Raw genomic sequence first — 104,726 nt, forward strand, 5'->3', positions numbered from 1 at the left:
CTGGCTCTGGCTCTGGCTCTGGCTCTGGCTCTGGCTCTGGCTCTGGCTCTGGCTCTGGCTCTGGCTCTGGCTCTGGCACAGAGTCAGGCGCAGACGGACGCTCGTCAACGTCGACTTCCTCGCGGCGGGCATGTTCGGGTGCCTGATCATCGTCTTTCGGCTCATCAGTCGCCTGCTCCTGGGAGGGGTCGACCTGAGACTCGTCCTGCGCTTCCTGCTGGGAATCCTGCTTTTGTTTACGCTTAAAAAAACCAAACATGGATGTCATCCGACTGAAAAAGGTAAAGAATGGGATTATCCTACCACCGCCAACCAAGACTTTGGATAACTAGCCCGCTACAATCCGCGTTATGACTCGAAACCGCTCCACTCGCCCACCCTCGTCGCGCCGTTCGGCTGCCAAGCCGCTGGGTAAGCTACGCATTATCGGCGGTGATTTCCGCCGCCGCCAACTGCCGGTCCTCGACAAGCCAGGCCTGCGGCCCACCCCGGACCGCGTGCGTGAAACGCTGTTCAACTGGCTTGGCCAGGCGCTTTACGGAAAAAAGGTACTCGACCTTTTCGCCGGCACCGGCGCGCTTGGGATTGAAGCCATCTCACGCGGGGCGGCCCAGGTCACCTTCGTCGAAAGTGACCGCCAGGTGGCCGCCCACATTACCCGCAACCTTGAAACACTCAAAACCCACCAAGGTGATGTCGTTGTTAGGGATGCCCAGGCCTTTCTCATGCAACCGGCCCAGTATTTCGATATCGTCTTTCTGGATCCACCGTTTTATCAGGGCTGGGTAGCCGAGTGCTGCGCTACCCTTGAAGCTGGCCATTGGCTCGCACCGGAGGCCATGGTTTACCTGGAGACCGAGCGCGACCTGATACCGGACGTACCCACGCACTGGGTGCTGCACCGCGAGACCCAGGCGGGGGAAAGCACCGCCAGGCTATATCAACGCCGCGCCCCATAATCAGCGCTTGCGGCTTTGCAGTTCGGGCGTTACGCTCGCCCCATTATTTTTAACCGTTTGTTTTACAGGCAAGCATGTCGCTTGTTTTGATCTGGAGGTGGGCATGAGCCTAGAGTTATTCAATCAGCTTGAGCAGCGCGTTACCGATACCGTCGAGGCGCTGGAAATGATGAAGCTGGAAAACGAGACACTACGTAATGAAAACACCCAGCTCAAGCAGGAACACGAAGAATGGGAGCGTCGCCTGAGCGCCCTGCTGACTAAATTTGATGACGACCCATCCTGAGGCAATATCAGCCCTGAGCAGAGCGTGACATCAACAGCGCACTCTCACGCCCGGCAGCCCCTTCGGCTGCCGGGTAGTAGTCTCGCCGATAGCCGTCCTGCTGAAAGCCAGCGCCTTGATACAGCCGAATCGCCGCTGCGTTGCTTTCACGCACTTCCAGCAGCACCCGCTCACTTTGCCAGCGAGCGGCGACGGCGAATACGGCCTTGAGCAACTGACCGCCGATGCCGTGCCCACGCTGCTCCGGCAGCACACCAATGGCTTGCAGTTCGGCGTCGAAGGGTAATCGGGCCAGCAGCGCGTAGCCTGTCAACTGGCTTTCCTGCCAGTCGCCCAGCACGCAGGCCGTATCCGCCACCAAGGCCTCCCTAAGCAACGCGATACTGACGCCACTCAGGGCGCGCGTTTCAAGCGCTGCCAGTAACTGGAAGTCACGTTGACTCAGCTCAGTGATCATCTCGATCCGGTACCGGCCAATCTTGCGCCAGAGCATGCAACGCAGGCCATAAGTTGCGCTTGGCATCGGCACTGTGCAGCAGCGTGGCCAACGACGGTGCCTGCCATACCGGCAGCTCCAGCGTGCGGCTTTGCTGGTTATCAACGTCGAGCACCTTGGCAAGCGAGGCGCTATCCGGGTCGGTGGCGTCAGCCCCCCACAAAAGAATTTTTTCCAGTTGCCATTGTTGGCGGATGGCCGCCCCGCTGATAAACGCATTCACCCCCTCGCGCGCTTCTTCGAGGGGGTCTTCTGGTTCAAAGGCGTTGGCCATGGGCGGCCACTTGAAGAACATCACCTCCGGCAGCGACCCACCGGCAAGCCCCACCGCCTGGCATATATTGGCGAGCAGGCGCTGCTCAGAAGCATCGATCTCACCCGCATGGATGCTTAGCCAGCGCCTGCCGATACACACACACGACACGCCAAACTGCAGCGGTTCCTTGGCCACCGGCGCTTCGCTGGGCGTGGGTACGGCGGCGGGGGCTGCTGCTTCTGGCTTACTGAGAGGGGCCTGGTGCTCTTCCAACAGGGCACGCACGGCCGCCGGCGATGCCGTCACTTCGTCTGAGGCGGTCTGCGCTTCCGCAGGCGCCGAGCGAGGCGCGGGCACATCATCCAAAAGGGCCTGAAGACGCTCGCGCGGCGGCGTGGGCGTTGCAGGGGTGTCATCCCACTCACAGGTTTCCGTGGGCCGCGCGTTAGGCAACTGATAGCGCGATGCCCAAGCGGTAATCCCCATCGCCTCGAGGTAATGTCGGCGGACAACCTCTGGGGTCACTGCCCGCCCCCTCGGCAGTTGGGCGAGTCAGGGCGCTGACCGCCGCGCACTTCCCATTCATGAGGGGTATACAGGTGAAGGGCTAGCGCGTGCACCGGGCCGGATAGCTCGTCGGCCAGCAGCGCATAGATTTTCTGGTGGCGCTTGACGGGCATCAGGCCGTCGAAGGTGTCGCTCACCAACGTCACCTTGAAATGCGTTTCAGAATTCGCGGGGACGTTGTGCATATGGCTTTCATTTTCTACCTGCAGCACGTCGGGCGCTAGCGCCGCTAACTTCTGCTCTATCTGTGCCTGCAGCGTCATGGAGGCTCTCCTTAGGTCGGAAACCCTTCCATTGTACGCGCTTACTGGCCGCCAGACGATGCCCGACGCGCAACCAGCGCTCGCCGCGCCAGCGACACCCGCGAAAGGCTCGCCAGCAGCGCCAACAATGTGGTGGCAGCCCCCAGCCATAACGTGACCTGCACGGGAGCACCCAGTGCCAGCGCAGCGCCCACCAGCGCAACCCCCACCGACTGCCCCACCGTTCGCGTGGTACTCATCACACCCGATACATTGGCGCTGCGTTCGGGCGGCAGGCTACTCATCATTTCGCGGTTATTGGGCGGCTGGAAGAGGCCAAATCCGATGCCGCACAGCGCCGTACGCCATAAACTGCCCGTCACACCGGTCGATTCATCGACGAATGCCAGGGCAATCAGGCCGACAATCAACAGCACCAGCCCCGTGCTGGAAAGCAGGCTGGGGTTAATTCGGTCGGCCAGCCGCCCGGCTAGTGGCCCGACGACCATGATGGCCAGCGGCCAGGGGGTGAATAGCCAGGCCGTTTCCAGCGGTGTAAAGCCCATCTGCTCCTGGTAGAAAAACGAAAGCGCGACGAATGTCAGCCCCTGACCGATAAATGCCAGCCCCGAGGCCGACACGGCCAGCGTGAAGCGCTTTTCTGCAAACACGCTTAGCGGTAATAACGGATAGGGAGCGCGCCGCTGGCGGGCAATAAACAAGCCACCGGCGATCACCGCTAGCAGGCCCCAACCCGCACTCTGCCACAGAGGAGCCGCGTGACCCACGGCATCCATGGCCAGGAAAAAGCTCGCCAGCATCAACATCGAGAGCAGCGCGCCCAGGATATCGAAACTCCCCTGGCGCGGTGTTTCCCTGGGCAGCGCTCGGCTTGCCAGCCACAATGAACACACCCCCAGTGGCACATTCAGCGCGAACAGCCAGGGCCAGTCGGCAAACGACAAGATCACACCGCTTAGGGTGGGGCCCGCGGCATAGCCACCGGCCACCACCAGGGCGCTCAACCCAAGCGCACTTCCCAGCAACCGCGACGGAAAAATCGCCCGATAAAGCGATGGGCCAATGGACAGCGTCGCCGCCGCTCCCAGGCCCTGCAGCGCACGAAACACCAGCAGCGTTTCCAGGCTCCGCGACAGGGCGGCCCCCAGCGCGGCGATGACAAAGGTTGTCAAGCCAAACAGGTACAGCCGCCGACGCGTCACCAGTTCGCTGATACCGGCAAACACCAGCAGAAAAGCCGCACAGACCACCTGGAACACATTGGTGATCCACACCGATCGGGAGGCTGACACATCAAGGTCTGCCGCAATGGTCGGCAGGGCCAGGTTGATCATGGTGGTATCGACAACCGCCATCAAGGTACCGGTCACCAATGCCAGGACAGCCAAGGCGCGCTCGCCCCCTGGCAGGCCATCGTCACCGGGTCGGGTTTCAAACAGTCGCATGGTGTTCCGTTCCTGAACAGCCCTTTGGAAACAACAAAACCGGCCAAAAGCCGGTTTTACAAGAAACTTGAATAACAATCACAGCGCACTAATCAAGTTCGTTATCAAGCAGCAAGGCGTCATCAACATCGGATATTTCCAGGGCCGTGTCGTCGTCAAGATCGATGGCGAGGTAGCTATGCTCGATGCGCAGGAAGGTTTGAAACAGCGACCAGTCAAGCGTGTCGGGCCACTGGCGTTCGTCCTCTTCCCAGGCACGCAGTTCGGTTTCCAGAATTTCCGAGTAGCGTTCACGAACAAAGGCTTCGAGCGCCTCGGGCGTATCCATCTCGGGGATCAGATACACCGTGCTTTCACGTTCGACGTCGTCCAGGGTCAGGTCGTCGTCTCCCATGGTGGGTTCGAGCGCATTGATCCAGTCCACAAAGGGCTGGGTCGGCCTGACGCTCAGAGCGGAGCGATTTAGCAGTTTCATGGGATTCTCCTCGCCGTCGAAACGTGGTCATTATGGGCGCTTAATCGCGCCCTTACCAACTTTTCGTCCACAATCGCACAGTTAGCTGGCGTTAATCCGCCTCTGGGCGCATCGCCGGGAATAGCAGAACGTCGCGAATCGAAGGACTGTCAGTAAACAGCATCACCAGACGGTCGATGCCGATGCCTTCGCCAGCCGTTGGCGGCAGGCCATACTCCAGCGCACGCACGTAATCCGCGTCGTAGTACATGGCCTCAAGGTCGCCGGCGTCTTTTTCCGCTGACTGCTCGCGGAAGCGCTCAGCCTGGTCTTCGGCGTCATTAAGCTCCGAGAAACCGTTGGCGATCTCGCGCCCCCCCACAAAGAACTCAAAGCGATCCGTCACAAACGGGTTGGCATCGTTACGCCGCGCCAAGGGGCTGACCTCGGCCGGATATTCGGTGATAAAGGTCGGCTGGTCGAGCTTGTGTTCGGCCACTTCTTCAAAGATTTCCGTCTGGACCTTACCCAGCCCCCAGCTCTCCTTGACCTTGATGCCCAGTTTTTCGGCTAAGGCACGGGCAGCGTCCAATGTATCCAGGTCCGCATCGATGATGCCATCACCGTGGTCAAGAATTGCCTGGCGCAGCGTCAAGCGGGCAAAGGGCTTGCCGAAGTCGTAACGGGCACCCTGGTAGTCAATGGTGGTGGTACCCAGCACTTCCTGAGCCGCCGTGCGCAGCATGGCTTCGGTCATATCCAGCAGGTCGTGGTAATCCGCATAGGCCCAGTAGAACTCGACCATGGTGAACTCTGGATTATGCCGTGTCGAAAGCCCTTCGTTGCGGAAATTACGGTTGATTTCGAAGACTTTCTCAAAGCCGCCCACCACCAGGCGCTTGAGATAAAGCTCCGGGGCAATACGCAGATACATGTCGATATCCAACGCATTATGGTGGGTGATAAACGGACGCGCCGCCGCACCGCCAGGAATCGGCTGTAGCATCGGCGTTTCGACTTCCATGAAGCCGCGCGCTTCGAAGAAACGGCGCATGGAGCTGATCACCGCCGCGCGGGTCTCGAATACCTTGCGCGATTGCGGGTTCATGATCAGATCGACATAGCGCTGGCGGTAGCGGGCTTCCTGGTCGGTCAGGCCGTGGAATTTATCCGGCAACGGACGCAGGCTTTTGGTGAGCAGCTGCGCTTCTTTCATCATCACGTACAGATCGCCCTTGCCGGACTTGTGCACGGGGCCGTGGCCAGCGACGATGTCACCGATGTCCCAGCTTTTAACGTCTTCCAGCACCTCGGCAGGCAGGCCTTTTTTATCAACGTAGAGCTGGATCTGCCCGGCCACGTCCTGAATAACAATGAAGGGGCCTCGTTGGCGCATTACGCGACCCGCTACTGACGCGTGGTGATCCAGCTGTTCAAGCTCGGCCTTGTCTTTATCGCCAAAGGCGTTTTGCAGCTCAACGGTTAAGCTATCGCGGCGGAAATCGTTCGGGAAAGCGCTCTTGCCCTGCTCAGCCGCCTGCTCACGGCGGGCCGCGAGCTTGGCCCGGCGCTCCGCAATCAGGTGGTTTTCGTTATCGAGAGAAGACGCGTCTTGATTAGCCATCGGGCACCCTATTAATGATCAAACCCTGAAAATTACAAACCCTGCTTGAGACTGGCGACGATAAACTGGTCCAGATCGCCATCGAGCACTTTTTCACAGTTGCTGGACTGGACGTTGGTACGCAAATCCTTGATGCGCTGGTCGTCAAGCACATAGGAGCGAATCTGACTGCCCCAGCCAATGTCGGATTTGGCGTCTTCCGCCTGCTGCTTGGCCTCATTACGCCGCTGCATCTCGTGTTCCCACAGCTTCGCCTTCAACTGTTTCATGGCGAAGTCGCGGTTGGCGTGCTGGCTACGCTGGCTCTGGCATGCCACCACAATGCCGCTGGGCTCGTGGGTGATGCGCACCGCTGAGTCGGTGGTGTTAACGTGCTGACCGCCCGCACCGCTTGAACGGTAGGTATCCACGCGAATATCCGACGGGTTGATATCCACTTCGAAGCTGTCATCAATTTCCGGGGACAGAAACACTGACGCAAAGGAGGTATGGCGGCGACCGCCAGAGTCAAACGGGCTTTTGCGCACCAGGCGATGAACGCCGGTTTCGGTACGCAGCCAGCCGAAGGCGTACTCCCCCTGGATATGCAGCGACGCCGATTTTATGCCGGCCACATCGCCGGCTGAAATCTCGATGATATCCGTCTTGAAACCGTGGCTTTCTGCCCAACGCAGGTACATGCGGAGCAGGATATTCGCCCAATCCTGGGCTTCCGTACCACCCGACCCCGACTGAATATCCAGGTAGGCGTTGTTCTCGTCCATTTCGCCGGAAAACATACGGCGAAACTCGAGCTTTTCAAGGCTGGCCTGCAGGTTATCCAGCTCTTTGCGCACCTCGTCGACGGTGCCTTCGTCATCTTCCATTTCGGCAAGCTCGAGCAGGTCCCGGCTATCGCCCAGCCCCTGCTCAAGGTCGTCAATGGTGGCCACGATCGCCTCGAGGGACGCACGCTCTTTACCGAGCTTCTGCGCGTAGTCCGGGTCGCTCCAGACATTGGGGTCCTCCAGCTCGCGGGTGACCTCTTCTAGCCGATCCTGCTTCTCGGCGTAGTCAAAGATACCCCCTAAGAACCTCTGTCCGTTCAGACAGGTCCTTGATCTGGAGGTGAATCGGGTTAGTTTCCAACATGGAATACCTTGGTATTGGTCAGTAAAAGATCAGGTCAGTGAAAAGGTTCACAAGAAAGAAGCGCATTGTAACGAAACCCAGCGCTTACCGCATCCATCCTCAACATCGACCCTACGCAAAAAACCCGGCCGAGGCCGGGTTGGGGTCGCTGCTATTGACTAACGCATTAGAAGCGGTAGGTCAGCTGAGCACCGAAGCCATGGGCTTCATTTTTGTAGTCGGCGGAGTAAGTGGCGCCACCAACCGGCTGGCCACCTGTCTGCTGGCTAGCTAACAAATCCTGGCGATCTTGTTCAACAAAGGTGCCACGCTCGGACAGGTACGAGTAGGCCACATCGATGGTCAAATCATCGGTTGGGGTCCAGCCTGCACCCAACGAGAAGATACGGCGATCATCGGAAGGAATACGTACGCTTCGATCGTCATCATTGGTCGGCGTCATGTCCAGGGTTACCCCTGCACGCAGCGCCAAGGTGGGCGTCAGTTGGTACTCGCCACCGGTGGCAAACGCCCAGGCGTTGGAGTAATTCTGCTCCTCATTGGTAATCAGGCCGCCCTGATCATCCACGACGCGGATTTCCTCGAACTGGCTCCAGCGCACCCAGGAGGCGCCGAACATCAATTTCAAACGATCAGTCATCTGTTGCGTCAGGGAGAAGTTGACCGTTTCAGGCGTCGTCAGATCCAGGTTGGCGGCGCTTGAGCGAACCACATTACCCGCTGGGGCAGTAGCACTAAAGTCGCCTTCCAGCTCATAGTCCACCTTCGAGCGATAGGTTAAACCTAGAGTCGTTTCAGGCACCGGTTGATAGATCACCCCGAGGTTGTAGCCCCAGGCTTCATCTTCACCGTCAACACGGGAGTCGATATCAGCGTTGGGGTTAAAAGTTGCCTCAGAGGGAAGCTGACGACGAAGCTCCCCCTCCACTTGGTTATAAGTAATCCCGGCACCCACCGACCACTGATCATTAAACCGATAAGAAACCGTTGGTTGAGCACTTATGACAGTGACTTCGGTGTAGTCACCAAAATAACGACCTTGGAAATCATCTTCGTAATCAGTCTTGGAGCCAAAGGGTGCGTAAACACCAAAACCAAAGGCCAGTTTGTCATTGACCGGATGGGCATAAAACGCATAGGGAATGGCGGTGCCAGGCACCATATCGCCCTCGTTACCCCCAGGGATGCTGCCTACTGGAATTTGGTTGCCCGTAGGGGCTCCGCCTTGGGCGACGCCTGCATCCAAGGTGCGATTAGCTTCTACATTAGAAAGCTCACTATCAACGTTTAGATACGTTCCCCCCACTGAAATTTGCGCGCGATCCAGAAACGACATACCGGCAGGGTTGCCGAACACGATGGTCGCATCTTCGACATTGGAGCTGCGTCCCGCGTGGCCGTAGCCCTGGCCGCTGACACTCTGCTCGTTGATTTGATAGCCACCCGCCTGGGCTTGGCTGGCAAAGGCGGCAGTGGCAACGGCGACTGCCAGGGTGAGCTTGTTAAATTTATTGTGCATAGAGGGCCTCTTTTCCCAATGATCCGACGCGATGTTGCTCATCCGTCATACTTTTTTTGTACACGTCAGTTTTGGCCCAAAAGCCCGGTTGGTTCAAGGGCAAACGAGCGTTTTATTTTATTTTTGCCTTATACATTAGTCGCACGTACGTTTTAAATCATTGTTTTAACCGTTTCAGGCTATTTTCTCGCCTGGCCTTGACCTTTGTGTTACCCACAGGTTTTAGACTTATCACTAGTCATCAACACTTTCCACGGGAGCGCACAATGAAGGTCAGCGAGCTGGCAAAACGCGGTGGCGTCACCGCCGAAACGGTGCGTCATTACACACGGGAGCAATTGCTTGCACCCAAGCGACATCCCGATAACGGCTATCAGCTTTACTCCGCGACGGACCTCGAACGGCTGCTGTTTATTCAGCGGGCGCGCAAGCTCGGGTTCAGCGTGGCTGAAATTCGCGACATCCTCGCTCACGCCGACCAGGGTGACTCTCCCTGCCCATTGGTGCGCGACCTGCTGGCCAACCGGCTGCCGCAAATTCGTGCGCAGATCCAGGAGCTTGAAGCGCTTGCCCAGCGCATGGAGCAAGCTCTGGAAAGCTGGCAGCATATGCCTGACGGTACGCCGGACGGCCACAGCCTTTGCCGCTTGATCGAAAGCTTCCCTGAGAAGCAGGAGGTAAAATGAGCCAGCACATTCTGATACGCACAGTGCCCGGCATGAACTGCCAGGGATGCGTGTCGCGCATGCGTGAGGCGATTCAGCAACAGGACAGCGATGCTGACGTGGTAGGCGCACCAGGTGAAAAACGCCTTGAGGTCACCACCACGCTGGACGACACCCGCCTCGACCAGACGCTGCGCCAAGCAGGCTACCCGCCCGGTACGGCCGAGACGCCGGACGAGCAACGAGACCAGACGACTGACGCCATGCCCGCCAAAAGTGCGCCTCAGGGCAGCCAGCATCAAACCCGCCTGGCGATCAGCGGCATGACCTGTGCCAGCTGCGTGAAAAGCGTTCAGAAAGCGCTGGAGCGTACCGAGGGTGTCGACAACGCAAGCGTGAACTTTGGCACGCATACCGCGCAGATTTTTGGCGCTGCCGATCAGCAGTCCCTGATAGCGGCCGTGGAATCGGTGGGTTACGGCGCTGAGCCCATTGTCGATATGCGTGAAGCGGAAAGAACACGCTCAGAACAGGAAGCCCATGACTACAAGCGCCGCTTGAAAGGCAGCGCCTGGTCGCTGGCGCTTGCCGTTCCGCTGATGCTCAGCATGTTCGTCTATCACCCACATCCAATGGGCACCGGGCGGCTGTTCTGGCTGGTGGTCGGGCTGCTGACACTGGCTATACTCGCGTTTCCAGGTCGTCACTTTTTTGTCAACGCCTGGAAAAACCTCAAGCACCATCAAGCCAACATGGACACGCTGGTGGCCATGGGCACCGGTACCGCCTGGCTCTACTCGATGGTGGTCGTGCTGTTTGCCCCGTGGCTACCCGAGGTCGCCCGCGGCATCTATTTTGAAGCCTCTGCCATGGTGATCGGCCTGATTCTGCTGGGCAACGCCATGGAGCTTAAAGCACGCGGGCGAACCAGCGATGCGCTAAAACGGCTGCTCGACCTGCAAAGCCGCACCGCAAGGGTGATCCGGGACGGCGAAGAACGTGAGGTGGACATCGATGCGGTACGCGAAGGCGATCAGATCCGCGTTCGCCCCGGCGAGCGGCTGCCGGTGGATGGCGACGTCGTGGAAGGCGCCAGCCACATCGACGAATCCATGCTCACCGGCGAACCCGAACCGGTGAAAAAGGGCCAGGGAGATGAGGTCAGCGCCGGGACGGTGAATGGCAAAGGAGGCTTGGTGTACCGCGCCACAAGAGTGGGCGCCGACACCCGTTTGGGCCAGATCACCGAACAGGTCGCCAGCGCACAAAACTCGCGCCCGCCGATCGGCGAGCTGGCCGATAAAGTGTCGAGTATTTTCGTCCCCTCGGTGATGATCATCGCCGTGCTTACCGCACTGATATGGTTCAATGTCGGCGCCGAGCCGCGGGTCATTCACATGCTGGTGACGGCCACCACCGTGCTGATTATCGCCTGCCCCTGCGCGTTGGGCCTGGCCACGCCGATTTCTACCATGATTGGCGTGGGCAAGGCTGCTGAACACGGCGTGCTGGTGAGAAACGGCGACGCCCTGCAGACCGCCAGCAAACTGACCACGCTGGTCGTGGACAAGACCGGCACGCTCACCGAAGGCAAGCCCCGTGTCACAGAGGCGGAATTGCTGGGCGAAGAGACGGCCAAAACGCTTGGCTATATCGCTGCCCTGGAACGCGGCTCCGAGCATCCACTGGCAGCGGCATTGATGGCCTATGCCGACGAGCATGACGCTGAAGCTGCCGGGATTCAGGACTTCGACAGCGTCACCGGGGGCGGTGTCAAAGCGCAAACCACCGACGGGAAGTCACTGCTGCTCGGCAACGCACGCCTGATGGAAAATGCCGGGGTCGACCTTTCCGCACGTCAGGAAAACGCCCGCGAACTGGAAGAGAAAGCTCGCACGCTGGTGTATTTTGCTCTGGACGGGCAATTGACGGCGCTCTTCGGCATCAGCGACCCGCTGCGTGACGATGCCGTTGCCGCCGTCAAACGGCTGCAGGATGACGGTTTGAACGTGGTCATGCTGACCGGCGACAACCCCCACACGGCTGCCGCCATTGCCCGCCAGGTCGGCATCGACGATTATCGCGCCGGGTTGCTGCCCGAAGACAAGCACGCCGACATCGAGCGGCGCCAAAAGGCAGGTGAAGTGGTCGGCATGGTCGGCGACGGAATTAACGACGCTCCGGCGCTTGCGCGTGCCCATGTCGGCTTCGCGATTGGCCAGGGCACCGATGTCGCCATCGAAAGCGCCGGCATGACGCTGATGCGAGGCTCGCTGCATGGCGTCGCCGACGCCATCGAAATCAGCCGCGCCACCCTGCGCAACATCAAACAGAACCTGATCGGTGCCTTTGGCTACAACGTGCTGTGTATTCCGATTGCCGCCGGGGTGCTTTACCCGCTGACCGGTACGCTGCTTTCACCGATGATCGCGGGCGCGGCCATGTCGCTGTCGTCCATCACCGTGGTCAGTAACGCCAACCGCCTGCGGCTATGGGAAACCAGCGCCACTCAATCCAAAGGAGACACTGCATGAGCCTAATGATCAACCTTGCCGGGGTCGGCCTGATCGCGCTGATTGTTTGGTGGTTCTGGCTCAGCTAGACGTTTCTAGCTCACCCCAATATAACGCCCTGGCTTGTGGTTCAGGGCGATGATCAAGTTGAGCGTCAGCGCACCCAGCACCGAGTAGGCCACGCGGTCCAGCGGCAGTTGGGTGAGTGCTACCAGCAGGATCACCCCGTCGATACCCAGTTGCACGTAGCCTGCGCGCAGACCGTGTTTCTCCTGGAGGTAAAGCGCCAGGATATTGATGCCGCCAAGGCTGGTGCGGTGGCGAAACAGCATCAGCATGCCGATGCCCATCAGCGCACCGCCCATCAGAGCGGCATACATCGACGGCACGGCAGCAAACTGGACCCAGCCCTGGGTGAGCTCCGAAAACAGCGACACCAGGCCGATAGCCAGGAAGGTGCGTAGCGTAAAGCTCCAGCCCATGCGTTTGATGGCCAGATAATAGAACGGCAGGTTAATGGCAAAAAACCACACCCCGAAACCCCAACCGGTGATGTAATTTAACAGCAGCGCCAACCCAGCAGTGCTGCCCGTCAACAACACCGCATGGGTATAAAACGTCACCCCAAGCGCCACAAAGAAGGTGCCCAACAGCATCGCCATGACATCTTCATAGGGGCGATGCGGGTCCTTGGGAAGGTCTTCAACACGCATGGAAGCGTCCTTATTGAGGCCGTGGGTTATAGAGTGATGAGGTTAGACAGGGCTGGCGTGCTCGACCATCAACTGCAGCGTCTCACGCCCACGCCAGCGGTTACGGTTAAGCTTGTAAGCACAATGGAGCGTATCGCCGACGCTGAATGCGGGCAGCTCCCCGGGGGTCAGCGCACGAAACCAGATGGCCTTGCAGGTCACGGGGCCCATGGAAAGCTCCATCATCAGGTGCGCGCCTTCCGCACCCACCGGGCGCAGCGCTTCGACAATAAAGCGCCCTTCAAACAGTGGCGGGTCGAACTCGCGTCCGTAGGGGCCCAGTGCCTCGATATCGCCAAGCGTTGCCAGTGAGAGCTGCGTCGTGGATAGCTCGCCGTCGGTCCACAGACGCGGATAAAGTTCCTGGCCTGCCAACTGCTCTTCCACCGCCTGTAGAAACGCGGCTTTAAAGGCCTCCAACTGCCCTCGAGGAACACCCACGCCTGCTGCTCCGCTATGGCCACCAAAGCGCGGCAGCGCCTCGGGGGCTAGTTCAAAGGTGCGTTGCAAAGCGTCGCGCAGGTGCAGGCCGTCAATCGAGCGGCCGGAACCAGTGAGCATATCGGGGGCGGCCGCTCGGGTAAGTACCAGCGCCGGACGCCCATAGGCCTGCACCAGCCGCGAGGCGACAATGCCCTGCACGCCTGGGTGACCATCTTCCAGCAACACGACAACCGCCGGCTCGTTCGCCTCCAACGCGGACATGGCCAAGGCACGGGCCTCTTCCGCCATGTCGGCCTCAATGGCCTTGCGCGACTGGTTATCCTGGTCAAGCACCTCAAGCTGGCGATTGGCCACGCCTTCAGTTTCCGCGAGCATGAAGTGCAGCGCCGCGTAAGGATCGTCCAGCCGCGAGCGGGCATTGATGCGCGGCCCCATCTGGAAGGCAAGTGTTTCGGCATTGAACGGTACACTATCGGCACCCAAGCGTGTGGCCATGGCCCGCCAGCAGGCGGCCTCCATGCGGTTGATCAACGTCAGGCCATGGCTGACCACCGCCCGGTTGGCGGGGCTTCCGCCCAGCGACACGCAATCCGCTACCGTGCCCAGCGCTACGTAAGAGAGCCAGGGCGACAGCTTAGGGGTGGAGGCTGACAAGGCACCCCACTCGATCAGCACACCGCGCGCAAGCGACATCGTCAGCCACGCCACCATGCAACCGGCGATGGTTTTATCCGGGTAGTCGCAGTCATCACGGGTAGGATTGACGCAGGCGTAGGCCGAGGGGGGCGGGCCTTCCAGCGGTAACGCATGATGGTCGCTGACCACCACGTCGATACCCGCGGCTTTCAGACGGGCAATACGCGGCTCGTCCGAGCTGCCGCAGTCGGCGGTGATCACCAGGGTCGGCAGCGGCTCGAGCGCCAGAGTGCGCTCCACCAGGGGGAGGCTGATCCCGTAACCGTCGTGAATACGGTGGCCAATCAGGCTATGCAGCTTATGTTCCGGCACGCCAAATAACTCGACCAACGTACGACGGATCACCACGTGGGAGGTGATGCCGTCCACATCGTAGTCGGTGAGGATCCCGATCGGTTCGCCTTCGGCAACCGCCTGAGCAATGCGCTCGGCGGCTCGGCGACCATCAGCAAGTTTCTCAGGGTGCGCCAGATAGCGCAGACTGGGCGATACCAGCGGGGCCAGCTCGCCTTGATAGCCCGGCAGCCGTGACGCTAGCAGGCGCGCCTGCAGCTCATTCAGGCCTTCCGCCTGAGCACGTGCGTAAACGGCCTCGTCCAGCGGACGAGGCTCAAGGCGGGGACGGCTGGCAAGCTGCAGCCGCTCACCACGCTGTGCGAGAGGCGACGCGTCGATCACATCGGCCATAAGCGCTAGCGCCGGTTGTCAGCGACGAACTGCTGAACCACGCTAAGTTCGGCGGGCAACACGGTATAGCGCTCTTCACGCTCCAGCAGGTCATCCATGTGGGTAGGTAGCGGTACTCCCTGAAACCCCGCTTTCACCACCGCTTCGGCAAACTTGGCCGGATGCGCCGTGGCCAGGGTAATCACCGGTGTGGTCTTGTCGGCGCGGGCCCGCTCGGCCGCCCGGTAGCCAGTGGCCGTATGCGGGTCGAGAAGCTCGCCGGTGCGGTGATGCGCTTCGCGGATGACTTCCAGGATTGTCGCGTCGTCGACGCTGTGGCTTGCGAACTTTTCACGCAGCTTGGCCAGCGGTGCATCGGCCAGCGCCGTGGGCTCCTGCTGAAAACGTTCCAGTAGCGCCGCCACCGCAGCACCATCCTGGTCGTAGGCATCAAACAGCAGACGCTCGAAGTTCGACGACACCACGATATCCATTGACGGGGCGAGGGTTGCGGCCAGTTCTTTCTTGGAGAAATCATTGGCGGCAAGTGTGCGGTGCAGGATGTCGTTGGCGTTGGTGGCGATGATGAACTGCTTCACCGGCAGGCCCATCTTGTAGGCCATATACCCGGCAAAGACATTTCCAAAGTTGGCCGAGGGGACGCAGAAACTCACTTCGCGCTTGGGTGCCCCCAATGCCACGCCCGCGGCAACGTAATAGACGATCTGGGCCATGATGCGCGCCCAATTGATCGAATTCACCGCCACCAGTCGTGTGCCGTTCAGGAAGTCCTGATTGGCGAAGCTGGCCTTGACCATTGCCTGGGCGTCATCAAAGTTGCCTTCGATGGCAATGTTGAACACGTTATTGGCCAGCACCGATGTCATCTGACGACGCTGCACTTCCGAGACCCGGTTGTGAGGGTGCAGGATAAAGATATCCAGGTTGTCACAGTGACGGCAGCCCTCAATGGCCGCCGATCCGGTATCACCGGAGGTGGCGCCCATGATCACGGCGCGTTCACCGCGCTTCTGCAGGAAGTGGTCGAGCAGGCGGCCCAGAAGCTGCAGGGCGACGTCCTTGAACGCCAGAGTCGGGCCATGGAACTGTTCGAGCAGGAAGTGACTGGCATCCAGCTGCTTGAGCGGCAGCACTGCATCGTGATTGAACGTCGCGTAGGCATCCGTCACGATCTGGCGGAAGGTGTCATCGTCGATCTCACCGTTGACGAACGGCTTCATGACACGAAACGCGATCTCCGCGTAAGACAAGCCAGCCATCGCTTCCAGGTCGTCCTGTGAGAACGACGGCAGCGTTTCCGGCACGTAAAGCCCGCCGTCGCTGGCCATGCCGGTCAACACCACCTCTTCAAAGGAGAGCGCGGGCGCTTGCCCGCGCGTGCTGATATAGCGCATGTAATGGGTTACTCCCCTTCGTCCAGGCTTTCCACGCGGATACGAGTGACAGGGCCCGCAATATCCGCCATGGCTTCGATTTCACGGATCGCTTCGTTCATCTGCTTCTCTTTGGTGCGATGGGTCAGCAGGATGATGGGCACCAGTTCGCCTTCGGTCGCCTCTTTCTGGATCAGCGCCTCGATGGACATGCCCTGCTCGGCAAGGATGGTCGCCACGCGCGCAAGGACACCGGGACGGTCGACGGCCAGCAGGCGCAGGTAATACGCCGTGGTAATGTCTTCCATCGGCATGATGGGCAGTTGGCTGACGTCTTCGTCAATACCGCTGAACGCCAGGTAAGGCACGCGATAGTGGTGGTCGGTGGCAATATCCCGCGCCACGTCGAGTATGTCCGCCACCACGGCCGAGGCGGTCGGCTCAGCCCCGGCGCCAGCGCCGTAGTAAAGGGTTGGCCCCACGGCGTCGCCCATCACCGCAATGGCATTCTTGACGCCGTGCACATTGGCGAGCAGGCGCTCTTTGGGGATCAGCGTGGGGTGTACCCGCAGCTCAAGCCCATGATCGGTGCGCTTGGAGATGCCAAGATGCTTGATGACGTAGCCAAGGTTATCAGCCTGTTCGACGTCTTCGGCGGTAATCCGCGAAATCCCTTCGGTAAACGCTTTCTCGAACTGAAGCGGCACGCCATAGGCGATCGAGGCCAGAATGGTCAACTTGTGCGCCGCGTCGATGCCTTCAACGTCAAAGGTCGGGTCGGATTCGGCGTAGCCCAGCGCCTGGGCTTCGGCAAGCACGTCTTCAAAGGCGCGGCCTTCATCGCGCATATGGGTCAGGATATAGTTGCCGGTACCGTTGATGATGCCCGCTACCCACTCGATGCGGTTGGCACCCAGGCCTTCGCGCAACGATTTGATCACCGGGATCCCCCCCGCGACGGCGGCTTCGAATGCCACGATCACACCTTTTTCGTGGGCCGCCTTGAAGATTTCGTTGCCGTGGACGGCGATCAGCGCCTTGTTGGCAGTGACCACGTGCTTGCCGTTTTCAATCGCGGTAAGTACCAGTTCGCGGGCAACGTCGTAACCGCCAATCAGCTCAACCAGAACATCCACGTTGGGGTTGGTGGCCACTTCAAAAACATCCGTGGTGGCATTGATACCGGTAATGTCGCAATCGGGGTGAATACTGCGATGGCCCACCTGCTCGATCACGATCGGACGCCCTGCACGGCGTGCAATATCGTCAGCGTTGCGCGTCAGCACATTAAAGGTACCACCACCGACGGTACCCAGCCCACAAATGCCTACTCTTACCGGTTTCAAAATACTTCCCCTTTCATGTTGTGCACTCAGAGGTGCAGTGTCTCAGCGTGATAATAGTTGATCAATTGGCTCATTAGCTGTTGATTCTAAGCGTCATCCAGTTCCAGCATTTCCATCATGCGGTCCGGCGGCACAAACCCTGGCACCATCTGTCCATCAGGCAGGATAATGGCGGGTGTCCCCTGGACGCCTAACGTGCGGCCCAGCTCGTACTGCTCGGCGACCGGGTTGTCGCAGCTGGCCGAACTGGAAAGCGTTTCGCCTTGCTTGGCACGCGACATGGCTTCGCTGGGGTTATCCGAACACCAGACCTGCTTCAGCGTTCTCCCCGCGTTGGCGTTAACGCCACTACGCGGAAAGGCCAGATAGTGTACCGCAATACCTCGCTCGTTGAGCTCAGGCACGGTTTCATGCAGCTTTACGCAATAAGGACAGGTTGGGTCGGTAAACACAACGATCGTCGCCTTGGGAGGCTCTTCACCACGAAACACTACCCGGTCACTTTCCGGTATCGCCGCAATGGCGTCCGCACGTTCCTGGTTGCGCGCCTGCTCGGTCAGGTTCACCAGCCCGCTGTCGGCATTCTCGTAGAGGTCGCCGACCAGAAAATGACTGCCGTCAGCATTCGAATAAAAGGATTCGCCGTTTTCCAGCCGGACATGATAAATCCCTTCCATCGGCGTTTCACGCACCTCGTCGACCGGCATTGCCTGTCCGTTGACACTCAAGGTGTCGCGGAGCGCATCGGTCGCGCTATTCGCCTGCGCTGTCATGGGTAACAACGCTCCCACCATCAGCCAGCCTATCAGCCTACGCGGCTTGCCTTGTGACGTCGTGAGTTCTGTACTTCGGCGCATCATGCAATTCAACCTCTTGGGTGATGTTCAGCATGCAGGCTTTCCAGGCGGGCCTGGGCCACATGCGTATAAATTTGCGTGGTGGATAGATCGCTATGACCTAGCAACAGCTGTACGACCCGTAAATTCGCCCCATGATTCAATAAATGGGTCGCAAACGCATGGCGAAGCGTATGTGGCGACAGGGGGCGCGTTATACCCGCCGTGATGGCGTGCACCTTGATGCGATGCCAGAAGGTCTGCCGCGTCATCGTTTTATCGCCACGGCCTGGAAACAGAGCCGGGCGCGTAGGATCCTGCATCAACATGGGGCGCGTCGCTTTCATGTACTGAGCCAGCCAGTCGGCGGCCTCCTCTCCCATCGGTATCAGGCGGTCCTTGTCGCCTTTGCCACGCACCCGGACCACCCCCTGGCGCAAATTGACCGCGTCACTGGTCAACCCCACCAGTTCCGAGACACGCAGTCCGCAGGCGTAGAGCAATTCCAGCATCGTGCGGTCACGAACGCCCAGTGGGGTATCCAGTTCCGGTGCCTGAAGCAAGCGCTCCACTTCGTCTTCTTCCAGCGTATTGGGCAGGCCGGGCTGTACACGCGGCAGGCGCACCTCAGCCAGCGGATCACTTGAAACGTGGCCATGGACGCGCGCCCAACGGTAAAAGCTGCGCAGACTCGACAGCACTCGGGCATTGCTGCGTACCTGATAGCCCGCTTCACGACGGCTGGCAAACCACGCATCCAGGCGTTCAGGCGAAGGTGACAATAATGATTCGCCATGTTCCTCCAGGTGCTGCTGCCAGGCGTTCAGGTCGCGCCGATAAGCCGCTAGCGTATGCTCACTGGCCCCGCGCTCCAGCCACAGGGCATCCAAAAAAGCATCAATGACACGCATACGCAAGCCGCCCGTAAGGATTCACATCGAATAGATAAACAAAACCCCGCCCCGCAGAGCGGTGACGGGGTTTTGGTACCCAGGCGCAAGCGCCTGCGGAAACGACTCGCCTTAGGCCAGCTTTTCCTTGATACGTGCCGATTTACCGCTGCGCTCGCGCAGGTAGTAAAGCTTGGCTTGACGCACATCACCGCGGCGCTTGACTTCAAGAGAGTCAACCAGCGGGCTGTAGGTCTGGAAGGTACGCTCAACGCCAACGCCGTGAGAAATCTTGCGCACGGTGAACGCGGAGTTCAGGCCACGGTTACGCTTACCGATAACCACACCTTCAAACGCCTGCAGACGCTCACGGTTGCCTTCTTTGACTTTCACCTGAACGACGATGGTGTCGCCCGGTGCAAAGTTCGGCACCTCTTTGGACATTTGCTCGTTTTCGAGCGCCTGGATCACCTTGTTTTTACTGCTCATCATCATGCTCCTAAATAACGTGGTGGCGAAACCGCTCAGTCATGGAAGGCGGTCGCCGTGATCCCGGCGCTCAATAACAAGCGACGCGGGAGTCGTTATGGGTGACACAGGTGCGTTGGCTACTCGCCATTACCGCCCTGCACCGCCGCTCATGCCAGCTCAGTCAAGACTTCCTAGTCAGTCTTGGCTGACGAACCGGAAAGAGCGTATTCCTCGATAAACTCGTTCAACAGCTTGCGCTGTTCGGCATCCAGCGGTCGCCCTTCCAACAAATCAGGTCGACGCTGCCAAGTGCGACCCAGGGACTGCTTCAACCGCCAGCGCTTGATCGCGGCGTGATTACCGCTCAGCAGCACATCCGGCACCTGTCGCCCGTCGATCACCTCGGGACGGGTGTAGTGCGGACAGTCTAGCAAACCGTCATTAAACGAGTCTTCGATGGCGGAATCCTGATGCCCCAACACACCGGGAATCAGCCTTGCCGCCGCGTCAATCAACACCATGGCCGGCAGCTCACCGCCGCTTAGCACATAGTCGCCAATTGACCATTCTTCATCGATGTCACTTTCCACCACCCGCTCGTCAATGCCCTCATAGCGCCCTGCGACAACAACCAACGGGCCTTTAGACGCCAGCGACGTCACGCCCTGCTGATCCAGCTTGCGACCCTGGGGTGATAGATAAATCACCGTGGGCGTCTGGCCGGTCGCATCATGCGCCTGCTGCCGGGCGTCATGAATGGCTGCGCGTAAGGTGTCGACTTTCATCAACATCCCGGGGCCCCCGCCATAGGGTCGATCATCAACGCTACGATGGCGGTCAGTGGCGTAATCACGCGGATTCCAGAACGCGAGCTCTATATGCCGTTTTTCGATCGCTCTACCGACCACGCCTTGCTGGGTGAGCGCATCGAACATCTCCGGAAACAGCGATACCACACCTATCCACATCGCGGGGTGTGAAACCTCGTTTCCAGCGCCCGACTGTTGTTCACTGTTCAAAACTCAGGATCCCAATCAACGACCATCCGGCCGTCTTCAAGACTGACTTCAACAATGACGTCGCCCGGCAAAAACGGCAGCAGGCGCTCACGCTTGTCGATCGCCTCGACATCGCCACGAACGACCATGACATCGTTGGCACCGGTTTCGAACAGGTAACTGACCTGCCCTAACCGTTCGCCGGCTTGAGTGAAAACCGCCAGGCCTTCAAGCTCATGCCAATAATACTCATCGTCGGAAAGCTCAGGAAGGTCCGCTTTGGGCATCAATATGTCCGCCTGGGCCAATGCATCGGCCGCATCGCGGTCATCAATCCCTTTAAGCTGAACCACAAGGCCTTTACCTTGCCGACGGCCCTGAACAATGGACATGTGCGTGAGGCTGTCGCCTTGGCGCACCCACCATCCGGGGTAGTCCAGAATGCTGTCCATGGGGCTGGTATAGGAATATACCTTCAGCCAGCCTTTCACTCCGTGGGAGCTTGTCAGCTTGCCGAGCACCACATGCGTGTCGTCAGTATGGCTTGTTTCAAAACGCGTCATTGACGACCTCAACGTACAACAGCACTTGCCACATCGCGAACAGGTTTAGGCCTGTTTACGCGCTTCTTTTACCAACTCAGCAACACGACCTGAAAGCTGGGCACCCTGGCTCTGCCAGTGTACGACACGGTCCAGGTCAACGCGCAGGCGTTCTTCCTGTCCACGTGCAACAGGGTTGAAGAAACCGATACGCTCAATGAAACGGCCATCACGGGCGTTACGTGAGTCAGTAACAGTCAGGTGGTAAAAGGGACGCTTCTTGGCGCCACCACGTGCCAAACGAATGGTAACCATACGATAACTATCCTTCGGTTGAGGTTACGAGAGTGCGCCTTCGCGGCGTTCGCTACCGGAAACACTCTTCATACTATAAAAGCCTTCAGCGTAGAGTATCGTCACTGCATGACCAACACCCACACAAGAAGACGCCGCATTCTACGCAAATGCGCTCGGCTTGGAAAGCCTGATAGCCAGAAAACTATCAGCCCGTCAAGCATACCACCTGGCGGCAACGGCTAGCGGCGAGGGAATCCACCCGGACCACCCATGCCGCCAGGGCCACCCATGCCACCGGGACCGCCTGGGCCGCCACCGCCGCCCATCATGCCGGACATGCCACGCATCATTTTTTCCATGCCGCCTTTTTTGCCGGCTTTCTTCATCATCTTCTGCATCTGCTTGTGCTGCTTGAGCAGACGGTTCAAGTCCGGCACCTGAAGTCCCGCACCCGCTGCAATACGGCGCTTGCGTGAGCCGTTGATGATTTCAGGCTTGTGGCGCTCTTTGGGGGTCATGGAGTTGATCAACGCCTCCAGCTTGCCGAGCTCTTTTTCGGGACCAGGCCCTTGGGCCATATCCGCCATCTGCCCCATACCCGGCAATTTGCCGAGCAAACCACCCATGCCCCCCATTTTCTTGAGTTGCTGCAGTTGCTCGCGAAAGTCTTCCAAGTCGAAGCCGTCGCCTTTCTTGACCTTTTTGGCCAATTGGTCGGCTTTGGATTTATCAACCGTGCGCTCGGCTTCCTCGATCAGCGAGAGCATGTCCCCCATGCCCAGAATCCGCGAGGCGACCCGGTCAGGGTGGAAGGGTTCCAAGGCGTCGACTTTTTCACCCACGCCCATGAACTTGATCGGCTTGCCGGTGACATGGCGCACAGAGAGCGCAGCACCGCCCCGCGCGTCACCGTCGGCTTTGGTCAGCACCACCCCGGTGAGCGGCAGAGCGTCATGGAACGCTTTTGCGGTATTGACCGCATCCTGGCCGGTCATGGCATCGACGACAAACAGGGTTTCATCCGGCGTGACGGCTTTATGCAACGCCTGAATTTCCGACATCATGGCTTCATCGATAGCCAGACGGCCTGCGGTATCGATCAATACGACGTCGTGAAACTGGATTTTGGCGTGCTTGATGGCCGCTTCGGCAATCGCCACTGGCGCCTGATCCGAGCGGGAGGGAAAGAAGTCGACTTCCACCTCTTTGGCCAGGGTTTCCAATTGATCAATCGCCGCGGGGCGGTAGACATCGGCCGAAACCACCAGGACCTTTTTCTTTTCACGTTCCCGCAGGTAACGCGCAAGTTTCGCTACCGAGGTGGTTTTACCCGCGCCCTGCAAACCCGCCATCAGCACTACGGACGGGGAGCTCTTTAATGTCAGTCCCTCGTTCGCTTCGCCCATGGTGGCTTCCAGCTCTTGCTGGACAATCTTGACGAACTGCTGACCGGGCGAAAGACTTTTGGATACCTCTTGCCCCACGGCTCGTTCGCGCACCCGCTCGACGAAGTCCTTGACCACGGGCAGCGCCACGTCTGCCTCAAGCAGCGCACGACGAACTTCTCGCAGGGTATCTTTAATATTGTCTTCGGTCAGGCGTGCCTGACCTTTGATCGATTTTAACGTCTGGGAAAGACGCTCACTAAGAGTCGAAAACATGGGGCCTCTCTGCCTCCGTCGCTGTCGCCGGGCTTGACCGGCCCTAGGCTAATGGAAGGGATTATACGCGCTCGCAGCGTGAGTCTCCATGGGCGCAAGATATAGATGGCTGTGCGTCACTGTAAGGATTCGTTATAGTAGTGACTTATCAATTCGATTTGTTTCATTACGACGCGCTGCAAGGCGCACGGATAGCATCATGCAGGCGCTCCCTTTCGCCACCATCGCCTTTATTCTCTATATAGCCGCTGCCATCTGGCAGGGTATGGCGCTGTTCCGGCGCGTGCCCCCTCGCCAGGTCATCGTGCGACTTTTAGCCGCGTTAGGCCTGTTGCTACATATCCCGGTGGTGGTTCAGCTAGTCGGGCAAACGCCAGGTTTGCTGCCAGGCTTCACCACCAGCGCCACCCTGCTGATGGCGGTCGCCGTGAACGTGGTCCTGATAGCAAGCCTGTTCAAACCCGTGCTCAACGCCGGTATTGCGCTCTTCCCGCTAGCCGGCATCGCACTAATGGCCGCCACCTGGCTACCCAGTCAAAGCGGCCACAGTGGGCTGACGCCGGGTATTTTGATGCACGCCATCAGCTCCGCGCTGGCCTTTGCGGTGCTGGCGATTGCCGCCGCACAAGCGGTGCTGGTAGGCTTGCAGAATCAGGCGTTGCGCCACCATCACATCCGCGGCATTGTCCAGTCACTCCCTCCGCTTACCACAATGGAGCGGGTGCTCTTCGAGCTAGTGTGGGTCGGCATTATATTGCTGACGCTATCAATTATCAGCGGCTTGCTGTTTCTGGATAACTTCTTTGCCCAGCACCTTGCCCACAAGACGGTACTATCGCTTCTGGCCTGGGTGATTTTCACCGCGCTCTTGATTGGCCGTTACCGGTTTGGTTGGCGCGGTATGCGTGCGGTGCGCTGGACGCTCGGCGGCTGCGCGATCCTGGTATTAGCCTATTTTGGCAGCAAGTTCGTGCTGGAAGTGGTACTTAACCGCTAACCTTGCAAGCACTGTGTGTATTGACACCTCTGTTGCAACCTCTTACAAATCGAGCTGAACACGGCATAAAGGAAATTCTGACTTGAGTGATGACTTCCCGCTGGGATTACTCTTTGGCTTGCTGGCCCTTCTCATTGCCCTCTCCGCTTTTTTCTCAAGCTCTGAAACCGGCATGATGTCGATCAACCGCTATCGGCTCAGCCACAACGCCAATAGCGGCGACCGTCGCGCCAAGCGCGTCATGCGTCTGCTGGCGCGCCCCGACCGGCTGATTGGCGTTATCCTGATCGGCAATAACTTCGTCAATAACCTTGCCGCCTCCATTGCCACGATTATTGCCATCCACTTTTTCGGCGATGTGTCAGGCCCCGCCATTTCTACTGCCCTGCTGACCATCACCATTCTGATTTTTTCCGAGGTGACGCCCAAGACCTATGCGGCCATCAAGCCCGAGCGCATTGCCTATCCAAGCTCGTACGCGCTTGAACCGCTACTCAAACTTCTCTACCCACTGGTATGGCTGGTTAACGCTGTTTCCAACGGACTGCTGCGCCTGATCGGCGTCAAGAGCGTCGAAAACGGTGGCGACAACCTCACGCGGGATGAATTGCGCACCGTGGTTCACGAAGCCGGCACGCTGATTCCCTATCGACACCGCGCCATGCTGCTATCGATTCTCGATCTGGAAAACGTCACCGTCAATGACATCATGGTGCCCCGCCATGAAGTGCTGGGCATTGATCTGGACGACTCGCTCGACGACATCCTGGCGCAGATCCGCACCAGCCAGCACACGCGGCTGCCGGTTTACAAAGGCGATATCAATAACATTATCGGCATGCTGCACTTACGCAATGCGGCACGCTTTTTATCGCGCAGCGAAGTCACCAAGGCAGCGATTGTGCAGGAAGCCCGCGAGCCCTACTTCATTCCGGAATCCACGCCGCTCCACACCCAGTTGCTCAACTTCCAGAAACAAAAGCGCCGTATCGGCATCGTGGTCGACGAGTACGGCGATGTTGAAGGACTTGTCACCCTTGAGGACATCCTTGAAGAGATTGTCGGTGAATTCACCACCGACGTCTCGGAAGACGATGAGATACATCAACAGGATGACGGCAGCCATGTCATTGAAGGCACCGCGACCATACGAGACATCAACAAGATGCTTGGCTGGCAGTTACCCACCGACGGGCCCAAAACCCTCAACGGGTTAATTCTCGAGCACTTGGAAGGATTTCCTGAAGGACCTGCCTGCCTGCAGGTCGGGGCAACACGGATGGAAATTCTGGCGATTCGAGACAACCTGATCACCTCAGCCCGCTGCTGGAAGGCGACGCGAAGCGGGCTCGGTCAATAGAACTGACTGGCACCATGTCACTGGCGTGGCACGATATCCTGGTCCGCCTCGACTTTCAGCTGCCTCACCTGCTGCTCAAGGTAGCGGCGTAGCGCCAGCTCCCCTGTATTGCTCGGATCAACAGGGTCGCCAAAGTGGAGGCTCACCGGCGCCCGAAAACGCCTGGGCCATTTCTTTAACGCCTTACCGTCGTAGTGAGATGTCCACGACCCCCAGAGTCCCGCAAGCGCGGCGGGCACCACCGGCACACAATCTCGCATTACAATCGCCTCAAGCCCGCGACGAAAGGGGTGAATGTCGCCGTCGGGCGTTAGTCGCCCTTCGGGAAACACCATCACCACTTCCCCCTGGCGCAATGCCTGGCTGACTTCCTCCAGTGCGCGACGCAACGCGCCTGGACTGCGACGCTCGGACTCGATGGGAATGGCGCCGACCAGTTGAAACCACCATCTAAGCCAGGGGGAGTCAAAGATTGGCTGATCCATGACAAAACGCAACGGGCGGGGGCTGCCGCCGCCCAGCACCAACGCATCCATAAAGCTGACGTGGTTACACACCACCAGCGCTGGCCCCTGCTTGGGAATATGGCAACGCCCCCGAACATGCAGGCGATAGCAAAGCCGCATGGCCAGAAAGATACCGCCGCGCAGCAAGTGGCGCACTGGCTTAACCAATCCCATTACTCGGATTGCTCTCGGTTGCGCAGCCCGGCAAGAACGGTACTCAACAGCTGATCAAGCAGTTCATCCACCTTGAGCTGATGCCCCTGCCAATAACCGAGGCGTTCATTCAACCCCAGTTGAACCAGCCCGTGCACACTGCCCCATAAGGTGCGTCCCAGGCGTCGCGCCTCGGCATCATCCAGCAGGGGCTGATACTGTTTGAGCGATGTTTCAACCTGGGTAAACAACGCCTCGATCAACTGGCTCTGACGCTGGTCCAACTCCCCTTCCTGCGCCAACGGATGGTCAAACAACAGTTGCCATCGGTAACAATCCTTTTCGGCAAATCGCCAATAGGCATTGGCCAGCGCACGCAGCCAGGGTTCGGGCTCATCCGACGAAAGGCTGGTAATAGTGGACTGCAAACGCGCCAGGGTTTCGACGTTGACGTACTGCAACAGAACATTAAAGCTGCCATACAGCTTGAGCAATGTACTGGGGGCGCAGCCGACCTCTCTGGCCAGGGCACGCAGCGATAAACCATGAATGGACTGTTGAGCCAACCATTCATCGCAAGCGTGCATAACCTGCGCGTGTAGTGCATCGGGCGCGTGCTGTCTGGGGCGAGCCATGGCGATCTCTTAAGGTGAACGGCAAACAGGAAGAATGCCTTATCGCGCTTTAGCGTGAACAAGGGATGCTATAGGATACCCCACATCGAACACTGTTTTCGACTCCAAACCTCGACATTTCATGCTTAATACCCTCTAAACGGGTACTGACAACGCGTTAGCGTAAAAGGAGACCTGCATGGCCGGGCGCTTACACGTGCAGCAACTGCCTCTTGCCCGCCTACTCCCAAGCCTGAAGATGGCCGAACCCTTGATTGAATCACCCAATGTGGCACCGCGACAGCCGGTATCGGCTATCCGCAAGGTTGAGGGCCAACTCTGTTTACAGTCGTTATTCTGGGGGCTGACACCGCCGTGGTTAAAAGTCCTGGATAATGCGCCCCACTGCGCTCGAGCGGAAACCCTGAACCAACGAGGAATGTTTCAGGAAGCCTATCGCTCGCGCCGCTGCCTGGTACCGGTTAGCGGCTTTTACATCTGGAAACGACTACCCCGTGCCAAGCAACCCTACCTGGTCACGCAGGTCAATCGCGGACCGCTATTATTAGCTGGACTGTGGTGTCGTTACCACACCACACTCACTACCTACAACGACTCCACCGCTCTGGTAACCGTCCCCGCAAACGCTTGTTTGTCGCACCTGACTGACCGGCTGCCTGCGGTGATCGACCCGCGGGACGCGGACGAATGGTTAAACCCCGACACGGCCCACACTCGCCTTGACCGTTTATTGACGCCCGCACCACTGGAACTGTTGGGCGCTTTTCCGGTATCAAAACAGATTAACTTTCCTACCTACCAGTCGCCGGCCTGCGCTCACCCCATCGGGCCGATGATACGCTGGACCACGTCATAGGAGCTTACATGCGTCAACTTATTGGTTTAAAACGCTTTGCACGTTGGAATATGGCGTTGCCTGGAGGCGCTCTGCTGGGCATGGCCATGGGCAGCCTTTGGTTTGCGCCCACGGCACTGGCTGCCGACGAAGAGGACATCAAGGACGTCATCACACCTCACGTCAGCCCGTATGACGAGCGCGACTACCGCGTGCTCGAACTGGAAAACGGATTGAATGTGCTACTCGTCAGCGATGACGAGGCAGATAAAGCGGCGGCGTCGATGAACGTACGGGTCGGCAGCGCCCAGGACCCTGATGACTTACAGGGACTCGCCCACTTCCTCGAGCACATGCTGTTTTTGGGCACCGAAGCTTACCCAGAGGCTGACGCCTATCAGCGCTACCTATCGCGCAACGCAGGCTCGCACAACGCCTTTACCGCCTCTCAGGATACCAATTACTTTTTCAGCATTGAGCCTTCAGCCTTCGAGGGCGCACTGGACAGATTCAGCGCTTTTTTTGTTTCACCGCTGTTTAATGCCGACAAGCTTGAAAGTGAACGTAATGTGGTGCATTCAGAGTACGTTTCACGCCGTCGGGATGAAGGAAGGCGCGAAAACGCGGTACTCAACCAGTTGCTGAACCCGGAGAACCCAACCACCCAGTTTGCCGTGGGTAACCGCGAGACGCTGGCCAATCCCCCGGAAGGTGAAGCCACCCTTCGCGAACGGGTGATGGCGTTTTATCAGCGCCACTACGACGCCAATGTGATGAACCTGGCCGTCGTGGCACCTCAGTCGCTGGATACCCTGGAAGACTGGGTGGTCGAGCGCTTTGCCGAGATTCCCGACAACGATCGGGAAGCCCCCAGCATCGACACCCCCCTCGTGGATCGCGACACGTTACCCCGTTATGTAGCACGTCATTCAATTGAAGATCGCCATCAACTACGTTTTTACTTTCCCATTGCCGACCCCACCGATGCTTATCGCCAGAAACCCACTCAACTGATTTCCCACCTGTTGGGCGATGAAAGCGATGGAAGCCTGTTCGCTGTCCTCAAGGACAGCGGACTTGCCGACGCGTTGTCGACAGGGATCAGTCGCGCCGATGGTCAGCATGCGCTTTTCACTGTCTCCATCAGCCTTACCGAGGACGGCGCGCAGCGCCTGGACGATATTGAAGCCACATTGTTTGCCGCTATCGAGCGTATTCGCCAGGGCGGTCTTGAAGAGTGGCGCTACACCGAGCAAGCCGACCTCAACGAACAGGCCTTCCGCTTTCAACAGCAGGGCGAACCCCAGCAGGAAGCGATACGGCTCTCGATGAATCTGTCTCGCTACCCGGTGGAGGACGTCCAGTATGCCGCGTACCGGATGGATGAGTTCGATGCCGAGCAACATCGGCGCTACCTGGATGCGCTGACCCAGGACAACATGCTGCGTATTTACTCAGCTCCCGACATCGAGAGCGACAAGGTGACGCCCTGGTTCGACACCGCCTGGCGGGAACAGACGCCCAGTGAAAGTGGCCAAGCCTTGAGCGGGCTGACATTACCGGCACCCAACCCTTTTATCGCCAACGACCTTAGCCTACTGGAAGGCCAGGACGAACGCCCCACCACGCTGATCGACGCGCCCTCGTTTACTGCCTGGCATATGCAGGACGCCCAGTTCAACACCCCCAAGGTGGAGTGGCGGCTAAGCTTGCAACACCCCAGTACCAGCTATTCCGCCGAGGAAGCAGTGCTCACCCGGCTGCTGGCCAACTGGCTGAACGACAGCCTCAACGAAGCGCTTTATCCTGCCTGGCTGGCAGGCCAGTCGTTCAGCGCCTATGCCCATTCACGGGGTATGACGCTGTCGTTTTCCGGCTGGCGGGACGGTCAGACCCCACTGATCGAGCAAGCACTCGACCAACTCAGCAACGCCGACATCCGTCAGCGTGACTTCGAGCGGGTGCTCAACCGTTTACAGCGTGAATGGCGCAACGCCCCCCAAGCCTCCCTGTACGCCCAAGCCAGCGGCACCCTGGGCGAAGCCCTGCTAACCCCCCAATGGTCGACCCAAGCGCTGCTTGAGGCCAGCCAGCGTCTGGCGCATGGTCACCTGATCGACTTCCGCCAACGTTTCCTTGACGGCCTCTACGTGGATGCCATGGCGGTCGGCAACCTGGGGCCTGAACGTGCCAGAGAGCAGGCAAACCTGATGCGCGGCAAGCTCACTCCCCGGCTGACGCGCGACGATATACGCAATCTCACGCCGCTCGCCGTCAACGGCGACGATACGGTCCTGCACCCCAATAGCCAGCGTGAAGAATCCATCGTACTGCGCTATCTGCAAGGGCGTGATCAAACACTGCGCGAGCAAGCCGCGACCCAGGTTCTCGCTCAGTGGCTGGAAACGCCTTTCTACCAGCAACTACGCACTGAGGAGCAGCTTGGTTACATCGTCAATGCGGGTTACTCACCGCTGCTGGACGCCCCCGGTATTGCCATGGTTGTGCAGTCACCCGACGCCGATAGCGACACAATCGCCAGGCGTATGGATGCGTTTCTGGAGGAGGCCGGCGAGCGACTTGAGCAGCTGGACGACGATGAACTGGATGCTTACCGCCAAGCAGTGAACAGCCGCTTGAGCCAACGCGACACGCGTCTGGCGCAGATGACCAACCGCTACTGGCAGGCAACCGCGCGGGAGGAGGTGCGTTTCGACCGTCGTGAGCAGCTCGCCGAGCTGGCCATGGAAGTGACGCTAGACGACCTGCAAGCTCTGTGGCCAGCGCTGCGTGAACACCAACTGGACGTGCGCTTCAACCCAGGCGACGAACCCAGCAATGTAGCGGAGATCCGCCAGCAGCTCACGCCGCTACCAGAACAGGCGAGCAAGTAACTGACAGACCAGTGGTCTTAGCCATACCGGCTCAGGCGTCAAACGCCTGTGCCGGTAACATGGCTTCAACATAGAGCACGAGCTCCTCAAGAATCTGGCGCTGGTGGTCAGTCAGCGTCTGCTGGTTATAGTTTTCGATCTCCCGGGCGAAAGCTTTCAAGGTGAAACCTGACAGCGTGGCATCGTTCAGACGTGTCCAGCGAAACGCCTCCCACTGCTCAAGTTCGTCTCCCTCGAGTGTTTCCGGGTAGCTTCGCGCACGAAAGCGGAACAGCATTTCTTCGAGTCGCGGGTCCTGAAAGGCAAACCGCTCGCCCACCAGATCCCAAGGGTCCATGGCCCTGACTCGCTCCATCTGCTTGCGGTCGGCGGCCGAGAAAAAGGCACCGGCATAGAGCATCAGGTCGGGATCCTGCGGCGCATCGTCGTAGCCTGCGCTGAAGACCTCAGCAACTTTCTGGGACACCCCAGACGCCTCGCGGAGCATTTTCCAATGACGGCGACAGGCGTTCATATCCAGTCCCAACCGGGCCACGATATCGCCATACTCGCCTTTCTGCGGGCCCTCCACGTCTTTCAACACAGTGGTGGGAAAGACCACAGGGCAGCGATTGATGTGAATGACCTTGAGCGGAATGCGGGTTTCGCCCTCCGTCAGATCCTGCTGACTGACAAAGACCCGCTCACGAATTTGCGATGCCGACATGGTCAGTAACTCGCTGGGGTCAACGCTCAGGTCATAGACGATGACCCCGTTGGGGTTGCTCGGATGCTCGGCCAGCGGCATCACAAGCGCACTACACGCCCGACTTGCCGGGTAGCGACGCGAAATATGCAAAATCGGTTTGGCGCTGGGCAGGTCGATCTGGTTGGCCACCTGCCGCTTGCCGCGAAGGCCGAGCAAATAGTCAAACAGCTTGGCATTGCGCGACTTCAGCAAGCGCGCCAGCGCAATCGTCGCACGCACGTCGGCCACCGCATCGTGGGCCCCTTCATGGGCGATACCATTGGCCGCCGTCAGGTCTTCCAGCTTGAAGCTCGGCGCACCATCGTCGCGCAGTGGCCATTCGATGCCCTCGGGCCTCAAGGCGTAAAAGGCTCTGACCACATCGATAAGATCCCAGCGCGAATTGCCGTTTTGCCACTCACGGGCGTAAGGATCGAGAAGATTACGGTAGAACAGGTGGCGCGACACTTCGTCATCGAAGCGCAGGCTGTTATACCCGACCACGCAGGTGCCCGGCTCACTCATATGGCGCTGCACTTCAGCGGCGAATTCGGCTTCGGGGAGACCGTGGCGTTGTGCCTTTTGGGGGGTAATACCGGTAATCAAGCAGGCAGCGGGATGGGGCAGATAATCGTCAGCGGGGCGACAGAACAGCTCGATCGGTTCGCCGATTTCGTTTAACTCCGCATCGGTGCGCAGAGCGGCGAACTGAGCGGGCCGATCACGACGCGGATCAGCCCCAAAGGTTTCATAGTCATGCCATAAAAAGCTGGCGGGGGCAGCATTGGGTGACGCCATGGACAAGCACTCCGCTGGGCAATGAAAAGCCCAAGCCTAGCATATCCACATCAGGTTTCGCCGCGTATTCAGAAAACCTCAGCAACCCTGGTTTCAAAAAAGCGCGGGTCAACTTTTAGGGAGCGTCACGTTCAACTCCAATACCGAGCAGTTATCCTCGCTATCCAGTGAGATCTGGATCGCATCGTCGTCCACGTGAACGTAGCGGCGAATGACCTCCAGCAACTCGCGTTCCAGCATCGGCATGTAATCGGGTTGCCCCCGTTGGCTTCGTTGATGCGCCACGATAATTTGCAGGCGTTCTTTGGCCACCGAGGCAGACTTCTTGCGCTCACGCTTCAAGAACTCCAGCAGTTTCATCGCCGACCTCCACCAAACATGCGGCTGAGCAAGCCTTTACGCTGCATTTCGTGAAAGCGCAGAGGCATGTCTTCACCGAGCAGACGCGAGACGGTATCGCTATAAGCTTGGCCCGCGTCGCTTGAAATATCGTGGGTAACCGGCACGCCCTGGTTAGAGGCCCGCAGCACTGCTTCGGACTCGGGAATCAGGCCAAGCAGATTAATCGCCAAAATTTCACGGATATCGTCCAGCGTCAGCATGTCGCCCGACGTGACGCGCTCAGGGTTGTAGCGCGTGACCAGCAGGTGCTCTTTAATCGGGTCGCTACTCTCCTCGGCACGACGTGTCTTGGATGCCAGCAGGCCAAGAATCCGATCAGAATCGCGCACAGAGGATACTTCCGGGTTCGTCACCACGATCGCCTCATCGGCAAAGTACATGGCCAACTGAGCGCCACGTTCGATACCGGCAGGCGAATCACACATGATGAAGTCGAAGTCCTCTTTCAACTTGTCGAGCACTTCGGCAACGCCTTCCTGTGTCAAGGCGTCCTTGTCGCGGGTTTGTGAGGCCGGCAGAATAAACAGGTTCTCAACCCGCTTGTCGCGGATCAGTGCTTGATTGAGCCCCGCCTCACCTTGAATCACGTTTACCAGGTCGTACACCACGCGGCGCTCGCAGCCCATGATCAGGTCAAGGTTGCGCAAGCCCACATCGAAATCGATCACCACCGTTTTCTTTCCGCGTAGCGCTAAGCCTGTCGAAATAGCGGCGGCACTGGTGGTTTTACCGACCCCCCCTTTACCCGAGGTCACTACAATAATTTTGGCCAAGAGTTACTTCCTTCTTGAAGTCGTTCATCGCAAGTGCGCCGTTAGCGCACTACGTACAACGGGAACGTCTATGTCATCTAAACCACGCGGTGACTCCGCGTGGCTGGCATTCTCAACGATTTACGCGCTCGGCGCTAATTAAGCGGCTTAATTTCCAATTGTTGTTGCGTAAAGTGCACCTCAGCAGGGGCACCCAATAGTTGAGAATCGATATCTTCCAGACGCTTGTAATTACCCGCCACTGACAGTAATTCAGCGGCCAGCTCGCGACAATAGATACCCGCCTGGGTATTGCCATGAATACCTGCTAATGCCCGTCCGCGCAATGCGCCATAAACATGAATACTGCCGGCGGCCAGAACTTCCGCTCCCGCATTGACCGCACCGATGACGACCAAATCACCTCCCGAAGCGCTCACCTGCTGCCCGGAACGCACTGTACCGCGGTAGAGACGAGTGGTTTCCGTACCGTTGCTTTCCTGCGCATCGGCTGCCTCTTTTTCGGTGTTTGCATCCGCCACGGCAACGGGGGCTGCACTTTCGCTATCACTGCCGACACTCTTGAGCATTTGCGCACGGCTTTCGTCGACCGGCGCGAACCAGCCAAGGCCGAGCGCCCACGCCGATTGACGCACCGGCTCAGTGCCCCCCCTCACTGCCACCGGGAGCAGCTTGTGGTCCCTGCAGACAGCGCAAATGCGCTCCAGCGAAAGATGGGGCTCATCAAGCTTTTCCACGCTAAGCACAACCGGTGTATGCTGAAAGAACGCAGGTGATTGAGACAGTTTGCCTGCCAGTTGACGTCGGATATGCTCTGGGTCAGCGCTGCTTAGCTCCATGACGGTCATCGGCAGCATGCCGCCTTTAAAGGTAAAGGCCACGTCGGCACTATCCACATTGAGGCTCATGGCCGAACTCCATGTCATGTTCAGGTAAGATATTAAGGTAGCGCATTTGAGCGCTTTTGGGCGGTGAGAATTAACCCTCATCGAACCCACATTATAAGTCAACGCTAAGCGACAGCGCCGACAACTGCAACCTTCTTAGGGTCGACGTCTGATTTTTTTCACGCAAAGCGCCTCACAGCAGGATGATCCATGCACGGACTGTTAAGACGCCTGTTCGCACCTCGCTGGCAACACCCCAATGCCGAGGTACGCCGCCAGGCTCTCCACCGCCTTGATCCTGACCATCGCGAACAGCGCCAGGCGCTCGCTTCGCTTGCGCAGGATCCGGATAGCGACATACAGCTTGCCGCATTACTTGCTCTTGATGACCTTGAAGGGCTCATGGCGGCTTACCCGGCCCACCAGAACGACATGGCTTGGCAAGAGGCGCTATGCCAGCGGCTCAGCGGCCAGCAAGGGCAAACGGGGCTTGGCCAGCGTGAGGCACTTGCCGAGCGTATCGACGATACCAAGATACTCAACGCTCTTGTGCATAAGGGTGACAACCTCAATTTACGGCTTACTGCGCTCGCCCGTTTGACCGATGAACGCGACTTGATCGAACACGCCTGCCATAACGGCGTCGCCGCCGTTCGTCACCAGGCAGCGGATCGCATCGTCAGTCAAGAGGGCCTGAAGCAGCTGTTGAAGCAAGCCCGCCGGGACCGCCAGGTCGTACGCATGGCCAAAGATCGGCTACAAGAACGGCGTGCCGACGCCGAGTGGAAAGAAGCCCAACAGCAAAAGCGCGAGACGCTTCTGCAGCAATTGGAACGTCACGCCCAATCCACCTGGGAACCCCTCTACGGCGGCCGGCTGCGTCATCTGCAGCGTGAATGGGATCAACTCAGCCAATCGCCTGACCCCGACCAGGAGGCACGTTACCATCAAGCCGTTCTCGCTTGCCGCAAAACGCTGCACGATCATGAAACTCACGAACAGGCGCGTCAGCAGAACAACCAGCAACGCGAAGCCACCGACCAGACCCGAGAACAGTTACTGGAAGGCCTGGAAGAAACTCTGGAAGGCCTGCGGCTTGGCAGTGGATTGACGTCTCAGGATATCGACAGCCTTCGCGCCCAGCGTCAGTTGCTTGGCCAGCGCTGGCAGCAACTGTCCGATGTGCACCCGCCCAGCGACTCGATACGCCAACGCTACACCCAGGCCCTGAAAGAGTACGAGGCCTGTATCGAAGCCTGGCAGCGCTGGCAACGCATTAGCGCTGAGCTTGAGCAAGCACTGGCCGACGCCGACCACTCCGCCATTTCATCACTGCTCGACCAATGCCGCTGGCCTGATACTCTGACCATGCCCACGCTTGCTCGCCAAGCACAGGAGGCGCTTGATGCCACCCATGAAACCGCCGATACGCAGACCGATGCCCAATCCCTCAGCGCTTACAGCAACGACCTGGACACCTTCGAACAGTTGCTTGAACGTGGTGCTTTCAAAAGCGCCAGCCGCCTACACCAACGGCTGAAGCCGCGCATTGAGGCGCTCAAGGATGACGATGCCCGACCGCTCAAAGCGAGGCTGAAACAGCTTGGCGCGCAACTCGCCGAACTACGCGACTGGCGAGGGTTTGTCGCAGGCCCCAAACGTGAACAACTGTGCGCTTCCATTGAGGTGCTTGCCGACGATCAGCACATGGCAGAACCGGCACTCGACCGGCACCACCGCCAGCTCGTCAAAGAATGGAAATCCCTTGGGGATGCAGCGGCTGACCGAGAGTTGTCCGCACGCTTTCGTGCTGCTTCGGACCGTATCCACGAGCGCCTAGCCCCCTGGCGAGAGCGGCTAACCCAACAGCGGGAGGCTAACTTGCGTGCCCGCGAAGCACTCTGTGAGCAGCTCGAGACCCTGCTGGCCCAGCCAGCACAGGACGCCGACCCGGATGTACTGCGCGAAATTCGCGATAAAGCACGCCAACAGTGGCGCCACCACTCTCCCGTACCGCGCGAACAGGCAGAAGCCATTGGTCGCCGGTTTGGCCGCGCTCGCCATCAGCTACAAAGCTTGATCGATACCCGTGCCGAGCATATTGCCGACCAGAAGAAAGCCCTGATCAGCAGTGTTCAGGCGCTTCACCAGGACGAACGTCCGCTCGCCGAGCGCATTGAAGATGCCAAGCAGCTACAGCAGCAGTGGCGTCAATTGGGGCGGGCGCCTAAAGGGGAAGAACAAACGCTCTGGAAGGCCTTCCGCCACGAATGCGACCAGTTGTTCGCCAGACGCGACGCGCATAAACAAGAGCAGCTTGCCCAGCAGCAACGCCAGCTCGACAGCCTGCAAGCACTGGTCGACGAAATGGACAGCTGGCAACCTCAAGATGCCAGCGACCACGCCAAGCTGGACGCCTTCATTGAACAGGCAACGCGTTTGGAACCCCTGCCACGTAGCCGCCGAAGCGAAGGCATGCAGCGGCGTCTAAGCGGCATTATTCGTGCCCGGCGTGAGCGTCTTAACCGCCTTGAAGTCGCGGGCACGGTCACCGCCTGGCAGCAGCTGACGCCGCTTATCGAAGCTCACTTGCGCGCAGACCAACGCAGGCTTGTCGACGAACAGGCAGACACGGTAGACGCACAAGCGGTGCTGGGCGAAACGAGCTTGAAAGCGCCTTTTGAGCAGGCCCACCATCAGCGCAATCAACGACGCATGGAGGGGCTCCCCAACGCCCACGAAGCCAACCTGAAGGATCAGCTTGCCCGGCTTCGCGTTCACTTATCACTGCTGGCCATGGGGCGTGTACATCAGCAAGATGAACCCCTGCGGCTGGCCATCCAGGTGGAACGCCTCAACGAGGGGCTTCAAAAAGAGCGTAGCCGCGCGCAGGAGGTTAGCGAGGTGCTTGCAGATCTCATTGCCCTTGGGCCCATGCCCAGATCGCTGTGGGATCAAGAAGTCGACGAGCTGGATGAACTGCTTACCCGGCTCGCTCAAACACCTACGCCTTGAGCCATCACAAAAGCCAGCGAGGGATACTCGCTGGCTTTTTGATCAATGAGCAAAATGAACGACGAGATCAGCCCATGAACTGACCACCATTGATGTCGAAGTTCGCCCCAGTAATGAACCCGGACTCCTCATCGGCGATGAAGGTCACGAGCCGGCCAATTTCCTCTGGCGTACCATAGCGCTTGACGGGGATCGTCTCACGGATCGCCTCGCGCACCTTTTCTGGAATGTTCATGATCATGTCGGTGGCAATGTAGCCGGGCGACACAGTGTTCACGGTAATGCCCTTCGTGGCGGTTTCCTGGGCAAGCGACATGGTCAACCCGTGCATCCCCGCTTTTGCCGCCGCGTAGTTCGCTTGGCCGAACTGCCCTTTGCGACCGTTGATGGATGAAATATTGATAATCCGCCCATAACCGTGTTCAAGCATCATTTCAATCACACTGCGGCAGGTATTGAAGACACTGTTCAGGTTGGTATCGATCACCTCATACCATTGCTCGTATGACATTTTCTTCATGGTGCCGTCACGGGTGATCCCTGCACAGTTAACCAACACACTGATGGGACCATGCTGCTCCTGAATTTGCTGGGCACCTTTTAGGCAGGCCTGATGGTCGGCAAGGTCGACACCGGACAGCGCAATGTTGTTATAGCCATCGGCTTGCTGCGATGCCAGCCAGGTTTTGGCCTTTTCGGGGTTGTGATAACCCGCTACGACCAGATAACCCGCATCCGCCAGCGAACGACAAATCGCCGTGCCGATACCACCAGTTCCACCAGTTACCCAGGCGACGGGGGCTTGATTGGCCATTGACTACCTCCCTGATATGACGAATGGCTTGGGCGTTGCAGAATTGACACCGCAAGCCATTGTGAAAAGCGCCTTGGCGCTTAAGTACCAACGGCAAATCGCAATACAGATGCGCGACTTACCGAGAGTCAGCATTGTTCTTGTTGCACTAACCTCAGCATAGCGCTACTCGGCTCATGTTGCAGCACGAAGCCCACCAACGGCTATAGGGAAAACGTTTTAAAACGCCTATTGACGAAACGTAAAAAAAGCGTAGAATACGCCACACGTTGATGCGGGGTGGAGCAGTCTGGTAGCTCGTCGGGCTCATAACCCGAAGGTCATCGGTTCAAATCCGGTCCCCGCTACCAATATTTCGAGAGGCAGATCAGTAACTTACTGGTCTGCCTTTTTTTGTGCTTACCGTTCACAATAGCCTTGGGCCCAGGCTGGGCGCAAACTGCATTTCTGCTTTCCCCCCAAAACACAAGTTATTGTTAGGCTCCAGACACGCCTTTCATCGACTCAGCGACTTCAACGCGTACTAGAGATGTCAGACGGCAACTGCTGGGGCCAGGGATTCTGGTTCAGCCACGCGATCCCCGCCCATGAATTCGAACAGCGGCTGAGCAAGCAGTCTGAGGCGTGATTGAACCTGGATCGTGCCGGGTTATATAAAAACCGCAAATTCAGCCTATTTCGCATCGTCATGCCAATTCCCGATAATCACGCCATCCTTTTGATAAGCTGAACCCCTCCATACAGGCAAGCAGGAGCGATGCCTCCTGACGGACCATGCCCTGGCCATTATTCATTTTTATAATAAGGAGGCTGCGCTTGGAAATACTTCAATATGCCCTGGGCAGTGCGGGCCTGCTGCTGTCGCGAACGTTAGAGCACATTGCCCTTGTCGGTGTTGCCGTGGGCATAGCGACATTGACGGGCGTGCCGATCGGCATCGCGATCACCAAAAACGAGCGCTTGGCTCAAGGGGTGCTGTATCTGGCCTCGATTATCGTCACCATCCCTTCAATCGCACTGTTTGGCATCATGATTCCGGTGCTATCGCTGATTGGGCACGGCATCGGCTACGTACCTGCCGTTATTGCGGTACTGCTCTATTCCCAGTTGCCCATCATTCGTAATACCTACACAGCGATAAACAACGTGAACCCCGCGTTGCGGGAAGCGGCCAGAGGCATCGGCATGAGCCCCAATCAACGCCTCCGTTTAGTCGAGATCCCGCTCGCCATACCGGTCATCATGGCCGGGGTTCGTACGGCCGTGGTGCTTAATATCGGCGTGATGGCGATTGCGGCCTATATTGGCGCAGGTGGCTTGGGCACCTTCATCAGCCGTGGCATTTCACAGTCAGACCCCCGTCAGCTGATCGTCGGCGCGGTTGCCGTCAGCGTACTGGCGATTATCGTTGACTATTCACTGTTGTATGTCCAAAAGCGCCTGACGCCCAAGGGAATGAGCCGCCAGGCCGACGCGACCTGAGGCCGCTTTTCTGATGTCATTTCTACTATAAGAGACACCCCTATGATTCGACTTGACAGCCTGACCAAGGTGTTCGATACGCCAAAAGGCGCGGTGGTGGCCGCTGACCATATCGATATGGAAGTGCCTGAGGGCGAAATATGCGTCCTGTTGGGGCCATCGGGCTGCGGCAAGACCACGACACTGAAAATGATCAACCGGATCGTAAAACCCACTTCTGGAAAAGTGTTTATCAATGGCGACGATACGACCGGCCTCGATACCCAGACACTGCGACGCAATATCGGCTACGTGATCCAGCAGATCGGCCTGTTTCCCAACATGACCATTGAGGAAAACATCACCATCGTGCCCAAGCTGCTGGGCTGGGACAAGGCCAAATACAAGGCGCGTGCCCGCGAGATGATGGCAATGATCGCGCTGGAACCCGATGCCTTTCTGAAACGCTTCCCAAGTGAGTTGTCGGGTGGCCAGCAGCAACGCATTGGTGTCGCCCGCGCGCTGGCCGCTGACCCGCCGGTCATGTTGATGGACGAGCCGTTTGGGGCCATCGACCCGATCAACCGGGCCGTCATTCAAGACGAGTTCCTGAAGATGCAACAAGAACTCAACAAGACCATCATGTTCGTTAGTCACGATATTGATGAAGCCATCAAAATGGGTGACCGCGTGGCGGTCTTCCGGGAAGGGAAGCTGGTTCAGTACTCCACGCCCGATGATTTGCTGGCAGCGCCCAAAAACACCTTTGTGGAATCGTTCCTGGGCGAAGACCGGGCGCTCAAGCGTTTGAACCTGGTTAAAGTGCGCGAGATTGTCACCGACGAAATCGGCACGGTATCGCCCGGTGATACGCTGGAAGCCGCGCTGGCCAAAATCGACAACTATGGCTACCAAAACGCCATTCTGATGGTCAATGACCGCAAGCAGCCCGCCGGGATTGTCAGCCGCTCCGTCGCGCGCACCACAAAGGGCTACTGCCGTGATCATTTCCAGGCCGTCCCGGCCGTTGTGGGTCTCGACGACGACCTGCGTAAAGCCGCATCCCTGATGTTTGCCCACGACCAGACCTGGCTCCCCTGTGTCAACGACGAAGGGACGGTGTGCGGGCAAATTACCCAGCGCGCCATGACCAGCCACTTAGGCGCGAGATATCGCGCTCGCCAGGGGGATGACCGCACGCCATCGCCGGCCATCAAGGAGTAACCATGCCGATTCGATCCATGAAAGGGGCGCTTAAGGCACTGGTGCTGGTGGCTATTTTTTTCGCCGGTGTATGGAGTCAGTCCAGTGGCGTCATCGATGACTTTATCTGGTATCTGCCCGATGTTCAGTATCTGGCGGTTCAGCACATCTGGCTGACGGCCATGTCAGGCAGTCTGGCCATTCTCGTTGCCATCCCGCTCGGTATTGTGCTCTCTCGCCCGAGTATGGCCCGAGTGGCCGAATCATTGATGCAGATACTCAACGTGGGCACCACGATCCCTACCCTGGCCGTCCTTGCGCTATCGATGAGCTTTCTGGGCATTGGCACAGTGCCAGCCGTTTTTGGTCTGTTTGTGGCCACGCTGCTGCCGATAACCCGGAATACTTATGCCGGCTTAAAGGGCGTTAACCCGGCACTGATGGAAGCGGCGGCAGGCATTGGCATGTCCCCCATGCAACGGCTTTTCAAAGTCGAACTACCCAATGCTCTCTACGTCATTTTTGCCGGCATGCGCACCGCACTCACCATCAATGTGGGCACGGTGCCACTGGCGTTCCTGATTGGCGCGGGCGGCCTTGGCGAGCTGATCTTTACCGGCATTGATCTGTACGACCCGGTCATGATGCTGTCGGGCGCCATTCCGACCGCGCTATTGGCGATCGTGGTCGATGCGCTGATTGCGATCATTGCCTTCCTCGTTGTCCCCCGCGGGGTCAACCCCGGCCGCGCTTGATGATCACCGTGACTGACGCTTCACTAACAAAAGAAGGAATCGATGATGAAAACATTAACTACCGCACTGACCAGTATTGCCCTTGCCAGCGGCATCTCGCTGGCTAATGCCAACGAAATCAGCGTTGGCGGCAAGAACTTTACCGAGCAGCAGATTCTCTCCACCATGACGACCCAGTACCTGAATAACTTGGGCTACGACGTCGATAACCGCTCCGGCATGGGCTCCGCCGTTTTGCGTCAAGCACAGGAAAACGGCCAGATCGATCTTTACTGGGAATACACCGGCACGTCCCTGATCAACTATAACGACATCACTGAAAGCCTGAGCCCTGAAGATACCTACCAGCGGGTGAAAGAACTCGATGCCGAAAAAGGCCTGACCTGGCTTGAACCGTCGGATGCCAATAACACCTATGCGCTCGCTATGCGCGAGGATGACGCCGAAGAACGCGGCATCGAAACGCTCTCCGACCTGGCCGACGCCGTCAACAATGAAGAAGGCCTGACCTTTGCGCTTAACGCCGAGTTCTACGCCCGTGAAGACGGCTGGCGGCCGCTCATGGAAGCCTATGACTTTCGCGTGGGTCGCAGCGACGTGAGCCGCATGGATACCGGTTTGGTCTATCAAGCGCTGCGCGATGAAGAAGTCGACGTCGGCCTCGTATTCGCCACCGACGGGCGTATCCCCGCCTTTAACTTTCACGTCCTCAAAGACGACCAGGGCTTCTTCCCGGCCTACGCCCTTGCCCCGGTGGTACGCACCGAAACCCTTGAAGCGAACCCTGAACTAGCCGACCAGATGAACCGCCTGTCGGCGCTGTTAAACGACGCCACCATGGCCGAGCTGAACGCCCGTGTCGATGTCGAGCGCGTGTCGATTGAAGACGTGGCAGAAAGCTTTCTCGAAGAGAATGATCTGCTCTAGTCGCTCGTGGGTAGCATTGGCATAATGCCGATTGCCATTACAGCAAAGCCGCTCCTATGGAGCGGCTTTTTCAATGGGGAAGCCCAATGCATTATCAAAACACCCTTCGCGTCGGCGCCGCCCAGATCAATACCACGCTTGGCGAGGTGAATGACAACCTTGAGCGCCATTTGGCACTGATTGCCGACGCCCAGCACGACGATGTCGAACTGCTGGTGTTTCCCGAGCTTTCACTGACGGGCTATCGCCTGGCAAACCACGTGATGCAGGTGGCAATGCCGCTGGAAGACCCGCGCCTGCAAACACTGGCCCGCGCCTGCGGCCCGATGCAGGTCGTCGTCGGTTTCGTGGAAGAGGCAAGCCCCGGTGAATATTACAACGCGCTGGCCATCTTTCAGCATGGCCAGCTTATCGCCGTGCACCGCAAACTGAACCTGCCCACCTATGGCGGACTTGAGGAAGGCAAATGGTTCACCCATGGGAGTGAACTCACTCACACGGATATCTGCCCGGGTTGGTCAGCCACCCAGCTGATTTGCGCCGACTTATGGAACCCGGCGCTTGTGCATGCAGCCCTGCTCGCCCGCCCCACGGTGCTTTGTGCGCCGATCAACTCCGCCAGCGGCATCGTCAGCGACGACTTTTCCAACGAAGAAAACTGGGCGCTGAATACACGCTTTTATGCCATGACGTACGGCACGCCCGTGATCATGGCGAACCGCTTCGGGCCGGAAGGCGACAGCCACTTCTGGGGCGGCTCGCGCATTCTCGGGCCAAGTGGCGAGACACTGGTACAGGCCGATGATGAAGAAGCGCTGATTGTCGCGGATCTATCACGCACCGCGATTGCCAAGGCGCGCTTTGAACTGCCCACCCACCGCGACGCCGACACACCGCTGGTGAGAGAGTTGATGGCGGGATACCGCTAGCGACGTTGAGGCGTCGCCAGCGGCTGGATCAAGCGACTACACTTCTCGGTTCAACAACACGTCGTTAAACGGATAGCGGGAAAGCCGCTCAATGCCGGTCTCGGTGATCAGCACCTCTTCTTCCAGCTTGACGCCGTCGGCTGCCCCGACTTCGCCAATATAGCTTTCTACCGACACCACCATGCCAGGCTCCAGGATACCGTCCTTGGAGAAACGGTCGAAATCCATGTGGTGGGCGACCAGCGGCGTCTCGCCGTGCATGCCTACCCCGTGAATGATCGACGGGTAACGGCGGTCGATAAAGCGCTCGGGGATTTTCCATGCCTGCTCGGCAATTTCCCGGTAGCTGATACCCGGCTTGAGCAAGCCCATATTATGTTGCACCTGGTCGTAGGCCATACCATAAAGCTCGCGCTGATAGGCCGTCGGCTTGCCGGGCCCGACATGGAAAGTGCGCGAAAAATCCGAGTAGTAGCCATGGCAACCGATGGTGTCCGTATCCAGCGCCACCAATTCACCCGGGCGAATCTTGCGGTCGCTGGCTTCGTTAAACCAGGGGTTCGTGCGCGGCCCTGAGGAAAGCAGACGGGTCTCGATAAACTCACCGCCGCCTCTGATCACCTCGCCGTACATGATCGCGAACAGCTCGTTTTCGGTAACCCCCGGTTTAATCGCCGCTTCGACTTCGGCGACAGCGGCTTCACTGGCGGCCATCGATTGCGCCAGGCAGGCGATTTCCTCGGGCGTTTTGATGCGTCGACAGTGCAGTGTGTCCTGCATACAGTCATACACATCGAGCCCTTGGGCTTCCAATGCCCGCGCCAGATTCAATGCACAGCGATCCAGACCGACCTTTTTGTTGCCTTTGCCATGCTCTTCAATCAGCTCAGCAATCTCCACCCCAAAGGGGTCGGATGACATACCATCACGCTGGTTCACCGCCGACCATACTACCTTGGAGGTTCGCGCCTCATCGATGGTTTCAAGCCAGGTGGATACATGCGCGCTGCCAGGATATTCGAACAGAATAATGGGCCCTTCCAGCGGCACGTAGACGTAACGCGTGGAGTTGCGCAAAAAGTAACCAAACATATTGCGCGATCCCGTCGCATAACGCTGGTTGTTCGGGTCAAACAGTACCAGCGCTGCATACCCTTCTTCCGCCATCATGGCGCGCAAGCGCTCAAGACGTCCGGCGCGCAGCTGCTTGGGGTCAAACGCCGTGGGGATACTGTCGCCGTTGGCCATGGGCGCCGAAGGCACGACGGGAATGTGGTCCGGCTCGTTATCAGTCAGACTTTCGCTTTCGACAATGCTCATGAATATCTCGCGTTGGGAGTGGTATCAGGAACGGAATGAGCGCCGGGCGGCCTTAATCCGCCAGGCTATCGCTGCGCTGCATGCCGTCTTTAAGAATCTGCTCATGGACCGGCGCCATGCGGCCGAAGATGCGCTGTGCACGTTCGGGACGACCCACGAAACCAGGCTCCTTGGCATAGGCGAAAATCACCGTATGGCGCTCTTTGTCACCCACCACGGGTGTCACCCTGTGGAGCGAATAGCGGCCAAAGAAAATCTGCAAATCACCAGGCTGAAGATCCAGCGCTTTCAAGCGTGAGCGATCACCATCGATCACCTTTTCCACCTCAGCAAAGTTTTCACCCTCGGGGTTGCGAATCCCCGGCGCATATTCAAAGCGCCCACCGCTGTGGGACTGCCGCGTCATCATGGTGACGATGAACTCATTGGTGTCGTAGTGCCAGGGGTGCTGACAGCCTTCGCGCAACACGTTCACCACCAGATCGGCCAGGGGATCGGCGTATTGGTGGATCTCATCGATACCCACAACCGCACCAATAAACCGCTGAAATTCGGGATTCTCGTACACCTGGCGGATAATGGTGTCATGGTCGATGCGGTCGCCGGCGACAAAGCCGTTAGTCCGATCATCAAAGCGGTTTTTGGGGTGTGTGTCAGGTAGCGATGCGTCACCGTCGCTGTTGTACGGATTGGTCTCGGTCTGGTTGTAGTGGGCGTCTGGCGATAGTCGTTCAGTTTCACGCTCAAGCCGAGCTAATGCGGCTTCAGGAACAAAGTTTTTAAGCACCACACAGCCATCTTCTTCGAGTTGGCGACGGCAATCGGCGATAAACGTTTTTCCTGCCGGCGATGACAACTCATTGAGCGGGTAGCGCTCAAGGTCGATCAGCCCTTCGAGGGCATTCACGGGTTGTTTAGCGGCGGTTATTGTCATGGGGTCACGCTCCTGTCGCGTTGGAAGCTTATCTGGACAGGCTAGTGAAGGCTCTTCCATAATAGAAATGAATAGTTAAGATAACACCCATTTAAATGGCTCATTCATCATGGACACAGACTTACTACGTGCGTTTGTCACCGTCGCCGAATGCCAAGGGTTTAGCGCAGCAGGGAAGGTGCTGCATCGAACTCAATCGGCGATGAGCCTGCAAATCAAGCGGCTTGAAGACCAGATGCATCAAGCGCTTTTTGAGCGCACCAGCCGCAGCGTTCTGTTGACGGCCGCCGGGGAACACCTGCTTCCCTATGCGCGCCATATGCTCAAGCTCGAAGATGAGGCCAAGGATCTTTTGAAGGGCGGAATGCATGGCGAGCTTATTCGGCTGGGCACTTCGGAAGAACAGGCCGCTACCTACCTGCCCGACTTGCTGCCACGCTTTGCGGCCCAGTTTCCGCAAATTCAGTTAGAAGTGCATTGCGATATCAGCGACACCCTGGTCAAGCGGTTTCAGGAAGGGCTGTTAGACGTGGTGCTCTCGGTAAGGCACAAGCCCACTCAATCCGGTCACTTGCTTGGCTGGGAGCCGATGGTGTGGGTCATGGCCGACCACGTCTCACTTTCGCAATGGCAAACACTGCCGTTGGCCCTTAATCCCGAGGGCTGCATTTTCAGGGCGCATGCGTTATCTGCGCTGGGCCGCGATGAGACCCGTTGGGAGCTTCGCTACGTCAGCCAATCCCCGACAGGTATCAACGTGCCGGTGCAAAATGGACTGGCGATAACCGTTAAAACCCCACGCAGCGTGCCGCCAGGCTGCCGGATAGTGACCGAAGAAGAAGGCCTCCCCAACCTGGGACATGTCGAAATTGAACTCCACCAACGCCCCGGACACTCCAGCGAGGCGTTTCAAGCGTTATGCAAATCCCTTGAAAGCGTGGTCGCCGAACACGAGTCGATTGCCTGCCTTGGGGGCAGGGAAGCACCTTAGTACGTCGCTGGTTTTTATTGACCTGGATATCAAGTTACGCACAGCGGCTTGAGCAAATGAGCTGAGATTGATTGGGCCTGGTATAGAGCCAGCCGCGCAATTCGGTGTGACAAAGATATAAAGTCACTGCTGGCTCTAAACCTGGGTGCTACTGAAGATGGAATGATGTCGGTCCAAGGGGAACTGGACCTTGGTATGCCCCCATTAATTCCACTTTTTATATCGCTTGAATAAATAGCTTGGTAAAGCAGGCGCCTTTAGCTCAATGATGGAAACCTGCTTTCTCCTCGCTTTTCGGAGAAGACAAAGCAAACCTGATCGGCGTTAATTTTTTCGCTTCAGACGAGGAAGAAAACATCATCCACACAGCGGGGATCATGACGACTATGACCACGCCAATTGGCACTAGCCCCAAAAAACTACCGATGCCGATTAAGAAGGCGGCTAAACCTGCCAACATCACCCTTGTGGAACCTCTGCTCGTGACCTTCTCGACATTGTCTAAATGAGCCGCAAGAGTCGTGTGCTGTTCTTCGCTTAACTCCCCCTGATGGTTGCACTGGGGGCAAGCCGACAAGCGTTCATCTTGAATTGCTTTGGCCTTTTTCCAATTAGCCGACCATTGATGGCCACATTGCTCACACGTTAGAACGGCCATCGTGTCCAACGGCCACTTTTCCTTTTGCATCATGATGTCCTTATCTGGGTTCGCTTATGGCTCATGTCAGTCGTGCGTTTTATCTAAAGGGCAGAGTGGGGTAAGACGCATGAGGTGCCTTAGGCACGTCTACCCCAAAGCGTTTCTCGATATCCCCCATCTCCACAAACTTTTCGCCGCGCTGGTAAGCGGCGCGCAAGTGCTCGCTCAGTTCAGTCACGGCTTGGGAAGGCTTAGCCCATTGGGATTTGGGTAAGGGCTTCGACCACTCAGCTAGCCAGTCACGGGGCACGGCTTTAGGCAGGATGTGCTTCATGCGGTACTCGGTGTACCAGTGGGCGAAGCGAGCATGCTCCCATAGCCGCTTGCGCCGAAAGCGCCGCCATCGGGCGCTGTCATTCGTACGCTCGCATTCGGCTTTTTCACGGGCCACGTAGGCGTCGTACCACTCCACGCCCCACTCCCGGGCGGCAGTAGTGGTGGCATCGACGCCTTCTTCCATAAAGCGGCGAATATACTCCCACTGGGACAACGCCCCCGGCAGCCCGCCCACGCTGACGATGATGCCCGCCCCTGGCAAGGTGTAGCCGGGGCGCTCTGGGTCAGGCGGCAGCAGCGCGAAATTCCAGCCAAAACCGGTAATCGCCCCCGGCCCCAGGCTAGGGTTGAAACCACACACAGCTACCACGTCTTCCCAGGGCACCAGCACCGTGCGGCGCTCGCGCTTGCAGAGTCGGCAGATGAGATCGTAAAGAGGGGGATAAACGAAGAAAAAGGCAAACCCACCCACGTGCATCAGCAAAAAGCCGACGGGAAAACTCTCGCGAGCACCGCGAAGCCACTCGCCTATTTCAATGAGCCCCATGAATCCAGAAGCACTTAAAGCAAGCCCAACAGTAGAAATCAGCCAAAGGTTGTGAGGGACGGGCAACCAAAAGCGACCTGGGGGATCGACCACAAAGGCCACTTCACGTCGCTGGCGGTGCAACCGAATAGGCGGCATGCGTTGTAATACTGAGTTAACCGCGACGATACCAGCGACAAACGTAAAAAGAACGACGAAATAGAGCCCCCCCCATGCGGCTGCTAACTGCGGGTCAGGAGGGAATCCCCCGATACCTACCCATACAACAAGGAAAAAAGCCATCATGGCTACGACGCCTACGCTCAGCATATGCCCCGCCGTCATCATGCTATCCGGACTGGCACCCTGGCGAATATCCATGGTGACGTCATCGTGACGCACATCGATATGGGCCAAATCCACTGCGTATTCGCTGTCTGTAGGCAGTGGTAAGGGGCTTAAACAGTACTGTTCGCCCCCGGCGCGGCTTTCCCGCCCGTCTGCGCGCATGGGCGGTAGCGCGTTTTGGGGAGTCGTTTTAAACATACGGCGATTATGCCCGTTCCGCCTTCGACCGGAACGGATATGACGGATAAGGGGCCTGTACGGCAGTTGGGGCCGCTACCCCAAAGCGTTTCTCGATATCCCCCATCTCCACGAACTTTTCGCCGCGCTGGTAAGCGGCACGGAGGTGCTCGCTCAGTTCAGTCACTGCCTGGGAAGGCTTAGCCCATTGGGATTTGGGTAAGGGCTTCGACCACTCAGCTAGCCAGTCACGGGGCACGGCTTTAGGCAGGATGTGCTTCATGCGGTACTCGGTGTACCAGTGGGCGAAGCGAGCATGCTCCCATAGCCGCTTGCGCCGAAAGCGCCGCCATCGGGCGCTGTCATTCGTACGCTCGCATTCGGCTTTTTCACGGGCCACGTAGGCGTCGTACCACTCCACGCCCCACTCCCGGGCGGCAGTAGTGGTGGCATCGACGCCTTCTTCCATAAAGCGGCGAATATACTCCCACTGGGCCAACGCCCCCGGCAGCCCGCCCACACTGACGATAATGCCCGCCCCAGGCAGAGTGTAGCCAGGGCGCTCCGGGTCGGGCGGCAGCAGCGCAAAGTTCCAGCCAAAGCCAGTGACCGCCCCAGGCCCCAGGTTGGGGTTAAACCCACAGACTGCGACGACATCTTCCCAAGGCACCAGCACCGTGCGCCGCTCGCGCTTGCAGAGTCGGCAGATGAGATCGTAAAGAGGGGGATAAACGAAGAAAAAGGCAAACCCACCCACATGCATCAGCAAAAAGCCAAAGGGAAAACTCTCGCGAGCACCGCGCAGCCACTCGCCTATTTCGATGGAGCCCATTAACCCAGAGGCAGTCACTGCCAGACTAGCCGTCGAGGCGAGCCAAAGATTGTGGGGGGCAGGCAGCCAGAAGCGACCTAGTGGATCTACTACAAAAGCCACTTCCCGGCGCTGGCGATTAAAGCGAATGGGGGGCATTCGCTTGATTAACGTATTGAGCCAGAGAATTGCCAGTGTAAATACAAATAGAAATCCTGCATAAAGCCCCCCTCCCCATGCGGCTGCAAACTGGGGATCGGGAGGGAACCCACCGATGCCCACCCAGATGATAAGAAACATGATCATTATAGCGGTGACACCTACACTCAGCATGTGCCCTGCTGTCATCATGCTATCTGGGCTAGCGCCCTGGCGAATATCCAGGGTGGCTTCATCGTGGCGCACATCAATATGGGCTACATCGACGGCGCACTCGCTATTTACCGGTAACGGCAATGGGCTCAGGCAGTACTGCTCGCCCCCGGCGCGGCTTTCCCGTTCACCCGCGCGCATGGGGGGAAGCGCTTTGTTGGGCGTAGTTTTAAACATGCTCCATCCTTGTTCAGGGTGACCAGGGGGTCAGCGGCATGCTGGGCCAGGTACCTAATTTAACGCTACTGAAAAAACCGTCCGTCAGGGCTTCCACGCGATGCCAATCGCTGGAAATGGAACGGCCACGGCGATGCAACTCGTAAACCTGGGTGGAGGATTCGCCGTTGAGCCGTAAGCGCACCACCAGCCGCACAAAGTAAAACTGGCTCAGTGCTTCGGGCGCAAAGTGATAAGTGCCCCCTGCACCTTCCTTTTCAGAAGCCTGATGGGAATAGGACAAAACATCCTGAGTAAGTTCTTCATGATCACCGCTCATGGGTACGCCCCAAAGGCCAAACGAGAAATTTTCCTCATCGGGCAGTTGGCCGCCCGGCAGGGTCACCCGAAATGCGAGATCGCTGGGGGCGGGGCCAGGCCCCGGGCCTGCATGGGCTGCGGCTACTCCTTGACGCTCTACCACGGGATCACTACCGCTCAGTTTGCCCAGCGCCTGCTCATGTTCTTCCAAGCTTGCATATTCGCTGCTCAACCCCCAGTAGGAGCGCTGGCACCATTGCTGCACCGGGCTCAACGAGAAGCGGCTGGCCAATAAATCCCCCACCACCAGCAGCAAAGTGCTGGCCGCAACGAACCAGCCAACAGGCCCGGCAAACTTCAGCAATAACAGCCGCCACTGTGCCGCAGGGGCACCCAATATTTTGCCAACAAGCCCCATACCGCCCAAGAAGGTGCCACCTAAGGCTGTCCCTGACGCTCCTACCAGCGCTACTTGAGAGGCTAAGCGCTCGGCCTGCGTCTCGGCGCGGCCCACCTTTTGAGCCTGCCTAATAGCTTCAAACAACCCAGCAAAGCCCCCTAACCAAGCAACAGCCCCCATAGCCTTGTTGGCCACTCGCGCCCACCGTTCTAACTGCGCAGGACTACCCGCTGTCGCCCTCAGTTCAGTCTGGGCAACTTGCTGGAAGGCACGCCCTTCATAGAGTTTGCGATGGCGGGCATCGACTAGCATTTCCCTCATTGCCATCATGGCCGCTGCAGTAGCAAAGCCTTGAGAAACAGTATTACCAAGATACTCTAGAAACCGATCATGGCCGCGGCCTGCTTCAATCAATTCTTTCATCGCCACACATGCCGCGATAGCGCCTAAAGCTGACAAACTACCATTCACCAAGACACCCATCGCACGGGCTACCGATACGTCGTTCTGCTCGTTACGTATCAGGGTATCCAGCGTGCTGCGCATCGTCTCACGGGGCTGGTTGGTTATCTCTTTGAAAGCAGTGCGCTCGGCCAGCGCGGCTCGCGTCGCCGCCTGACTCAAACCGCCCACTTTTAGCGCATGCGAACCGTTTTCACTGGCAGGAAAACTATGTTCTGCCAGGTCATCCAACGCCTCGCTGACCAACTGCTTTTGCTGTTTGATTTCCGAGGCTTTGTTGCGGATATTGTTGGCGTGGTATTGATCAGCAGCGCGGCGATGGCTTTGGCTTGTTCCTCGCCTGGAAGCTTGTTTTATCTCTGCCTCCCGCTCCTGGTAATAGCGCTCCAATTCCTGCTCCAACCGCCGAAGCTGTGATAAGGAGCGTTCTGCCTTGGTGATGGCTTGCTGTAACTTCCCTAGCACCGTTTGGTCGGGTATGTCCCAGCCCATTTCCAGCAGCCCCAGGCGCTCAACAAACATCAGCCGCTGGCCTTCGGGTAACATGCCGGCCATATTGGCAAAGCGTTGTGGTAGTTCCATTTGCTGCGCATCATCCAGCAATGTCTTGATCACCGCTTCACCGAGCATCTTTTCTTTGAAATAGACCTCTCCGGCAATATCTGCAGCGACTTCGTCGCTAAGACCCGCGATGCTACGAAAACGCAGACCTGTTTGCTGCTCGATAGTGCCCTGCCATGCTTGGTAGTTTCCTAACGCGCCAGCGGCGGCCATCAGTGCCGCCGCCTGCGTTAAGGCTTTTTGCGGGCCTCCCAGCTCAGTCAGAAAGGTCTCAATAAAGGTGTCAGTCGGCTGAAAGTGGAGCAGATGGGCCGTGGTGGGAACATCCCCCATATAGTGTTGAGACAGGAAGTCTCCTTGCCCACACAGGGCCAGGGTTTCCACCGCGCAATGTTCCAGCTTACTGGTGAAGCTGATGTGTAATTCGTCTTCTCGATCCAGCAGCAGTGCATAGTTGTGCCATACAGGTAATAAGCCAGCCAAATCCTGCCCTATCTCCCGATAAGCGGTTTGCCAACCCTCTTCAAGCCCGTTGGCATACGTTAGAAAGTCTTGCAATTCCTGCTGACGAATAACATCGACAATGCCATTGGGGGCTAAAGCGTAGTTTCCGCCAATCACTTCGTTAAAGTGGGCCTGTTCGCTTTGCTCGACAAACGCTTTTACCGCTTCAGACTCCGTGCCAAGCCGTTCGGCAAGGTGTTCGCTCAGGGCATCAATATCTTCGTCAATAGGTTGTAATGCGCCCCCGATAAAACCGGGGTGCCCGCCCGAACTTGCAGCAACTTCTTCTTCCCTTTCACGGCGCTTTTCATATAGATCTGCCAATTCGCGTAGATCAGCTTGGTCATCATTCTCGGCATTGCCTAACCATTCAGGAATATTGCCTTGGCCCGCATTAGCGGCATGTGGAGAAAAATCCAGGCGCATAAAACCATCAATCGTGCGCGCAGCAAAGTTTTCGGTTTGGTAGTTATCATGCCAGTTCCCTTGCTGCTCGGCATGGCATGCCCACGCCTGCGATAAATCTTTTAACCGCCCGGGGATATCTTCAACGATTAAACAAGCGCTATCTTGCTTATACTCGCTCGTTATAGCCTCCACTATGCTACTGGCCCCTGCAAGCTGCCATTCTTTATCGCTTCCCTCAGCCTCGCACCATGCATAGCTACCTGTATCCAACTGGTTTTGCTCACCTGATGGCTCGGGGGCCTCCGGGGTACGTCGATGGTCGCCGACGTCATCGGCTAAAGCACTCGCTATATCGTCAGGGTTGAGTAGGTGTGACGTACCATTCCCTGGGCAATAAGCGCCCACATTTACGCGGGTCATGACCAAGTCGCGAAATGCCTCCTGGCGCAACATGGAAACATGCAGAGGTGTCAGTTCAAGAGGGCTATAGAGCACCTGTACCGAGCCTTCTCGCTTGATGACGACGGGGTCGCCACTTCCGTCTGGCTCTACCTTGAACACCTGTACTTCATCGGGCATTAGGCTGTGGACAAGATAAAGCCAGCCACTGCGAATGGGTCGAATACCTGAGCGGCGAAACGTACCCTCATGGGTTGGAGAAAACCCTGGTAGCGCAGCCGCAAGATCCGCTTCATCGGCTTCGGCAATCGCGTATCGCACAGGTACCAATTGAAGATCGGTGCGCGTTAATGGACATTGCCCCTGCGCCTGGCCTGGATCATTGTCTGGCTGGCTTTCCGCAACGCGCTGCGCTTCCGTCATGGAGTCGCTCATACTTGTTTCTCCGTATTCATGAGCCGCGAAGACGCCTCCGCTGCGGCTTTCAATCGTTCCATTGGCGCTCGTTGGTCAGGTCGTTGAAGTAAGGCCGCCATATCAGGCATGACATGATCATCCAGTGCCTGCTCTCCATGCGCGCCCAGAATATTGGCCATGTAGTAATGTGCTCGCCGACCCGTAAATCCCAATTCTCTCGTCAGGTGGATAACTCTTTCTGCGGCAAGGTGGGAGCCACCATGCGCACTCAAAAACACGCCAGAGGAAAAAAAGGTGTCGAGGTGAGTAGACAGCTCTTCAGCAAAGCGCTCCCAAGCAATGTGGCTTAGCGCATCTAGGTGTGCCTGCTGCAGTTGAAAGCTTGCCTCGCGCTGAGAACGCTCCGTACGCTCATTGGCAACCTCATACCAGCTCACCTCGCCATGCTTATTCACCGGGAACCAAGCGGTTTCCATATCTCCCAGTAATTCACTTTGCTGGGGTGACATTTCCGCACTGAGAAGAAGCCTCATGACATCCGCCGACGCCACTCGCAGGATTTTTTCCCCTTCCAATGGGTGTTCAACGAAGAGTAACCATCGTAAGTGCTGTAGCAGCTCGTCAAACCCGGCTGAGCTTGCGAACCCCCATCCCCACTTTCCCTCCACGCCACTCTCCAGAAAGCGCTTCCAGAGAGGATCGTTATCCTGAAGTTGAACCAAACACGGCGAAATGCCCCGGCACCCCTCCAGCGGCGTACCCAAATAAAGCGGTTCGTAAGTAGGGGACTCAACCTGCTCATAAAGCCATCTTTCCAACGGCTCCAGCTGGAGGCCGTCCAGTACCAGATAACGATTTAGCCAGTGATCGTTGACATGCACTGGAGACGAAATGGCCCGCAACCCTTCCATGCCTTACTCCTGGTTATCCAGAGGCGTGCAGGGCTGAGTTAATGCCATTTCCTGTCTAAGTGCGGCGTCCTGTCGTGGCGGCTCAACTCTGGTGAACTGAGGAGCGGCCTCCACCTCCTCCGGCAACCGCGGCCCCTGCGCAGCTTGCCCGCTACCACTGCCTGGGCTGCCGCCGGAGTTGATCTTGACCTGTGGACCTACAATGGTGACGCCGCTGGGGTCGATTTTCAGAAAGCTGCCGCCGGCTTTGAGGGTGATTTCCGCGCCTGCTTCGATCACTACCTTCATGCCTGCCTTGTGGTGCACTTCCTGCCCGGCTTCCATCAGGTGCGCTCGGCCGATCTTTTCGTGGCGGGTGCCGTCGATCATCAGGTGGTCGTCGCCGTCGACCTTCGTATGGCGGTTGTTATGCACCGTGTGGTGATCGTCGTTATCGATCTCGCTGATGCGGTCGTTGTGCACCTTGAGGTGGCTGTCGCGGCGGATTTCTTCGGTGCGATCATTGAGCGTCAGTAGCTCCAGGTCTTTCTGGGCGTGGAGCCAGATCTGCTCTTCGCCCGCTTCGTCTTCAAAGCGCAGCTCGTTGAAGCCTTCTGCCTTGTGGCTTTGGGTGCGCAGCACCGTGCGGGTCTTGTGCTCGGGGAGTGGGTACGGCGCGGTATTGACCGCGTGGTAGGTGCGTCCGGTGACCAGCGGCTGGTCGGGGTCGCCTTCCAGGAAGGAGACAATCACTTCGTGGCCGATGCGCGGAATGGCAATACTGCCGTAGCCGCCGCCTGCCCAGCCCTGAGCGACCCGTACCCAACAGCTTGCCGTTTCATTGGGTTCAGCGTAGCGATCCCAGGGGAACTGGACCTTGACCCGGCCGTGTTCGTCGCAGTGAATCTCTTCGCCGTCGGGGCCGACCACAAAGGCGACCTGAGGGCCATCGACGCGGGGTTTGGGGTTGGGGGTGGCCCGCCAGGGCGCATCGCCGGGGATCAGCGTTACCTGATTATGGTAGCGGGTCATACCGGCAGCGTCACCCTGGGTGATGCCATCTTCTTCCAGCGCCTGGGGCTGTTCGCCGTGGTGAAGAACACTGATGGCCTGCCAGTCGCGGTTGAGGCTATCAGTATCGTGATCCGTCAGCGTAAAGCGCAGGCCGGGGGCGAGTTCGGACAGGTCACTTTCGGCGCTAGCGGTGATGGATTCCCGGCGTAGCTGTTCCAGGCGGATACGGGTAAAGGGCTCGCCGGAGGCGTCCTGCTTGTAGCGGCCGGGGTAGTCGTAGTGTTCGTAATCCACTTGCTGGCCGTGCTGCTCGACGTCCCGCCCCAGGTGGTCGTGCAATTGAGCGTAGGCGGGATTTTTAAAGCTGTAATCCTTGAGCGTGGCGGACGAACTCGCCACCCGGGCGGTGTGGCTAAGCTTGCGTACATGGCGCGTGGGCGCAGTGCCCCCGGCACGGCTGTGGTACGTGCGCTCGCCGAGATGGGTCAGTACCTGCGGGTCATCGGCAAACACCAGCCGATGGGCGCCGTTGGCACTATCTTCGAACTCATGAAAGTAAAACAGGCCTTCTTCGGCGGCCAGGCGCTCGATAAAGGCAAGGTCGGTCTCACGGTACTGCACGCAGTACTCGCGCTCGGCAAGCTCGCGGGTGACCGCAAAGACCACGCCGCGAATGCCTCGCTCATCGCAAAGGGTATTGATGATGGTGAGCGGGTCGACTTTCTGGAAGATGCGCGAGTTGTGGCGCAGTGAAAGCCGCCAAAGAGCGGGGCGCAGTACCAGGGAGTAGAAGGTACGCCGGTGGCCGCGGTCACCCCGGCCAAACTCGCTGACGATACCGTGCACCCGGCGTAGCGGTTCGCCGTCCTGCCAGATGGTCAGGGTGGCTTCGCGATCCAGGAGGTCGGCGGCATCCAGGCTGCCATCGCGGCTGGCCAGGTTGAGCGCCAGCTCGAAAGGCTGGGAGAGCGCTTCGCGGTGGGTAAAGTCAATCACCGCGATGTCGTCAACACCGGGGAGCGTTAGGGTGAATTGCAGACCTGTGCTTGTCATATCAACTGCCCTCCCCTGAGCCAGAGCCAATCACCACGCCGCCGCAATCCACCGCGTGGCCCGTCAGTGAAGCCGGTTTGCCATCGATTAAAATAGTGCTTGAACCCTGTGCGATGGCCCGTGGGTGTGGCGGATGGTCGGGTTTGTCATGTGGTGCCAGAGGGTCACCCACGCGGGCGATTGGTTTGCCGTCCATCACCACCGTGCCACTGCCTGCAGTGACCGGTGTCGGTGGAAAGCCATCGTGGTCGGTCCCCATGTCACCGACGAGTACAAATTTCTGGCCCATTGCGCTACTCCTTTTGCAATCCTGCTTATTCGTGCTTGGTCGCCCTGCTCATTTATCCCGCTCATTCATCCCACATGGCAGGCGCTTCATAGCTGGCGACGTCGAAGGCATCTACGTATTGGCGGCTGAACCCCGCTGCCTCGAGGCTATCGATGGCCGAGTGGCAAGAAACCGGCAGGCGTGTTTGCAGCGGTACGCCATTCAAGCTGCGGCGTACGGCTCTCAATAGCCGCGTGCCATGACCACTGCCTTTCCACTCCTGGCTGATGTAGAAAAACCGCAGCTGCCAAGCGGCCTCATCATCGGGCCGGCAGGCAAGTACCATACCCAGCGGGGGGCCCTCGCCAAGATGCAGTGCTAGCAGGCGCCCCTGCCAATGCACCACTTGGCCCTCCACTTGCTGGAGCCATAGGCCACGGTGAACGGTGAATTCCAGTGCGCGGCGCAATGTTTCAAGCACGCTGTTATCACGTAGCACCCAGGGCGAATGCCCCTTGGCATCTGCCTGGTAGACCGCTTCGAGAAACTTATCGATATCCTCATCGCGCGCCGACTCTAACGGGCGGGCACGCTTCACACCTTGACGCGCAGGGTGCGAAGCGGGCCGGGTATTACCCGAGGTAAACAGCTGCTTAAGTTGCTTAAGCATCGTTATCTCGCTCCGCATAGAGTGCTGACGGCAGTTGGAAGCCTGTCACCTGTGAGCGCGTAAAGGGATTGGGCGCCCCGTTGGCAAACAGGCGATAGCGCATCGTGCCGCCGTCAACGTTGAAGCGCAGTTCCAGCTCTCGCTCGCCAACGTTGGTGATATCGGCCTGTTCCAGCAGGCGGAACCATGCCCAGGCGCCATCCCGTGTCATGCTGCGAGGCGAGCGGTTGACCTCACTGGGCACCATCGTGACACGGCTCTCCGTTCCACCCCGCAGCGAGTTGGGCCATACCATCGACACGCGCTGGCTGGGGCTATGGGCATACTCGATCAGTTGGCCATCCACGCTAATCACGCTTCGCCGTTTATCGGGGCTCAGGCTGATGGGTTCGAGGGCAAACTCAACGTCCAGGGCACCATCCCGGCTGAAGTAAGCACGCCGAATCTGCTCGGCCTGGTCAACCGCGCTATGCACGCTGTCACGCAGTATCGAATTACCCTGGGCGTCCACTAGATGCTCGGGGGCGCCCTCAATGAAAGGCTTGAGGTTATCTTGATAGAACGCATCCAAGGTGCCGTCGGGCGCAAAGAAGTCCTCGAAATCGCTCAGCGACACGTCCCGGCTTGCATTGGGTACCAGGGGATAACGCCCGGCCAGGCGCTCCTGGTAGGGTGCCACGACATCATCAAGCCATTGGCGTTCGAGGTGGCGAGTGGCGCTGGCCATCAATAGCTGCCAGCTTTGGTCGGCCAAATCTTGCAGCATGCCACCCACCGGCTGAGGCGTGTTTTCGGCTATTTTTTCCAGGTTATTGATGGGGTCATCACCACGCAGCGATAGACGATCACGCACGTTCACAAAGGCAGCACGACCGGCGTCACCGGATTCTTCAATATCCAGCAGATAGTCGCGTAGCTCAGTGACCGCCGCCTTGATTTCCTCTAGTGAAGACGGATTATCATCGCGGGCTTCGCTGAGTTGATTGATGGGTGTGAAAGGCTGTTCAATCTGGGCAGCGAGTTCATAGCGCGGGGAGTGCCTTAATGCCTCACGCGCTTTTTCATCGTCTTCTGGAAGCTCTGGATAAAGGCTTGTGTTGTGCTCAACGGCCGATAGCAAACGATCCAGTGGACGCTTGGCACCCACCAGGGCGTCGGCCACCACAATGGCTTGATGAATATCCGGCAGGGGAACCAGTTGGGTATCGCGCAGAGCATCGCGCCAGCTGACATGGTAGTCACTGACATAGTGCTCACGCAGGGCGGTTTTCAACTGCTGTTTATCAGCGTCGCTGAAGTTGATGTCGTCCCGCTGACCCAGCGTCCACGCATCGATGAGCGCTAACTCAGTCGCATGCTCCAACTCTTGTAAAAAGTAGTTCTCAAAACCCTCACGCGTGAGCAAATACGGTAGCGTCACATGGTCCGGGTTGTCGTTGCGAGCCATGAAAACGGTATCAAACAGCGTGCCCACACGCCGCCGTAGATCCAAGGGGTCACCTTCACGACTTCCCGCTGTTTTCAATGCCTCATACACGCGCTCATCGATCGGCTGGCGTGACAGTTCCTCCTGAGCGGCGACCAGGCTGCCCCTGAGTGGCTCCATCGCCTGCTTGGCTCGCTGGCTGCCATCCGCGATATGCCCTTCCAGATCGGTATGGGCCATGGCGAAGTCAAGGTGATCAAGGAGGCGCTCCTGGATCGCACCCTGCTGGGGGAAGTCGCCTTGCCAGCGCCGCGCCATGAAACGCATCACCCGGTCTGGCTGACGACCGCTGGCGTCGGACATCATGCGCAGCACGCGCAGCAGGGCGAGTTTTTCATTGCTGCCTGCCTCGGCGCGGTTCATGTCATCCATGATGCCGATCATCAAGGCGGGCAGGAATTGATGCTCAAGCATCGCCACGTAGGCACGCTCTACCTGAGCACCGATGACATGCCCCTGATACAGCCCCATGTCTGCCAGGTACGGGGTATGGGTACGGTATTCATCGAAGGTTTCCAGCGCGCTGCGTAAACGATCAAGCGGCTCCAGCAGTTCATAACCGGTGGGATCATCACTTCTGAAAGCCTCAGGATCAGTGGCCAGAAAGGTTTCGGCACGGGCTTCCACGGCAGATAAGGAGACGCTGTTTTTCTGATAAAAATGCGTCCAGCCCCCCACCAGGACCACGCCCATGATCAGGCAGGCCGCCAGGCTTATATTGCGCGTGCGGCGACGCTGCCGGGTCACGCGGGCATTGTCACCCGCCAGCCCCGCTTCGGGATAAATGATATTTTCGAACAGTTCCTCGGTAAAATAGAGGGCGCTGCGCGTCGCCCGGTGAGCGGGCTGAACGCTTTCATCCATGCCATAGCGGCGAGCAGCGGCACCCACGAAGGGGTCTTCGGGCACTCCCTGCTGATAGACCGAGGTAAAGTAGGTACCGCGCACCATGGCGGCCGTCGAGAAACGATCGCTGGAAAGCGACTCGGTCAAAAAGCCCAGCAGCACATCGCGAAGCCCGGCCAGTTGACGCACGAAACGGAATACGGACTCGCGCTCTTCCCGGTCTCGGCATTCCGACAACATGGTGGGCAGTTGCTTGTTCAGACGCGCAAGCATTTCGTCGTACTCGGCTTCGAATTCGGCTTCCCACTTCCCTTGGGTTTCCATTGAGGCAGGGGTAAACGTAAAACCCAGCGGAGCTTTGCGGGCGGCGCGGGAGTAATGCCGGAAAAAGTCGTCAAAACCATGCAGCAAATCCATTTTACTGAAGGTGACATACACCGGCAGTCGCGTGCCGTGACGTTCCATGAGTTCACGCAGCCGGGTGCGCAACAGTGCCGCATAGGCCTTGCGCACGGCGACCTGGGCATGGCTTAAACGAGCGAGATCGAGCACCAGAACAACGCCATCGAGTGGCCGCTGGGCACGATTACGTTCCAACCACTCCACAAAGTGGTCCCACAACCGACTCTGAAGCGCTTGGGGCTCGCCGCCTTCCATCGCGCCCTGGGTGAGCAATTCACCGTCAGGATCGATCAGTACGGCTTGGTCACCGATCCACCAGTCAAAGCCAAGATGCCCTTGTTTGGTGCTTTGACCCGAGGCTTTCATCACATGGGTCAACGCAAAGTTCTGGCCAGAGCGGTTGATAAGGCTGGTTTTGCCGGCATTCTCTACCCCCATGACCAGATACCAGGGCAAGCGGTATCGGCTACTGTCACCCCCGCCCAGGTTGGCGGTAATTTCACTCAGAACGTTGTTGAGTGCCGTTTCCTGACGCTCCACCTGGAGCATCACCGGGTCTTGCTGGCGAGCCTCTTCCTGCTCACGCTCGTCATTCAACGAGCGTAACCGCCGTGCAAGGCGTACCCCCCAGATCACGACGACCACGGTGACGATGGCCAACGTCGCCAGCAAGCGGTTGGTCAGCGGGGCCAGGGGCGTTACGCCAAAGACCTCCCAGCGTGGCCCCAGCCACCAAATGGCAATCAATAACGCCACCACCAGCAGCGCCCAAAGCAGCGTTGAAAGCCGTAACAGTCCTTTTGCCTTGTTGCTCTTGGCCTTGGCACTATTGTGCGCGGTCTGTGCTCTCGATAGGCCCGGCACCCAGCGGCCCAGCTTTGATTTTAACGTTGACCACATTAGCCTTTATCCCTCGTCCCTTGTATTAACGATATCGTCAGTGCGATGCATTGAGTGCGGCTTCCAGCCGCGAGACCAATGTCGGCTCCCACTGCTCTAGCGCCAGCGCCGTGACTGTTTGGTGAAGCGTTCGGTAGTGCTGCTGAGCCAGACTTTCCAGTCCCGCTTCATGTAACAAATCTGCGCTTGCCAAACGCCAATAGGCGCTATCACGTGGCGAGCGGGCACGACTCAATCCTTGATCAAGCACTTTTAACGCGGCTCCGACATTGCCATCCGCCATGGCATCGCGAGCCTCTTGCAAGCCTGCCTGCCAAGCTTCCCCACCGTCGCTCGATGATCCCGCACCCTGCGAACTGCTGAACAACCACCGTTTTGTTTCATCATCAATAAATGCCACCCCGTTATTAAAGGCCAGGGTGTCGATACCCGATAACCGCTCCAAAAAGCGCTGGGCTTCCTCACGAATCGCCTCGGCGCAGCGGGGGTGCCCTAACTGTTTCGCAACCCCTGCGCTCAAGCGATGGCCTTCCAGCCAATAAGGGCTCAACGTCAGACTGTTCTCAATGCGCTCCCACAGGTCGTGATCGCTTCCCCGCGCAATCGCGTCGCGGTAATCGGCAACCCGGTCAGCTGAAACAGGCGCCAGTTCGGTTTTACCGTCCTCCCTGGCATTGGGAAGTGCCTGAATCGCGCCCCAGATCGCGAAACGACGCAATCGATAGGCCAAAGGTTCACCAGGGGTTTGCTCGAGCAGGAAATCGGCCATCTTCAACAAGCTTTGGCGATTCGAGCGCTCGTTTCCGGCTTCCATGCGCAGCTCAGGCGCTTTGGCTGAAGAGGGCTGCGTTGTCGTAGCCGACTGTCTATTCGCATCAGGCTGGTCAGGCAGCGTGTTGTCCGACGGCGTTGTCTCGGCAGCGGACGTTGATGCTGTCGGCCGTTGGGCAAGCAATTGTCGGCTCAGCTCATCCAGATTCTGCCCGGGCAACGCGTTCGCTTCTGCTTGCTGCTGGAGCTCTTCAAGCGATGCCCGACAGGCCTCAAATTCATCCTCTGCGTTGTGAAAATCGAGGCTCGACACCAACTTCACGCTGCGCTGGGTGAACTGCTGAAATAAACGGGTACGTAGCTTGGCACCCCGGCTGCCCGAGAACGGGTAAGCCTGTGACCACCAGGGCTGGTCAACGCTGCGGGCAAGCAGCCGCAGCGAAAGCGCAAATCGCACGCCATTCCCGCCGTGCTGCAGGCAATGCACTAAGTGCCCCAACACCTTTAGGTCCTTGCCTTTGTCGCTCAGCATCCGCACGGCAAGGGTTTCAGCGGTGTCCCAGTCAACGTGGGCATGCTGCAATGAGCCTACCTTCATCATTTCTTCATCGAGCGCCAGATAGTCATTGGTGTCTTCCAGCGGCTCGCCGACGGGGTGCCCTTCATCGTTAACGTCCAGCGGAGCCAATACGGGCGTTAGATGATCTTCAACGGTGATGCGCATTGAGTGACTCCTTTACCAGCGACACGCATTGCGCAGTGGTTGAATATCCTCACGAAGGCCTGATACATCAAAGCGCAGCCCGTCCAAGGCACTCTCATCACTGCGTAATGTCAGTTCCTCTGCACTAAGTAATTGGCGAAGGGTATCGATGGCAGGCAAACCGCGGCCGCCGCTAATCACCTGCCCACCGTCACGAACCCGCCACTGCTGCTCAATAACGCCTCCATGACCGGTAAGCTCAAGCGTCACTCGGGCGCTATCTATGGCTACCGGCATATGCAGTTGAAACCGGGTAATCAGCTTTTCACAGGCCATCACCATGATGGGCCTGGGCGGTGTGGTGCCTAATGCGGGCACACTGATCAGCACGTCGCTGCCCGCTTCGCGTATGATCAACCCCATGTCGTCGCCGGCGCGCGCCGCCTCCTGGCGTTCAATGGCGTGCCATAACGCGGGCAATTCGCTGGTGTCGACGCTTGGCGTTGGCGTTTTAAACAGCGCGTCGTAGCAGTTCAGGCGCTCTAAACGGGAGGACTCCTCGGCGCATGCCCGAGCATTTTCCAGCAACGCTGTGGACCCTTCCGCGCGGGAGGGGTGGCTTAATAGCGTCAATAGCAAAAGCAAACCACCGGCTAAGACGTGGCGGTTTAACAACATCGTGTTCATTTGGTATCCAGTTCTAATAGCTGGCATTTATGGGCCAGGGTTCGCTTGGGTAAACCGAGGCTTTCTGCTACCTGGGCACGATTGCCCCCGAACCGCCGCAAGCGTTGACGGATAATGGCGGACTCGACATCGCGCAGGGCTTGGCGCAGGTCATCAATGTCATCAGGTAGTGCGAACCCAGCGTCTTCCGTCACCTCCGATGCCGATGAGGTTTGATCGCTTTGTTCACCCGGCAACAGGTAAGCGTCGATATCGGCCCCCTGAGGCGTCATGGCGCAGGCATAATCAATCACGTTTTTTAGTTCGCGGACGTTGCCCGGGTAATCGCGGCGATACAGCAGGCGCAGTGCGGCGGGGGTAATGCCCATTTCGTCCCGTCCTTCGCGTTCACAAAAGTCGCGAATAAAGGACTGGGCTAACGTGGCAATATCGTCGCGCCGTTCGCAAAGTGGTGGCAATTCAAGAGGGAACTGGCCTAACCGGTAGTAAAGGTCTGCGCGAAACCGCTGCTCACGAATCTGTTCACGCAGCGGTTGATGCGTGGCCGCCACCAGGCGCAAATTCGCGCAGCGTTCCTCACTGGCCCCGAGCGGTCGGTAGCGGCCGCTTTCCAGCACACGCAACAGTTTGGCTTGCAGGGCTAACGGCATATCACCAATTTCATCAAGGAATAACGTGCCTCCATCCGCTTGGCTGATGAGTCCTTCGCGGGCCTGGTCGGCCCCGGAAAAAGCCCCCTTGGCATGGCCAAAAAGCTCTGACTCAAGCAGCGCTTCGGGAATGGCGGCACAGTTAATCGCCATGAAGGGACCTTTTGACCGTCCTGAAAGCTGATGGATAGCCCGAGCCACCCGGTCTTTGCCCGTGCCAGTTTCACCCTGGAGGAGGACTGCCAGATTTGTTTCGGCCGCACGCACCACATGCCGGCGCAGTGCTTGCATGGCTGACGACTGACCCAGCAGGTCGTCGGCGAGCTGATCAGCCAGTGCCTGGCGACGGGCACCATCGTTCAGTTTGGCAAGCGAATCTTGCAGCAAGCGTGAGCGCTGACGCTCCCCCTGCTCCCGGGCCAATCGGGCCCATACACGGCACAACAAGGCATCAAACGCCACCATGCCGGGGTCTTCCGTCAGGCTGCGTACCCTTGACTGGGTGCCTACCAATACCATCACCCCCAGCCATTCGCGGCCTTTGTCCGCCGCCCGCAGGGGGCGGATGTGCAGGTACGAGCCTGCGCCAAGTGCGGCCACCTGTTGCTGGAAAGTGGCATCATCCAGGCGTGTGCGTGCATCGGCGACGCTAAGGGTCAACGCTTTGCCGCTGCGAATGACGTGGGCATAGGGGTGATTGAAATCGCTGCAATCAAACTGCCCCTCATCGCCATCTCGCCCCAGCCAGCGGCCGCTGCCATCGATATACAGGCATTCGGCCGATGCCAGCCCCAGTTGGTCTTGCAGCAGTTGGGCTGCTCGCTGGCGCAACATCGACGTTGAGCGACTTTCCACCAGCATCAATGCCAATGGCATAGCCGCCAGTTCAGCTGATAACGCACTCTTGGCAGTGGATGTGGCATCGGCAGCAGACGTCATGGTGTCAGGCTACCTCCGCCGTAAAGCTGCCGTGATCAGGATCGACTCCCAACACAACGCTAGCCACGCTTTCACGACGCGCCATCCGCTCAAGCAGTGCACGGGAAAGCGGCGGTAACAACTCGCCGTCGATCACCGACTCCAGCATGCGGGCCCCATTTTCACTGCGCGTTGCCCGAGCACAGATCGCCTCGACCAGCGCATCATCCAGTGTCACGTCTGCCTGACGGTGGCGTTCGCGGATGCGCGCCGCCAGGGTGGCAAGCTTGGCATTGACGATAGCACGGAGGGTATCGCCCTCTAGTGGTAAGTAAGTCACCACTTCCATACGTGCCAGCAAGGCCGGCTTGAAGAAGTCGGCCAGCTGCGGATAGAGCGCATCGTCGAGTGCCGTGGGGTTATCACGGTGAGCGACGATGGTTTCATAACCCAGATTGGACGTGAGGAAGAAAAGCACGTTCTTACAGTCGATCAACCGGCCTTCCCCATCCGCCAGCTCGCCTTTATCAAACGCCTGGTAAAACAGATTGAGCACATCAGGGTGGGCTTTTTCCACTTCGTCCAGCAGAACGACCGAATAAGGGCGCTGACGAATCGCCTCTGTCAGCAGCCCACCTTCACCAAAACCGACATAACCGGGCGGCGAACCAATAAGGCGGGATACTGTGTGCTTTTCCTGGTACTCGGACATGTTGATCGTCGTAAGAAACTGGCGACCGCCATACAGCTGGTCGGCGATCTGTACCACGGTTTCGGTCTTGCCGACCCCGCTGGGGCCAACGAGCAGGAAAGCACCCAGCGGCCGCCCAGGGCGACGCAGGTCGGCACGCGCGGTCAGTAGATGACGGTGGATACGTTCAATGGCAGCGTCTTGCCCCTGAATCATGTCACCAAGGTAGGCAGGTAGCGCGGTCAAACGCGTTAATTCATCGCTTGTCATCCGCTCAACCGGCACGCCGGTCCAGTCGCCAATCACCTGGGCAACTTGCGCTTCTTCAACGCTCGGGTTGACCAGGGTAAAGGTCTGCTGCAATTGGGCTAGCTGCTGTTCACGCGCCGCCAGCTCGGCGTGCAGGGAAGAGGAAAGCGGGTCTTCAGCATGACTGCCGTCATCGAGTAGTTGGCGGTGCAAGGCGACGATGGCATCGACACATTCACGCTGCTCGCCCCAGGCCGCTTCCAGCGTCGCCAGTTCATCGTCGAGGTTGGCTAAACGCTCGTCGAGTTCCTGACGGCGTGATACGTCGACGTCTCGGCCCAGCAGCGTTTCACGGGCTAGCTGATCACGTTCGCGCAGCGCTGCGGTATGCTCGCTTTGCAAATGGCTAAGCTTTCGCGGCGGTGTATCAAGCGTTTGTGCCAGGCGCGTGCAGGCAGTATCCAGCACGTCGATCGCCTTATCCGGCAATTGCCGACCGGCCAGGTAGCGAGCGGACAGGGCCGCTGCCGCTCTTAGGCCACTGTCGCCAATCAGTACGCCGTGGGCCTGTTCATAGACATCCCGTAAGCCCCGCAGAATCACCAGGGCTTGATCGACGCTGGGCTCAGACAGCGTAACGGGTTGAAAGCGCCGCGAGAGCGCCGGGTCTTTTTCAAAGTATTTCTTGTACTCCCGCCAGGTAGTGGCGGCGATGGTGCGCAGCACCCCTCGCGCCAGCGCTGGCTTGAGCAAATTGGCCGCATCACCACCGCCTTCCTGGTTACCCGCACCAATCAGGGTATGCGCCTCATCAATAAACAACAGCGTGGGGCGCGCCGCGTTCTTAACCTCGTCAATGACAGCTTTAAGCCGTTTTTCAAACTCACCTTTGACAGCCGCCCCTGCTTGCAGGGCCCCAAGGTCGAGCGTGAGCAGCTCGACATCGGCAAGCGCCGCAGGCACCTGGCCGGCCACAATGCGCGACGCGAGACCTTCAACGACAGCACTTTTGCCGACCCCGGCATCGCCAATTACGATGGGGTTGTTTTTGCGTCGACGCCCCAGGATATCGAGCATCTGGTCGATCTCAGGGTCGCGCCCCAATACAGGGTCGAGCGTGCCTTGTCGCGCCTGCTCGGTGAGTGAGGTAGCGAAGCGTGCCAGCGCACTGTCGTCAGCGTCAGCGGGTACTTGGCGTGGAAACCCCGTTGCCTCGTCCTGGGGAGCTTCGGCTGAATCCGCGGTTATCGGATCCAGGTGGCGGCGCAGGTTTTCCCGGTTGATGTCAGCCAGCAGCCTTACCGCACCTGCTCCCAGGTAGCGTTCCGGGTTATGCAGCAGCGCGGTAAATACAGCGCCGCTTCGCAGGGTTGGGTGCTGATACTCGGTGGAGGCAAGTAACCAGGCATCTTGAAGCAGCTCGACCAAAAGCGGTGAAAAGCTCGGCGTTGCCACCTCTACCTCGCGGGGTGGGCGTGTTTCTTCCGCCAACTGCGCACGTAACGGTGCGATATCCATATCCAGGTGTTCACATATGATGCGCACATCGCACAGCGGCTGATCCAGCATGGCTTGCAACAAATGCCCCACCGTCACCTCGGGCGCCTGCTGTTGCGCACACAGCAACGCGGCTTGCTCTAGCCCTTGGCGAGCAATCGTATTAAGACGGCCAATGAGCGCTGGTAGCTCTACCCTGAGCATGGTTTCTCCTAACGGTAAAGTTGATTAAGTAGCGAGGTAATTTGTGCCGCCTGTTGGTCCAGCGACCAGGAAAAGCCCCAATAAACGCCGACCATGGCGATACCAAACAACGCAAAGATGCCCCAGGTAGGGAAATGCGTTGAACGGCGTTGATGCCCCTGCACGACATTATCGAGGGGGTGAGTTAGCGCTTCTTCACCTGGCTCCTCGAGGCTGTTTAGCTGGTCACCCAAGGCCCTGACAACTTGCTCGTACTCTTCACGACCGTGAGACATCACCCGGTATCGACCTTCAAAGCCAAGGCACAGGCACAGGTAAATGAACGCCAGCATGTCTCGGTAGCGTTGGGGTTCTTGCTGGAGGCGGGCAAGAATCGAAAACACTTTTTCACCGCCCCAGGTTTCGTTATGAAAGCGGGTCAACAGCGAGTGTTCGGCCCATTTACTTTGCCGCCCCCAGGGCATGCCCATCACGGCCTCATCGATAAACGAACACAGCACGTAGCGATAGGCGAGCAGCGTGGCTCGGTCATAACCCTGCTCGGTCAGCTCGATTTCAATGGCAGCGATTTCATCGACAACCTGACGGTAAAGGCGCTCAATATCGCCCGCTTCATCCAGTTGCCGCACCCTGACCACCATGCCCAGCAGGCTGCTGGCCGCATCAACCAAAGGATTCAGGTTATGCCCGCGCAAGCGGAACCAATAATCCTCATCGGCATCAAGCTGCTCGGCGTGGCTATGAATCAAATGCTCCAAACCACGCTCGTTAATTAGATCCTCATGACGCACGCTGTCATTAGGTGCCTGGGAACGGCTCAAGCTGTGCGAATCGGTGGCAAGCTGCTGCATGGTTTAACTCCTGATAGCCCAGAACTGCATTTCCAGCCCTGGAAATTCACCGGCGACGTGAAAAGCAAAGCCGCTGGCACCGTTGAGCATGCCCCACGCCTCGCTTTGGCGGTCGAGCTGGAAATAGCTATAGCCAGCGTGATAGGGCAGTTCGCGGGGAGCCACCGGTAACGGCTCAAGCGGAATGCCGGGTAGCTGAAGGCTGATGAGATCGCGGATTCGCTCGACGCTCGCCACCTTGGTTTGCTGTAAAAACAGCTTGCGTAGCCGTTCATTGGGCATGTCGGCGCGCACGGCGAGGATGAATTCCGCAGATTCGATCAGGCTAAGGTCAGACAGCGGCGCCACTAGCAGGCCATAGCGTCGTGTCTGCAGCTGGATAGCCACGGCACGGGGTTCGAGCACCGTCGACAGCGCCTGGCGAAGCATTTTCATCAACGGATGAAAGGCGCCTTCCGGGTGATCGTGGTCGTAGGCAGGACACTCTGGGGGCAGCCGTGATTCGTCAGTGAAGGTGACAAGTTCACAGGCCACTTCATGCATGGTGTCGTAAAGTCGCTCAGGGTGCAGTTGACCCAACCGAGCGAGGTGCTGAAAACGCGGCTGGGCGCGGTTAAGCAGTTGCAGCAACATAAAATCGGAGACGTCAGCGACGCCCGCCTGATGCGGGGTTGACAGGCGCTGGGCAATGTTACGCGCGCGCTCACGCATCAACCCGGCCATCTCGCCCACAAAGCGCTGCAACCCAGGTGCCGCTTGCACATTGAGCAGCGTTGGCAAGAACTGCTCATCAAGCACCAGGCTGCCGTCAGGGCGACGCTCTACAATGCGCGCAACGGCGAGGCAGGCGTAGCCGCTACGGTCATCGCGTTCGAGCAGCAAGCGGGGCGACACCCGAGCGACATTGATATCGGTGGACACGCCCTCCTGTGAGTGAAGATCACGCACGCTGCGCGACAATAACCGGTAGCGCGCCGGCAAGTTGTCTTCAGGCCAACGCACTTCGCCAATACCATCGGTTGCCAGCGGCAAGCCTAGGTACACGACCTGATTGGTAATACTGGCGTCACTAATTTCCAGCGGCGCGGGCTCAACGTCATCGCCTGGCAGGTGAAACGCCACGCCGTCGGGCATGACGCCACTTGCCCGACTGATGGCGATGCGGCCAAAACTGAGGAATTCATTATTGAGTTCCAGCGAGAGAAAGCCGTATAAATAATGGCTTACCCCCTTTAAGCGCGTATCCAACATCCCTTCCAGGCTGCGCTGCTGTTGCTGGAAGTGCTGAGGCTTAATGAATAAGCCCTCGCTCCACACCACACGATTCCGGCTGGCCATTATCCCTCCTTCCTTAACTCAACTTCGCTGTCACGGAGGTGAACCAGCAGGTGATAGTGCTCGCCACGGCTTTTCACCTTGACGACCTTCTTCCATTCCGCCTCATTGGGAGAGGCGTAATACGCAATCAGCCCGATATAGCGAGTGTTTTCATCAACCTCGAAGGGCGCGTAGAACTTCCACTGCTCCGGCAGCAACGTAAAGTCGTCGTGGGCCAGGTAATTCGTGCCAAGGGTTTCTTCCAGGTCGCTTTCCAGCTGACCTAAATCCGCTGCCATTAGCATTGAATCATCTTTCAACTGCAGGACTTGAAAGCGAAGCGGTGTCCCCTCGCCTTCCACGTTAGGGTTCACGTCAGGTTCCGCCAGCATGCTGAGGTCAACCTTGGTAGGCTGATCACCGGGATAACCCACCGGGATGTCGGGGTCCTTCATGACCTGCCAGGCTTTACTGGTAGCTTCCCGAGTCGACGCGCAGCTTGTCAGCAGCAAGGTGAGGCAGAGCAGTCCGACAAGCCTTGCGATACCAGGCGCAATCATGCGTCCTCCCGCTGCTGGCGACGCACAGACTGGTCGTAGGCTTGCTCAAACACCTCCCAAAACAGCTTTTGAAACCCTTGCTGCCGGTCAGAATTCAGTTCTCGGTAATAGTGGTCATACATTTCCCACGCCCAGCCACTTTCGTTATCGATACGATTTCCGGCGCCGCGATAGGCATGAAAGCGTTTAAGCAACGCCTCGGGGGAAAAGGCGTCCAGAATGGCGCTCAATGCATGGCCAATGGCGTCTTCGACCGCCGCTTGATGCTGGCCTTGGTGACGCAGACTCTCGGCCACGGCTTCCGGAGCTGATAGGTGTACTGGACTGCGGGACGCCGACAGCATGGTTTCAGCCGTTTCCTCGAATGACTGCCCTAATCGCAGCGGATTGTCTTCGATCGGTTGCAGGCGCCGGTCACGTAGCGGGTACTTACTGTCATTTTGGGTCTGTTGTAATACCCGCAGCCCGTCGATGGCAGCACGCAGGGTTTGGCCGGCTTCTTCCAGGAAAGCTTGTTGCTCTTCACTGTCCCGAAAAGGCAGGTCAATCCCCAATCCCCGCAGCAATGGGTCAGCACCAACATGGCTTAGCGAGCGCGTCGTCGGTTTTTGCCAACGGTCTTCCAATTGCTCACCCACCGAGCGTTCCAGGTCATCTAATTGCCGCTCATCCATGTTATTGCTCCTGTGCGTTTTTTGGCCGTTAAGAGAGGGTATGTCTGGCAGGCTCACCGCTTCGTGGCGGCGCTCTTGTTGAGCCCATTGCTGATATTCATGGCGCTGGGAAACGGGCAGTGTATCGACCGATTCCAACATGGCCGGTCTGGGAGCATCGTCTTCCAGTGCCACCATCGGGTCGTGCTGCAACGATCCAGGGATGACACCGCCCAGCGCTTCAATAGGATCTTCGCGTTGTGGTTGCTCACGACTGGGACCGTGGCTCCCCACCGGCGACGCATACCCATGGACGGTGACGTCTTCGTGCTCCTCGTCAACCAGAGTCGCGAGCGAGTGCGCGCCAGGCTGCCAGGACTGACGATCGCCAAGATGCACTTTCAAGCGGTACTCACCGATCAGCAGCTCGTCACCGTCACGCAGTGCTGCTTTCCGGCCACGCCCCAAAGGCAAGGTCGAGCGGTTGATGAAGGTTTGCCCACTGCTATCGATGAGGCAAAATTTCCCGTCAATTCTGGTAATGTCGGCGTGGCCGGGCCGAATACGCCCTCTATGGTCTTGCAGTAGCCAGTTATCGTGCGTGCCGCTGCCCAAGGTGCCACCGCCGCCACGGAAGACGAAACTGCTCGTCGAGCGCCCTTCGAGCGCTTCACTGTTGACAACCACCAAGGTGATGGCATCGGTCTGAATGGCATTCATGGTTTAACTCGTCATTTGGATGCGCACGCGGCGACGACTTGGGTTATCAACGCTTTCTGGGTCGACAAAGGTGGTCCAGCCAAGCTGACACGAACCACCATCCCCCAGACGCATGGGTTTGACAGCGCTGGGCAACAGTTCAAGTTCAAGGTCATAGGCCAGCGGCTCACGCAGCACAAAACTCACCAGTGTTTTCAATGAATTATGCTCCTCACCATCGGGCAAAAAGTCTCTAAAACGAGAGAGGCTCAAGCCCCGCAAGCAAAGCGCGAATTTGCCCTTGACGTCGGCAACACGCTCCCCGGCCACCACGTCCTCGCCCAAGGTCATACCGGCAAGGCCCGCGCGGCTTCGTTGGTCGGGGGGTATGTCGACCCAACGCAACACCCACTCATCAACCTCTACCTGATCCAGGTCAAAACAATGACCGACAATGCCGCATACCACGTCGGGAGAGCGCGAGCGGCCCGCCAGCAGACCTGCGTAGGCCAGCATCTTGCTCCAGTTGATCGGCGTCTCGCCGCGCAGATCACCGTCGGCTAGTCCCACCAACGCAAAAATCGCCGCTGAAAACCCGTCCTTGGCATCATCCTGGTAACGCACGTAGTGGCGGTATTTACGCCAATTACGGTGCATCAGGGTCAGCAGGCGATGATTAAAAAAATCCAGAAAATCGCCTGCCGCCCCTTCCTGATGCGCTGACTCATGGGCCAGCGCTTCAAGGTAATAGCTCGGGAGCGGCGACTGGGCGCCCTGCAGCCCCATAAAGCTGACCTTCATCTCGTACTGGCCACTTTCGTTCATCGCCAGGGTCAGCACATCGCTACCGGGGAAGCCCAGTGAAGCCGATGCCTTGAAGCGGACGCGCTGCAGTGAGGGCACGCTACCGCCAGGCCCCTGCTCTAAATCATCGCCATGATGACGGTGCAGGAGCTCAACCAACTGGAAAAACTCGTAACGTCTCGCCTCTTTCATGAGAGGCGTTAGCGCTACATCAGGGGCTGCTGCCCCGCCTGTAAACTCCATGTGTAGCGCTCTTGGTTATGTCGATTAACAACATGCAACTCATGAAAAGAGTTGATGCTGGCGTAAAGAGAGAAAAACCGCGCCAGCACACTGCCAAACAGGTACAAACTGCCTTCATCACCAAAGGCGTCCTGGTCCAACGTCATCACTGAGCGAAGGCCACGTATGGGCATGCCTTTGCGCAGTCGATCAACCGACTGTGTTTCGATATCCACGATGCCTGCCCATCTTTTTTGAGCGATGCGTTCTGCTTGACGATCGACAAGCGCGCGAAAGTCATAAGCTCGCAGCACTGAACACAGGGCATCACGCTCCAGTAACGAGAGGTAGTTGAGGGACAGGTTGGAGATCAGCATCCAGAGCAGCCCATCATCCAGTGCGGGTCGCAGCACGGGCGTCGGCCGGGTGATATTGCGAAAGTCGGCATAGGCAGGGCTGTTCTCAGTTGGCACGCAAACATCACCCACCGTCAGTTGCTCTGGCAATTCACGATTGCTGCAAGTCAGCTGCAATGAGATTGTTTCACGGCTTTCAAGGTGTGCCTGCTCGTCGCCCCGCATAAAGGCAATATCGTGGTCAAAGCCATCACTACGCAGGCTGTCACGCACTCGTAAACGGTAATAGAGGGCTTCACGCCCCCGGTCGCGCTCAATTTGATGCTGAAAACTTTCAAAGGGAACGTAACGCCGAGGCTCGCCCTGCCGGTCTGTCTCTGCTCGCCCTACCCAACCGTGAACATTGTCGACGCTGAACACTTCATAATGTGACGGTGAGCGTGTACTGGGCCGCAGGCGATACTCGCTTCGCTCACCGCTCAGGTCGATCGGCTCGGCATCGTGGCTGAACAAGTTAATCGCGGGCGTGCAATAAAGCGCCAGGTGCTCATCCTGAACCCGCACATCCGTCGGCAGAGTGCGAGAAAACTCAAAGCGCAACGTGACCCTTTCCGCGGGTTTTGACGGTAAGTACTGGTTCAGCCTTGTGACATCGAAGAAATGAAACGCCTCGGGAAAGCAGAGGTACTCTTGTAAAATTCGGTAGCCCTGATGCACATTACGGGGGTAAGGCAATAGCGCCTGATCGCGCTCAAAACCTACCGCTTGAAGTGCATTGGTGGGCAGGGATTGCTGCCAGCCGTCAACGTCCAGCTCGACGCGGGTCAGGTAGTGATTAAGCCATAGGTACAACGTTCTTGCCGTATAGGCATCGCCGCCCAGATGCAGCCGCAACGACTCAATCCCCATGGCGTCCATCGGCTGGTCGCTATGCACATCCATCGCCAGCTCGACCACCGAGGTTTCACGGGTATGGCGCGCGCTCACACCACTATGAGCTAGCGGGTATAGCGTTACATCGTGACAAGTGCGGAATAAACAGGCGGTCTTTTCCACGGGCGTACTGGCAAGTGATGTGCCTCTTGCAACGGGCTGCTGATGGCTTAACGCATGCCACGCTGGGGTAAATTGCACGACCGTCATGCTGGGTACGGGCCGCAGGTAGTTCGGCCACAGCATGCTGATAAGCGAATGGGTGAGCTCAGGAAACTCGTCTTCCACTTTCTCACGCATACGACCGGTTAAAAAGGCAAACCCTTCCAGCAGGCGCTCGACATCCGGGTCGGTACTGCGCTCAGACAGGAAGCGACTCAGGCCTGGATTTGCTTGTGCAAACTCCCGTCCCTGACGCTTCAGAAAGTTGAGTTCATCTCGATAATAGCGATTGAGCATGCGTGCCCCTCAGCCCATCAGTTGAGACACTGATAACGCTTGTTGTTAAGCAACAGATCGATGGTGGTTTGGGCACTCGCCTTCCCAAGCGCAACGGTGGCATGGACTTGAAAACGCAGTTGCAATGGATCGCCTGCACTGGGCAACGCCTCAACATCCACGCGCTTTACCCGCGGTTCAAAGTGCTCAATGCATTGCCGGATCGCCTGCTGGACGCTGAGCTCCAGATCGAGTACGCCGATCGTGGCATCGTTAAAATCCAGCAGCCCCAATTCCGGTGCGCAGGTGCAGTTTCCAGGATGACTGTTCAGCAACTCCACCAGATGGCGCTTGATCGACTCAACTACATCTTCAAGCCGATCATTTTCTTCTTGCCTCACCGGTTGATGAGGTGCAGCAAGGCGCTCGAACAAGCGAGTGCCTAATACCCCGTTGCTGTTAGCTGCCATCGACCTGCCGTCCCTATTATTCCTTGTCGAGACGCCCGACGAGTGATAGCTCGAAGTTAGCTCCCATGTATTTAAAATGCGGCCGAACCGCCATTGAGACCTGATACCAGCCCGGATCGCCCTCTACATCTGACACCTGAATAGAGGCCGCACGGAGCGGGCGTCGACTACGCACATCAGCCGGCGGGTTCTCTTGATCAGCGACGTACTGGCGAATCCAGGTGTTGAGCTCACGTTCAAGGTCCTGACGCTCTTTCCAGGAGCCGATCTGCTCGCGCTGAAGCACCTTCACGTAGTGTGCCAGGCGGTTGATAATGAACATGTAAGGCAGCTGAGTGCCTAACTTGAAGTTGGTTTCTGCCTCTTTGCCTTCGGCGGTATTAGGGAACACCTTGGGCTTTTGCACAGAATTCGCCGAGAAGAAAGCTGCATTGTCGCTACCTTTTCGCATGGTCAGCGAAATAAAACCCTCTTCAGCCATTTCAAATTCACGCCGATCCGTGATCAGCACTTCCGTGGGGATTTTGGCCTGCAGTTGACCAAATGCTTCATAGGTGTGAACCGGGAGGTTTTCGACGGCTCCTCCACTTTGCGGGCCAATGATATTGGGGCACCAACGGTATTTAGCGAAGCTGTCAGTCAAGCGCTCGGCAAGTAGGTAGGCGGTATTACCCCAAAGGTAATGATCATGGTCTTCACTTACCGTTTCCCGGTAATTAAATGTTTTAACAGGGTTTTCAACGGGATCGTAAGGCGTACGCAACAGGAAGCGTGGCGCCGTCAACCCTAGATACCGCGCATCTTCAGACTCACGCAAGCTGCGCCAGCGCGCATATTTGGGGCCTTCAAAGATGGCTTTGAAATCTTTAATGTTCGGCAGTTCTTCAAAGCTTTCAATACCGAAGAATGACGGTGCCACCGATGACATAAAGGGGGCGTGCGCCATGGCACCCACCGCAGCAGTGTGCTGCAGCAACTTCATGTCAGGGGTGGACGGCGAAAAATCGTAATGCCCGATAATCCCCGCTACCGGCTCGCCACCAAACTGGCCATAACCGGCGTTGTACACATGGTGGTAGAGGCCGCTCTGACTGATTTCGGGCGCGAACTCGAAGTCTTCCAGCAGCTCTTGCTTGGTGGCGTGCAACACATCAAGCTTAATGTTTTCACGAAAGTCAGTCCGGTCAACAAGCAGTTTCAGGCCGCGCCACGCCGATTCCAACTGCTGGAATCCAGGCTCATGCAAAATTTCATCAACTTGATGGCTGATCTTGCGATCCAGCTCAACGATCATGTTATCGACCAGCGACTTATTGACACTGGGTGTTGTTTCACTGCCTTTAAGCAACTCTGATATAAACGCTGCAACACCCTGCTTGGCGACGTCATACCCCTCATCGGCTGGCGCCATGCGGGTTTGGGCCATCACCTGATCGAGAAGCGAAACATCCTCTGACTCTGTCTCTGCCGTCGTTGTCTGCTGCTTTGCTGCTTTACTCATCATTCCGCCCCGAATTCGCTGAAACGCACGCTTGAAAAATCCACCTGACTAATGCGCTACTCACCCTTGCCCTGGGTATCGAGCAGCGCCAGCTCATCCAGCAGTTGCTGTCGGGCCTCATCGCTTTCCAACAACTTTTGCAAACGATCACGGAAGGCGGGGACATTGCCCAGCGGCCCTTTCAAGGCCACCAGAGCTTCACGCAACTCGACCAACTGGCGCAATTCAGGCACCTGCTTGGCGATCGAGTCAGGGGAGAAATCGCTGAGCGATTTGAAGGACAGGTCCACCGCCATGTCGCCCGGCTCTTCGCTCTCTTCGGCGAGACGGTTAGGCACCGACGCCTGCAAGGTGAGTCCCGCTTCGCGCATGACTGACTGAAAGTTGTTTTTATCAACAGAAACGGCTTGACGCTCTTCTATCGGCGCTTCTTCCTCGTTGCCTTTAAAATCTCCCACAACCAGCAGCTTAAGCGGCAACTCAGTCTCCGCCTGCTGGTCACCTGTCGCCGGTACATACTTGATATTGATGCGCTCTTTTGGCGCGACGGTGCCTTGTTTAGCCATGGTGGTTCGCTCTGCCCCGAAGCCCAGCAAAAGGCTTCCTACAACTGTGAATGGTTATCAATCCCGGGAATGTAGCGAACTTAGCAACTACCCGCCAACCCGGGGACCAGGTAACGACAAGCCACCTTTGCTTAGCAGGATTACAAACATTGATTGTTTTTACCGAACTTCGACGCTTTTAGCCTCTAATTTGACTTTAAAACACCAAGCCGAAATTTCCATGTAAGAAATATCTTACAAACGAATCGGCAATCTCTTATAAAAATGAACCGCTTTTTCTTACAAACCAACTTATCTTTTATCGCGTAAAGCTCAATCTGATCGCTAATTAGAAACAAACAACACAACAAAAAAGCACCAAGGAAAGACCGAGCAAGATACCGCCAGAGGAAGCAAAGACTTGCTTAAAACCAGGCAAAAAATTGCCTAATTTAAAATAGCCTTACATATAGATTAAAATAAATATATGAAATAAAACAAAAATATAGTTTAGGCACGATAGTTGCTGTCTTATAGCACCCACACTGGGTTTTTCTTTTATTTATTCCGTCTAGGAGCAGTTTTATGCCAACTCCATGTTATATCAGCATCGAAGGACAGTCTCAGGGCAACATTACGGCAGGCGCATTCACACCGGACTCGGTCGGCAACATTTATGTCGAGGGTCACGAAGATGAAATGCTGGTGCAGGAATTCAAGCATGTGGTAACGGTTCCCACCGATCCACAATCTGGCCAGCCTTCCGGTCAGCGCGCCCACAAACCCTTTGTGTTTACCGTGGCGCTGAACAAGGCCGTTCCGTTGATGTATAACGCGCTGGCATCAGGCGAAATGCTGCCCAACGTCGAGCTCAAGTGGTACCGCACGTCGGTTGAAGGCAAGCAAGAGCATTTCTTTACTACGGCACTAACCGACGCCACCATCGTGGATATCAATCTGCGCATGCCGCACGCCCAAGACGTTACCAAGTCTGAGTTTACTCAGTTGATGGACGTATCCCTGTCTTACCGCAAGATTGATTGGGAGCATACCGTCGCAGGCACATCAGGCTCTGACGACTGGCGCGCACCCATCGAGAGTTAATCTCTTCACCATGCGTCGCCTTCAGGCGACGCATGGGTTCATATCGATAGCTCAACCGCCTCAGTGAGCCTCATCCCAGTTGTTACCGCTTTCGGCTTCCACAATGAGGGGCACACTCAGTTTGACGGCGCCCTGCATGCGCGTCTGCACCTCTTCAATGAAGGCCTTCACCTGGTCCTCGGCGACTTCAAACACCAGCTCGTCGTGCACCTGCATGACCATTAGCGCGTCAAACTCGCCCTCTGCAAGCCAGGCATCCACATCGATCATCGCCTGCTTGATGATATCCGCCGCGGTGCCCTGCATGGGCGCGTTGATCGCGGTACGCTCGGCCCCCTGCCGACGGTTACGGTTTTGCGAGTGGATTTCCGGTAAGTAGAGACGGCGCCCTCTTACGGTTTCCACATAGCCGTCCTCTGCCGCCTGACTGCGAATACGATCCATGTAGCGCGCCACCCCTGGGTAGCGATCAAAGTAGCGGTCGATATAGGTTTGCGCCTGGTTACGCTCGATGTGCAGCTGGCGCGACAGGCCCCAGGCGCTCATGCCGTAGATCAAGCCAAAGTTGATGGCCTTGGCACTACGCCGCTGATCGCCGGAGACGTTCTCAAGCGACGTACCAAACACCTCCGCCGCGGTGGCCGTGTGGATATCGCGCCCTTCGGCAAAGGCTTCAAGCAGGCCCTTGTCTTCCGACAGGTGCGCCATGATGCGCAGCTCGATCTGTGAGTAGTCGGCCGCCACAATACGGTAACCGGGACGAGCCACAAACGCCTGGCGAATCTTGCGGCCTTCTTCGGTGCGGATGGGGATGTTCTGCAGGTTGGGGTCGGACGATGACAGCCGACCCGTAGCCGTGACCGCCTGATGGTAGCTAGTGTGAACGCGTCCGGTGGCTTTGTTCAAAAGACGCGGTAGCTTGTCGGTGTAGGTGGACTTCAGCTTGGCAAGCCCACGGTGCTGCATAATCACCTTGGGCAGCGGGTAATCCAGCGCCAGCTCTTCCAGCACCGCTTCTGCGGTCGAAGGAGCACCTTTGGGGGTCTTTTTGAGGACCGGAATTTTCTGTTCTTCAAACAGAATCTGCCCCAACTGCTTGGGTGAACCCAGATTGAATTCGCGCCCAGCCAGTTCATACGCCTGGCTTTCCAGCTCACGGATGCGGGTTTCCAACTGCTGGCTGTGCTCATGAAGGCGTTCTGCATCCAACGCCACGCCATTGCGTTCGATGCGCGATAGCACGCTCACCAGCGGTAGCTCCAGATGATCCAGTACCTCAGCGAGGCGGCCTTCGCGCTCGACCTGAGGGCGCAGGGTTTCCTGCAACCGCAGGGTAATATCCACATCTTCACAGGCGTACGGGGTCGCCTGCTCCAGAGCGACTTGATTGAAGGTCAACTGTTTGGCGCCTTTACCAGCGATGTCTTCAAACGAAATGGTGCTTTCACCCAGATACTTCAGCGCCAGGGAGTCCATGTCGTGTCGCGTGGCGGTAGAATTCAGCACGTAGGAGGCCAGCATGGTGTCAGCCAGCGGTCCCGCCACGGCAATATCATAGTTGGCCAGCACGGAAATATCGTACTTGAGGTTCTGGCCAATTTTGGTTTTATGGATGTCTTCCAACAGCGGTTTCAGCGCGGTCAATACCGCTTTGCGGTCAAGCTGCGCCGGGGCATCCAGGTAATCATGGGCCACCGGAATATAGGCGGCTTCACCAGCCTCAAGCGCCAGGCCAATGCCGACAATTTCGGCGTCCATGTAGTTGAGGCTGGTGGTTTCCAGGTCGAAGCAGAAGCGCTCAGCGTTATGCAAGCGTTCCAGCCATGTATCCAGCTCACTTTGCTCTACGATCACATGATCGCGTCGCTCGCTGGGGGCGGCAACGCTATCATCGGCGGTGGCGCTGGCGGGCGCGGGCTCGCCGCTCTTGACGTCATCAACGCCTTCATCCTGGCCTTCAAGAAGCTCACCCAGCCACTGCTTGAACTCCATCTCTTTGTAGAGCTCTACCAGCGCTTCACGATCTGGGTGTGCGATGTCCAGGTCGTCCAGCCCCACGGGCAACTCACAATCGATCTTGATGGTAGCAAGTTGATAAGAAAGAAACGCCTGCTCACGGTGTTCTTCCAGTTTTTTGGGCAACGTTTTGGCACCCCGGAATGACAAGGTTTTAACCCGGTCCAGATCTCCATAAATGGTATCCAACCCCCCGCCCATGCCCTGAAGCAAGCCAATGGCAGTTTTTTCCCCGACCCCTGGCACGCCGGGAATGTTATCGACCTTGTCGCCCATCAAGGCGAGAAAATCGATGACCAATGCGGGCGGCAGACCGAATTTCTGCTCAACGCCTGCCTCATCCAGCGTCTCATCCTTCATGGTATTGACCAGCGTGATATGGGCATTGACCAGTTGCGCCATGTCCTTATCGCCAGTAGAGATCACCGCGTCGCGCCCTGCCTGAGTGGCATGGTGGGCCAGGGTGCCAATCACGTCGTCAGCTTCAACACCTTCAATACACAGCAGCGGCAGGCCGAGAGCTTTCACGCACTCGTGCAGTGGCTTGACCTGACTGCGCAGGTCGTCGGGCATCGGCGGCCGATGGGCCTTGTAGTCGCTGTACAGGTCATCGCGAAAGGTCTTACCCGGCGCGTCAAAAACGACGGCCATGGGGCTTTCGGGATAATCCTTGATCAGCCGTTTGAGCATGTTCAGCACCCCCTTCACGGCGCCCGTAGGCTGGCCATTGGAGGTGGTTAGCGGCGGCAGCGCATGAAACGCGCGGTACAGGTAAGAGGAGCCATCGACAAGCACGATCGGAGCACGGGCCATAACCAAATTCCATTGTTGGCAAACAGTAAGACATCGACTTTCCATGATACGCGTTCGGCGCCAACACTGCAGACCCAAGATGATGGTATGTGTTATTCAACATGACACAACGCTGCCAACTGATGCATCAAGCCGCTACAATAATGGGCTTAGCAACCTGGGCGAGATTCTCATGGCTGTATTCACTCCGCTTAGCGACGCACAGGTCGCTACGTTTTTAGAAAAATTTGATGTTGGCAGCTTCGTTTCCCTTCAGGGCGTCGCGGCGGGCACAGAAAATTCGACGTTCTTTGTGACCACCGACCATCGCGAACTGGTATTGACCCTGTTCGAACAGGGCGAGCATGCCGAGCTGCCGTTTTTTGTCGAGTTATTGGACTACCTGGATGAGCACCGTCTGCCCGTCCCCGGCACAGTTCACGACCGCGATGGCGTTGCGCTTCACAGCTTGGCCGGCAAGCCCGCGCTAATGTTTCCGCGCTTGCGGGGTCGTCACCCAGAGGCACCCAATCTGGCCCAATGCCATGCGCTGGGCGATACCCTTGGGCGAATGCACGTGGTGTCCAAGCACTTTCCCGGGCATCGCCCCAATCCGCGGGACCTGCATTGGCTACATGCCATGCATCACAGGGTGCTGACTTACCTGAGTCCTGATGACCAGACGCTGATGAAAGACGAGGTCGATGACTTCGAAAGTGCCTTCGCCCAACACGATGAGTTGCCCCAGGGCGCGCTTCATGGCGACCTTTTCCGCGACAACACGCTGTTTGAAGGCGACGAGCTTGGCGGCATTATCGACTTTTACAATGGCTGCACCGGTGACTTGCTGTTTGACCTCGCCATTGTCATTAACGACTGGGCTTCCAATGGGGACGGTACGCTGAACAGCGAACGCTATGCGGCCATCCTTAGTGCGTATCAGGCCCGCCGTCCATTAACGGCGGATGAGCAAGCACTGTGGCCGACCATGCTGCGCATGACAGCGCTGCGCTACTGGCTCTCGCGCCTGCTGGTGGTTTACGTGGACCCACCCGCCCACGACTTGACCCCCCATGACCCCGACCGTTTCCGAACCATCCTGAAAGCGCGCATCACCCATGGTGCATTACCACTACCCGAGGCATCTTCATGAGCGAAGCGTCCACCACCCGTTCAGCCCAGCGTGCTCGTCGCACCTGGAACATTGACCAGTGGGGGAGTGGCTACTTCGATGTGGATGACCAGGGCCAGGCACTGGTGAGGCCATTAGGCAACGCGGCCGAGGGGCCGGCACTGCCGCTGAGCAGCCTCGTGCGCCAACTTCAGAAAACCGGGTTACGCCTACCGGTACTGGTGCGTTTCAGCGACATCCTTCACGATCGCGTTGAGCAACTTTGCGGCGCTTTTGACGTCGCCATGCAAGAGCTCGACTATGCGGGCGGCTATACGGCGGTTTACCCTATCAAGGTCAACCAGCAACGACGCGTGGTGGAGGAAATCCTGGCCACCGCCGAACGCGGCCGCGGTCGTGTCGGCCTGGAAGCCGGCAGCAAGCCCGAATTGCTGGCAGTGCTTGCCCTCTCGGAGGGCGGCTCTTCGCTGATCGTGTGTAACGGCTATAAAGATCGTGAGTACATCCGACTGGCATTGCTGGGCGAGAAACTCGGCCACCGGGTTTACCTGGTAGTCGAAAAACTCTCAGAGCTCGACGTCATTCTTGAAGAGGCTCGTGAGCTGGACGTGACGCCGCGTATCGGCTTGCGCGCTCGGCTTGCTTCCGTCGGCAAAGGCAAGTGGCAAAATACCGGCGGCGAAAAATCCAAGTTTGGCCTTACCGCCAGCCAGATTCTGTCCGTCGTGGAGACTCTGCGTACTCAGAAAGCCCTCGATAGCCTGCAGCTTGTGCACTTCCATCTGGGTTCTCAGATTGCCAATATCCGCGATATTCAGCGTGGTCTGCGTGAGTGTGCCCGCTTCTATCAAAACCTGATTACCCTGGGTGCCCCGATTGATACCGTCGATGTGGGCGGTGGCCTGGGTATCGATTATGAAGGCACCCGGTCGCGCAGCGACTGCTCGGCCAACTATTCAATGCGCGAGTATGCCCGCAACGTGGTCAGTGCCTTTGCCCAGCTCTGCCAGGATGCCAAGCTGCCCCAGCCGCACCTGATCAGCGAGTCCGGCCGGGCACTAACCGCCCATCATGCCGTGCTGATTACCAATGTGATTGGCGATGAGCGTATCGACGACACGCCGCCCGAGCGTTCCCAACAGGATGATCTGCAAGTAGCCGCGTTATGGCGCGTCTTTGAGCAGTTGGCAGAACCCCAGGAACCTCGCGTGCTGGTCGAGGCGTGGCATGATTTGTTCCAGGCGGTCAGCGAATTACAGGACCGCTTCGTGCTGGGGCTCAGCGATATCAATGCCCGCGCCGAAGGCGAGCGCCTGTATATGGCCGCGTGCGCAAGACTGCGCAGCCAACTGGATACGCGCAACCGGGCGCATCGCGACATCATGGATGAGCTCGCGGAGAAGCTGGCCGACAAACTCTTCGTCAACTTCTCGCTGTTCCAGTCAGTGCCCGATGTCTGGGGCATCGAGCAGATTTTCCCGGTACTGCCGTTAAGCGGGCTGGATCAACCTCCGACGCGTCGAGCGATTATCCAGGACATCACCTGCGACTCCGATGGCCGCATCGATAGCTATGTGGACGGCCAGGGCGTTGAAAGCACCTTGCCGATTCCTGAGTGGGCAACCGAGGATGAGCGCTGGCTGGGCTTTTTCCTGGTGGGGGCTTATCAGGAAATTCTCGGTGACTTGCACAACCTTTTCGGCGATACCGACTCAGTGGATGCGGCTCTGGGCCCCGACGGTGAGTGGCAGCTGTCCAATGCTCAGGCCGGGGATACGGTGGCGGAGGTGCTCGCCTACGTGAACTTCGATGCCCGGGTATTGAAGCAAAAGCTCACTGAACAGTTGGCTACCAGTGGTTTTTCCGCCAGCGAGCAGGCACGTTTTGCCGCCAGCTTGAGCGACGGATTGGAAGGCTACACCTACCTGGAATAGCGTTGGCTTACCCGCCTTTGTCAAAACTAAGGCCACCGACGCTGTCGGTGGCCTTTTACTGTCAGCGGCTCACTCAACCACGCTGGTGGTAATATCCAAACCACCGGTCAGCGTCATGTGCAGCGTGGCGCCACGTGGCAGCTCACCCACTCCCGAGGGCGTCCCGGTTAAAATGACGTCTCCTGCTTCCAGGGTGAAATGACGGCTCATCTCTGCGACCAGGGTAGGGATGGTGAAAATCATGTCCGCCCCCTCACCGTGCTGGCGTTCTTCACCGTCAATCTCCAGCTTGAAGGACAGCGCGTTCCAATTTGGTTCGCGGCTCAATGGTAGAAACGGCGACAGCGGGCAGGCACCGTCAAATGCCTTGGCAACCTCCCAGGGATGTCCTTTGTCTTTCAGTTCGGTTTGAACATCGCGCAGCGTTAAATCAAGCGCCAGCCCCAGCCCGACAATCGCTGCACTGGCTTCATCCGGCGTCGCATCACTGATGGTTTTGCCGACTAACAGGGCCAGTTCAGTCTCGTAGTGAACATCGCCACGTTGAAAGGGAGGTGACAACGGCTGCTGAATATCCACGACGCTGGTCGCCGGTTTGATAAACAGCAGTGGCTGGGTGGGAACCGGATTATCCAGCTCTTTAGCGTGGTCAGCATAGTTGCGCCCAACACACACAACCTTGCCCAGCTCGTAGGGAAACGCTTGACCATCGGTAAATTGGGGAACAAAACGCATGATGGGGTGACTCCTTATGATGCACACACAGTAGCAAGCGCACCAGTCTACCCCAGCCATGCGATTGTTCCACACCTGAGTGGTTACCGGGTTAATTTACCGGGATGGCGCTGTTAACGACTGGACGTCGTCATCAGGTTCGTGGGCAAGAAAGCCAGGACGCGATGCTGGTGCTGCATAAGGCTCGCGGCAACGGTTATCCGGACGGTTAAACACAAAAAAAACGTTGCTGCGCGGATCTGGCGACAGGTTGGCATTGGAAGCATGCAGCGTGTTGCAGTCAAACAGCAACAGGCCACCTGCCTGACCCTTGGGCGCCTCAATACCATGCTCGGCGACCAGTTCCGTCAGTGCTTCTTTGCTTGGCACGCCAACTTCCTGCGCTTTAAGTGAGCTTTTGTAGTTGTCTCCTGGCGTTTCCCCCAGACACGGCACGAATTTCTTGTGCGACCCTGGGATCAACATCAAAGGGCCATTAAATTCGTGGTTTTCTGTCAGAATCAGTGAGGCGCTCACGGCATGCATGTTGGGCATCCCGTCTTCAGCGTGCCAGGTTTCAAAGTCGGAGTGCCAGTTGAAACCTTTGCCGGCAAACCCAGGCTTATAATTGATGCGCGACTGATGCACATAGGGCTCGGCGCCGATCAGTTGCCGCGCAGCCCCCGCCAGGCGCTCATCCCGGGCGAGCTCACCCATGCGCTGCGAGAGAAGATGCACGGCAAACAGCGAACGGATCTCCTGACTTTCCGGCTCGGTAACGCTATACGGTTTATCCCGATAGGCATCATGATTCATTAGTGCCCGCAACTCCCGACGCAGCTCATCAAGCTCTGAACCGACGATCAGGTCAGGGATAAACAGAAACCCTTTGCGTTCGAACTCGTCGAGTTGCGCCTGGCTGAGAGGGCCAGACAAGTGCCGACCTTTCACCACTGACTCCTGGCGCGGTTGCCAGAGTGACGCTGGGGCGTTAGCCAGCCGCGATGGATAGGGATCCTTGACCATCGAAAACTGAGCAGACGGCATGTCTGTCATTTCGCTATATTGCTTGTGTGTGTTAACAACATTGAGAGGTGTGTTGCTGACTGTCATCTAATCCACTCCTTGTATGATTAAATTTCAGATCAATTTCAGGTAACTCATCTTGCAGTGCACAAGGTAGACAACCTCAGCTTCCCTGCAAGTCGTACATGCGCACCCCATAACATGGGTTACGTGAAAAAAATTCACTCTTTTGCGCCTGTACATCCAGGGAAGGTCTTACAGTGTATACAGTCCGATTCAGCCCATTCAAGACAGTACCTACCACCCCCACACGCACCGGTAGTTTTCAGCCTATCCATTACAAAATCGATACCATATAAACTACAAGTAAAATATCTGTATACTTTATGATCCATCGTTTTGCGGGCAACAGGAGACCCCATGCTGGTCCTGCATCAGGTACACAAAACCTTCAGCACCCCGCAGGGGACATTGCCAGTCCTCAACGGTATCAACCTGACGCTCCAACAGGGCGATAGCCTGGCCTTGATGGGCGAATCGGGCAGTGGCAAATCCACGCTGCTGCATTTGGCGGCAGGCCTGGATCTGCCCAGTGACGGCGAGATCTGCATTGACGGTCATGCGCTCTCCTCCCTGGATGAGCCTGCTCGCGCCAGACTGCGTCGCCAGTCGCTGGGGCTCGTGTTTCAGCAGTTCCATCTGGTGCCCAGCCTGAGCGTCATCGATAACCTGCGACTCCAGGCGCGCCTGGCGGGCCGCGAGGACGCAGAATGGACTGCCCACCTGATGGCGCGTCTGGGGCTTTCCGGTCGCGAGACCTACTATCCCGAGCAGCTGTCGGGTGGTCAACAGCAGCGTCTGGCGATTGGTCGCGCGCTGGCCGCTCGTCCCCGCCTGTTGCTAGCGGATGAGCCCACCGGCAACCTGGACGAGCAAAGCGCGGATACGGTCCTCGGGCTATTGCTCGATCTGGTGAAAGAGACGCACTGTGCGTTATTGATGGTGACGCACAGCGCTCGCGTCGCGGCACCGCTCGACCGCCTGGTACACCTCCACCTGGGGCGCCTGGAGGATAACGCTTCATGATCCTGCGCGTGCTGGCGACATTACTGGCCCACTACCGGCGCCATCCAGGGCAGCTAGCCATGCTATTGCTGGGTCTGTGGGTCGCAAGCGCCCTGTGGAGCAGCGTCCAGGCCGTTAACGCCACCGCCAAGGACAGCTATGCCCGTGCCAATGCACTGTTCAGTGCCAACCTTGACGAGCTGTCGCGGCGCGATGGCCAACCACTCACCCGCGAGGACTACCTGAGACTGCGTCGAGAAGGCTTCCCCGTCTCTCCGATGCTGGAAGGCACCCTGGAAATCGATGGGGAACGCCTGACCATCGTCGGCATTGAGCCGCTCACCTTGCCAAGCAGCAACACGCTGGGCGCCAGCGGTGCCGCGTTAACGGCCTTTATCACGCCACCCTGGCAAACCCGGCTCGCTCCCGACACGCTCGACTTGCTGGGGCTTTCTCGACAGCAGGCGCCAGGCATGACACCTGCTGTCGATAGTGCTGGAGACAGAGCTGGAGATAGTGCTGGAGATAGTGCTGGAGATAGTGCTGGAGATAGCGGCCAGCGCCTTCCGCCACTGGCGCTGCGCACCGACCTTCCGCCGAACACCCTGGTGATGGACATCGCCGCAGCCGCCCTCTTGCTAGACCGCGATAACACCTTGAGCCAACTGGTCACCGCCCCGGGTGCGCTATCCACAGCGCCCGAAGGCTATCGGCTCACCCGCGCCGCTACACTGGCATCCCCAGAGCAGCTCACCGAAAGCTTCCATCTCAACCTCACCGCCCTGGCACTGCTGTCATTAGTCGTCGGCCTGTTTATCGTCCAGGCCGCACTGGGACTTGCCATGGAACAGCGCCTCACCACACTAAGAACGCTGCGCGCCCTGGGCGTCCCCGCCACCACGCTCGTCATGGCCATTCTGCTTGAATTGCTGGTATTCGGCGTCCTGGGCGCAGCGCTTGGGCTCGCCAGCGGCATTTGGCTGGCAGGCCAGCTACTCCCTGATGTCGCCACGACGCTGTCGTCACTTTATCAAGCCGACGTCAATCGCAGCCTGGTGCTGCCGTGGCACTACTGGGTGGGCAGCCTGGCGATTACCTTCGGCGGCCTGCTGCTGGCGGGCAGCGGTGTGCTTTGGCGGGCGGCTCGCCTCAATGTGTTGGCACTGGGCCAATCCCAGGCATGGCGACTAGCCTACCAGCGCCAGCTAAAACGCATGACACTGGGTGCCGCCGCGGTGGCCGTTCTCGCCTTGGGGTTAGTACTGTGGCTTAGTCTACTGCCGCCCGGCCAGGGTGTGCTGATAAGCTTTGGGTTTGTTGCCGCGCTACTGCTGAGCAGCGCGCTATGCCTGCCGCCGCTGATAAATGGGGTGCTCCATCTCCTGCAGCGATGGCTCCGCCGTCACCCGCTTGCCCACTGGGCGGTCGCCGATATTCAGCTACAGCTGCCGCGACTTTCCCTGGCCATGATGGCGTTGCTGATTGCGCTTGCCACCAACCTGGGCGTCAGCAGCATGGTCGGTGGCTTTCGCCTTACCTTCCTGGACTGGCTGGACCAACGGTTGGCCGCCCCGTTATATGTCAATGCCTCGCCATCGACCTTGGCACCCATGCTGGATTGGCTCGATGCGCGACCTGACGTTGCTGAAACACTGCCCACCGCTCGCGGCAGCGTCGACCTGCTGGCGATGGACGACGCACAAGAACAGGGTACCCGCAAGCGCATTGCGCTGTTCGGCATTACCCCTGCACCCACCATCACCGACCGCTGGCCGCTGCTTGATACAACCGAAGGAAGACCCACTGCATGGGCAGCGTTATCGGCGAATAGCGTGTTTATCAACGAGCAGATGGCCGTGGCACAACAACTCGTACCGGGTGACGCGGTCACGCTGGATACCCCGCAAGGGGCGAGGCCATTTGAGATTGCCGCGGTTTACCCTGACTACGGCAACCCACGCCAGCAGATCCTGGTACCCACCGAAGTGCTGATTCAGCGCTTCGGCGGCGAAGTTGCCTCGATAGGGCTGGTGGTCAACGACCGCGCCGACCGCCAGGCATTGCGACAGGCAATGACTGATCGCTTTGACGTATCCACGGAGGCGATGGTCGATCAACAGGAAATCAAACGGCTGGCGACGCAAATTTTCGAACGTACCTTTACCATCACCCGCGCATTGAACGGTCTCACCCTGGGCGTGGCGGCATTAGCGCTGCTCGCCACGTTGCTGGCCCAGGCGCGAGAACGACGGCGCCAGCTGGCTTCGCTATGGGCACTCGGCGTGCCGCGCAAAACGCTGACCTTCCTGCCGCTTTTTCAACTCGGCGGGCTGGCACTGTTTACCGGGGTGGTGGCGATTCCGCTGGGCATGGCCATCACCTGGACGCTCGTGGCAATCATCAACGCTGCGGCATTTGGCTGGCGGCTACCGCTCTACCTTTTCCCATGGGACATACTCATCACGCTGATCACCGCGTTGGGCGTGGCCTTGGCCGCCGCCGCCCTGCCATCAATTCAGCTGTGGCGTACCTCTCCCCAGGCGATGCTAAACCAGGGGGCCACATGAATTATTTCCGGTTATCGACTGCGCTCGTGGCGATGGCATGTGCCACCCTCATCGGCTGCCAGGAATCCCCTTCCGATGCGGCGCCCCAGGGGTTTGCGGGTCTGGGTGAAAACGCAGAGGAATTTGCTCAGGCGGATGCGTCCACGCCATTGAGCTTCCCCCAGGATCACGGGTCGCACCCCGACTACCGCATCGAATGGTGGTACCTGACCGCCAACCTTGAAGACGACAAGGGCGAGCCGCTCGGTCTTCAATGGACGCTGTTTCGCCAGGCGCTGACACCCCCTGACGAGCGCCCTGAGCCGTCGCCATGGGCAGCCGACCAGGTATGGATGGCGCACCTGGGGATTTCCCGGGGAGAAACGCACGTTGCCGCCGAGCGCTTTGCGCGCAGCCACAGTGAACACACCAATGGGCAGGCAGGCGCCGAAGCTGCGCCGTTTCAGGCCTGGATTGATGACTGGTTACTCGAAAGCCCGCCCGGCGCCAACTTCGAGGATTTTACGCTACAAGCCTACAGCGGTGAGGGCGCAGACCGGTTCGGTTACACGCTTACCCTCAGCGCTCAAGGCCCATTGGTCTGGCACGGAGAAAATGGGTTTAATGCGAAAACCGTCGAGGGTCAGGGATCACGCTACTACAGCCAGCCGTTTTTAAGCATCACCGGCCGTGTCACGCTCAACGGCGAAACCCGCGAGGTCAGCGGCCAAGGCTGGCTGGACCGCGAATGGAGCAGCCAATTGCTCTCCCAGGAACAAACCGGCTGGGACTGGTTTTCGCTGCACCTGGACGATGGGCGCAAGCTGATGGCCTATCGGTTAAGAGGCGGCGGCGAAGCCGGGGGCGACTATGTCTTTGCCCATTTAATCTCGGTGGATGGGCAGACCCAGCTCATCGGCGCCGACCGCGTCACGCTGACGCCGCTGGAAACCCAGACCGTAGCCAACCGAGACATCCCTACGCGCTGGTCGCTCACGCTGCCCGATGCTGGGTTACAACTTATCGTAGAGGCACGCCACCCCAATCGCTGGATGCCCACTTCGGTACCCTACTGGGAAGGCGATGTCGTGGTTCGCCAGGCAGAAACGCAGGAAAATGTTGGTGTCGGCTATTTGGAGATGACCGGGTATTGATCACACCAACGAGCGGATGAAACAAGCCGCCAAGCCATCCCATTGGCAATGTCTACGCTGTGGACACTTTGTAGACACCCACAAAAAAGCCGCCCTAGAAGGCGGCCTTTAAAATTCTATAACGTGCTATTTTTAAACCACTTTTAGTGGTGCCGACACCAGGAGTCGAACCCGGGACCTACTGATTACAAGTCAGTTGCTCTACCAACTGAGCTATGTCGGCTACACGTAAAGTCGACAATGGCTGGGGTACCAGGATTCGAACCTGGGAATGCCGCTACCAAAAAGCGGTGCCTTACCACTTGGCGATACCCCAGCAGTGTGGTGGCCAGAGACGGAATCGAACCGCCGACACGGGGATTTTCAATCCCCTGCTCTACCGACTGAGCTATCTGGCCGCTGCCAACGGTGCGTATTAAACAAGAATCTCGGCTTTTCGTCAACTCCTTTATAAAACTTTCCGTTTTGTCGGCAAGTTATGTGGCTTGTGTCGGCGGCACGTAACCTTCGGCCTGGTCGGTTTCCTGGTTATCGAAAAAGCGCTGCATCTGCTCCATCAGGTAGGCGCGAGCCTCGGGGTCTAACATGTTGAGGTGTTTTTCATTGATCAAGCGCGTTTGCAATGCCTGCCAGTCTTCCCAGGCCTGCTTGGAAACGGTTGCCTGGATTTCCTGGCCCTGCTTCCCCGGCAGGGGTGGAAATGGCAGGGCTTCCAGCTCTTGTTGATACTTGCGGCAAAATACGGTCTGCGGCATGAGATGGCTCCTAGACTTAGCGGCTACTCAGGGTCAAGCGTGCCCTGGCGTCGACGTCAGTGTGAAAGGGGTAAGTTGATTGATCAGCGACTTTACGGGGGCGGCCAGGCCGAGCTCAGCCGGTTGGCTGGGGTCGTACCAGACACCTCCTTCGCGCACGCCCTTCAGCCTATCGCAACTGACTGGCTGCGGGGTAATCGCCAGACGAAAATGGCTGAAGGTATGCTGAAAACAGGCCAGAGGTGGCAAACGCTCAGGCCCCAGCACATGGTCATCCAACCATGAGGCCAGTTGGCTTTGGCTGTCAAACTGCGGCAGGCTCCAAAGCCCACCCCAAAGCCCGCTTTCCGGACGTTGCTCAAGCCACACCCGTCCGTCTGGGTCGTAAAGCATCAACATGATGGTTTCCCGTGTGGGCAAGGGTTTCTTGGGCTTGGATTCAGGATAGCGCTTGGTCTCGCCTTGCGCGTAGGCCAGGCAGACATCATTGAAAGGACAATGCCCGCAAAGCGGGGTACTGCGCTTACATAGCGTGGCACCAAAATCCATCATGGCCTGGGTGTAATCCGCCACGCGGGAATCGGGCGTGTAGTAGTCAGCGAGGGCCCACAGTTTGCGTTCTACGGCAGGTTTACCCGGCCAGCCCGCCACCGCATGCAAGCGCGTCAGCGAACGCTTGACGTTGCCATCCAGGATAGCAGCACGCCGCCCGGTGCTCTGGGCGATAATCGCTCCCGCCGTCGAACGGCCGATGCCAGGCAGCGCCATGAGCCCCTCGACGCTGTCGGTGGGTAGTTCCCCGTTGTGGGCCTCAAGCGCCACTTGCGCGGCTTTATGCAGATTACGCGCTCGGGCGTAGTAACCTAGCCCGGTCCACAGGTGTAGCACTTCATCCTGAGGCGCCTCGGCCAGTGCCTCCAGCGTCGGAAAACGCGCCATAAAGCGCTCAAAATAGGCAATGACCGTGGCCACCTGGGTCTGTTGCAGCATGATTTCAGAGACCCAAACGCGGTAGGCGCTGCGCGGTGATTGCCAGGGCAGATCATGGCGACCGTAGCGGTCAAACCAGTCTAGCAAACGCTGTTGAAACACCTCAGCGGCCAGCCGCGGCGCGGGCATGTCCGTCATGCAAACTCCTTAATCAAGCATTGCGCTGATATAAAAAAACAGCGCCGATTCAAGACCGGCGCTGTTCGGGCTGATGGCCACTAATCAAATAAACGCTGCAGCCCCTCACGCAAGGCATTGCCACTGCCTTCACCCAGACGTTCGTCAAGTGAATCAAGCGATTCGCCCAGGCGTTCCTCAAGGGCTTTGCTTACCTGCCCACCGGCTTCTTCCTGAATGAGCTCGACAACAGCACCCTGAAAAGCATCACGATCAAAACGACACCACTCGCCACGGGCGTCGCTGATATGGCCCTCGCAACGCAATGGCAACGGCAGTGCTTCAAGACGGGGATTCACATCGCACGCGGCATCTGCGGTATCCACAAGCCCGGCATTGGCATGCGTATCAAACCGTTGGCTGGTGAGGTCGTATTCGCCCTCGCCCTTTACCTCGATCCCCGGCACGGTGATGATCAAATCGTCGCTGCGCACCACGCCGTCTCGAATCTGCAGCGTTGCGGCAAACTCATCGAAGGCGGTATCGCTTGACCAGTCACGCTGGACTTCCTCGCCTTCCAGCCGGGCAGCAAGCTCGCACATCTCTTGAGAGACATTAATGTCGAGAATGGCGCCCTCCGTTAACCGGGCCTTCAGGTCGCCATTCAGGTGGCGCAGCAATGCCTCGCGCTGATTACCGCGCGTTGTGAGATCTCCGCTCAGATTAAGTCGCCCCCTCAGCGGAGACGCCTCATCACCCTCGCTCAACGTCTCGATAAGCGGCGCTACCTGAACATTTTGCATGGTGGGTGAAAGCGCCCACTGCAGTTCATCCTGAGTGGCGTCTATGCGCCCGCTCGCGGTCAATTCGCCTTCGTAAAAGCCCGCTTCAAAATTGCTTAGCTGATGCAGCCCCTGATCGCCCTGCATCTGGAGGCGCGCATCGCTGAACGCCATGCCCGCCAGCTCAAGCGACTCGATATTCAGGCTGCCATTCACGCTTGACGACGCCAACCACGCCTGGGGCAGGAGCTCAGCCGGGCCGTCGGCAACGGCGGCCTTGATAACCTCCAAGCTTGCTTGCTGTTCGGTTTCTTGGCGCGGCAGATAACGGTCCAGGTTGAGCACGTCACCTTGAAGATCAAAGTCGACACGCGACCCGTCCAGTCGCGACGCGATATTGCCAGTAAAAGTACTGTCATCCACTACCAGCGAGAGGCTGGGTAGCGATACTTTCTGCAAGTCCCCTTCAATGGGGCTGGTCATGGCAACATCGCTGAGTGCCGCTTCACTTGCCGTCTCAAGCACCACACCCGACCGAGCCAACCACGGGCGCAAGGTGAATGGCGCGACGGTTAACTGACCTTGGTATTCCGGCGCATCGCGGAATTGCGACACGTTAAGGTGACCGCTGACACGCAGGTTATCAGGCCCGGTCAGTTGCAGTTCTTTTAACCGTGCGGTTTGCGCTTGCCAGTCTCCATCCAGACCAAACGCAAGCGCCAGCGCCAGCCCACCATCCCAGTTTTCCGGATGGCGAAGAGTGGTTTCCAGCTTTCCATCGCGAATGCTCAGTTGCTGCTCAGCGAGCCGGACAATGGCTTCAGTCGCTGATACGTCGAACTGCTGCGGTTCGCCTTCAGCCTCAAACCGTGTGCGCGTACTAAGTTGGGTGTTTTCCAGCACAAACTTCTGTTCTGACAAGCCAAGTTGCATGCGTGTTTCAAGGCCGATATCGCTTGATATATTGGGCGCTCGCTCCAATGCCTCAGCGTCCAGGTTATTGTGCTTGGTCAAGGTGAACATGGCCTTAAGCGGAAAGGCACGAACAGGATTGACGTTACTACCAGAGACATTCAGGTCTCGCACATGCCACAGCGCTTGGGCCTGCTCATCCCGGAAACGGATATTGGCCCCGCTGATATTGACATTGGCAATACTCAACACGACTTCCAGGCTGCCAGCATCCACGTTGGGACCCGCACTCGCTGGCGCCAGCACGGTTTCGGCTTCTTCGCTTTGCTCTACAAGCCTGTCCAGAAGCGGCTCCCAGTTGCCCTCGCCGTCGGCATTGCGCTGCAGATTTAAACGCACGCCGTTCAGGGTCAAGCCATCAACGGCTATTTCACCGCGTAACAAGGGCGCAAAAGCGACGCTGACCTCGGCACGGTCGACCGCCGCAAACGCCGTGTCTTCTTCATCTTGACTGGGAAGCCTGGCATTGGCCGCCTCTACGCTGACGCCAATACGCGGATAAAACGACCAGTTGATCGGTCCATCCAGATCCAGGTTCAGTCCTGTTTGTTCTTCGACCACGGCAGTGAGGCGAGGCTTAAAGTCCTCCGGGTCTAAAAATGTCGTTACGTACACGACAGCCGCGACAGCCACAATCGCCAAAATACCAATTGCAGCGAGTACAATGCGTAATAATTGTCTCATTACCCTTTCCTTGTGGGTTTAATTCAACGAGGGTCTAATTCAACAAAATCGCTGGTTACCGGGGCCTCTAAAGACGGCTTTTCAGTATTTGCGACAGGCCGGTACCCCAGTTTTGACAACAAGACGCGGTCGGCCAACGGTAGCGACGACGTGGCGATGCGCAAGACACGCCCATCCTGCTTGGCTTTTTCACCGAGTAACGCCATCAAACGGGACCCTACGCCCCGGCGCCGGGTAGTCTTGCGAACACACAAATCTGATAGCCACCAGGCACCGTCTTGACCCTGTTTGATCGCGACAGCCCCCAATAAGCGGTCATTGAAATGGGCGCAGCCGAAAAAATGCTGCTGCAAATGCTGCTCGATAAAAGGCTCGACCGTTTGGCTGGGCATTCGGTCCTGTGGCGCATCATAATAGATGCGTATCAGATCAAGGCGCACTTGCTCATCGGCTTGCCACCGGGCTTGGTCGACGTAATGCAGTGTCACCGGCATGGAGTATTCCTCTTCACCAACGCAGCAAGGCTGCTTTTTCTTCACAATGGAAGGCGGTTACCTTTTAAGCATTGTAGCGGATGGGGGCACCGATTCACTATAATGGCCGCTTTGCAGAAGGCTTTATCCTTCTCGCTCGGTGGTATGTTCATTTGGGCCATCGGCTTTCTTCTAGAGTGCGCAACAGCGCAGGAGTTGCATGATGTCAGCGCGAATCGCCACGGTAAGCCGTGACACCAACGAAACGCAGATCAGCGTCAGCGTCAACCTTGACGGCGAAGGTCACCTGTCTGGACAGTCCGGCGTACCGTTTCTCGATCACATGCTCGACCAGATAGCACGTCATGGCATGATAGACCTCGACATCAATGCCAAGGGCGACCTGCACATCGATGACCACCACACCGTTGAGGATTTGGGCATCACGCTTGGCCAGGCATTTGCCGAAGCCGTGGGCGACAAGCGCGGCATTTATCGCTACGGCCATGCCTATGTCCCGCTGGATGAAGCATTATCCCGTGTCGTGGTGGATTTCTCGGGTCGCCCCGGTTTGTATATGAAGGCAGACTTTACACGCGACACCATCGGCCACTTCGAAACCCAACTGGTTGCCGAGTTTTTCCAAGGATTCGTCAATCATGCACGTGTTACGTTGCACATCGATAACCTGAAGGGCCTGAACGCTCACCACCAGGTCGAGACCATTTTCAAAGCCTTCGGCCGGGCACTGCGCATGGCGGTTAGCGAAGATCCGCGCATGGCGGGGCAAATGCCCTCGACCAAGGGAAGCTTATAAGGAGCGCTTAATGACCATCGCTGTCATCGACTATGGCATGGGTAATCTGCACTCGGTCGCCAAGGCACTCGAGCATGTTACTCATGAAAACGTGGTCATTACCCGTGACCCACGACGCATTTTAGGGGCCACCCGGCTGGTCTTGCCTGGCCAGGGGGCGATCCGCGATTGCGTCGGCGAACTGGAGCGGACTGAACTACGCGGATTGGTCGACGACATCCTGACGCGCCAGGCCAAGCCGCTTTTGGGTATCTGCGTAGGCCAGCAGATGCTGTTGGAACGCAGTGACGAAAACGGTGGCGTTGATTGTCTGGGCTTTTTCCCTGGCAACGTGAAGCGCTTTCCCGCCACCATGCGCGACCAGCACGACCAGCGCTTGAAAGTGCCACATATGGGCTGGAACTTGTTACATCAGCGTCAGCCGCACCCGCTATGGGAAGGCATCGAGCAGCATGAACATTTCTACTTTGTGCATAGCTACTATGTGGAAGCGGCGGATGACGCTCACGTATTCGGTACAACGGACTATGGCAGTGTGAATGCTCATGTCGCCATCGGCCGCGACAGCACCTTCGCCGTGCAGTTTCACCCCGAGAAAAGTGCCCGCGCGGGTCTACGCCTGCTGGAAAACTTTGTCACCTGGACGCCTTAAGAGGTTTGGTTATGTTGGTAATTCCCGCGATTGATCTCAAAGACGGCCAGTGTGTCCGTTTGAAGCAAGGCCGAATGGACGATGCCACCTCCTATGGCGATGACCCCGTTGCCATGGCCGCCCGTTGGGTGGAAGCGGGGGCACGCCGCCTGCATCTGGTGGATTTGAACGGTGCGTTTGAAGGCAAGCCGGTCAATGGCGACGCAGTGACGGCCATTGCGCGGGCTTATCCGGACCTCCCCATTCAGATTGGCGGCGGCATCCGCTCGGCCGAGACCATTGAGCACTACCTCAAGGCAGGCGTTTCTTATGTCATCATCGGCACCAAAGCGGTGAAAGAGCCGGATTTCGTCACTGATATGTGCCGCGCTTTCCCGGGCCATATCATTGTCGGTCTCGATGCAAAGGAAGGCTTTGTGGCCACCGACGGCTGGGCAGAGGTCTCCACGCTCAAGGCCACCGATCTGGCCAAACGCTTCGCCGACGACGGTGTATCGAGCATTGTTTACACCGACATCGCCCGAGACGGCATGATGCAAGGCGTCAATATCGAGGCGACTGCGGAGCTTGCCCGAGAAGGCGGCCTACCGGTCATCGCCTCAGGTGGTGTGACTAATCTTGACGATATCCAAGCCCTTTGCAAGGTCGCTGATAGCGGCATCCTGGGCGCCATCACCGGACGCGCTATTTATGAAGGCAGCCTGGACCTTGCCGACGCCCAGCGCCTGAGCGATCAACTGACGGGAGGCCGTAAATGAGTCTCGCCAAACGCATTATTCCCTGCCTGGATGTCGATGCAGGCAGGGTGGTCAAAGGCGTGAATTTCGTGGGTATCCGCGATGCCGGTGACCCGGTGGAAATCGCCAAGCGCTACAACCAGCAGGGCGCCGATGAGATCACCTTTCTGGACATCACCGCGAGCCATGAAGACCGCGCCACCACGGTGGAAATGGTGGAGCGTATTGCGGGAGAAGTGTTTATTCCGCTTACCGTGGGCGGCGGTATCCGCAGCTGCGACGATATTCGCACCATGCTGAATGCCGGCGCCGATAAAGTCTCCATCAACACGGCAGCGGTCACCAACCCCGACTTCGTCTTTGAGGCGGCTGAGCGCTTCGGCAGTCAATGCATTGTGGTGGCCATTGATGCCAAAAAGGTATCCGGCGAGGGTGAACCGCCACGCTGGGAGATTTTCACCCACGGTGGACGCCGCCCGACAGGGCTGGATGCCATCGAGTGGGCAAAAAAGATGGTGGACCTCGGTGCAGGCGAGCTACTCCTCACCAGCATGGACCGCGACGGCACCAAGTCAGGCTTTGACCTGGGGGTGACCCACGCGATTGCAGAAGCGGTCAGCGTGCCGGTGATTGCGTCGGGCGGGGTAGGCAACTTGGACCACCTCGTTGACGGGGTACTGAAAGGCGGCGCTGACGCCGTCTTGGCCGCCAGCATTTTCCACTTCGGTGAATACACCATTCCTGAAGCGAAGCGTTACATGGCCGAACGCGGTATCGACATGCGCTTGTGACCCGCTCAAAGCCGTCGACTTGTCCGGCGGCGGCCAGCGTTATGCCTCGTCCAGCGATAATCCCAAGTTACTGACGCCGCCATTACGGCCAAGCTGGCGAATATCTTTCAGGGTGTCTTTGGTCAGCGGCTGCGACACTTCTTCTAAAACAGCGTCCTGGAAGTTATTTTCGTCTTCCGTCAATGGATGGTCACGGATGAGGAGCGCCAGCGCGTTGGCGTCTTCTTCGCCTTCGGTCAGCTCGATAAAGGCGCGTACCCCGGCGCGTGAGGTGCGGCTGACATCCAGCACGGCTTCCGGCGACTCGCCCTGCAGCGTATCCAGCAATGCCGATATCGACACGACCGCATCCAGAGCCCGACGCGCGCCAAAGCTTTCGTCGCCTTCGGGCGGCTCACATTCGGCCAGTTTTTCTGCCTGACGGGCAAAATCGATGCTCGCGCCGGGCACGCTGAGGCGCTCCCAGACCAGGTTGAGCACCGCCCGCAGCGTATGCCCATCGCCATGCCCGGTGGTCTGTTCATAAAGCGCATAGTTGGGCAGTAGTCGCTCACAGAGTGCGGCCATAAATGCTTGCTGAGCGGCTAGCGGCAACTGTTGTAGCCGTTGATAAAAGCCGGGGGGATTGGTGGACGCCATACGCTATTCCTGGATTGAGTGACTCAAGTTATTGGTGAACGCCGGACAATACGTTATCGTCGCCATCGTGTCGGCAGCCTCTGTTGGCAAATTGCCGCAAGGCCGGCGAGGAGATTACCATGCATATTCATCTGCTACAGCACGGCCCTGACCATGGACCCGCCCGATTAACCGACTGGCTAACCAGTATGGGGCACAGCTTCACCATTTTTCATCTCTATGATCATGAGTTGGTCCCACGCGCCAGCGATAGTGACGCCCTTATCGTTCTGGACGGGCCAGACCGCTTCATCGAACAGCCACCGGCCTGGTTCAAGGCCGAAAACAAGCTGATTAATCGCTATCTGGATGGCCAGAAGCCTTTACTGGGTATTGGCCTGGGAGCGTTATGGATCGCCGACGCGCTCGGCAGCGTGGTCGCCCTCGGCACCTACCCCGAATCAGGCTGGCACACCATCCACCTGGCACCGGAAAGTCCCATCGACCTGCCCGAGCAGTTCGATGCCTTCATGTGGCATCGCTATGTCTTCAGCCTGCCCGATGGTGCCTTACCCTGTGGGGGGAGCGAAGCGGCACCGCTTCAGGGCTTCAGTTGGGACGCAGGCCGCGTGGTCGGGCTGCTATGCCACCTTGAAGTCACTCAAGAAAGTATCGAGCCGCTATTGGCGCGCCATCCTCTCGAGGCAGAACGCCGCGACTTCCTGCAGACCGAGGCGGATATACGCCAGAGCCCCAAGCGCTTTGACACACTGGCGGCACTGCTTGACCGCTTGCTGAGTCAGTGGCTTCGCCCCGCATCGCTCTAACCATCTCGATTGCTTAGCGAGCAGTTGTCTGGTCGAGGCTCCATTGGCGGGCCGCCGCCAGGCAGCTTTCCCAGTCCCCCGCGTGGTATTCAGGTACACCAGCGTCACGCTGGCGTTCCAGATGATAGCGATACATGGGGTCGTAATATTCCGTGAGCAGCGGGGCTAGCCAAGCCTCGTGCGCTTGTGTATTGCCCTGCTCATGCGCCGTAAAAGCCAGTGCTTGCAGCCTCTGCAACCGCTGCAACCTCGCGTTGCCCAGTCGCTTCTTCAACCGCAACAAGGCGTTACTTAGCTGCCGACACATTCGCTGCCACCCTTCTTCAGGCCCGTAACGGAGCCGGTAGGCGTGCTCGAGATCGAGAATATAGTCGCGCCGCAGCTGCTCCAGACGCCAGTCCAGGGGCATCTCGACGCGTAAACGCGGCGCGTGTTCCATCGCACCCCAAAAGCTTAACGGCACATTCACTTCACCTATTTGCCGCGACTCGTCTTCCACCACCAGAGGACCGGGAAGCGCAAGCAAGCGCTTTGACAATCGGTGTTCAAAGTCGATCTGGCAAGGTGGAGGCTCAGGCGAACGACCAAAGGCGGAGCCTTTGTGCTTGGCAAAGCCTTCCAGATCGACGCCATTGGCTAAGCGATTGACCAGCACCGTTTTAGCGCAGCCCGTCAAACCGCCCACTATCAGCAGTGGCTGTTGAGCCGCCACGTCTATATGGGCGATCAGGCGTTGGCGCAGCGCTTTCCAGCCTCCCTCGATACGTGGCCTGACCACGCCTGACTCGGCAAGCCACTGCTGAACAATTTGCGAGCGCAAGCCACCTCGAAAACAGTAAATCACGGCTTCGGGGTGACGGGTCAAATAATCCCGCCAAGCTGCCATACGGGCCTCCTTGACGGCCCCGCTGACCAGCTCGTTGCCCAGTGCAATCGCCGCTTGCTGGCCCTGTTCCTTGTACGCAATGCCGACGCGGCGGCGTTCTTCATCTTCCATCAGTGGCAAGTTGACAGCACCGGGCAAGGCCCCCTTGGCAAACTCAACAGGCGCGCGTACATCAATCAATGGATGGCCCTGACGAATAAGCTGAAGATCGGCAGACACCGTTGGCAATATCACCCGATAACCTCAATCAGTGACTCGCCCTGGGGCTTTTTGAGCTTCCCAAACGGCTGCAACGTCAGCCCGAACGTACGTCCAATGCGTTCGACATCGTCTTCCCACGCCGGATCGACCGCCAGCAGCAAGCCACCTGAGGTTTGTGGATCACACAGCCATTGCCAGTGGGCTTCATCCATATCGGGTAGCGCACTGCCCAGCGCATCGCGATTGCGTTGCGTACCACCAGGCACCGCCCCTTGCCGACGATAGCTTTCCGCTTCAGCCAGGCGCGGCAAGCGACGAAAATCAATTTGTGCCATGACACCACTGGCTCGGCACATCTCGGACAGATGGCCAGCCAAGCCGAACCCGGTGACATCCGTCATGGCATTCACGCCTTTTATCTCAGCCAGCGGCACCCCAATACGATTCGATTGCAGCATGGTTTCGCGTGCCAACCCATGATGGCCCGCGGCTAGCAGGCCACGTTTTTCCGCCGTCGTGAGCATGCCAACGCCAATCGGTTTGGTAAGGAACAGCAGGTCACCGGGCTTGGCATGGGAATTTAGCTTCAATTTATCAAGCTCCACCAGGCCATTCACCGACAGCCCAAATATCGGCTCGGGCGCGTCGATGGAGTGGCCTCCCGCCAGAGACACGCCAAGTTCACGACAGACGGCCTGGGCCCCGGCCACCACATCACCGGCGACGTCGGCACTTAATTTATCCAGGGGCCAGCCCAGAATCCCCAACGCCATGACCGGGGTGCCGCCCATGGCGTAGACGTCGCTGATCGCATTGGTGGCGGCAATACGCCCAAAATCAAACGGATCGTCGACAATGGGCATAAAGAAATCAGTGGTGGCAATCATGCCGCGGCCGTCACCCAGGTCATAAACAGCCGCGTCTTCACGCCCCTGATTACCGACGACAAGCCGCTTATTCTTGGCCGCGGGACCTGCCTTGGCAAGAATATGATCCAAGACATCGGGCGCAATTTTGCAGCCACAGCCAGCACCATGACTGTATTGCGTTAATCGAATGGAACTCATGGTGTCTCTCCTTGGCTCATTGATATCAATTCAGTGTAACCCAATCGCAACCGGTTAGAGGGCATCGAGCGCATCGCTCAATTTATCCACGGCGATGACCTCCATCCCCTTTGGTGGCTGTTTCGGGGCGTTGGCGCGTGGCACAATGGCTCGCTGAAAGCCATGCTTTGCCGCCTCGGTAATCCGCTCCTGTCCGCTCGGCACCGGACGTATTTCGCCCGACAGGCCGACTTCACCAAACACCACCAGTTCTCGTGGTAAAGCACGGTTTTGCAGGCTGGAAACAACTGCCAAAAGCACGGCCAGGTCCGCGCTGGTTTCGAGTACCTTGACGCCCCCCACGACGTTTAAAAACACGTCCTGGTCGCCGGTAAACAAGCCGCCATGGCGGTTAAGAACAGCCAATAGCATGGCGAGTCGGTTCTGATCCACGCCCACCGCCACCCGCCGTGGATTACCCAGCGCCGACTCATCCACCAGCGCCTGCACTTCTACCAATATAGGTCGCGTGCCTTCCCAGACCACCATTACCAGGCTGCCCGGCGCTTGCTCTTCCTGCCGGGACAAGAAAATCGCACTGGGATTTTTGACCTCTTTCAAGCCCTGCTCGAGCATGGCGAACACGCCCAGTTCGTTGACAGCGCCAAAGCGGTTTTTCTGGCCGCGCAGGGTACGAAAACGGGAGTCGGCCCCACCTTCAAGTAACAGCGAGGCATCAATCATATGCTCAAGTACTTTCGGCCCTGCCAGCGTGCCATCTTTGGTGACATGCCCCACCAATAGCAGAACGGTATTCGTTTGCTTGGCAAAACGAGTGAGAGCCGCGGCCGACTCACGTACCTGGGCAACCCCACCCGGTGCCGAGGCGATATCTTCAAGGTGCATGGTCTGAATCGAATCGATCACCAGAACCTCGGGGTTTTCCCGTTCGGCTACTGCCAGAATGGTCTCCACACTGGTTTCCGCCAGCATCTTCAAGCCTTGGGTGGGGAGCTGCAGTCGATGGGCACGCATGGCCACCTGAGAAAGCGACTCCTCTCCCGTCACGTAGACGATACGTCGTTGCTGGGCCAGCTTGCAGGCGGTTTGCAGCAGTAGCGTCGACTTCCCTGCTCCAGGGTTACCACCCAACAACACCGCAGAACCTGGCACTAGGCCACCGCCCAGCACACGGTCAAATTCGGCAAAGGTCGACGTTAGCCTCGGGACTTCGCTGAGATCAACCTGGCCAAGGTCTACAATCTGTCGAGAGTGATCCCCCGCATAGCCTGCCCGCCCGGTGCCACCAGCTCCACTGCCGGGGCGGGCACTGGCCAGACGCACCTCGCTTAGCGTGTTCCATTCCTGGCAACTGGAACATTGCCCCTGCCATTTCCGGTATTCCGCACCGCATTCGGTGCAAACGAAAGCGCTTTTGGCTTTTGCCACCGCAGTGAGCCTCCATTTCATTCATTACATACACAAAAGGCGGCCAATGGCCGCCTTTACATGTGCAACATGTGCCGTTACTGGCGGGTAAGCTGCAGCGTTTCACCATTTTCAAAGCGACGACGCTCGGGGTCGATCAACTCCAAGGTGCTTTCATCGATGCGTAAAAAGTAATAGATCTGACCATCGCCGTTGGGCGTCAGCTCGTAAACAGTGGCATCGGGATTCGATGGTGTTCCACTGAGAACTTCCCAATTACCTTGATAGTTTTCATCCGGTGGATTTTGCGGATGGTTGCGATAGGACGCATTCAGCGTGAAGGTGCGTTCTTCTGCAGCACTCATTTCTTCACCCATCATGGTGACATCCAGATCGATACCGTCGCAGTTACGGCAAGGCAGTGAGCCCTGATAAGTCGCCTGTGCGGTCGCTTCCTCTTCTTGCGGCTGTTCCATTGGGCCGCTCGCGCAGCCAGCTAGAAGTGCCAACATAGCCGAACCGGCTAGCAAACTCCTGAGTTGCATTGGGTCTCTCCTTATCGTGTTGGACATTTTCTTTGTTACGCGCACTTGTGACAGCATAACGCCTACAAGGTGCGACGCCCACCCCTGAGAGCTGAATGCTTGCGCTCAGTTAGCCTTCAAGCGACCATGGGCTATCTTGCAAGGATAATCAGGTTACCCCCATGAGCCAATACTGGAGTCCGGCCGTTCGCGAACTTACGCCATACGTGCCCGGTGAGCAGCCACGTGAGCAGCTTGTAAAGCTCAATACCAATGAAAACCCTTACCCGCCTGCCCCTGGTGTCGGCAACGCGCTCCGCGATTATGCAACCGATCATCTGCGTCTCTATCCGGACCCAACCTCTACAGCGCTGCGTGAGGCGCTCGCCGAGACGTTTAAGGTAGCCAGCAGCCAGGTGTTTGTCGGTAATGGTTCCGATGAAGTGCTCGCCCTTGCCTTTCAGGCGTTTTTCCGCCATGGCGCGCCGCTAGACGTTCCCTCGATTACCTACAGCTTCTATCCCGTTTACGCCAATCTTTATGGCGTTGAGTTGCGTAAGCACCCACTCAATAAGCAGTGGGAAGTCGATATCGATGCGTTGACGGCGGAAACTCATCGAAGCGGCGTTATCTTTGCCAACCCGAATGCACCTACCGGCCACGCACACTCGCTGGAGGTCATTGAGTCGCTGCTTAACCGGGTCCCGGATCGTGTGGTATTGGTGGATGAAGCCTATGTCGATTTCGGCGCTGAGAGCGCTGTAGCGTTGATTGACCGCTACCCCAACCTGCTCGTTACCGGGACATTCTCCAAATCCCGCAGCCTGGCAGGCCTGCGCCTTGGCTATGCGGTAGGTTCGGAGGAATTGATTGATGGCTTGCTGCGGGTAAAGGATTCCTTTAACTCTTATCCCGTGGATAGTCTGGCCAGCCTGGTGGGCATCGCCGCACTGAAGGATGTCGAGCATTTTGAAGCCTGTCGCGAGCATGTGATTACCACCCGTGAGCGTACCCGTCAGCGCCTTGAAGTGCTGGGATTTGAGGTATTGCCCTCCAAGGCTAACTTTGTTCTTGCCCAGCACCCTGATTATGCAGGGGCTCAGATATTTGCTGACTTACGTGAACGCGGCATCCTGGTCCGTCATTTCAATACCCCGGAACTCAACAACTTCCTGCGCATCACCATCGGCACCGATGACGAGATGGACAGCTTGATTGAAGCGCTGGAAGTGATCTGCGGTTAATGACCAGCATCGTTTTTAAGGGCGGCGCAAGCCGCCTTTTCAATAGCGGTTTTCTTCCACGCACACAAAAACCCCCGAGCACGATGTGCTCGGGGGTTTCTGCGGTATAGGTGCCTGACGATGATC

89 protein-coding genes, 4 tRNA genes and 1 pseudogene are annotated in these 104,726 nt (G+C 58.0%); 28 read left to right on the top strand and 66 right to left on the bottom strand.

Annotated elements, in window-relative coordinates:
• A pseudogene (locus R3F64_RS16155) lies at positions 1–259 on the bottom strand (signal recognition particle-docking protein FtsY); the annotation flags it as partial.
• Between the two features lie 91 nt (positions 260–350).
• Here R3F64_RS16155 and rsmD point away from each other — a divergent pair.
• A complete protein-coding gene (gene rsmD / locus R3F64_RS16160; RefSeq protein WP_199284586.1) occupies positions 351–959 on the top strand; it encodes a 16S rRNA (guanine(966)-N(2))-methyltransferase RsmD in 609 nt (202 codons plus the stop codon).
• A gap of 103 nt (positions 960–1,062) precedes the next feature.
• Complete coding sequence (gene zapB / locus R3F64_RS16165) at positions 1,063–1,245, top strand: cell division protein ZapB (protein ID WP_085918314.1); 183 nt, start codon at positions 1,063–1,065, stop codon at positions 1,243–1,245.
• Between the two features lie 7 nt (positions 1,246–1,252).
• Here the strand turns inward: zapB and rimI are convergent, their stop codons facing one another.
• From rimI to R3F64_RS16205, 8 genes are all read right to left on the bottom strand, one after another.
• The gene (gene rimI, locus R3F64_RS16170; protein ID WP_085918313.1) at positions 1,253–1,702 is read right to left on the bottom strand and encodes a ribosomal protein S18-alanine N-acetyltransferase; all 450 of its coding nucleotides are present in this window, start codon (positions 1,700–1,702) and stop codon (positions 1,253–1,255) included.
• Positions 1,692–2,522: a hypothetical protein gene (locus tag R3F64_RS16175; protein WP_085918312.1), complete on the bottom strand. Its 831-nt coding sequence runs from the start codon at positions 2,520–2,522 to the stop codon at positions 1,692–1,694. Before R3F64_RS16175 ends, rimI begins: the two co-directional genes overlap by 11 nt.
• Positions 2,519–2,827: a BolA family protein gene (locus R3F64_RS16180; RefSeq protein WP_085918311.1), complete on the bottom strand. Its 309-nt coding sequence runs from the start codon at positions 2,825–2,827 to the stop codon at positions 2,519–2,521. Before R3F64_RS16180 ends, R3F64_RS16175 begins: the two co-directional genes overlap by 4 nt.
• Before the next feature lie 41 nt (positions 2,828–2,868).
• Positions 2,869–4,272, bottom strand: coding sequence for an MFS transporter (locus R3F64_RS16185; RefSeq protein WP_199284585.1), 1,404 nt, complete (start codon positions 4,270–4,272; stop codon positions 2,869–2,871).
• Between the two features lie 88 nt (positions 4,273–4,360).
• Positions 4,361–4,747: a hypothetical protein gene (locus R3F64_RS16190; RefSeq protein ID WP_199284584.1), complete on the bottom strand. Its 387-nt coding sequence runs from the start codon at positions 4,745–4,747 to the stop codon at positions 4,361–4,363.
• 91 nt (positions 4,748–4,838) lie between these two features.
• Positions 4,839–6,350 (bottom strand): lysine--tRNA ligase, encoded by a 1,512-nt coding sequence (gene lysS, locus R3F64_RS16195; RefSeq protein WP_199284583.1) that lies wholly within the window; start codon positions 6,348–6,350, stop codon positions 4,839–4,841.
• Between the two features lie 32 nt (positions 6,351–6,382).
• Positions 6,383–7,481, bottom strand: a protein-coding gene (gene prfB / locus R3F64_RS16200; protein ID WP_139839357.1) for a peptide chain release factor 2 whose coding sequence is annotated in 2 segments (ribosomal slippage) — positions 6,383–7,405 and positions 7,407–7,481 — 1,098 coding nt in all. Because the reading frame shifts where the segments join, the coding sequence is not laid out codon by codon here.
• A gap of 166 nt (positions 7,482–7,647) precedes the next feature.
• Complete coding sequence (locus tag R3F64_RS16205; RefSeq protein ID WP_199284582.1) at positions 7,648–9,000, bottom strand: OmpP1/FadL family transporter; 1,353 nt, start codon at positions 8,998–9,000, stop codon at positions 7,648–7,650.
• A 266-nt stretch (positions 9,001–9,266) separates the two neighbouring features.
• Between R3F64_RS16205 and R3F64_RS16210 the strand changes: the two genes are divergently transcribed.
• Together R3F64_RS16210 and R3F64_RS16215 are read left to right on the top strand one after the other, a co-directional pair.
• The gene (locus tag R3F64_RS16210) at positions 9,267–9,686 is read left to right on the top strand and encodes a MerR family transcriptional regulator (protein ID WP_085918305.1); all 420 of its coding nucleotides are present in this window, start codon (positions 9,267–9,269) and stop codon (positions 9,684–9,686) included.
• The gene (locus R3F64_RS16215) at positions 9,683–12,199 is read left to right on the top strand and encodes a heavy metal translocating P-type ATPase (RefSeq protein WP_199284581.1); all 2,517 of its coding nucleotides are present in this window, start codon (positions 9,683–9,685) and stop codon (positions 12,197–12,199) included. Before R3F64_RS16210 ends, R3F64_RS16215 begins: the two co-directional genes overlap by 4 nt.
• A gap of 74 nt (positions 12,200–12,273) precedes the next feature.
• Here the strand turns inward: R3F64_RS16215 and R3F64_RS16220 are convergent, their stop codons facing one another.
• The 11 genes from R3F64_RS16220 to ffh form a co-directional block, all read right to left on the bottom strand.
• A complete protein-coding gene (locus R3F64_RS16220; protein WP_199284580.1) occupies positions 12,274–12,891 on the bottom strand; it encodes a YitT family protein in 618 nt (205 codons plus the stop codon).
• A 42-nt stretch (positions 12,892–12,933) separates the two neighbouring features.
• Positions 12,934–14,757, bottom strand: a complete 1,824-nt coding sequence (locus R3F64_RS16225) for a single-stranded-DNA-specific exonuclease RecJ (protein ID WP_233337332.1) — start codon at positions 14,755–14,757, stop codon at positions 12,934–12,936.
• Between the two features lie 5 nt (positions 14,758–14,762).
• Positions 14,763–16,151 (bottom strand): threonine synthase, encoded by a 1,389-nt coding sequence (gene thrC, locus R3F64_RS16230; protein WP_085918302.1) that lies wholly within the window; start codon positions 16,149–16,151, stop codon positions 14,763–14,765.
• Between the two features lie 8 nt (positions 16,152–16,159).
• On the bottom strand, positions 16,160–17,476 hold the full coding sequence (locus R3F64_RS16235) for a homoserine dehydrogenase (protein ID WP_085918301.1): 1,317 nt from the start codon (positions 17,474–17,476) through the stop codon (positions 16,160–16,162).
• Between the two features lie 86 nt (positions 17,477–17,562).
• Complete coding sequence (locus R3F64_RS16240) at positions 17,563–18,336, bottom strand: DsbC family protein (RefSeq protein ID WP_233337331.1); 774 nt, start codon at positions 18,334–18,336, stop codon at positions 17,563–17,565.
• 5 nt (positions 18,337–18,341) lie between these two features.
• Entirely contained in the window at positions 18,342–19,223 is an 882-nt protein-coding gene (gene xerD / locus R3F64_RS16245; RefSeq protein WP_199284579.1) for a site-specific tyrosine recombinase XerD, read from the bottom strand.
• Positions 19,224–19,334: 111 nt separating this feature from the next.
• Positions 19,335–19,691 (bottom strand): 50S ribosomal protein L19, encoded by a 357-nt coding sequence (gene rplS / locus R3F64_RS16250; protein ID WP_085918299.1) that lies wholly within the window; start codon positions 19,689–19,691, stop codon positions 19,335–19,337.
• A gap of 173 nt (positions 19,692–19,864) precedes the next feature.
• Positions 19,865–20,641 carry a tRNA (guanosine(37)-N1)-methyltransferase TrmD gene (gene trmD / locus R3F64_RS16255; RefSeq protein WP_066319345.1) on the bottom strand — a complete coding sequence of 259 codons (777 nt, stop codon included), beginning with the start codon at positions 20,639–20,641 and terminating at the stop codon, positions 19,865–19,867.
• Positions 20,642–20,688: 47 nt separating this feature from the next.
• Positions 20,689–21,234 (bottom strand): ribosome maturation factor RimM, encoded by a 546-nt coding sequence (gene rimM, locus R3F64_RS16260; protein WP_199284578.1) that lies wholly within the window; start codon positions 21,232–21,234, stop codon positions 20,689–20,691.
• 45 nt (positions 21,235–21,279) lie between these two features.
• Positions 21,280–21,528 (bottom strand): 30S ribosomal protein S16, encoded by a 249-nt coding sequence (gene rpsP, locus R3F64_RS16265; RefSeq protein ID WP_007111767.1) that lies wholly within the window; start codon positions 21,526–21,528, stop codon positions 21,280–21,282.
• A 221-nt stretch (positions 21,529–21,749) separates the two neighbouring features.
• Entirely contained in the window at positions 21,750–23,171 is a 1,422-nt protein-coding gene (gene ffh, locus R3F64_RS16270) for a signal recognition particle protein (RefSeq protein WP_199284577.1), read from the bottom strand.
• A gap of 199 nt (positions 23,172–23,370) precedes the next feature.
• Here ffh and R3F64_RS16275 point away from each other — a divergent pair, with 199 nt between their 5' ends.
• Together R3F64_RS16275 and R3F64_RS16280 are read left to right on the top strand one after the other, a co-directional pair.
• The gene (locus tag R3F64_RS16275; protein WP_085918296.1) at positions 23,371–24,168 is read left to right on the top strand and encodes a cytochrome C assembly family protein; all 798 of its coding nucleotides are present in this window, start codon (positions 23,371–23,373) and stop codon (positions 24,166–24,168) included.
• Between the two features lie 82 nt (positions 24,169–24,250).
• Positions 24,251–25,528, top strand: coding sequence for an HlyC/CorC family transporter (locus tag R3F64_RS16280; RefSeq protein ID WP_085918295.1), 1,278 nt, complete (start codon positions 24,251–24,253; stop codon positions 25,526–25,528).
• 17 nt (positions 25,529–25,545) lie between these two features.
• Here R3F64_RS16280 and R3F64_RS16285 read toward each other — a convergent pair whose 3' ends face one another.
• Both R3F64_RS16285 and R3F64_RS16290 read right to left on the bottom strand, forming a co-directional pair.
• Positions 25,546–26,208 (bottom strand): 1-acyl-sn-glycerol-3-phosphate acyltransferase, encoded by a 663-nt coding sequence (locus R3F64_RS16285; protein ID WP_199284576.1) that lies wholly within the window; start codon positions 26,206–26,208, stop codon positions 25,546–25,548.
• Positions 26,208–26,822: a TetR/AcrR family transcriptional regulator gene (locus R3F64_RS16290; RefSeq protein WP_085918293.1), complete on the bottom strand. Its 615-nt coding sequence runs from the start codon at positions 26,820–26,822 to the stop codon at positions 26,208–26,210. Before R3F64_RS16290 ends, R3F64_RS16285 begins: the two co-directional genes overlap by 1 nt.
• Before the next feature lie 178 nt (positions 26,823–27,000).
• On the opposite strand from R3F64_RS16290, the gene R3F64_RS16295 reads away from it, so the two are divergent.
• Together R3F64_RS16295 and R3F64_RS16300 are read left to right on the top strand one after the other, a co-directional pair.
• On the top strand, positions 27,001–27,678 hold the full coding sequence (locus R3F64_RS16295; protein ID WP_085918292.1) for an SOS response-associated peptidase: 678 nt from the start codon (positions 27,001–27,003) through the stop codon (positions 27,676–27,678).
• Positions 27,679–27,758: 80 nt separating this feature from the next.
• Positions 27,759–30,551: an insulinase family protein gene (locus R3F64_RS16300; protein WP_442786532.1), complete on the top strand. Its 2,793-nt coding sequence runs from the start codon at positions 27,759–27,761 to the stop codon at positions 30,549–30,551.
• A gap of 31 nt (positions 30,552–30,582) precedes the next feature.
• On the opposite strand, the gene sbcB is transcribed toward R3F64_RS16300, so the two are convergent.
• The 4 genes from sbcB to minC form a co-directional block, all read right to left on the bottom strand.
• Positions 30,583–32,076 (bottom strand): exodeoxyribonuclease I, encoded by a 1,494-nt coding sequence (gene sbcB / locus R3F64_RS16305; RefSeq protein WP_199284575.1) that lies wholly within the window; start codon positions 32,074–32,076, stop codon positions 30,583–30,585.
• Positions 32,077–32,184: 108 nt separating this feature from the next.
• Positions 32,185–32,436, bottom strand: coding sequence for a cell division topological specificity factor MinE (gene minE, locus R3F64_RS16310; protein ID WP_027337743.1), 252 nt, complete (start codon positions 32,434–32,436; stop codon positions 32,185–32,187).
• The gene (minD, locus tag R3F64_RS16315) at positions 32,433–33,251 is read right to left on the bottom strand and encodes a septum site-determining protein MinD (protein WP_066319322.1); all 819 of its coding nucleotides are present in this window, start codon (positions 33,249–33,251) and stop codon (positions 32,433–32,435) included. The genes minE and minD overlap by 4 nt, the downstream gene beginning before the upstream one ends.
• A 134-nt stretch (positions 33,252–33,385) precedes the next feature.
• Positions 33,386–34,159, bottom strand: coding sequence for a septum site-determining protein MinC (minC, locus tag R3F64_RS16320; protein WP_085918290.1), 774 nt, complete (start codon positions 34,157–34,159; stop codon positions 33,386–33,388).
• 189 nt (positions 34,160–34,348) lie between these two features.
• On the opposite strand from minC, the gene R3F64_RS16325 reads away from it, so the two are divergent.
• Positions 34,349–37,153 carry a DUF349 domain-containing protein gene (locus R3F64_RS16325; protein ID WP_199284574.1) on the top strand — a complete coding sequence of 935 codons (2,805 nt, stop codon included), beginning with the start codon at positions 34,349–34,351 and terminating at the stop codon, positions 37,151–37,153.
• 67 nt (positions 37,154–37,220) lie between these two features.
• Here R3F64_RS16325 and phbB read toward each other — a convergent pair whose 3' ends face one another.
• On the bottom strand, positions 37,221–37,967 hold the full coding sequence (gene phbB, locus R3F64_RS16330; RefSeq protein ID WP_199284573.1) for an acetoacetyl-CoA reductase: 747 nt from the start codon (positions 37,965–37,967) through the stop codon (positions 37,221–37,223).
• 273 nt (positions 37,968–38,240) lie between these two features.
• Here phbB and R3F64_RS16335 point away from each other — a divergent pair.
• The 6 genes from R3F64_RS16335 to R3F64_RS16360 all read left to right on the top strand — a co-directional run bounded on the left by R3F64_RS16335 (position 38,241) and on the right by R3F64_RS16360 (position 43,242).
• A tRNA-Met gene (locus tag R3F64_RS16335) sits at positions 38,241–38,317 on the top strand.
• 466 nt (positions 38,318–38,783) lie between these two features.
• Entirely contained in the window at positions 38,784–39,449 is a 666-nt protein-coding gene (locus R3F64_RS16340; protein ID WP_085919022.1) for an ABC transporter permease, read from the top strand.
• Between the two features lie 42 nt (positions 39,450–39,491).
• Positions 39,492–40,652 carry an ABC transporter ATP-binding protein gene (locus R3F64_RS16345; RefSeq protein WP_085919023.1) on the top strand — a complete coding sequence of 387 codons (1,161 nt, stop codon included), beginning with the start codon at positions 39,492–39,494 and terminating at the stop codon, positions 40,650–40,652.
• A 2-nt stretch (positions 40,653–40,654) separates the two neighbouring features.
• On the top strand, positions 40,655–41,386 hold the full coding sequence (locus R3F64_RS16350) for an ABC transporter permease (protein WP_085919024.1): 732 nt from the start codon (positions 40,655–40,657) through the stop codon (positions 41,384–41,386).
• A gap of 45 nt (positions 41,387–41,431) precedes the next feature.
• Entirely contained in the window at positions 41,432–42,313 is an 882-nt protein-coding gene (locus R3F64_RS16355) for a glycine betaine ABC transporter substrate-binding protein (protein ID WP_199284572.1), read from the top strand.
• 86 nt (positions 42,314–42,399) lie between these two features.
• The gene (locus R3F64_RS16360; protein ID WP_199284571.1) at positions 42,400–43,242 is read left to right on the top strand and encodes a nitrilase-related carbon-nitrogen hydrolase; all 843 of its coding nucleotides are present in this window, start codon (positions 42,400–42,402) and stop codon (positions 43,240–43,242) included.
• A gap of 36 nt (positions 43,243–43,278) precedes the next feature.
• On the opposite strand, the gene R3F64_RS16365 is transcribed toward R3F64_RS16360, so the two are convergent.
• Together R3F64_RS16365 and R3F64_RS16370 are read right to left on the bottom strand one after the other, a co-directional pair.
• Complete coding sequence (locus tag R3F64_RS16365; RefSeq protein ID WP_199284570.1) at positions 43,279–44,562, bottom strand: M24 family metallopeptidase; 1,284 nt, start codon at positions 44,560–44,562, stop codon at positions 43,279–43,281.
• Positions 44,563–44,614: 52 nt separating this feature from the next.
• Entirely contained in the window at positions 44,615–45,496 is an 882-nt protein-coding gene (locus R3F64_RS16370) for a HalD/BesD family halogenase (RefSeq protein ID WP_199284569.1), read from the bottom strand.
• Between the two features lie 109 nt (positions 45,497–45,605).
• On the opposite strand from R3F64_RS16370, the gene R3F64_RS16375 reads away from it, so the two are divergent.
• Positions 45,606–46,487, top strand: a complete 882-nt coding sequence (locus R3F64_RS16375; protein ID WP_066319289.1) for a LysR family transcriptional regulator — start codon at positions 45,606–45,608, stop codon at positions 46,485–46,487.
• A gap of 262 nt (positions 46,488–46,749) precedes the next feature.
• Here the strand turns inward: R3F64_RS16375 and R3F64_RS16380 are convergent, their stop codons facing one another.
• The 22 genes from R3F64_RS16380 to tssB all read right to left on the bottom strand — a co-directional run bounded on the left by R3F64_RS16380 (position 46,750) and on the right by tssB (position 76,594).
• Positions 46,750–47,178, bottom strand: coding sequence for a hypothetical protein (locus R3F64_RS16380; RefSeq protein WP_199284568.1), 429 nt, complete (start codon positions 47,176–47,178; stop codon positions 46,750–46,752).
• A 46-nt stretch (positions 47,179–47,224) separates the two neighbouring features.
• Complete coding sequence (locus R3F64_RS16385) at positions 47,225–48,535, bottom strand: hypothetical protein (protein WP_199284567.1); 1,311 nt, start codon at positions 48,533–48,535, stop codon at positions 47,225–47,227.
• A 7-nt stretch (positions 48,536–48,542) separates the two neighbouring features.
• Positions 48,543–49,874 carry a hypothetical protein gene (locus R3F64_RS16390; RefSeq protein ID WP_199284566.1) on the bottom strand — a complete coding sequence of 444 codons (1,332 nt, stop codon included), beginning with the start codon at positions 49,872–49,874 and terminating at the stop codon, positions 48,543–48,545.
• Positions 49,875–49,887: 13 nt separating this feature from the next.
• Complete coding sequence (locus tag R3F64_RS16395; protein WP_199284565.1) at positions 49,888–53,343, bottom strand: toxin VasX; 3,456 nt, start codon at positions 53,341–53,343, stop codon at positions 49,888–49,890.
• Positions 53,340–54,236 carry a DUF4123 domain-containing protein gene (locus tag R3F64_RS16400; RefSeq protein WP_085919033.1) on the bottom strand — a complete coding sequence of 299 codons (897 nt, stop codon included), beginning with the start codon at positions 54,234–54,236 and terminating at the stop codon, positions 53,340–53,342. The genes R3F64_RS16395 and R3F64_RS16400 overlap by 4 nt, the downstream gene beginning before the upstream one ends.
• A gap of 3 nt (positions 54,237–54,239) precedes the next feature.
• The gene (locus tag R3F64_RS16405; RefSeq protein WP_199284564.1) at positions 54,240–56,282 is read right to left on the bottom strand and encodes a type VI secretion system Vgr family protein; all 2,043 of its coding nucleotides are present in this window, start codon (positions 56,280–56,282) and stop codon (positions 54,240–54,242) included.
• Position 56,283: 1 nt separating this feature from the next.
• Complete coding sequence (locus R3F64_RS16410) at positions 56,284–56,571, bottom strand: type VI secretion system PAAR protein (protein ID WP_085919035.1); 288 nt, start codon at positions 56,569–56,571, stop codon at positions 56,284–56,286.
• Positions 56,572–56,632: 61 nt separating this feature from the next.
• Positions 56,633–57,220, bottom strand: coding sequence for a GNAT family N-acetyltransferase (locus R3F64_RS16415; RefSeq protein ID WP_199284563.1), 588 nt, complete (start codon positions 57,218–57,220; stop codon positions 56,633–56,635).
• Positions 57,213–60,854 (bottom strand): type VI secretion system membrane subunit TssM, encoded by a 3,642-nt coding sequence (tssM, locus tag R3F64_RS16420; RefSeq protein WP_199284562.1) that lies wholly within the window; start codon positions 60,852–60,854, stop codon positions 57,213–57,215. Before tssM ends, R3F64_RS16415 begins: the two co-directional genes overlap by 8 nt.
• Before the next feature lie 37 nt (positions 60,855–60,891).
• Positions 60,892–62,349, bottom strand: coding sequence for a type VI secretion system protein TssA (tssA, locus tag R3F64_RS16425; protein WP_199284561.1), 1,458 nt, complete (start codon positions 62,347–62,349; stop codon positions 60,892–60,894).
• A 12-nt stretch (positions 62,350–62,361) separates the two neighbouring features.
• A complete protein-coding gene (gene vasI / locus R3F64_RS16430; protein WP_199284560.1) occupies positions 62,362–63,015 on the bottom strand; it encodes a type VI secretion system-associated protein VasI in 654 nt (217 codons plus the stop codon).
• Entirely contained in the window at positions 63,012–64,604 is a 1,593-nt protein-coding gene (locus tag R3F64_RS16435; protein ID WP_199284559.1) for a sigma-54 interaction domain-containing protein, read from the bottom strand. Before R3F64_RS16435 ends, vasI begins: the two co-directional genes overlap by 4 nt.
• Before the next feature lie 4 nt (positions 64,605–64,608).
• Complete coding sequence (tssH, locus tag R3F64_RS16440; protein WP_199284558.1) at positions 64,609–67,224, bottom strand: type VI secretion system ATPase TssH; 2,616 nt, start codon at positions 67,222–67,224, stop codon at positions 64,609–64,611.
• Between the two features lie 8 nt (positions 67,225–67,232).
• A complete protein-coding gene (gene icmH, locus R3F64_RS16445) occupies positions 67,233–68,075 on the bottom strand; it encodes a type IVB secretion system protein IcmH/DotU (protein ID WP_085919042.1) in 843 nt (280 codons plus the stop codon).
• A gap of 3 nt (positions 68,076–68,078) precedes the next feature.
• The gene (gene tssK / locus R3F64_RS16450; RefSeq protein WP_085919043.1) at positions 68,079–69,413 is read right to left on the bottom strand and encodes a type VI secretion system baseplate subunit TssK; all 1,335 of its coding nucleotides are present in this window, start codon (positions 69,411–69,413) and stop codon (positions 68,079–68,081) included.
• Positions 69,413–69,952, bottom strand: coding sequence for a type VI secretion system lipoprotein TssJ (gene tssJ / locus R3F64_RS16455; RefSeq protein WP_085919044.1), 540 nt, complete (start codon positions 69,950–69,952; stop codon positions 69,413–69,415). The genes tssK and tssJ overlap by 1 nt, the downstream gene beginning before the upstream one ends.
• Complete coding sequence (gene tagH / locus R3F64_RS16460; RefSeq protein WP_085919045.1) at positions 69,949–71,325, bottom strand: type VI secretion system-associated FHA domain protein TagH; 1,377 nt, start codon at positions 71,323–71,325, stop codon at positions 69,949–69,951. Before tagH ends, tssJ begins: the two co-directional genes overlap by 4 nt.
• Positions 71,326–71,328: 3 nt before the next feature.
• Positions 71,329–72,351, bottom strand: coding sequence for a type VI secretion system baseplate subunit TssG (gene tssG / locus R3F64_RS16465; RefSeq protein WP_332612641.1), 1,023 nt, complete (start codon positions 72,349–72,351; stop codon positions 71,329–71,331).
• Complete coding sequence (tssF, locus tag R3F64_RS16470) at positions 72,315–74,078, bottom strand: type VI secretion system baseplate subunit TssF (protein ID WP_264824619.1); 1,764 nt, start codon at positions 74,076–74,078, stop codon at positions 72,315–72,317. Before tssF ends, tssG begins: the two co-directional genes overlap by 37 nt.
• A gap of 17 nt (positions 74,079–74,095) precedes the next feature.
• Complete coding sequence (gene tssE / locus R3F64_RS16475; RefSeq protein ID WP_085919048.1) at positions 74,096–74,527, bottom strand: type VI secretion system baseplate subunit TssE; 432 nt, start codon at positions 74,525–74,527, stop codon at positions 74,096–74,098.
• Positions 74,528–74,543: 16 nt separating this feature from the next.
• On the bottom strand, positions 74,544–76,028 hold the full coding sequence (gene tssC, locus R3F64_RS16480) for a type VI secretion system contractile sheath large subunit (protein ID WP_085919049.1): 1,485 nt from the start codon (positions 76,026–76,028) through the stop codon (positions 74,544–74,546).
• A gap of 56 nt (positions 76,029–76,084) precedes the next feature.
• A complete protein-coding gene (gene tssB, locus R3F64_RS16485) occupies positions 76,085–76,594 on the bottom strand; it encodes a type VI secretion system contractile sheath small subunit (protein ID WP_085919123.1) in 510 nt (169 codons plus the stop codon).
• A gap of 564 nt (positions 76,595–77,158) precedes the next feature.
• Here tssB and R3F64_RS16490 point away from each other — a divergent pair.
• Positions 77,159–77,677, top strand: a complete 519-nt coding sequence (locus R3F64_RS16490) for an Hcp family type VI secretion system effector (RefSeq protein WP_085919050.1) — start codon at positions 77,159–77,161, stop codon at positions 77,675–77,677.
• 60 nt (positions 77,678–77,737) lie between these two features.
• On the opposite strand, the gene polA is transcribed toward R3F64_RS16490, so the two are convergent.
• Positions 77,738–80,506, bottom strand: coding sequence for a DNA polymerase I (gene polA, locus R3F64_RS16495; protein WP_332612646.1), 2,769 nt, complete (start codon positions 80,504–80,506; stop codon positions 77,738–77,740).
• 172 nt (positions 80,507–80,678) lie between these two features.
• On the opposite strand from polA, the gene R3F64_RS16500 reads away from it, so the two are divergent.
• Both R3F64_RS16500 and speA read left to right on the top strand, forming a co-directional pair.
• Positions 80,679–81,638, top strand: coding sequence for a homoserine kinase (locus tag R3F64_RS16500; RefSeq protein ID WP_199284554.1), 960 nt, complete (start codon positions 80,679–80,681; stop codon positions 81,636–81,638).
• Complete coding sequence (speA, locus tag R3F64_RS16505; RefSeq protein ID WP_085919052.1) at positions 81,635–83,551, top strand: biosynthetic arginine decarboxylase; 1,917 nt, start codon at positions 81,635–81,637, stop codon at positions 83,549–83,551. The genes R3F64_RS16500 and speA overlap by 4 nt, the downstream gene beginning before the upstream one ends.
• Positions 83,552–83,620: 69 nt before the next feature.
• Here speA and R3F64_RS16510 read toward each other — a convergent pair whose 3' ends face one another.
• A complete protein-coding gene (locus tag R3F64_RS16510) occupies positions 83,621–84,286 on the bottom strand; it encodes a fumarylacetoacetate hydrolase family protein (protein WP_085919053.1) in 666 nt (221 codons plus the stop codon).
• 96 nt (positions 84,287–84,382) lie between these two features.
• The gene (thpD, locus tag R3F64_RS16515) at positions 84,383–85,378 is read right to left on the bottom strand and encodes an ectoine hydroxylase (RefSeq protein WP_085919054.1); all 996 of its coding nucleotides are present in this window, start codon (positions 85,376–85,378) and stop codon (positions 84,383–84,385) included.
• Positions 85,379–85,711: 333 nt separating this feature from the next.
• On the opposite strand from thpD, the gene R3F64_RS16520 reads away from it, so the two are divergent.
• The 3 genes from R3F64_RS16520 to R3F64_RS16530 are packed head-to-tail and all read left to right on the top strand — an operon-like array spanning position 85,712 to position 90,056.
• Positions 85,712–86,377, top strand: coding sequence for an ABC transporter ATP-binding protein (locus R3F64_RS16520; RefSeq protein WP_085919055.1), 666 nt, complete (start codon positions 85,712–85,714; stop codon positions 86,375–86,377).
• Positions 86,374–88,923, top strand: a complete 2,550-nt coding sequence (locus R3F64_RS16525; RefSeq protein WP_332612648.1) for an ABC transporter permease — start codon at positions 86,374–86,376, stop codon at positions 88,921–88,923. Before R3F64_RS16520 ends, R3F64_RS16525 begins: the two co-directional genes overlap by 4 nt.
• Positions 88,920–90,056, top strand: coding sequence for a lipocalin-like domain-containing protein (locus tag R3F64_RS16530; RefSeq protein ID WP_332612649.1), 1,137 nt, complete (start codon positions 88,920–88,922; stop codon positions 90,054–90,056). Before R3F64_RS16525 ends, R3F64_RS16530 begins: the two co-directional genes overlap by 4 nt.
• A gap of 147 nt (positions 90,057–90,203) precedes the next feature.
• Here R3F64_RS16530 and R3F64_RS16535 read toward each other — a convergent pair.
• From R3F64_RS16535 to R3F64_RS16565, 7 genes are all read right to left on the bottom strand, one after another.
• Positions 90,204–90,279 (bottom strand) — tRNA-Thr (locus R3F64_RS16535).
• Positions 90,280–90,297: 18 nt separating this feature from the next.
• Positions 90,298–90,372: transfer RNA gene (locus R3F64_RS16540), tRNA-Gln, on the bottom strand.
• A gap of 6 nt (positions 90,373–90,378) precedes the next feature.
• A tRNA-Phe gene (locus tag R3F64_RS16545) sits at positions 90,379–90,454 on the bottom strand.
• Positions 90,455–90,532: 78 nt separating this feature from the next.
• The gene (locus R3F64_RS16550; RefSeq protein WP_085919107.1) at positions 90,533–90,811 is read right to left on the bottom strand and encodes an oxidative damage protection protein; all 279 of its coding nucleotides are present in this window, start codon (positions 90,809–90,811) and stop codon (positions 90,533–90,535) included.
• A gap of 33 nt (positions 90,812–90,844) precedes the next feature.
• Positions 90,845–91,939 carry an A/G-specific adenine glycosylase gene (gene mutY, locus R3F64_RS16555; RefSeq protein ID WP_332612651.1) on the bottom strand — a complete coding sequence of 365 codons (1,095 nt, stop codon included), beginning with the start codon at positions 91,937–91,939 and terminating at the stop codon, positions 90,845–90,847.
• Between the two features lie 80 nt (positions 91,940–92,019).
• A complete protein-coding gene (locus R3F64_RS16560) occupies positions 92,020–94,356 on the bottom strand; it encodes an AsmA family protein (protein WP_332612653.1) in 2,337 nt (778 codons plus the stop codon).
• 23 nt (positions 94,357–94,379) lie between these two features.
• The gene (locus tag R3F64_RS16565) at positions 94,380–94,850 is read right to left on the bottom strand and encodes a GNAT family N-acetyltransferase (protein ID WP_085919110.1); all 471 of its coding nucleotides are present in this window, start codon (positions 94,848–94,850) and stop codon (positions 94,380–94,382) included.
• A gap of 202 nt (positions 94,851–95,052) precedes the next feature.
• Between R3F64_RS16565 and hisB the strand changes: the two genes are divergently transcribed.
• The 4 genes from hisB to hisF are packed head-to-tail and all read left to right on the top strand — an operon-like array spanning position 95,053 to position 97,826.
• Positions 95,053–95,646, top strand: a complete 594-nt coding sequence (hisB, locus tag R3F64_RS16570; RefSeq protein WP_085919111.1) for an imidazoleglycerol-phosphate dehydratase HisB — start codon at positions 95,053–95,055, stop codon at positions 95,644–95,646.
• A 10-nt stretch (positions 95,647–95,656) separates the two neighbouring features.
• Positions 95,657–96,298, top strand: coding sequence for an imidazole glycerol phosphate synthase subunit HisH (hisH, locus tag R3F64_RS16575; protein ID WP_066319841.1), 642 nt, complete (start codon positions 95,657–95,659; stop codon positions 96,296–96,298).
• A gap of 11 nt (positions 96,299–96,309) precedes the next feature.
• On the top strand, positions 96,310–97,056 hold the full coding sequence (gene hisA / locus R3F64_RS16580; RefSeq protein ID WP_085919112.1) for a 1-(5-phosphoribosyl)-5-[(5-phosphoribosylamino)methylideneamino]imidazole-4-carboxamide isomerase: 747 nt from the start codon (positions 96,310–96,312) through the stop codon (positions 97,054–97,056).
• Complete coding sequence (gene hisF / locus R3F64_RS16585; protein ID WP_085919113.1) at positions 97,053–97,826, top strand: imidazole glycerol phosphate synthase subunit HisF; 774 nt, start codon at positions 97,053–97,055, stop codon at positions 97,824–97,826. The genes hisA and hisF overlap by 4 nt, the downstream gene beginning before the upstream one ends.
• Before the next feature lie 39 nt (positions 97,827–97,865).
• Here the strand turns inward: hisF and R3F64_RS16590 are convergent, their stop codons facing one another.
• A complete protein-coding gene (locus R3F64_RS16590; RefSeq protein WP_066319837.1) occupies positions 97,866–98,465 on the bottom strand; it encodes a YjaG family protein in 600 nt (199 codons plus the stop codon).
• Positions 98,466–98,584: 119 nt separating this feature from the next.
• Between R3F64_RS16590 and R3F64_RS16595 the strand changes: the two genes are divergently transcribed.
• On the top strand, positions 98,585–99,271 hold the full coding sequence (locus tag R3F64_RS16595; RefSeq protein WP_332612657.1) for a type 1 glutamine amidotransferase: 687 nt from the start codon (positions 98,585–98,587) through the stop codon (positions 99,269–99,271).
• A gap of 13 nt (positions 99,272–99,284) precedes the next feature.
• Here the strand turns inward: R3F64_RS16595 and mnmH are convergent, their stop codons facing one another.
• From mnmH to R3F64_RS16615, 4 genes are all read right to left on the bottom strand, one after another.
• Positions 99,285–100,391 carry a tRNA 2-selenouridine(34) synthase MnmH gene (mnmH, locus tag R3F64_RS16600; RefSeq protein ID WP_199284537.1) on the bottom strand — a complete coding sequence of 369 codons (1,107 nt, stop codon included), beginning with the start codon at positions 100,389–100,391 and terminating at the stop codon, positions 99,285–99,287.
• Positions 100,388–101,425: a selenide, water dikinase SelD gene (selD, locus tag R3F64_RS16605; RefSeq protein ID WP_085919116.1), complete on the bottom strand. Its 1,038-nt coding sequence runs from the start codon at positions 101,423–101,425 to the stop codon at positions 100,388–100,390. Before selD ends, mnmH begins: the two co-directional genes overlap by 4 nt.
• A gap of 54 nt (positions 101,426–101,479) precedes the next feature.
• Entirely contained in the window at positions 101,480–102,853 is a 1,374-nt protein-coding gene (gene radA / locus R3F64_RS16610; RefSeq protein ID WP_085919117.1) for a DNA repair protein RadA, read from the bottom strand.
• Between the two features lie 77 nt (positions 102,854–102,930).
• Complete coding sequence (locus tag R3F64_RS16615; RefSeq protein WP_085919118.1) at positions 102,931–103,377, bottom strand: copper resistance protein NlpE N-terminal domain-containing protein; 447 nt, start codon at positions 103,375–103,377, stop codon at positions 102,931–102,933.
• A gap of 161 nt (positions 103,378–103,538) precedes the next feature.
• Between R3F64_RS16615 and hisC the strand changes: the two genes are divergently transcribed.
• Positions 103,539–104,600 carry a histidinol-phosphate transaminase gene (gene hisC, locus R3F64_RS16620; protein ID WP_332612659.1) on the top strand — a complete coding sequence of 354 codons (1,062 nt, stop codon included), beginning with the start codon at positions 103,539–103,541 and terminating at the stop codon, positions 104,598–104,600.
• Positions 104,601–104,726: the final 126 nt, after the last annotated feature.

This window comes from Halomonas sp. 5021 (assembly GCF_036663435.1).
GTDB lineage: Bacteria > Pseudomonadota > Gammaproteobacteria > Pseudomonadales > Halomonadaceae > Vreelandella > Vreelandella janggokensis.

Excerpts from the sequence above, each read along its gene's own strand:
- R3F64_RS16180 (WP_085918311.1), bottom strand. The coding sequence starts at position 2,827 with ATGACGCTGCAGGCACAGATAGAGCAGAAGTTAGCGGCGCTAGCGCCC.
- minE (WP_027337743.1), bottom strand. The coding sequence starts at position 32,436 with ATGAAACTGCTGGAGTTCTTGAAGCGTGAGCGCAAGAAGTCTGCCTCG.
- tssE (WP_085919048.1), bottom strand. The coding sequence starts at position 74,527 with ATGGCAGCTAACAGCAACGGGGTATTAGGCACTCGCTTGTTCGAGCGC.
- R3F64_RS16290 (WP_085918293.1), bottom strand. The coding sequence starts at position 26,822 with ATGGCTCGCCCCAGACAGCACGCGCCCGATGCACTACACGCGCAGGTT.
- sbcB (WP_199284575.1), bottom strand. The coding sequence starts at position 32,076 with ATGGCGTCACCCAATGCTGCCCCCGCCAGCTTTTTATGGCATGACTAT.
- R3F64_RS16365 (WP_199284570.1), bottom strand. The coding sequence starts at position 44,562 with ATGAGCATTGTCGAAAGCGAAAGTCTGACTGATAACGAGCCGGACCAC.
- R3F64_RS16550 (WP_085919107.1), bottom strand. The coding sequence starts at position 90,811 with ATGCCGCAGACCGTATTTTGCCGCAAGTATCAACAAGAGCTGGAAGCC.
- tagH (WP_085919045.1), bottom strand. The coding sequence starts at position 71,325 with ATGAATGCCATTCAGACCGATGCCATCACCTTGGTGGTTGTCAACAGT.
- rimI (WP_085918313.1), bottom strand. The coding sequence starts at position 1,702 with ATGATCACTGAGCTGAGTCAACGTGACTTCCAGTTACTGGCAGCGCTT.
- hisB (WP_085919111.1), top strand. The coding sequence starts at position 95,053 with ATGTCAGCGCGAATCGCCACGGTAAGCCGTGACACCAACGAAACGCAG.
- R3F64_RS16325 (WP_199284574.1), top strand. The coding sequence starts at position 34,349 with ATGCACGGACTGTTAAGACGCCTGTTCGCACCTCGCTGGCAACACCCC.
- zapB (WP_085918314.1), top strand. The coding sequence starts at position 1,063 with ATGAGCCTAGAGTTATTCAATCAGCTTGAGCAGCGCGTTACCGATACC.
- R3F64_RS16565 (WP_085919110.1), bottom strand. The coding sequence starts at position 94,850 with ATGCCGGTGACACTGCATTACGTCGACCAAGCCCGGTGGCAAGCCGAT.
- speA (WP_085919052.1), top strand. The coding sequence starts at position 81,635 with ATGAGCGAAGCGTCCACCACCCGTTCAGCCCAGCGTGCTCGTCGCACC.
- trmD (WP_066319345.1), bottom strand. The coding sequence starts at position 20,641 with ATGTGGATAGGTGTGGTATCGCTGTTTCCGGAGATGTTCGATGCGCTC.
- icmH (WP_085919042.1), bottom strand. The coding sequence starts at position 68,075 with ATGCAGCAGCTTGCCACCGATTCGCACAGCTTGAGCCGTTCCCAGGCA.
- thrC (WP_085918302.1), bottom strand. The coding sequence starts at position 16,151 with ATGCGCTATATCAGCACGCGCGGGCAAGCGCCCGCGCTCTCCTTTGAA.
- R3F64_RS16520 (WP_085919055.1), top strand. The coding sequence starts at position 85,712 with ATGCTGGTCCTGCATCAGGTACACAAAACCTTCAGCACCCCGCAGGGG.
- R3F64_RS16345 (WP_085919023.1), top strand. The coding sequence starts at position 39,492 with ATGATTCGACTTGACAGCCTGACCAAGGTGTTCGATACGCCAAAAGGC.
- R3F64_RS16615 (WP_085919118.1), bottom strand. The coding sequence starts at position 103,377 with ATGCAACTCAGGAGTTTGCTAGCCGGTTCGGCTATGTTGGCACTTCTA.
- R3F64_RS16190 (WP_199284584.1), bottom strand. The coding sequence starts at position 4,747 with ATGAAACTGCTAAATCGCTCCGCTCTGAGCGTCAGGCCGACCCAGCCC.
- hisC (WP_332612659.1), top strand. The coding sequence starts at position 103,539 with ATGAGCCAATACTGGAGTCCGGCCGTTCGCGAACTTACGCCATACGTG.
- phbB (WP_199284573.1), bottom strand. The coding sequence starts at position 37,967 with ATGGCCAATCAAGCCCCCGTCGCCTGGGTAACTGGTGGAACTGGTGGT.
- R3F64_RS16240 (WP_233337331.1), bottom strand. The coding sequence starts at position 18,336 with ATGATGCGCCGAAGTACAGAACTCACGACGTCACAAGGCAAGCCGCGT.
- R3F64_RS16490 (WP_085919050.1), top strand. The coding sequence starts at position 77,159 with ATGCCAACTCCATGTTATATCAGCATCGAAGGACAGTCTCAGGGCAAC.
- R3F64_RS16525 (WP_332612648.1), top strand. The coding sequence starts at position 86,374 with ATGATCCTGCGCGTGCTGGCGACATTACTGGCCCACTACCGGCGCCAT.
- R3F64_RS16595 (WP_332612657.1), top strand. The coding sequence starts at position 98,585 with ATGCATATTCATCTGCTACAGCACGGCCCTGACCATGGACCCGCCCGA.
- tssH (WP_199284558.1), bottom strand. The coding sequence starts at position 67,224 with ATGCTCAGGGTAGAGCTACCAGCGCTCATTGGCCGTCTTAATACGATT.
- rsmD (WP_199284586.1), top strand. The coding sequence starts at position 351 with ATGACTCGAAACCGCTCCACTCGCCCACCCTCGTCGCGCCGTTCGGCT.
- polA (WP_332612646.1), bottom strand. The coding sequence starts at position 80,506 with ATGGCCCGTGCTCCGATCGTGCTTGTCGATGGCTCCTCTTACCTGTAC.
- R3F64_RS16405 (WP_199284564.1), bottom strand. The coding sequence starts at position 56,282 with ATGACAAGCACAGGTCTGCAATTCACCCTAACGCTCCCCGGTGTTGAC.
- R3F64_RS16385 (WP_199284567.1), bottom strand. The coding sequence starts at position 48,535 with ATGTTTAAAACGACTCCCCAAAACGCGCTACCGCCCATGCGCGCAGAC.
- R3F64_RS16210 (WP_085918305.1), top strand. The coding sequence starts at position 9,267 with ATGAAGGTCAGCGAGCTGGCAAAACGCGGTGGCGTCACCGCCGAAACG.
- R3F64_RS16205 (WP_199284582.1), bottom strand. The coding sequence starts at position 9,000 with ATGCACAATAAATTTAACAAGCTCACCCTGGCAGTCGCCGTTGCCACT.
- R3F64_RS16410 (WP_085919035.1), bottom strand. The coding sequence starts at position 56,571 with ATGGGCCAGAAATTTGTACTCGTCGGTGACATGGGGACCGACCACGAT.
- R3F64_RS16415 (WP_199284563.1), bottom strand. The coding sequence starts at position 57,220 with ATGCTTAAGCAACTTAAGCAGCTGTTTACCTCGGGTAATACCCGGCCC.
- R3F64_RS16215 (WP_199284581.1), top strand. The coding sequence starts at position 9,683 with ATGAGCCAGCACATTCTGATACGCACAGTGCCCGGCATGAACTGCCAG.
- R3F64_RS16185 (WP_199284585.1), bottom strand. The coding sequence starts at position 4,272 with ATGCGACTGTTTGAAACCCGACCCGGTGACGATGGCCTGCCAGGGGGC.
- R3F64_RS16295 (WP_085918292.1), top strand. The coding sequence starts at position 27,001 with ATGGCCGGGCGCTTACACGTGCAGCAACTGCCTCTTGCCCGCCTACTC.
- R3F64_RS16370 (WP_199284569.1), bottom strand. The coding sequence starts at position 45,496 with ATGACAATAACCGCCGCTAAACAACCCGTGAATGCCCTCGAAGGGCTG.
- R3F64_RS16285 (WP_199284576.1), bottom strand. The coding sequence starts at position 26,208 with ATGGGATTGGTTAAGCCAGTGCGCCACTTGCTGCGCGGCGGTATCTTT.
- R3F64_RS16355 (WP_199284572.1), top strand. The coding sequence starts at position 41,432 with ATGAAAACATTAACTACCGCACTGACCAGTATTGCCCTTGCCAGCGGC.
- hisH (WP_066319841.1), top strand. The coding sequence starts at position 95,657 with ATGACCATCGCTGTCATCGACTATGGCATGGGTAATCTGCACTCGGTC.
- tssC (WP_085919049.1), bottom strand. The coding sequence starts at position 76,028 with ATGAGTAAAGCAGCAAAGCAGCAGACAACGACGGCAGAGACAGAGTCA.
- R3F64_RS16380 (WP_199284568.1), bottom strand. The coding sequence starts at position 47,178 with ATGATGCAAAAGGAAAAGTGGCCGTTGGACACGATGGCCGTTCTAACG.
- R3F64_RS16500 (WP_199284554.1), top strand. The coding sequence starts at position 80,679 with ATGGCTGTATTCACTCCGCTTAGCGACGCACAGGTCGCTACGTTTTTA.
- rplS (WP_085918299.1), bottom strand. The coding sequence starts at position 19,691 with ATGAGCAGTAAAAACAAGGTGATCCAGGCGCTCGAAAACGAGCAAATG.
- R3F64_RS16395 (WP_199284565.1), bottom strand. The coding sequence starts at position 53,343 with ATGAGCGACTCCATGACGGAAGCGCAGCGCGTTGCGGAAAGCCAGCCA.
- R3F64_RS16560 (WP_332612653.1), bottom strand. The coding sequence starts at position 94,356 with ATGAGACAATTATTACGCATTGTACTCGCTGCAATTGGTATTTTGGCG.
- R3F64_RS16300 (WP_442786532.1), top strand. The coding sequence starts at position 27,759 with ATGGCCATGGGCAGCCTTTGGTTTGCGCCCACGGCACTGGCTGCCGAC.
- lysS (WP_199284583.1), bottom strand. The coding sequence starts at position 6,350 with ATGGCTAATCAAGACGCGTCTTCTCTCGATAACGAAAACCACCTGATT.
- hisA (WP_085919112.1), top strand. The coding sequence starts at position 96,310 with ATGTTGGTAATTCCCGCGATTGATCTCAAAGACGGCCAGTGTGTCCGT.
- R3F64_RS16510 (WP_085919053.1), bottom strand. The coding sequence starts at position 84,286 with ATGCGTTTTGTTCCCCAATTTACCGATGGTCAAGCGTTTCCCTACGAG.
- rimM (WP_199284578.1), bottom strand. The coding sequence starts at position 21,234 with ATGACGCGTTTTGAAACAAGCCATACTGACGACACGCATGTGGTGCTC.
- tssA (WP_199284561.1), bottom strand. The coding sequence starts at position 62,349 with ATGCGCATCACCGTTGAAGATCATCTAACGCCCGTATTGGCTCCGCTG.
- thpD (WP_085919054.1), bottom strand. The coding sequence starts at position 85,378 with ATGACAGTCAGCAACACACCTCTCAATGTTGTTAACACACACAAGCAA.
- R3F64_RS16220 (WP_199284580.1), bottom strand. The coding sequence starts at position 12,891 with ATGCGTGTTGAAGACCTTCCCAAGGACCCGCATCGCCCCTATGAAGAT.
- R3F64_RS16225 (WP_233337332.1), bottom strand. The coding sequence starts at position 14,757 with ATGGCCGATGTGATCGACGCGTCGCCTCTCGCACAGCGTGGTGAGCGG.
- tssG (WP_332612641.1), bottom strand. The coding sequence starts at position 72,351 with ATGGAGTTTACAGGCGGGGCAGCAGCCCCTGATGTAGCGCTAACGCCT.
- tssB (WP_085919123.1), bottom strand. The coding sequence starts at position 76,594 with ATGGCTAAACAAGGCACCGTCGCGCCAAAAGAGCGCATCAATATCAAG.
- R3F64_RS16375 (WP_066319289.1), top strand. The coding sequence starts at position 45,606 with ATGGACACAGACTTACTACGTGCGTTTGTCACCGTCGCCGAATGCCAA.
- ffh (WP_199284577.1), bottom strand. The coding sequence starts at position 23,171 with ATGTTTTCGACTCTTAGTGAGCGTCTTTCCCAGACGTTAAAATCGATC.
- vasI (WP_199284560.1), bottom strand. The coding sequence starts at position 63,015 with ATGAACACGATGTTGTTAAACCGCCACGTCTTAGCCGGTGGTTTGCTT.
- R3F64_RS16435 (WP_199284559.1), bottom strand. The coding sequence starts at position 64,604 with ATGACGTCTGCTGCCGATGCCACATCCACTGCCAAGAGTGCGTTATCA.
- R3F64_RS16350 (WP_085919024.1), top strand. The coding sequence starts at position 40,655 with ATGCCGATTCGATCCATGAAAGGGGCGCTTAAGGCACTGGTGCTGGTG.
- selD (WP_085919116.1), bottom strand. The coding sequence starts at position 101,425 with ATGAGTTCCATTCGATTAACGCAATACAGTCATGGTGCTGGCTGTGGC.
- R3F64_RS16360 (WP_199284571.1), top strand. The coding sequence starts at position 42,400 with ATGCATTATCAAAACACCCTTCGCGTCGGCGCCGCCCAGATCAATACC.
- hisF (WP_085919113.1), top strand. The coding sequence starts at position 97,053 with ATGAGTCTCGCCAAACGCATTATTCCCTGCCTGGATGTCGATGCAGGC.
- R3F64_RS16530 (WP_332612649.1), top strand. The coding sequence starts at position 88,920 with ATGAATTATTTCCGGTTATCGACTGCGCTCGTGGCGATGGCATGTGCC.
- tssF (WP_264824619.1), bottom strand. The coding sequence starts at position 74,078 with ATGCTCAATCGCTATTATCGAGATGAACTCAACTTTCTGAAGCGTCAG.
- rpsP (WP_007111767.1), bottom strand. The coding sequence starts at position 21,528 with ATGGTTACCATTCGTTTGGCACGTGGTGGCGCCAAGAAGCGTCCCTTT.
- R3F64_RS16275 (WP_085918296.1), top strand. The coding sequence starts at position 23,371 with ATGCAGGCGCTCCCTTTCGCCACCATCGCCTTTATTCTCTATATAGCC.
- tssK (WP_085919043.1), bottom strand. The coding sequence starts at position 69,413 with ATGGCCAGCCGGAATCGTGTGGTGTGGAGCGAGGGCTTATTCATTAAG.
- tssM (WP_199284562.1), bottom strand. The coding sequence starts at position 60,854 with ATGTGGTCAACGTTAAAATCAAAGCTGGGCCGCTGGGTGCCGGGCCTA.
- R3F64_RS16400 (WP_085919033.1), bottom strand. The coding sequence starts at position 54,236 with ATGGAAGGGTTGCGGGCCATTTCGTCTCCAGTGCATGTCAACGATCAC.
- minC (WP_085918290.1), bottom strand. The coding sequence starts at position 34,159 with ATGAGCCTCAATGTGGATAGTGCCGACGTGGCCTTTACCTTTAAAGGC.
- R3F64_RS16590 (WP_066319837.1), bottom strand. The coding sequence starts at position 98,465 with ATGGCGTCCACCAATCCCCCCGGCTTTTATCAACGGCTACAACAGTTG.
- tssJ (WP_085919044.1), bottom strand. The coding sequence starts at position 69,952 with ATGATTGCGCCTGGTATCGCAAGGCTTGTCGGACTGCTCTGCCTCACC.
- R3F64_RS16390 (WP_199284566.1), bottom strand. The coding sequence starts at position 49,874 with ATGTTTAAAACTACGCCCAACAAAGCGCTTCCCCCCATGCGCGCGGGT.
- mutY (WP_332612651.1), bottom strand. The coding sequence starts at position 91,939 with ATGACGGACATGCCCGCGCCGCGGCTGGCCGCTGAGGTGTTTCAACAG.
- xerD (WP_199284579.1), bottom strand. The coding sequence starts at position 19,223 with ATGCGTGTCATTGATGCTTTTTTGGATGCCCTGTGGCTGGAGCGCGGG.